Origin of the sequence: Amycolatopsis eburnea (assembly GCF_003937945.1) — a bacterium.
Lineage (GTDB): Bacteria > Actinomycetota > Actinomycetes > Mycobacteriales > Pseudonocardiaceae > Amycolatopsis > Amycolatopsis eburnea.
In genome coordinates, this window is record NZ_RSEC01000024.1 from 115344 (window position 1) to 226005 (window position 110662).

116 protein-coding genes (2 of these 116 only partly in view) are annotated in these 110662 nt (G+C 72.7%); 47 read left to right on the plus strand and 69 right to left on the minus strand.

Annotated elements, in window-relative coordinates; translation table 11 throughout:
• The 4 genes in view from EIY87_RS06770 to EIY87_RS49255 are tightly spaced (at most 58 nt apart) and all read right to left on the minus strand, a layout consistent with a single transcriptional unit that may run on beyond the window.
• A protein-coding gene (locus tag EIY87_RS06770) for an alpha/beta fold hydrolase (RefSeq protein WP_125306797.1) crosses the window boundary here: on the minus strand, positions 1-534 show its 5' portion. 303 nt of this gene lie to the left of the window's left edge; the window shows 534 of its 837 coding nt (coding positions 1-534); its start codon is at positions 532-534; its stop codon lies beyond the left edge, outside the window.
• 15 nt (positions 535-549) lie between these two features.
• The gene (locus EIY87_RS06775; protein WP_125306798.1) at positions 550-1281 is read right to left on the minus strand and encodes a VOC family protein; all 732 of its coding nucleotides are present in this window, start codon (positions 1279-1281) and stop codon (positions 550-552) included.
• Positions 1282-1339: 58 nt separating this feature from the next.
• Positions 1340-2107 carry a maleylpyruvate isomerase family mycothiol-dependent enzyme gene (locus EIY87_RS06780; RefSeq protein WP_125306799.1) on the minus strand — a complete coding sequence of 256 codons (768 nt, stop codon included), beginning with the start codon at positions 2105-2107 and terminating at the stop codon, positions 1340-1342.
• Positions 2097-3002: an SAV_6107 family HEPN domain-containing protein gene (locus EIY87_RS49255; protein ID WP_125306800.1), complete on the minus strand. Its 906-nt coding sequence runs from the start codon at positions 3000-3002 to the stop codon at positions 2097-2099. Before EIY87_RS49255 ends, EIY87_RS06780 begins: the two co-directional genes overlap by 11 nt.
• A 214-nt stretch (positions 3003-3216) precedes the next feature.
• Between EIY87_RS49255 and EIY87_RS06790 the strand changes: the two genes are divergently transcribed.
• Entirely contained in the window at positions 3217-3729 is a 513-nt protein-coding gene (locus EIY87_RS06790) for a YbaK/EbsC family protein (protein ID WP_125306801.1), read from the plus strand.
• Positions 3726-4298, plus strand: coding sequence for a GNAT family N-acetyltransferase (locus EIY87_RS06795; RefSeq protein WP_125306802.1), 573 nt, complete (start codon positions 3726-3728; stop codon positions 4296-4298). Before EIY87_RS06790 ends, EIY87_RS06795 begins: the two co-directional genes overlap by 4 nt.
• 16 nt (positions 4299-4314) lie before the next feature.
• Here the strand turns inward: EIY87_RS06795 and EIY87_RS06800 are convergent, their stop codons facing one another.
• The 3 genes from EIY87_RS06800 to metF form a co-directional block, all read right to left on the minus strand.
• Positions 4315-5184: a DMT family transporter gene (locus EIY87_RS06800; protein WP_125306803.1), complete on the minus strand. Its 870-nt coding sequence runs from the start codon at positions 5182-5184 to the stop codon at positions 4315-4317.
• 565 nt (positions 5185-5749) lie between these two features.
• Entirely contained in the window at positions 5750-7435 is a 1686-nt protein-coding gene (locus tag EIY87_RS06805; protein WP_191983983.1) for a DUF885 domain-containing protein, read from the minus strand.
• Between the two features lie 42 nt (positions 7436-7477).
• The gene (metF, locus tag EIY87_RS06810; protein ID WP_125306805.1) at positions 7478-8362 is read right to left on the minus strand and encodes a methylenetetrahydrofolate reductase [NAD(P)H]; all 885 of its coding nucleotides are present in this window, start codon (positions 8360-8362) and stop codon (positions 7478-7480) included.
• Between the two features lie 106 nt (positions 8363-8468).
• On the opposite strand from metF, the gene merB reads away from it, so the two are divergent.
• Genes merB through EIY87_RS06835 form a run of 5 tightly spaced genes read left to right on the plus strand, consistent with a single transcriptional unit; the run spans position 8469 to position 13480 of the window.
• On the plus strand, positions 8469-9158 hold the full coding sequence (gene merB, locus EIY87_RS06815) for an organomercurial lyase (RefSeq protein WP_125306806.1): 690 nt from the start codon (positions 8469-8471) through the stop codon (positions 9156-9158).
• Positions 9159-9218: 60 nt separating this feature from the next.
• On the plus strand, positions 9219-10307 hold the full coding sequence (locus tag EIY87_RS06820) for a polyprenyl synthetase family protein (protein WP_125306807.1): 1089 nt from the start codon (positions 9219-9221) through the stop codon (positions 10305-10307).
• Position 10308: 1 nt separating this feature from the next.
• Complete coding sequence (gene crtI / locus EIY87_RS06825) at positions 10309-11781, plus strand: phytoene desaturase family protein (RefSeq protein ID WP_125306808.1); 1473 nt, start codon at positions 10309-10311, stop codon at positions 11779-11781.
• Positions 11778-12704, plus strand: coding sequence for a phytoene/squalene synthase family protein (locus EIY87_RS06830; protein WP_125306809.1), 927 nt, complete (start codon positions 11778-11780; stop codon positions 12702-12704). Before crtI ends, EIY87_RS06830 begins: the two co-directional genes overlap by 4 nt.
• On the plus strand, positions 12701-13480 hold the full coding sequence (locus tag EIY87_RS06835) for an LLM class F420-dependent oxidoreductase (protein ID WP_125306810.1): 780 nt from the start codon (positions 12701-12703) through the stop codon (positions 13478-13480). The genes EIY87_RS06830 and EIY87_RS06835 overlap by 4 nt, the downstream gene beginning before the upstream one ends.
• Positions 13481-13483: 3 nt before the next feature.
• Here the strand turns inward: EIY87_RS06835 and EIY87_RS06840 are convergent, their stop codons facing one another.
• The 5 genes from EIY87_RS06840 to EIY87_RS47600 all read right to left on the minus strand — a co-directional run bounded on the left by EIY87_RS06840 (position 13484) and on the right by EIY87_RS47600 (position 15485).
• Positions 13484-13996 carry a CGNR zinc finger domain-containing protein gene (locus EIY87_RS06840; protein ID WP_125306811.1) on the minus strand — a complete coding sequence of 171 codons (513 nt, stop codon included), beginning with the start codon at positions 13994-13996 and terminating at the stop codon, positions 13484-13486.
• Between the two features lie 33 nt (positions 13997-14029).
• A complete protein-coding gene (locus EIY87_RS48265) occupies positions 14030-14269 on the minus strand; it encodes a hypothetical protein (RefSeq protein ID WP_158641290.1) in 240 nt (79 codons plus the stop codon).
• An 87-nt stretch (positions 14270-14356) separates the two neighbouring features.
• Positions 14357-14656, minus strand: coding sequence for a hypothetical protein (locus EIY87_RS48270; RefSeq protein WP_158641291.1), 300 nt, complete (start codon positions 14654-14656; stop codon positions 14357-14359).
• 6 nt (positions 14657-14662) lie between these two features.
• Complete coding sequence (locus tag EIY87_RS48275) at positions 14663-15001, minus strand: hypothetical protein (protein ID WP_158641292.1); 339 nt, start codon at positions 14999-15001, stop codon at positions 14663-14665.
• A gap of 115 nt (positions 15002-15116) precedes the next feature.
• A complete protein-coding gene (locus tag EIY87_RS47600) occupies positions 15117-15485 on the minus strand; it encodes an Rv2175c family DNA-binding protein (protein WP_158641293.1) in 369 nt (122 codons plus the stop codon).
• Positions 15486-15588: 103 nt separating this feature from the next.
• Between EIY87_RS47600 and pknB the strand changes: the two genes are divergently transcribed.
• The 5 genes from pknB to EIY87_RS06870 all read left to right on the plus strand — a co-directional run bounded on the left by pknB (position 15589) and on the right by EIY87_RS06870 (position 21710).
• On the plus strand, positions 15589-17616 hold the full coding sequence (pknB, locus tag EIY87_RS06850) for a Stk1 family PASTA domain-containing Ser/Thr kinase (RefSeq protein ID WP_125306812.1): 2028 nt from the start codon (positions 15589-15591) through the stop codon (positions 17614-17616).
• Positions 17613-17822, plus strand: coding sequence for a hypothetical protein (locus EIY87_RS06855; protein WP_125306813.1), 210 nt, complete (start codon positions 17613-17615; stop codon positions 17820-17822). Before pknB ends, EIY87_RS06855 begins: the two co-directional genes overlap by 4 nt.
• Before the next feature lie 55 nt (positions 17823-17877).
• Positions 17878-19383, plus strand: coding sequence for an SPFH domain-containing protein (locus EIY87_RS06860; protein WP_125306814.1), 1506 nt, complete (start codon positions 17878-17880; stop codon positions 19381-19383).
• A 136-nt stretch (positions 19384-19519) separates the two neighbouring features.
• On the plus strand, positions 19520-20218 hold the full coding sequence (locus tag EIY87_RS06865) for a hypothetical protein (RefSeq protein ID WP_125306815.1): 699 nt from the start codon (positions 19520-19522) through the stop codon (positions 20216-20218).
• Between the two features lie 181 nt (positions 20219-20399).
• Positions 20400-21710, plus strand: a complete 1311-nt coding sequence (locus EIY87_RS06870) for a wax ester/triacylglycerol synthase family O-acyltransferase (RefSeq protein ID WP_125306816.1) — start codon at positions 20400-20402, stop codon at positions 21708-21710.
• A gap of 206 nt (positions 21711-21916) precedes the next feature.
• Here the strand turns inward: EIY87_RS06870 and EIY87_RS06875 are convergent, their stop codons facing one another.
• The 6 genes from EIY87_RS06875 to gltB all read right to left on the minus strand — a co-directional run bounded on the left by EIY87_RS06875 (position 21917) and on the right by gltB (position 33226).
• On the minus strand, positions 21917-23308 hold the full coding sequence (locus EIY87_RS06875; protein ID WP_191983984.1) for a class II 3-deoxy-7-phosphoheptulonate synthase: 1392 nt from the start codon (positions 23306-23308) through the stop codon (positions 21917-21919).
• 109 nt (positions 23309-23417) lie between these two features.
• Positions 23418-24542, minus strand: coding sequence for a ScyD/ScyE family protein (locus tag EIY87_RS06880; protein ID WP_158641294.1), 1125 nt, complete (start codon positions 24540-24542; stop codon positions 23418-23420).
• 150 nt (positions 24543-24692) lie between these two features.
• The gene (locus EIY87_RS06885) at positions 24693-26075 is read right to left on the minus strand and encodes an alpha/beta hydrolase (protein ID WP_125306818.1); all 1383 of its coding nucleotides are present in this window, start codon (positions 26073-26075) and stop codon (positions 24693-24695) included.
• An 81-nt stretch (positions 26076-26156) separates the two neighbouring features.
• Complete coding sequence (locus EIY87_RS06890; RefSeq protein WP_125306819.1) at positions 26157-27044, minus strand: trypsin-like serine peptidase; 888 nt, start codon at positions 27042-27044, stop codon at positions 26157-26159.
• A gap of 127 nt (positions 27045-27171) precedes the next feature.
• On the minus strand, positions 27172-28680 hold the full coding sequence (locus tag EIY87_RS06895) for a glutamate synthase subunit beta (RefSeq protein ID WP_125306820.1): 1509 nt from the start codon (positions 28678-28680) through the stop codon (positions 27172-27174).
• Positions 28673-33226 carry a glutamate synthase large subunit gene (gene gltB / locus EIY87_RS06900; protein ID WP_125306821.1) on the minus strand — a complete coding sequence of 1518 codons (4554 nt, stop codon included), beginning with the start codon at positions 33224-33226 and terminating at the stop codon, positions 28673-28675. Before gltB ends, EIY87_RS06895 begins: the two co-directional genes overlap by 8 nt.
• A 311-nt stretch (positions 33227-33537) precedes the next feature.
• On the opposite strand from gltB, the gene EIY87_RS06905 reads away from it, so the two are divergent.
• Both EIY87_RS06905 and EIY87_RS06910 read left to right on the plus strand, forming a co-directional pair.
• Positions 33538-34326 carry an SDR family oxidoreductase gene (locus EIY87_RS06905; RefSeq protein WP_125306822.1) on the plus strand — a complete coding sequence of 263 codons (789 nt, stop codon included), beginning with the start codon at positions 33538-33540 and terminating at the stop codon, positions 34324-34326.
• 116 nt (positions 34327-34442) lie between these two features.
• Positions 34443-35510, plus strand: a complete 1068-nt coding sequence (locus EIY87_RS06910; protein WP_225439756.1) for an alpha/beta hydrolase — start codon at positions 34443-34445, stop codon at positions 35508-35510.
• On the opposite strand, the gene EIY87_RS06915 is transcribed toward EIY87_RS06910, so the two are convergent.
• The 4 genes from EIY87_RS06915 to EIY87_RS06930 are packed head-to-tail and all read right to left on the minus strand — an operon-like array spanning position 35488 to position 39389.
• On the minus strand, positions 35488-36066 hold the full coding sequence (locus EIY87_RS06915) for a TetR/AcrR family transcriptional regulator (protein ID WP_125306824.1): 579 nt from the start codon (positions 36064-36066) through the stop codon (positions 35488-35490). The two genes, EIY87_RS06910 and EIY87_RS06915, sit on opposite strands and share 23 nt — an antisense overlap.
• A gap of 3 nt (positions 36067-36069) precedes the next feature.
• A complete protein-coding gene (gene lgt, locus EIY87_RS06920; RefSeq protein ID WP_191983985.1) occupies positions 36070-37077 on the minus strand; it encodes a prolipoprotein diacylglyceryl transferase in 1008 nt (335 codons plus the stop codon).
• Between the two features lie 18 nt (positions 37078-37095).
• Complete coding sequence (locus tag EIY87_RS06925; RefSeq protein WP_125306826.1) at positions 37096-38268, minus strand: M20 metallopeptidase family protein; 1173 nt, start codon at positions 38266-38268, stop codon at positions 37096-37098.
• Entirely contained in the window at positions 38265-39389 is a 1125-nt protein-coding gene (locus EIY87_RS06930; protein WP_125306827.1) for an amidohydrolase family protein, read from the minus strand. Before EIY87_RS06930 ends, EIY87_RS06925 begins: the two co-directional genes overlap by 4 nt.
• Before the next feature lie 148 nt (positions 39390-39537).
• Here EIY87_RS06930 and EIY87_RS06935 point away from each other — a divergent pair, with 148 nt between their 5' ends.
• Complete coding sequence (locus tag EIY87_RS06935; RefSeq protein ID WP_125306828.1) at positions 39538-40896, plus strand: type I glutamate--ammonia ligase; 1359 nt, start codon at positions 39538-39540, stop codon at positions 40894-40896.
• Here EIY87_RS06935 and EIY87_RS06940 read toward each other — a convergent pair.
• Positions 40888-41544: a peptidoglycan recognition protein family protein gene (locus tag EIY87_RS06940; RefSeq protein WP_125306950.1), complete on the minus strand. Its 657-nt coding sequence runs from the start codon at positions 41542-41544 to the stop codon at positions 40888-40890. The genes EIY87_RS06935 and EIY87_RS06940 overlap by 9 nt on opposite strands.
• 178 nt (positions 41545-41722) lie before the next feature.
• Here EIY87_RS06940 and EIY87_RS48285 point away from each other — a divergent pair, with 178 nt between their 5' ends.
• On the plus strand, positions 41723-41956 hold the full coding sequence (locus EIY87_RS48285) for a hypothetical protein (protein WP_225439758.1): 234 nt from the start codon (positions 41723-41725) through the stop codon (positions 41954-41956).
• A 5-nt stretch (positions 41957-41961) separates the two neighbouring features.
• Here the strand turns inward: EIY87_RS48285 and EIY87_RS06950 are convergent, their stop codons facing one another.
• The 6 genes from EIY87_RS06950 to EIY87_RS06975 all read right to left on the minus strand — a co-directional run bounded on the left by EIY87_RS06950 (position 41962) and on the right by EIY87_RS06975 (position 47427).
• Complete coding sequence (locus EIY87_RS06950; RefSeq protein ID WP_125306829.1) at positions 41962-42342, minus strand: MerR family transcriptional regulator; 381 nt, start codon at positions 42340-42342, stop codon at positions 41962-41964.
• Positions 42343-42375: 33 nt separating this feature from the next.
• Entirely contained in the window at positions 42376-43167 is a 792-nt protein-coding gene (gene trpA, locus EIY87_RS06955) for a tryptophan synthase subunit alpha (protein ID WP_125306830.1), read from the minus strand.
• Positions 43164-44393, minus strand: coding sequence for a tryptophan synthase subunit beta (gene trpB, locus EIY87_RS06960; protein WP_191984002.1), 1230 nt, complete (start codon positions 44391-44393; stop codon positions 43164-43166). The genes trpA and trpB overlap by 4 nt, the downstream gene beginning before the upstream one ends.
• Positions 44372-45181 carry an indole-3-glycerol phosphate synthase TrpC gene (trpC, locus tag EIY87_RS06965; RefSeq protein ID WP_086856543.1) on the minus strand — a complete coding sequence of 270 codons (810 nt, stop codon included), beginning with the start codon at positions 45179-45181 and terminating at the stop codon, positions 44372-44374. Before trpC ends, trpB begins: the two co-directional genes overlap by 22 nt.
• A gap of 124 nt (positions 45182-45305) precedes the next feature.
• Positions 45306-45833 (minus strand): Trp biosynthesis-associated membrane protein, encoded by a 528-nt coding sequence (locus tag EIY87_RS06970; protein ID WP_125306951.1) that lies wholly within the window; start codon positions 45831-45833, stop codon positions 45306-45308.
• A 34-nt stretch (positions 45834-45867) separates the two neighbouring features.
• The gene (locus EIY87_RS06975) at positions 45868-47427 is read right to left on the minus strand and encodes an anthranilate synthase component I (RefSeq protein ID WP_125306832.1); all 1560 of its coding nucleotides are present in this window, start codon (positions 47425-47427) and stop codon (positions 45868-45870) included.
• Positions 47428-47521: 94 nt separating this feature from the next.
• On the opposite strand from EIY87_RS06975, the gene EIY87_RS06980 reads away from it, so the two are divergent.
• Positions 47522-48136 (plus strand): TetR/AcrR family transcriptional regulator, encoded by a 615-nt coding sequence (locus EIY87_RS06980; RefSeq protein WP_318531879.1) that lies wholly within the window; start codon positions 47522-47524, stop codon positions 48134-48136.
• Here the strand turns inward: EIY87_RS06980 and EIY87_RS06985 are convergent.
• From EIY87_RS06985 to hisF, 4 genes are read right to left on the minus strand one after another with little or no spacing between them, the layout of a single operon-like run.
• Entirely contained in the window at positions 48133-48495 is a 363-nt protein-coding gene (locus EIY87_RS06985; RefSeq protein ID WP_125306834.1) for a DUF1304 domain-containing protein, read from the minus strand. The two genes, EIY87_RS06980 and EIY87_RS06985, sit on opposite strands and share 4 nt — an antisense overlap.
• On the minus strand, positions 48492-48854 hold the full coding sequence (gene hisI, locus EIY87_RS06990; protein WP_086856549.1) for a phosphoribosyl-AMP cyclohydrolase: 363 nt from the start codon (positions 48852-48854) through the stop codon (positions 48492-48494). Before hisI ends, EIY87_RS06985 begins: the two co-directional genes overlap by 4 nt.
• Complete coding sequence (locus EIY87_RS06995) at positions 48851-49228, minus strand: hypothetical protein (RefSeq protein WP_125306835.1); 378 nt, start codon at positions 49226-49228, stop codon at positions 48851-48853. The genes hisI and EIY87_RS06995 overlap by 4 nt, the downstream gene beginning before the upstream one ends.
• On the minus strand, positions 49225-49998 hold the full coding sequence (gene hisF / locus EIY87_RS07000; protein ID WP_125306836.1) for an imidazole glycerol phosphate synthase subunit HisF: 774 nt from the start codon (positions 49996-49998) through the stop codon (positions 49225-49227). The genes EIY87_RS06995 and hisF overlap by 4 nt, the downstream gene beginning before the upstream one ends.
• Positions 49999-50129: 131 nt before the next feature.
• On the opposite strand from hisF, the gene EIY87_RS07005 reads away from it, so the two are divergent.
• The 4 genes from EIY87_RS07005 to EIY87_RS07020 all read left to right on the plus strand — a co-directional run bounded on the left by EIY87_RS07005 (position 50130) and on the right by EIY87_RS07020 (position 54227).
• A complete protein-coding gene (locus EIY87_RS07005) occupies positions 50130-50735 on the plus strand; it encodes a TetR/AcrR family transcriptional regulator (RefSeq protein ID WP_125306837.1) in 606 nt (201 codons plus the stop codon).
• A gap of 36 nt (positions 50736-50771) precedes the next feature.
• Positions 50772-51338: a dihydrofolate reductase family protein gene (locus tag EIY87_RS07010; RefSeq protein ID WP_125306838.1), complete on the plus strand. Its 567-nt coding sequence runs from the start codon at positions 50772-50774 to the stop codon at positions 51336-51338.
• A gap of 53 nt (positions 51339-51391) precedes the next feature.
• A complete protein-coding gene (locus tag EIY87_RS07015; RefSeq protein WP_125306839.1) occupies positions 51392-52603 on the plus strand; it encodes a phytase in 1212 nt (403 codons plus the stop codon).
• Between the two features lie 136 nt (positions 52604-52739).
• Positions 52740-54227, plus strand: a complete 1488-nt coding sequence (locus EIY87_RS07020; protein ID WP_125306840.1) for a right-handed parallel beta-helix repeat-containing protein — start codon at positions 52740-52742, stop codon at positions 54225-54227.
• Between the two features lie 4 nt (positions 54228-54231).
• On the opposite strand, the gene EIY87_RS07025 is transcribed toward EIY87_RS07020, so the two are convergent.
• On the minus strand, positions 54232-55818 hold the full coding sequence (locus EIY87_RS07025) for a hypothetical protein (protein ID WP_125306841.1): 1587 nt from the start codon (positions 55816-55818) through the stop codon (positions 54232-54234).
• A gap of 298 nt (positions 55819-56116) precedes the next feature.
• On the opposite strand from EIY87_RS07025, the gene EIY87_RS07030 reads away from it, so the two are divergent.
• Together EIY87_RS07030 and EIY87_RS07035 are read left to right on the plus strand one after the other, a co-directional pair.
• Entirely contained in the window at positions 56117-56614 is a 498-nt protein-coding gene (locus EIY87_RS07030) for a SigE family RNA polymerase sigma factor (protein WP_086856558.1), read from the plus strand.
• Positions 56611-57573 (plus strand): hypothetical protein, encoded by a 963-nt coding sequence (locus EIY87_RS07035; protein ID WP_125306842.1) that lies wholly within the window; start codon positions 56611-56613, stop codon positions 57571-57573. The genes EIY87_RS07030 and EIY87_RS07035 overlap by 4 nt, the downstream gene beginning before the upstream one ends.
• Here EIY87_RS07035 and EIY87_RS07040 read toward each other — a convergent pair.
• Complete coding sequence (locus EIY87_RS07040; protein WP_125306843.1) at positions 57563-58501, minus strand: hypothetical protein; 939 nt, start codon at positions 58499-58501, stop codon at positions 57563-57565. The two genes, EIY87_RS07035 and EIY87_RS07040, sit on opposite strands and share 11 nt — an antisense overlap.
• A 146-nt stretch (positions 58502-58647) precedes the next feature.
• Between EIY87_RS07040 and EIY87_RS07045 the strand changes: the two genes are divergently transcribed.
• Genes EIY87_RS07045 through EIY87_RS07055 form a run of 3 tightly spaced genes read left to right on the plus strand, consistent with a single transcriptional unit; the run spans position 58648 to position 60492 of the window.
• Entirely contained in the window at positions 58648-59361 is a 714-nt protein-coding gene (locus EIY87_RS07045; RefSeq protein WP_125306844.1) for an ABC transporter ATP-binding protein, read from the plus strand.
• On the plus strand, positions 59358-60092 hold the full coding sequence (locus tag EIY87_RS07050) for an ABC transporter permease (protein ID WP_125306845.1): 735 nt from the start codon (positions 59358-59360) through the stop codon (positions 60090-60092). The genes EIY87_RS07045 and EIY87_RS07050 overlap by 4 nt, the downstream gene beginning before the upstream one ends.
• 13 nt (positions 60093-60105) lie before the next feature.
• On the plus strand, positions 60106-60492 hold the full coding sequence (locus tag EIY87_RS07055) for a PPOX class F420-dependent oxidoreductase (protein WP_125306846.1): 387 nt from the start codon (positions 60106-60108) through the stop codon (positions 60490-60492).
• Here EIY87_RS07055 and EIY87_RS07060 read toward each other — a convergent pair.
• Both EIY87_RS07060 and EIY87_RS07065 read right to left on the minus strand, forming a co-directional pair.
• Positions 60476-60952 carry a GNAT family N-acetyltransferase gene (locus EIY87_RS07060; RefSeq protein WP_125306847.1) on the minus strand — a complete coding sequence of 159 codons (477 nt, stop codon included), beginning with the start codon at positions 60950-60952 and terminating at the stop codon, positions 60476-60478. The genes EIY87_RS07055 and EIY87_RS07060 overlap by 17 nt on opposite strands.
• A gap of 105 nt (positions 60953-61057) precedes the next feature.
• Positions 61058-61636, minus strand: coding sequence for a TetR/AcrR family transcriptional regulator (locus EIY87_RS07065; RefSeq protein WP_125306848.1), 579 nt, complete (start codon positions 61634-61636; stop codon positions 61058-61060).
• 67 nt (positions 61637-61703) lie between these two features.
• Between EIY87_RS07065 and EIY87_RS07070 the strand changes: the two genes are divergently transcribed.
• Positions 61704-61961: a hypothetical protein gene (locus tag EIY87_RS07070; protein WP_125306849.1), complete on the plus strand. Its 258-nt coding sequence runs from the start codon at positions 61704-61706 to the stop codon at positions 61959-61961.
• Positions 61962-61973: 12 nt separating this feature from the next.
• Here the strand turns inward: EIY87_RS07070 and priA are convergent, their stop codons facing one another.
• Both priA and hisH read right to left on the minus strand, forming a co-directional pair.
• Positions 61974-62711, minus strand: a complete 738-nt coding sequence (gene priA / locus EIY87_RS07075) for a bifunctional 1-(5-phosphoribosyl)-5-((5-phosphoribosylamino)methylideneamino)imidazole-4-carboxamide isomerase/phosphoribosylanthranilate isomerase PriA (RefSeq protein ID WP_125306850.1) — start codon at positions 62709-62711, stop codon at positions 61974-61976.
• 36 nt (positions 62712-62747) lie between these two features.
• A complete protein-coding gene (gene hisH / locus EIY87_RS07080; RefSeq protein WP_125306952.1) occupies positions 62748-63365 on the minus strand; it encodes an imidazole glycerol phosphate synthase subunit HisH in 618 nt (205 codons plus the stop codon).
• Positions 63366-63546: 181 nt separating this feature from the next.
• Here hisH and EIY87_RS48005 point away from each other — a divergent pair, with 181 nt between their 5' ends.
• From EIY87_RS48005 to EIY87_RS07090, 3 genes are read left to right on the plus strand one after another with little or no spacing between them, the layout of a single operon-like run.
• On the plus strand, positions 63547-63723 hold the full coding sequence (locus tag EIY87_RS48005; RefSeq protein WP_191983987.1) for a hypothetical protein: 177 nt from the start codon (positions 63547-63549) through the stop codon (positions 63721-63723).
• Positions 63724-63771: 48 nt separating this feature from the next.
• Positions 63772-64944: an acyl-CoA dehydrogenase family protein gene (locus EIY87_RS07085; protein WP_125306851.1), complete on the plus strand. Its 1173-nt coding sequence runs from the start codon at positions 63772-63774 to the stop codon at positions 64942-64944.
• Positions 64945-64982: 38 nt separating this feature from the next.
• The gene (locus EIY87_RS07090; protein ID WP_191983988.1) at positions 64983-65531 is read left to right on the plus strand and encodes an NIPSNAP family protein; all 549 of its coding nucleotides are present in this window, start codon (positions 64983-64985) and stop codon (positions 65529-65531) included.
• On the opposite strand, the gene EIY87_RS07095 is transcribed toward EIY87_RS07090, so the two are convergent.
• Genes EIY87_RS07095 through EIY87_RS07105 form a run of 3 tightly spaced genes read right to left on the minus strand, consistent with a single transcriptional unit; the run spans position 65517 to position 67553 of the window.
• The gene (locus EIY87_RS07095; protein WP_125306853.1) at positions 65517-65945 is read right to left on the minus strand and encodes an NUDIX hydrolase; all 429 of its coding nucleotides are present in this window, start codon (positions 65943-65945) and stop codon (positions 65517-65519) included. The genes EIY87_RS07090 and EIY87_RS07095 overlap by 15 nt on opposite strands.
• Before the next feature lie 20 nt (positions 65946-65965).
• A complete protein-coding gene (locus EIY87_RS07100; protein WP_125306854.1) occupies positions 65966-66859 on the minus strand; it encodes a transketolase family protein in 894 nt (297 codons plus the stop codon).
• A 1-nt stretch (position 66860) separates the two neighbouring features.
• Positions 66861-67553: a thiamine pyrophosphate-dependent enzyme gene (locus tag EIY87_RS07105; RefSeq protein WP_125306855.1), complete on the minus strand. Its 693-nt coding sequence runs from the start codon at positions 67551-67553 to the stop codon at positions 66861-66863.
• A gap of 52 nt (positions 67554-67605) precedes the next feature.
• Here EIY87_RS07105 and soxR point away from each other — a divergent pair, with 52 nt between their 5' ends.
• Both soxR and EIY87_RS07115 read left to right on the plus strand, forming a co-directional pair.
• Positions 67606-68067 carry a redox-sensitive transcriptional activator SoxR gene (gene soxR, locus EIY87_RS07110; RefSeq protein ID WP_125306856.1) on the plus strand — a complete coding sequence of 154 codons (462 nt, stop codon included), beginning with the start codon at positions 67606-67608 and terminating at the stop codon, positions 68065-68067.
• Between the two features lie 32 nt (positions 68068-68099).
• Positions 68100-68648 carry an RNA 2'-phosphotransferase gene (locus EIY87_RS07115; RefSeq protein ID WP_191983989.1) on the plus strand — a complete coding sequence of 183 codons (549 nt, stop codon included), beginning with the start codon at positions 68100-68102 and terminating at the stop codon, positions 68646-68648.
• A 574-nt stretch (positions 68649-69222) separates the two neighbouring features.
• Here the strand turns inward: EIY87_RS07115 and EIY87_RS07120 are convergent.
• Complete coding sequence (locus tag EIY87_RS07120) at positions 69223-69825, minus strand: TetR/AcrR family transcriptional regulator (RefSeq protein WP_125306857.1); 603 nt, start codon at positions 69823-69825, stop codon at positions 69223-69225.
• Between the two features lie 183 nt (positions 69826-70008).
• Here EIY87_RS07120 and EIY87_RS07125 point away from each other — a divergent pair, with 183 nt between their 5' ends.
• Complete coding sequence (locus tag EIY87_RS07125; protein WP_125306858.1) at positions 70009-72195, plus strand: MMPL family transporter; 2187 nt, start codon at positions 70009-70011, stop codon at positions 72193-72195.
• Between the two features lie 113 nt (positions 72196-72308).
• Here EIY87_RS07125 and EIY87_RS48010 read toward each other — a convergent pair whose 3' ends face one another.
• Genes EIY87_RS48010 through hisD form a run of 4 tightly spaced genes read right to left on the minus strand, consistent with a single transcriptional unit; the run spans position 72309 to position 75482 of the window.
• Complete coding sequence (locus tag EIY87_RS48010; protein ID WP_191983990.1) at positions 72309-72467, minus strand: hypothetical protein; 159 nt, start codon at positions 72465-72467, stop codon at positions 72309-72311.
• The gene (hisB, locus tag EIY87_RS07130; protein ID WP_125306859.1) at positions 72464-73063 is read right to left on the minus strand and encodes an imidazoleglycerol-phosphate dehydratase HisB; all 600 of its coding nucleotides are present in this window, start codon (positions 73061-73063) and stop codon (positions 72464-72466) included. Before hisB ends, EIY87_RS48010 begins: the two co-directional genes overlap by 4 nt.
• Entirely contained in the window at positions 73060-74160 is a 1101-nt protein-coding gene (locus EIY87_RS07135; RefSeq protein WP_125306860.1) for a histidinol-phosphate transaminase, read from the minus strand. Before EIY87_RS07135 ends, hisB begins: the two co-directional genes overlap by 4 nt.
• Entirely contained in the window at positions 74157-75482 is a 1326-nt protein-coding gene (gene hisD / locus EIY87_RS07140) for a histidinol dehydrogenase (protein WP_125306861.1), read from the minus strand. The genes EIY87_RS07135 and hisD overlap by 4 nt, the downstream gene beginning before the upstream one ends.
• Positions 75483-75566: 84 nt before the next feature.
• Between hisD and EIY87_RS07145 the strand changes: the two genes are divergently transcribed.
• Positions 75567-76361 (plus strand): carbon-nitrogen hydrolase family protein, encoded by a 795-nt coding sequence (locus EIY87_RS07145; protein ID WP_125306954.1) that lies wholly within the window; start codon positions 75567-75569, stop codon positions 76359-76361.
• Between the two features lie 44 nt (positions 76362-76405).
• Here the strand turns inward: EIY87_RS07145 and EIY87_RS07150 are convergent, their stop codons facing one another.
• The 3 genes from EIY87_RS07150 to eccB are packed head-to-tail and all read right to left on the minus strand — an operon-like array spanning position 76406 to position 79187.
• Positions 76406-77065 carry a response regulator gene (locus EIY87_RS07150; protein ID WP_125306862.1) on the minus strand — a complete coding sequence of 220 codons (660 nt, stop codon included), beginning with the start codon at positions 77063-77065 and terminating at the stop codon, positions 76406-76408.
• The gene (locus EIY87_RS07155; RefSeq protein ID WP_225439759.1) at positions 77062-77754 is read right to left on the minus strand and encodes a response regulator transcription factor; all 693 of its coding nucleotides are present in this window, start codon (positions 77752-77754) and stop codon (positions 77062-77064) included. The genes EIY87_RS07150 and EIY87_RS07155 overlap by 4 nt, the downstream gene beginning before the upstream one ends.
• 11 nt (positions 77755-77765) lie before the next feature.
• The gene (gene eccB / locus EIY87_RS07160) at positions 77766-79187 is read right to left on the minus strand and encodes a type VII secretion protein EccB (RefSeq protein ID WP_125306864.1); all 1422 of its coding nucleotides are present in this window, start codon (positions 79185-79187) and stop codon (positions 77766-77768) included.
• A gap of 139 nt (positions 79188-79326) precedes the next feature.
• Between eccB and EIY87_RS07165 the strand changes: the two genes are divergently transcribed.
• Positions 79327-80376, plus strand: coding sequence for a type VII secretion protein EccE (locus tag EIY87_RS07165; protein WP_125306865.1), 1050 nt, complete (start codon positions 79327-79329; stop codon positions 80374-80376).
• A 58-nt stretch (positions 80377-80434) separates the two neighbouring features.
• On the opposite strand, the gene eccD is transcribed toward EIY87_RS07165, so the two are convergent.
• The 6 genes from eccD to EIY87_RS07195 are packed head-to-tail and all read right to left on the minus strand — an operon-like array spanning position 80435 to position 85802.
• Positions 80435-81805, minus strand: a complete 1371-nt coding sequence (gene eccD / locus EIY87_RS07170; RefSeq protein ID WP_125306866.1) for a type VII secretion integral membrane protein EccD — start codon at positions 81803-81805, stop codon at positions 80435-80437.
• Positions 81805-82125 carry a YbaB/EbfC family nucleoid-associated protein gene (locus EIY87_RS07175; protein WP_125306867.1) on the minus strand — a complete coding sequence of 107 codons (321 nt, stop codon included), beginning with the start codon at positions 82123-82125 and terminating at the stop codon, positions 81805-81807. Before EIY87_RS07175 ends, eccD begins: the two co-directional genes overlap by 1 nt.
• Positions 82122-82592 (minus strand): hypothetical protein, encoded by a 471-nt coding sequence (locus tag EIY87_RS07180; protein ID WP_191983991.1) that lies wholly within the window; start codon positions 82590-82592, stop codon positions 82122-82124. Before EIY87_RS07180 ends, EIY87_RS07175 begins: the two co-directional genes overlap by 4 nt.
• On the minus strand, positions 82592-83953 hold the full coding sequence (locus tag EIY87_RS07185; protein WP_125306868.1) for a WXG100 family type VII secretion target: 1362 nt from the start codon (positions 83951-83953) through the stop codon (positions 82592-82594). The genes EIY87_RS07180 and EIY87_RS07185 overlap by 1 nt, the downstream gene beginning before the upstream one ends.
• A gap of 3 nt (positions 83954-83956) precedes the next feature.
• Complete coding sequence (locus EIY87_RS07190; RefSeq protein ID WP_125306869.1) at positions 83957-84997, minus strand: WXG100 family type VII secretion target; 1041 nt, start codon at positions 84995-84997, stop codon at positions 83957-83959.
• A 31-nt stretch (positions 84998-85028) separates the two neighbouring features.
• On the minus strand, positions 85029-85802 hold the full coding sequence (locus EIY87_RS07195) for a WXG100 family type VII secretion target (protein WP_125306870.1): 774 nt from the start codon (positions 85800-85802) through the stop codon (positions 85029-85031).
• 142 nt (positions 85803-85944) lie between these two features.
• On the opposite strand from EIY87_RS07195, the gene eccCa reads away from it, so the two are divergent.
• On the plus strand, positions 85945-89871 hold the full coding sequence (gene eccCa / locus EIY87_RS07200) for a type VII secretion protein EccCa (RefSeq protein WP_125306871.1): 3927 nt from the start codon (positions 85945-85947) through the stop codon (positions 89869-89871).
• Here the strand turns inward: eccCa and EIY87_RS07205 are convergent, their stop codons facing one another.
• Positions 89872-90360: a hypothetical protein gene (locus EIY87_RS07205; RefSeq protein WP_125306872.1), complete on the minus strand. Its 489-nt coding sequence runs from the start codon at positions 90358-90360 to the stop codon at positions 89872-89874. It lies immediately after the preceding gene.
• A gap of 179 nt (positions 90361-90539) precedes the next feature.
• Between EIY87_RS07205 and EIY87_RS07210 the strand changes: the two genes are divergently transcribed.
• From EIY87_RS07210 to EIY87_RS07220, 3 genes are read left to right on the plus strand one after another with little or no spacing between them, the layout of a single operon-like run.
• Positions 90540-91235: a S1 family peptidase gene (locus EIY87_RS07210; RefSeq protein WP_191983992.1), complete on the plus strand. Its 696-nt coding sequence runs from the start codon at positions 90540-90542 to the stop codon at positions 91233-91235.
• A 54-nt stretch (positions 91236-91289) separates the two neighbouring features.
• Positions 91290-91733 carry a YdeI/OmpD-associated family protein gene (locus EIY87_RS07215; protein ID WP_125306873.1) on the plus strand — a complete coding sequence of 148 codons (444 nt, stop codon included), beginning with the start codon at positions 91290-91292 and terminating at the stop codon, positions 91731-91733.
• Positions 91733-92215 carry a nucleotidyltransferase domain-containing protein gene (locus tag EIY87_RS07220; RefSeq protein WP_125306874.1) on the plus strand — a complete coding sequence of 161 codons (483 nt, stop codon included), beginning with the start codon at positions 91733-91735 and terminating at the stop codon, positions 92213-92215. Before EIY87_RS07215 ends, EIY87_RS07220 begins: the two co-directional genes overlap by 1 nt.
• Here the strand turns inward: EIY87_RS07220 and EIY87_RS07225 are convergent.
• Together EIY87_RS07225 and EIY87_RS07230 are read right to left on the minus strand one after the other, a co-directional pair.
• Positions 92212-93624 (minus strand): class I adenylate-forming enzyme family protein, encoded by a 1413-nt coding sequence (locus EIY87_RS07225; protein ID WP_125306875.1) that lies wholly within the window; start codon positions 93622-93624, stop codon positions 92212-92214. The genes EIY87_RS07220 and EIY87_RS07225 overlap by 4 nt on opposite strands.
• Positions 93625-93654: 30 nt before the next feature.
• Positions 93655-94623, minus strand: coding sequence for a hypothetical protein (locus tag EIY87_RS07230; RefSeq protein ID WP_125306876.1), 969 nt, complete (start codon positions 94621-94623; stop codon positions 93655-93657).
• A 252-nt stretch (positions 94624-94875) separates the two neighbouring features.
• Between EIY87_RS07230 and EIY87_RS07235 the strand changes: the two genes are divergently transcribed.
• From EIY87_RS07235 to EIY87_RS07260, 6 genes are all read left to right on the plus strand, one after another.
• A complete protein-coding gene (locus EIY87_RS07235) occupies positions 94876-95184 on the plus strand; it encodes a WXG100 family type VII secretion target (protein ID WP_125306877.1) in 309 nt (102 codons plus the stop codon).
• An 18-nt stretch (positions 95185-95202) separates the two neighbouring features.
• A complete protein-coding gene (locus tag EIY87_RS07240; RefSeq protein WP_020644701.1) occupies positions 95203-95505 on the plus strand; it encodes a hypothetical protein in 303 nt (100 codons plus the stop codon).
• Positions 95506-95608: 103 nt separating this feature from the next.
• Complete coding sequence (locus tag EIY87_RS07245; RefSeq protein ID WP_125306878.1) at positions 95609-95995, plus strand: hypothetical protein; 387 nt, start codon at positions 95609-95611, stop codon at positions 95993-95995.
• On the plus strand, positions 95992-97293 hold the full coding sequence (locus tag EIY87_RS07250) for a WXG100 family type VII secretion target (RefSeq protein ID WP_125306879.1): 1302 nt from the start codon (positions 95992-95994) through the stop codon (positions 97291-97293). The genes EIY87_RS07245 and EIY87_RS07250 overlap by 4 nt, the downstream gene beginning before the upstream one ends.
• A gap of 25 nt (positions 97294-97318) precedes the next feature.
• Entirely contained in the window at positions 97319-98659 is a 1341-nt protein-coding gene (locus EIY87_RS07255) for an alpha/beta hydrolase (RefSeq protein WP_125306880.1), read from the plus strand.
• On the plus strand, positions 98656-99021 hold the full coding sequence (locus EIY87_RS07260) for a hypothetical protein (protein WP_125306881.1): 366 nt from the start codon (positions 98656-98658) through the stop codon (positions 99019-99021). Before EIY87_RS07255 ends, EIY87_RS07260 begins: the two co-directional genes overlap by 4 nt.
• Positions 99022-99246: 225 nt before the next feature.
• Here EIY87_RS07260 and EIY87_RS07265 read toward each other — a convergent pair whose 3' ends face one another.
• The 4 genes from EIY87_RS07265 to nadA form a co-directional block, all read right to left on the minus strand.
• Positions 99247-100407, minus strand: coding sequence for a S8 family serine peptidase (locus tag EIY87_RS07265; protein WP_125306882.1), 1161 nt, complete (start codon positions 100405-100407; stop codon positions 99247-99249).
• 72 nt (positions 100408-100479) lie between these two features.
• Positions 100480-101373, minus strand: coding sequence for a carboxylating nicotinate-nucleotide diphosphorylase (gene nadC / locus EIY87_RS07270; protein ID WP_125306883.1), 894 nt, complete (start codon positions 101371-101373; stop codon positions 100480-100482).
• Positions 101370-103013: an L-aspartate oxidase gene (locus tag EIY87_RS07275; protein ID WP_125306884.1), complete on the minus strand. Its 1644-nt coding sequence runs from the start codon at positions 103011-103013 to the stop codon at positions 101370-101372. The genes nadC and EIY87_RS07275 overlap by 4 nt, the downstream gene beginning before the upstream one ends.
• On the minus strand, positions 103010-104023 hold the full coding sequence (nadA, locus tag EIY87_RS07280) for a quinolinate synthase NadA (protein WP_125306885.1): 1014 nt from the start codon (positions 104021-104023) through the stop codon (positions 103010-103012). The genes EIY87_RS07275 and nadA overlap by 4 nt, the downstream gene beginning before the upstream one ends.
• Before the next feature lie 111 nt (positions 104024-104134).
• On the opposite strand from nadA, the gene EIY87_RS07285 reads away from it, so the two are divergent.
• Positions 104135-104767: an NUDIX hydrolase gene (locus EIY87_RS07285; protein WP_086856682.1), complete on the plus strand. Its 633-nt coding sequence runs from the start codon at positions 104135-104137 to the stop codon at positions 104765-104767.
• Positions 104768-104807: 40 nt separating this feature from the next.
• Entirely contained in the window at positions 104808-105524 is a 717-nt protein-coding gene (locus EIY87_RS07290; RefSeq protein WP_125306886.1) for an LON peptidase substrate-binding domain-containing protein, read from the plus strand.
• A 107-nt stretch (positions 105525-105631) separates the two neighbouring features.
• On the opposite strand, the gene EIY87_RS07295 is transcribed toward EIY87_RS07290, so the two are convergent.
• From EIY87_RS07295 to EIY87_RS07320, 6 genes are all read right to left on the minus strand, one after another.
• Entirely contained in the window at positions 105632-106666 is a 1035-nt protein-coding gene (locus EIY87_RS07295; RefSeq protein WP_125306887.1) for a M48 family metallopeptidase, read from the minus strand.
• A gap of 48 nt (positions 106667-106714) precedes the next feature.
• Positions 106715-107311 carry a DUF2567 domain-containing protein gene (locus tag EIY87_RS07300; RefSeq protein ID WP_125306888.1) on the minus strand — a complete coding sequence of 199 codons (597 nt, stop codon included), beginning with the start codon at positions 107309-107311 and terminating at the stop codon, positions 106715-106717.
• A 117-nt stretch (positions 107312-107428) separates the two neighbouring features.
• A complete protein-coding gene (gene bsaP, locus EIY87_RS07305; protein WP_125306889.1) occupies positions 107429-107632 on the minus strand; it encodes a biotin synthase auxiliary protein BsaP in 204 nt (67 codons plus the stop codon).
• Entirely contained in the window at positions 107619-108632 is a 1014-nt protein-coding gene (gene bioB / locus EIY87_RS07310) for a biotin synthase BioB (RefSeq protein ID WP_125306890.1), read from the minus strand. Before bioB ends, bsaP begins: the two co-directional genes overlap by 14 nt.
• Positions 108633-108710: 78 nt before the next feature.
• Complete coding sequence (gene bioD, locus EIY87_RS07315; protein WP_125306891.1) at positions 108711-109433, minus strand: dethiobiotin synthase; 723 nt, start codon at positions 109431-109433, stop codon at positions 108711-108713.
• 210 nt (positions 109434-109643) lie between these two features.
• Positions 109644-110662 carry the 3' end of a SulP family inorganic anion transporter gene (locus EIY87_RS07320; protein ID WP_125306892.1) on the minus strand. Its footprint extends 1159 nt past the window's final position, so the window shows 1019 of its 2178 coding nt (coding positions 1160-2178); the start codon falls outside the window, past its right edge; it ends in the stop codon at positions 109644-109646.

Consider the following 110662-nt stretch of genomic DNA (forward strand, 5'->3'; position numbering starts at 1 on the left):
GCCGAGCCACGGGGCGGCGAGCTCGTCGACGTCGGCCGCGCGCAGCTCGCGGTGGCTCGCGTTGGCGACGTAGGCCCGGACCAGCGCCTCGTGGATGTACGGCGGTACCCGGGCGAGCACCTCCGGGTGCTCCTTGACGAGCCGGAAGAACGGCGAGCCCGACGGCGGGATGGCCACGGCGTCGACCAGCAGCAGCGACGCGTACGGCACGCCGTGCACCAGGTGGACGCGCAGCGAGACGACGCCGCCGTAGTCGTGGGCGACGACGTGCGGCCGGTCGAGCTCCCAGTGCGCGAGCAGCGCCCGGAAGGCATCGGCCTGGACGTCGAAGCCGACCTCGTGGCCGGCGTCCTTCGAAGACCGGCCGTAGCCGGGCATGTCCCAGAGGTAGACGGTGAAGTCGCCGCTCAGCGCGTCGGCGAAGGGCCGCCACAGCCACGACGACCACGGCGTGCCGTGGCAGAACACCACCGGGGGCCCGGAGCCGGCGCGTTCCCAGGCGATCCGGCGCCCCTCCCAGTCGAAGGTCTCCATGACCTCCAAGCTAAGTCACCGCGGGGTGAGCACGCAGAACTCGTTGCCCTCCGGATCGGTCAGCACGCGCCACGGCAGCGCCGGTCCGCCCAGGTCCGCGGGCGCCGCGCCGGCCGCGACGACCTCCTTCACCGCCGCGGCGTGGTCGGCGCCCGCCGGGGGCGCGACATCCAGGTGGACGCGGTTCTTGCCGCGCTTGACGTCCTCGTTGCGGAGGAACTCCAGCCACGGCCCGCGCCCGGACGGCGCGCGCAGGCCCACCAGGACGTCGCCTTCGCGGGCTTCGACCGGCCAGCCGGTGAGCCCCGCCCAGAACGCCGCCAGCTGCTCCGGTTCGCGGGCGTCGACCACGATCGACGCGACAGCGCCCGTCCCGGCGTAGCGCTCGCGGGGTTCGAGGACGCAGAACTCGTTGCCCTCGGGATCCGCCAGCACGACCCACGGGACCGCGCCCTGGCCGACGTCGACCCGGTCACCGCCCAGCTCGAGGGCGCGCGCCACCAGCTCGGCCTGGTGCTCGGGGGTCTGGCTCGCCAGATCCAGGTGGATCCGGTTCTTCACCTCCTTGGTGTCCGGGACCGGGACGAAAACGAGGTCCAGGCCCCAGCCGTCGGTCTCCGGGGCCCGCACGTCGATCTCGCCGAGCTCTTCGACGACCGCGGTCCAGCCGAGCAGCGCGGCCCAGAAGTCCGCCAGGACCTCCGGCCGCGCCGCGTCGACGACCAGGTTCACCAGGCGCGTGTTCATGCGGCGCAGGCTAACCGCCACCCCCGACAGTTCCGGTTCGGCTTCCCCACCGGCCGGTTCATCGGGTCGCGAGCCGCAGCAGCGCCCAGAGCTGGGCCGCCTGGTCGTGCACACCCCGCACGGTCACCGAGGTCAGGGACGCACGGCCCCAGAGCCACAGGTAGATCCGCCCGGGTTCGGCCGTGACGACGTCGTCCGCGGCCTCGGCCTCCTCGGCCGAACAGCGCCAGGCTTCCGTGGTTTCCGGCCCGGCGCGCGCGATCCAGCTGTGCGCGCCGGCGCGCACGCCGACCGATCCCGCTTTCGTGCCGGTCAGCCCGAGCATCGGCAGCTTCTGGCCGAACCACAGGGTGAGCGCCTCGTCGACGCCGTCGAGCGCGAGGTCGTCGGGCACGCCGCGCTGCTCGGTGCCCGCCGCCTGTTCGACGTCGACGCGGTGGATCAGCGTCTCGTGCAGCATCCGGCGCCGCCAGAACCCGTAGGTCGGGTCCGCCGGCCACCAGGTGTCGGCGCGCTCGCCGGGGTCGTGGGCGGCGAGCTCGTCGAGCAGCTCGGTGAGACCCGCCTCGAGGAACTCGTGGAGCGGCTGGCCCGGCTCGGGATCGCGCTGCCAGTCTTCGGGGGCGCGGCCGTCGGCGAGCCGGCGGCGGACCATCCGGTACAGGCTCCCGACGTGCCGCGCGACCTCGCCGAGCGACCAGCCCGGGCAGGCGGGCACCGGCGCTTCGAGCGGGGCGGCGTGCACGGCCTCGGCCAGCACCCGGCCTTCGATCCCCAGCGCCGTGAGCAGCCGCCCGTGGTCGACCGGGCCGTGCTCACGCGACATGGGCTTCCCCGCTGATCGGCAGGCCGTGCACCAGCCGGCGCACGAGTTCGAGGAACAACCCGGCGGCGCGGACCAGCTGAGCGGCCGACTCCCCGGTGACCTTCCCGGTGATCCCGGCCTGCGCGGCGGCGCGGGTGGCGGAGTTGCCCGCGAAGAAGGCGGACCACTCGCGCAGCTCGGGCGCGACGGAGTCGAGCAGCACCCAGCTGCTGGCCGGCCGAGCCCGCCCCCGATGCGGCCGCCCCCGCGCTTCGAGCACGGCGGCGGCCCCGCGCAGGGCGGCGAGGTAGGCCCCGATGAACCGCTCGGACACGACGGTTTCCCGCTCGGCCTCGGCCAGCCCTCGCCGAGCCTGAGCCAGCAACGCGGCGGCGGCCGGCGGGGCGGGCGGCCGAAGCGCCATGGGCAGCTGGGACTGATCGGACTCCCCGGCGGCGGGCAGCGGCAGGGGTTGCGGGGACGCCGCGGTCGCCGACGAGTCCGCGGGAGCCGCAGCCGGTGGGCGGAGGGGCATCGGCAGCTTCGGCTGCGCGGGCTCCGCTGCTGAATCCGCGGAGGCGGGCGGGCGCACCGGCAGCTTCGGTCGCGCGGGCTCCGCCGGTGCATCCGCGGAGGCCGAGACAGTCGGGCGCACCGGCATCGGCAGCCCAGGCTGTGCGGGCTCCGCGGCCGACGAGCGCGGCTGCCCGACCACCTCCGGAACGTCGGCGGGGTGTTCCTCCGCGACCGCCGGCGACATCGGCAGCTCGGGCTGCCTCAGCGCCGGAGCCTGCGGACGGGGGCGGCGGGGGCGGCCGTGGTGGGTGCCGGGCGCCGCCGGGGTTACCGGGGGGCGCAGCGACATGGGCAGCTGGGGCTGCCCCTGGTCCGTGGGGGACCCGACCTTGACGGACATGGCGACCCTCCTCCTGCGCGGCGTGAGCTCGATCGGGGGCCCGGCGCCGAGACGCTTCCCCCGTCCCGGAGCCGGGCACCAGACCGGTGCGCGCTCACCAGATGTCGAACGTCTGTTCGAACAATTTCCAGAGTAACCCCGGACCGGGCATCCGCTCAACCCCGGGGGTGGAATCCCGCGGGACACCAGGTCGGTGGCGTGATCTCATAGGCTCATGAGTTCGCTGGACCACCCCGCCGTCGCCAAGGTGGCGGCCGCGCTGGCCGAAGCCGGGCAGCACGCCGCCGCCGAAGGCATCCGAGTGCTCGCCGCCGAGGTGCGGACCGCCGCGCAGGCGGCCGAAGCGCTCGGCGTTCCCGTCGGTGCCATCGCCAACAGCCTCATCTTCCGCCTGGGGTCCGACAAAACCGCGCTCCTCGCCCTGACCTCCGGCGCCCACCGCGCGGACCCGGCCACGCTCGCGCGGCTGGCCGGCGGCGAGATCGGCAAGGCCGACGCCGATTTCGTGCGGGCGCACACCGGGCAGCCGATCGGCGGCGTGGCCCCGGTCGGGCACCCGGCGCCGCTGCCGACGCTGGTGGACACCGCGTTGCGCGCCCACGACGTCGTGTGGGCCGCGGCCGGGCACCCGAAGACCGTCTACCCGACGACGTTCGCGGACCTGGTGGCGTTGACCGGGGGCACCCCCGGCGCGCTCGGCGGCGCGGAGGAAGATGGCTCGCTGTGACCGCGATGCCCGCCGGCTGCTCCCGCTACGCCCAGCTCTCGACGGACGAGTTCCGCGCACGCCTGCCCGAAGCGCTCGACATCTACGTGCGGGCGATGCGGTACCCGGCCGGCACCGCCGAGCAGCGGGCGCCGATGTGGCTCACCCACGCGCTGCGCGAGGGCTGGCGCTGCATGGCCGCGTTCGACGCCGACGACGTCCTGCTCGGGCTGGCCTACGGCTACCGCGGCCGGGCCGGGCAGTGGTGGCACGAGCAGGTGCGCCACGGCCTGAGCCGCCGGTCCGGGCCCGCCGAGGCCGACCGCTGGCTGGCCGACTACTTCGAGCTGACCGAGATCCACGTCAAGCCGGAGAACCAGGGCCACCAGATCGGCGAGGACCTGCTGCGCGGCCTCCTCGACGGCGTGCCGAGCGCGAACGTGCTGCTCTCCACGCCCGAGGGCACCAGCCGGGCGTGGAAGCTCTACCGGCGGACCGGGTTCGTCGACGTCCTGCGCGACTACCACTTCGCCGGCGACCCGCGGCCGTTCGCGATCCTCGGGCGGGCGCTGCCCCTCGAGCCTCGCTGAGGGGCAGCGCCGGGGTTCACCGCGGTTCAGGCCGCCAGTAGCCGACGACCAGCGCCGCGACCAGCACGGCCGCGCCGCACCACGCCGTGCCGCTGAGCCGTTCCCCGAGCAGCACCGCGGCCAGCACGGCCGCCGTCAGCGGCTCGAGCACCGCCGACAGCGCCCCCAGCACCGGGTGCGCGTCCGCCAGTCCGCGCAGGTAGGCGGCGTAGGCGAGCGCGGTCGGGACGGCGCCGAGGTAGCACGCCACCAGCAGGACGTCCGCGTGCAGCGGCAGCGCCATGCCGGTCCAGCTCGCGACCGGCGTCAGCAGCAGCCCGCCGGTCAGGCAGCCGAACGCCGTCGTGGGCAGCGGCTCCAGGCCGTCGACCGGCTTGGCGGTGAGCAGCGTCAACGCCGCGAAGCCCGCCGCGGCCAGCAGCGCGAAGCCGAGCCCGCCGAGGGTGGCCACGGCATCCGGTGACCAGCGCAGCAGCACCAGGCCGGCGAGCGTGCCCGCCACGGAGACCAGCGTCCAGCCGCGGGGTTTCCGCGTGCCGGCGAGGGTGACCACGACGGGCGCGGCGCCGATCGTGGTCATGGTCGCGATGCTGACCGAGCTGAGCGCGACGGCGGCGAAGTAGCTCGCCTGGAACAGCGCGAACAGGCCGCCGACGACGAGCACGCGCTTGGCCGCTTCGGCCGTGCGCGGGACGGTGCCGCCCTTCAGAAGGACGAACAGGGTGGCGACCCCGCCGCCGACGAGCAGCCGGTAGGCCGCGACGGCGAGCGGGTGGAGGCCGGCGAGCTCGCCGAGCAGCGAGCCGGCCAGGCCACCGGTGCCCCAGAGGACACCGGCGAGGACGAGCGCGGCCGAAGAACGGGCGCGCGTGGGCAGAGACACCAAGGAACGCTCCTGCGTCGAAGGAAAAGGGAGATCGACGACGCGGGGCGGCGCGCAAGACGAAGCCGCCGCGGGCGCTCAGGCCACGCGGCGAGGGACCACCCCGCTCAGGCGCGGGGCGGTGGGGTGACGAGGAAGATCCGGTGCACGAGGGGAACTTAACCGTGCGGCTCGGGGCCGCGCGAGGGGTTTTCCACAGGGTGGCGCGGTTGTGGACAGCGGGCCGGCGAAATCGCTTTGCGGGCGGGTTTGTCGGGCGGGGCCGGTAAACTGGACGTGGGACGCCCCCCAGGGAGGGCGGGGGCTCCGGCAAAGTCGGGCCGGGTGGGCCTGCGGCCAATTCGACTTCTGTGCTCTGTGCCGCAGAGGTCGGTGAGTGGTCAGTCGCCGGGAACCCCATGCCGTTAAGGCCACCTTGCGGGCGTCTGACGCCCGCAAGGTGGCCTTAACGGCAGTCGGTGAGAACCCGCAACGTCAGGCGGGGGGCCGGCGGGCGCACGACTTTGCCGGAGCCCTGCCAGGGAGGGCGGGGGCCCGCCGGCGAAAACCGGCGAGGCCCCGCACAACCTCAGTCGAGCTTCGCCAGCTGCTCCCGCAGCGTGTCCAGCCCCATCCCGCCCAGCTTCAGGGCTTCGGTGTGGAACCGCTTGATGTCGAACCCGGCCCCCGCCCGGGCCTGCGCCTCCGCGCGGGCCGCCAGCCAGAGGCGCTCGCCGATCTTGTACGCCGGGGCCTGGCCGGGCCAGCCGAGGTAGCGGTCGATCTCGTCGCGGAGGTGGGCTTCGTCGGTGATCGTGCGGGTCAGCATGAACTCCAGGCCCAGCTCCGGCGTCCAGCGCTCGCCGTCGTGGAAGCCGGCGCCCGCGGGGATGGTCAGCTCCAGGTGCATGCCGAGGTCGACGATCACCCGGGCGGCGCGGAACAGCTGTTCCGAGAGCATGCCCAGCAGGTCGCCGTCGTCCGACAGGTAGCCCAGTTCCTCCATCAGGCGCTCCGAGTACAGCGCCCAGCCCTCCGCGTGGCCCGACGTGAACGCCATCAGGCGCTGGTACTTGTTCAGCGACGCCGACTGGTCGACCGCCGTCGCGATCTGGAGGTGGTGGCCCGGGGCGCCCTCGTGGTAGACCGTGCTCGTTTCGCGCCACGTGCTGAACTCGTCGCGGCCGGCCGGCAGGGACCACCACATGCGGCCCGGACGGCTGAAGTCCTCGCTGGGGCCCGTGTAGTACGCGCCGACGCCGCCGCCGGGCGGGGCGATCTTGCACTCCAGGGCCATCACGCGGTCGGAGATCTCGAAGTGCTTGCCGCGCAACGACTCCAGGGCGCCGTCGGACAGGCGCTGCATCCACGCCTCGAACTCCGCGCGGCCCTGGACGCGGTAGCGCGGGTCGGCGTCCAGGATCGCCGCGGCTTCCTTCGGGGACGCGCCGGCCTTGACGCGGTTCGCGACTGCGCGCATTTCCGCTTCGATGCGGGAGAACTCGGCCCAGCCCCACTCGTAGGACTCGCGCAGGTCGAGCGCGGCGCCGACGAAGTACCGCGACCACAGGCGGTAGGCGTCCTCGCCGACGGCGTCCTTGACCGGGGCCTTCGGCGCCAGCTCCGCGCGCAGGAAGCCGGCGAACTCGGCGAACGCCTCGTCGGCGGCGCGCGCGCCGTGCGCGAGGTCGCTCTTGAGCGCTTCGCCCTGCGAAGACGCGCCTTCGACGAGCGCGGCGAAGAAGCCCTTCGCGTCCTTCAGCCCGGCCCACGTCTCGCACTGCTCCGCCACCTTCGAGACCTGCCGCAGCGCCGCGACGTGGCCCGCGTCGGCGCCCGCGAGGAGGCCGCCGCGGACGCCGGCCAGCGCCTTCGGGACCTCGCCGATGCGGGCCGCGACGACCGACCAGTCCTGCTCCGACTCCAGCGGCATCAGGTCGAACACCATCCGCAGCTCCTGGACGGGGCTGGAGATGGTGTTCAGGCTCGCCACGTCGAGACCGGCTTCGTGGATCTCCAGCTCCAGGCCGAGGCGCTCGGTGAAGACGGCCTGCGCGGCCCGTTCCGCGGCGTCGCGCGGCTCGGCGGCCGCGACGGCGGCGTGCGCCCGCGCGGCCAGCCCGGCGCGTTCGGCGAAGCCGTCGGCGGAGTAGTCGGTCAGCCGGTGGTCGTGGCCGGTGATGCCGTGGGAGGTCGCGGCGACCGGGTCCGCGGCCGCGTAGTCGTCGACGTAGCGGTCGCAGATGCCGTTGACGTCTGAAGCAGTGGAAGCCATGTCCGGCACGCTACCGGGCCACCCGGACCCGGTGGTACGTACTTAAGCACGGGCCGGGACGAGCCCCAGCCGGGCGATCACCTCGCGCGTCGCCTTCGACCGGTTGAACGTGTAGAAGTGCAGGTTCGGCACGCCTTCCGCGATCAGCTTCTCGCACAGCTCGGTGGTGACGTCGATGCCCGCCGCGCGGAACGCCTTGGGGTCGTCCGCGAGCGGTTCCAGCCGGTCGAGCAGCTTCCGCGGCGCGGGCGCGCCGGACAGCTTGATCGTCGTCTGCAGGGTCCGCATCGTCGTCAGCGGCATGACGCCCGGCAGCACCGGGACGTCGCAGCCGGTCGCGGCGACCCGGTCGCGCAGCCGCAGGAAGTCCTCGGGGTCGTGGAACAGCTGCGCGATCGCGAAGTGCGCGCCCGCGCGCAGCTTGCGGACCAGGTACTTGGTGTCGGTGTCGAGGTCGGGCGAGCGGGGGTGGCCGTAGGTGTACGCCGAAACGCCGACGCAGAAGTCGCCCAGCTCGCGGACCAGCTGCACCAGCTCTTCGGCGTAGGTGAGGCCCTCGGGGTGCGGGATCCACTCGCCGTAGACGTCGCCGGGCGGGTCGCCGCGCAGCGCGAGGATGTTGCGGACGCCGACCGAGGCGTACCAGCCGATCACGTTCCGCAGCTCGGCGACGGAGTGGTTGACCGCGGTCAGGTGCGCCATCGGCACCAGCGTCGTCTCGGTCGCGACGCGGGCGATGCTGCGGACCGTGCCGTCGCGGCTGGAGCCGCCCGCGCCGTAGGTGATCGACATGTAGGCCGGGTCGTACGGCTCGAGCTCCCGGACCGCCTTCCACAGGACGGCCTCGTCCGCCGCGTCCCGGGGCGGGAAGAACTCGATGGAGAACTTCGGCCCGTCTCCGCGCAACCGCTCGATCACCGACGTCATGCCTGCATGTTAAGGGCCGATGCCCGGCATGCGGGAGCCCCCGTCCGCGTCGCGAGACTGCGGTTCGACTCACATTCGAGGCGCTATGGCGGACTAAACTGGCCTGGTGCGCGAAGACGACGCGAGCTGGGACGAGGACGTGCGCCTGGCGGTCTACCACGCGTTCGCCGACCACGGCCGGGCCCCGACCGCGCCGGAGCTGGCCGACGCGGCGGGTGGCTCGCTGGCCGTCGCGAAGCAGGCGCTGCACCGCCTCGCCGACGCCCACCACCTGGTGCTCGACGACTGCGAGCACGTCGTGCTGGCGCACCCGTTCGCCGCGCGGCCGCTCGGCTTCTCCGTGATGGGCGCGCACACGCTGTGGTGGGGCGGCTGCGCGTGGGACTCCTTCGCCATCCCGCACCTGGTCGAGGACGAGCCGGAGGTGCTGGTCGCGACGCGCTGCCCCGGCTGCGGCCAGCCGCACGCGCTGGTGGTGAACCGGGCCGCGCCGCCGGAAGGCGCGCAGGTGGCGCACTTCCTCGTGCCCGTCGCGCGGATGTGGGACGACGTGCTGCACACGTGCGCGAACCAGCGGCTGTTCTGCTGCGAGTCCTGTGTGGACGCCTGGCTCGCGGAAACCGGGCAGGACAAGGGGTGCGTGCTGGACCTCGTGACGCTGTGGCGGCTCGCGCGCGGCTGGTACGAAGGCCGGCTCGAACGCGGCTACCGGCGCCGGGAGCCCGGCACCGCGGCCGCCTACTTCGCCGAGGCCGGCCTGGCGGGGCCGTTCTGGGCCGCCACGGCCGGAGTCTGATTCGCCACATCCGGGTGCCCCGGCGGCCCGCGCGCCCGCGGGTTCGGCGAGGATGGCGGCATGAACGCGCCCGCCGACACCGACCTGCCCGCCCACGTCGAGCGGGCACTGGCCGGGTTCCTCGACCGGGCGGGCACCGAGATCCTGGCGACCGAGCCGACGGTGGCCGCCGGCATCGACGCGCTGCGCGGGTTCGTGCTGAACGGCGGCAAGCGCTTGCGCCCGACGTTCGCCTGGTGGGGCTGGCGCGGCGCGGGCGGCGACCCGGCGGGCCCGGACGCCGAGGGCGTGCTGCAGGCGGTGGCCAGCCTCGAGCTGATCCAGGCGTGCGCGCTGATCCACGACGACCTCATCGACTCCTCCGACTCCCGCCGCGGCTTCCCGACCGTGCACATCGCGGGCGCGAAGCTGCACGCCGACCAGGGCTGGCTCGGCTCCCCCGCGACGTTCGGCCTGGCCACCGCGGTGCTGGTCGGCGACCTGGCGCTGGCCTGGGCGGACGACATGTTCGCCGACGCCCCGCTGCCCGCGCAGACGCTCGCCGCGGCGCGGCCGGCGTGGCGCGCGATGCGCACCGAGGTGCTCGCCGGCCAGTACCTCGACGTCCGCACGCAGGCCACCGGCGACGCCTCCGTCGAGGCCGCGCTCAAGATCGACCGGCTCAAGACCGCCGCCTACACCGTCCAGCGGCCGCTGCACCTGGGTGCCGCGCTCGGCGGGGCCTCCCCCGAGCTGATCGCCACGCTGCTGGAGTTCGGCGGCGAGGTCGGCGTCGCGTTCCAGCTGCGGGACGACCTGCTCGGCGTGTTCGGCGACCCGTCGGTCACCGGCAAGCCGGCCGGCGACGACCTGCGCGAGGGCAAGCGCACGCTGCTCGTCGCGCTCGGGCTGCAGCTCGCCGCCGAGAAGGGCGAGACGGCCGCGGCCACGGTCATCGCGGACGCGATCGGCGACGCCGACCTCTCCGACGAGGGCGTCGAGACCGTCCGGATGGCGTTGCGGCAGGTCGGCGCGGTCGACGCGGTCGAGCGCCGGATCGACGAGCTGACGACGGCGGCGATGGCCGCGCTCGAGCGCGCCCACCTGGCCGAGCCGGCGCCCGAGGCGCTGACCGGGCTGGTCGTCAAGGCCACCCAGCGGACGTACTGACGTGCGGACCATCGACGGGCCCGCCGACCACGTCGTCGTCATCGGGGCCGGGCTGGCCGGGCTTTCGGCGACGCTGCACCTGCTCGGCTCGGGACGGCGCGTCACGCTGCTGGAGCAGGCGGACACCCCGGGCGGCCGGGCGGGCCAGCAGAGCTTCGACGGCAACGCCGTGGACACCGGCGCGAGCGTGCTGACCATGCCGGAGCTGCTGGACGAGGCGTTCGCGGCGGTCGGCGAGACGCTGGAGAAGAACCTGCGCCTGACCCGGCTCGACCCCGCGTACCAGGCGCGCTTCGCCGACGGCAGCTCCCTCGCGCTGCACACCGACGGCGACGCGATGGAGGCCGAGATCCGCGCCTTCGCCGGCGCCCGCGAGGCGGCGGGCTACCGGGCGCTGCGGCGCTGGCTCAGCGAGCTGTACGCGGTGCAGAAGGACCGGTTCATCGGGGCGAACTTCGACTCGCCGCTCGACCTGGCGCACCCGGCGCTGGCGAAGCTCGCCGCGCTGGGCGGGTTCGGCAAGCTCGGCCCGCGCGTCGGCCGCTACCTGCTCGACGAGCGCGTGCGGCGGCTGTTCACCTTCCAGGCGCTCTACGCCGGTCTCGACCCGGCGAGCGCGATCGGCGCGTACGGCGTCATCTCGTACATGGACACCGTCGGCGGCGTCTACTACCCCGAGGGCGGGATGGGCGAGATCGGCCGGGCGCTGACCGGCGCCGCCGCCCGGGCGGGCGCGGACGTGCGGTTCGGCACCGAAGCCGCGTGGCTGGAACGGGTGAATTCGCGGGTGCGGGCGGTGCGGACGCGCTCGGGCGAGCGGATCGCGTGCGACGCCGTCGTGCTGGCGACCGAGCTGTCCTCGGCGTACCGGCTCATCGGCGCGCGGCCGCGGCGGCCGGTGCCGCTGCGCTACTCGCCGTCCGCCGTGGTGGTGCACGGGCGGACCACCCGGAGGTGGGACCTCGGGCACCACACGATCTTCTTCGGCGGCGCCTGGGAGCGGACGTTCGCGGAGATCATCCGCGAGGGGAAGCTGATGAGCGACCCGTCGCTGCTGGTCACGCGGCCGACCGCGACCGACCCCGGGCTGGCCGGGCGCGGCGGCGAGATCGTGTCGGTGCTCGCGCCGGCACCGAACACCCAGCGCGGCTCGATCGACTGGGACCGCGTGCGCGGGCCGTACCGCGAAGAGCTGTTCCGCACGCTGGAGGCGCGCGGCCTGACCGGCTTCGGCGAGGAGTTCGGCGTCGACGAAACGATCACCCCGGCGGACTGGGCGGCGCGCGGGCTCGCGGCCGGGACGCCGTTCTCGCTGGCGCACACGTTCTCCCAGACCGGCCCGTTCCGGCCGGCGAACCTGGTGCGCGCGGCGGGCAACGTCGTGCTCGCCGGCTGCGGCACCACCCCCGGCGTCGGCATCCCGCCGGTGCTCATCTCGGGACGGCTGGCGGCGGAAAGGATCACCGGCCGGTGAACGAACTCGACGCCGCGGGCATCCGCGCGCCGGAGCTGCGGGCCGCGTACACCGGGTGCAAGCGCATCAACGCCCACCACGGGCGCACGTTCTTCCTGGCCACCCGGCTGCTGCCGGCCCGCGCCCGCCCGGCGGCGCACGCGTTGTACGGCTTCGCGCGGATGGCCGACGAGCTGGTCGACAACCCGGAGCCGGGCAGCGACCCGGCGGCGTCCCTTGACCGCGTCGGCACCCTGGTCGACGTCGTCTTCGACGGCGGGACCCCGGACGACCCGGTGCTCGTGGCGCTGGCCGACACCGTGCGGCGCTACGGCCTTTCGCGCGAGTTGTTCGACGCGTTCCTGAAGTCGATGCGGATGGACGTGAAGCCGGTCGAGTACCGGACGTTCGCCGAGCTGGGCGAGTACATGTACGGCTCGGCCGCGGTGATCGGGCTGCAGATGCTGCCGGTGTTCGGCACGATCGGGCCGGTCGCGGACGCGGAACCGGGCGCCATCGCGCTCGGCGAGGCGTTCCAGCTGACCAACTTCCTGCGCGACGTCGGCGAGGACCTCGACCGGGGGCGCCTGTACCTGCCGCTCGACGAGCTGGCCGCGTTCGGCGTCACGCGTTCCTTGCTCGAGGAGCGCCGGCCGGACCCGCGGATCCGCGCGGCGCTGGCGTACTTCGTCGCGCGGACGCGGGCGGTGTACCGGCGGGCCGAAGCGGGGGTTCCGTTGCTGCGCCCCGAATCCCGGCCGTGCGTGCGGACGGCGCTGACGCTGTACCAGGGCATCCTCGACGAGATCGCCGCCCTGGACTACGACGTCCTGACGCGGCGGGCCGTGGTGCCGAAGTCGCGCAGGCTGGTAGTCGCGCTACCCCCGTTGGCCGCGGTCTGGGCGCGCGAGACGTTCCGGGGCGGTCGTAGGCTGCGATCATGAGCGAACGACGCATCCGGATCGGCCTGCAGCTCCAGCCGCAGCACGCCGACTACGACACCATCCGGCGCACCGCTTCGGCCGCCGAAGAGCTCGGCGCCGACATCATCTTCAACTGGGATCACTTTTTCCCGCTTTACGGCGATCCCGACGGCCTGCACTTCGAGTGCTGGACAATGCTCGGCGCGTGGGCGGAGTCGACGTCCCGCGTGGAGATCGGCGCGCTGGTGACCTGCAACAGCTACCGCAACCCCGAGCTGCTGGCCGACATGGCCCGCACGGTCGACCACATCTCCGGCGGCCGGCTCATCCTCGGCATCGGCTCCGGCTGGTTCGAGAAGGACTACGACGAGTACGGCTACGAGTTCGGCACCGCGGGCGGCCGCCTGGACGACCTCGCGGAGTCCCTGCCGCGCATCGAGTCGCGCCTCGGCAAGCTGAACCCGGCCCCGACCCGCAAGATCCCGGTCCTCATCGGCGGCGGCGGCGAGAAGAAGACCCTTCGTCTCGTGGCCAAGCACGGCGACATCTGGCACGGCTTCGGCGACCCGGAGGTCGTCGAGCGCAAGGTCAAGATCCTCGACCAGCACTGCGCCGACGTCGGCCGCGACCCGGGCGAGATCGAGCGCTCGTGCGGCGTGCAGGGCGAGCCGGACGAGCTGGGCCCGAAGCTGCTGGACCTGGGGGTCACGACGTTCACGGTCGGGGTCGGTGGCCCGGACTACGACCTCGGCGCGCTCGAGAAGTGGGTCGCCTGGCGGGACAAGACCACCAGCTGAGCTTCACCTTCGCGCCCGGTGCGCGGCGACCCGCTCCCGTGTCGCGCACCGGGCCGAGCAATACCTCCGGGGACTTCCCCCACCGGTGTGGGCGAACGGCTTCCCGCACGACGGCGACGCGCACAGCCCGCCCGGCACGTCCTGGCGCTCGGCCAGCAGCGAGGCCAGGCCGAGCGCCGACGACGTCACCAGCCACGCGCCCCACGGGCCGTCGTCCGACGCGTCCACGTGCAGGTGCCAGCCGTAACCGTCGTCGTGGTCGGTCAGCCGCGGCGGACGCGCGTACTTGGCGAACAACGCGTTGAGCACCGAAGCCGCCGTAGCCACGTCCGGGGCCGCGAACACCGCACGCAGCTCCAGTGCCGCCGCGTGCAGGCCGGTCACGTCGACATCTGAAATGTCAGTTTCCCCGTGCTCGCGCAGGACACGCACCACCGCGGCCGGGTCGGGTTCCGGGAGCAGGACGTCCAGCAGGTCGACCGCGCGCTGCACGGAATCCCGGTGCGGAAAAGCCATGCCCCATTGTAACGTCCTGACCATGCTAAGGCGTTACCTGGCCGGGGCCACACTCGCGCGGACCGGGGACGAGCTGTCCGGGCCCGCGCTCCTGCTGCTCGGCCTCACCGCCGGCCCGCACGCCGGGTCGGCGCTGCTCGCCGGGCTGACCGCGGCCGCCGCCGTGGGCGGGCCCGTGTTCGGGGCCTTCCTCGACCGCAGCGCGGTGCCGGGGCGGCTGCTCGCCGTCGCGCTCGCCGGGTACGCGGGCGGGATCGCGCTGGTCGGGGCCACCTTCGGGCACCTGCCGCTCGCCGCGGTGGTCGCCGTGGCGGCCGTGACCGGGCTGCTCAACCCCGCCGTCGCCGGCGGCTGGACCGCTCAGCTGCCCGCGGTCGCCGGCACCGGCCTGCCCAAGGCCAGCCGGTTCGACGCCCTCACCTTCACCGCCGCCGCGCTGGCCGGGCCCGGGCTCGCGGGCCTGCTCGGCGGGCCGGCCGGGCTCGTCGCGGCCGTCGCGCTGGTCGCCGCCGCGGTGCCGGTCGCGTGGTCCCTGCCGGGGAAGCGGCGCAAGGCGAAGACGCACCTCAGGGACGGTTTCGCGGTGCTGGCGAAGAACGTCCCGCTGCGGCGCGCGACGATCGCGTCGACGCTCTCCTGCGCCGGGATCGGCGCGGTCACCGTCTGTTACCCGCTGCTGGGCGCGGCCCACCTGCGCGGCCCGGCGGACGGCGCGCTGCTGCTGACCGTCCTGGCCGTGACGTCGCTGCTGGCCAACGCGGTCTTCGCGAAGAAGCCGCTGCCCTGGGCGCCGGACCGGACGGTGTGGCTGAGCACGCTGGTCCTGGCCGCGAGCGCACTCGTGGCCGCGGGAGCCGACGGCGTCACCCTGCTGGTCGTGGCCGCCGCGACGGCCGGGCTCGCCGAAGGTCCGCAGCTCACGGCGTTGTTCGCGATCCGCCACCGCGAGGCGCCCGAGCACGTCCGGGCGCAGGTGTTCACGACGGCGGCGAGCGTGAAGATCACCGGGCTGGCGGCCGGCGCGGCGCTCGCCGGCCCGCTCGCCGCGAGGTCGCTGCCCGCGTGCCTGTGCTTCGCCGCGGCGCTCCAGATCGCCGCCGCGCTCAGCTGTCTGCGCAGGTCAGAACGCCATCGCCTGCGCGCGCCGCTTGACCTCGGTGCCGTGGCTGGTGCGCAGCGCGTTGACCGGGGTGGTGCCGGGCAGGGTGTCGTCCGCGGTGAACAGCCACCGCAGCATCTCCGTCCGGCTGAACCCGGAGTCGGCGAGCACGGTGATGGTGCCCGCGAGGCCCTTGACCACGCCGTCCTTGACGAAGAAGTCACTGGGCACGCAGAGTTCGCCGCCGCGCTTCAGCGCGATCAGCTGCCCGTCGCGCAGCATCTGCCGGACCTTGTTGGCCGAAGTCCCCAGAGCCTTCGCGACCTCGGGCAACGGGAGGACCTCGATGGCGGTGTCGAGGACGTCGTCGGCGACCGGAATCCCACTCACAGGTGACACTGTGCCACATTCGGCCCCCTCACCCGCTAGTGCGCACGGGTGACCCGCGAGGTCTCCTCCACGAGGCGTGTGCGGTTCCGTACGATCCATACCCGTGACACGCACCCATCCCAGCCTGGTCGGCACGCTCCTCGAGCGCCGCTACCGGGTGGACCGGCTGCTCGCCCACGGCGGAATGTCTTCCGTCTACCAGGGGACGGACACCCGGCTGGACCGTCCGGTCGCGATCAAGATCATGGACCCGCGCTTCGCCGACGACCGCTCGTTCGTCGACCGCTTCGTGCGCGAGGCCCAGTCCGCGGCGCAGCTGCACCACCCGCACGTGGTGGCGGTGCACGACCAGGGCTTCGACCTGCCGCCGGGCGCGGAATCGGGCCTGGCCTTCCTGGTGATGGAACTGGTGGACGGCGGGACGCTGCGCGACCTGCTCGACGAGCGGGGCCCGCTGGACGTCGCGCTGGCGCTGAGCGTGGCCGAGCCGGTGCTTTCGGCGCTGGCCGCCGCGCACCAGGCGGGACTGGTGCACCGGGACGTGAAGCCGGAGAACGTGCTGATCGGCCGGTCCGGCCCGCACACCGGCGGTGCCGTGAAGGTCGCGGACTTCGGCCTGGTGCGGGCGGTGGCGAGCGCGGGCACGACGAGCTCGAGCGTCATCCTCGGCACGGTCGCCTACCTCTCCCCGGAGCAGGTCGAAACCGGCGCGGCGTCCTCGCGCGGCGACGTCTACTCGGCCGGGATCCTGCTCTACGAAATGCTGACCGGCCAGGTGCCCTACACCGGCGACACGGCGATCTCGGTGGCCTACCGGCACGTGAACGACGACGTGCCGCGCCCCAGCGCGCTGCGTCCGGACCTGCCGCCGGAGCTGGACGACCTGATCACGCGCGCGACGCGGCGGGACCCCGGGCAGCGCCCGGCCGACGCCGGCGAGTTCCTCACCGAGCTGACCGCGGTGCGCGCCCAGCTGGGGCTGCTGCCGGTGACCGTGCCGATCCCGGTGTCCCGCGGCCAGGGCGACGTCGCCGACACCGAGCGCACGCTGCCGCGCCTCCCGCAGGTGCCGGACGGCGAGAAGACGATGCCGGTGCACCGCCCGAACGCGACCCGGGCGCTGAGCCACCCGGGCACCCCGCCGCCGGGGATGACCCAGCAGATCCCGCCGGTGCGGCCCCCGGTGGCGCGGCGCCGGAGCGAGCCGGAACCGGAGAAGCCGGCCGACAACCGCAAGCGCATCGCCATCATCGCCGGCGCGGTGCTGCTGTTCGGCGGGCTGATCACGGCGTTCGTCTTCATGCTCACCGACACCGGCGGCGACAAGACCGCGACCGTGCCGAAGCTCGTCGGGCTGAACCAGGCCGCGGCGGGTGACGCGCTGCGCGCGGTGAAGCTGACGCCGCAGTTCAGCCAGGAGTACGACAACTCGGTCCCGTCGAACACCGTGCTGCGCGCCGAGCCCGCCGAGGGCACGCCGCTGACGCCGAACTCGACGGTGTCGGTGGTGCTGTCCAAGGGCCGCCCGGCGGTCCCGGACATCCGGCCGGGCACGGCGCTGCCCGACGCCGAGAACGCGATCAAGACCGCGCAGCTGACCCCGGTCCGCGGCACCGACGACTACGACGCCGAGGTCCCGCAGGGCGCGGTCATCCGCACCGAGCCCGCGGCGGGCAGCCAGCTGAACATCGGCGGCCAGGTCACGATCATCGTGTCGAAGGGCCCGATCCCGCTGCCGCCGGTCCCGGACGTCACCGGGCGGAGCAAGGACGAGGCCTTCCAGCTGCTGCAGCAGGCCGGGTTCGAGCCGTTCCAGGCGGGCGAGGAGTTCAAGCAGGACGTCCCGGGCGGCGCGGTCACCCGGACCGACCCGCCGGCCAACTCGCAGGCGAAGGAAAAGCGGATCGGCGTCTTCGTCAACAACGCCGTCCAGGTGCCGGACGTCCGATTCCGTTCGTTCGACGACGCCCGGAAGATCCTGGAGCAGGCCGGGCTGAAGGCCGACCGCGACGGCGGCAAGGGCCGCGGTCCCGGTGGCGGCGGGTTCGACTTCGTCTTCAACCAGGACCCGCAGCCGGGGACGTTCGTGCAGAAGGGCTCCAAGGTCAAGCTCAAGGGCTTCGGCCAGTGATCGGCAGCCGCGGGCGTGTCACCGGCACGATCGGCCCCGGCCTCGTCGGCGAGGTGCTGCTCAACGTCCGGGGCGGCACGGAGGCGTTCTACGCCTACCCGGCCGACCCGGACGAGACGTTCGGCTCCGGCACGCAGGTGCTCGTGGTCGACTTCGAACCCCCGCGGACGGTTTATGTCGAACGGTGGCAACCGCTGAGCCGCTGACGGCGTCGTAGAGGCACCAACACACCCACAACAGAAGAGCGAGGGGGTCGGTGCCATGGGTCTCGTGGAAATCCTGCTGCTTTCCGCCGGGGGACTCGTCGTCGCGCTGGTCTTGATCTTCGGCATCCTGCGGCTGCTCTACAAGGTCGCGGAACCGAACGAAGCGCTGATCATCTCCGGCCTCGGCGTCCGCGTCGACCGCGCGGACACCGCGGACAGCCTGGGCTTCAAGATCATCACCGGCCGCGGGGTGAACGTCCTGCCCGGCTTCCAGACCGCACGGCGGCTGTCGCTGGACACCCGCGGCGTCAACCTGCAGGTCTCCTGCGTGACCAAGCAGGGCCTGCCGGTCACCGTGCGGGCCGTCGTCATCTACAAGGTCGGGGACGACTTCGCCTCGATCGCCAACGCCGCCCGCCGGTTCCTGGACCAGCAGAAGGGCATGAACGACACGATCCACGAGCTGTTCTCCGGGCACCTCCGCTCGATCGTGGGCGGGCTGACCATCGAGGAGATGATCCACAACCGCGACGCGCTCACCGGCGAGGTGCGCCAGTCGTCGGCGACGGAGATGATCAAGCTCGGGCTGATCGTGGACTCGCTCCAGATCCAGGAGATCGACGACGAGTCCGGCTACATCAACAACCTCGGCAAGCCGCACGCCGCCGCGATCGCCGCGTCGGCCCGCATCGCCGAGGCGCAGCGCGACCAGGAGGCCGCCGAGGTCGAGCAGGTCGCCGCCGCGAAGAAGGCGGCCGCGGTCCGCGAGAGCCAGATCCAGCAGGCCGGCTACCAGGCCGAGGTCGACCAGGCGCGGGCGAAGGCGTCGCAGTCGGGCCCGCTGGCCGAGGCGACCGCGCGCCAGGAGGTCGTCGTCCAGGAGACCCGCGCGGCCGAGCTGGAAGCGGCGCTGGCCGAGCAGCGGCTGCAGTCGCAGGTCCGCAAGCCGGCCGACGCGAAGGCGTACGACACGCGTACGACGGCCGACGCCGCCCGGGACGCTTCGATCGCGAAGGCGCAGGCCGAGGCGAAGGAGACCGAGCTGCGGGCGGCGGCGGACGCGACCCGCGTGAAGACGGCCGCCGAGGCCGAGGCGCAGGCCACGAAGGCCCGTGCGGAGGCGGCGGCCGGCGCGACCCGGGCGACCGGTGAAGCGGAGGCGGCCGCGGCCAAGGCGCGCGGTCTGGCCGACGCGGAGGCCGCGAAGGCGAAGGGTCTCGCCGAAGCGGAGTCGGCCCGGGCGAAGGGCCTCGCGGAGGCCGACGCCATCAAGGCGCGCGCGGCGGCGCTGGCGGAGAACCAGGAAGCCGTCGTCGCGCAGCAGCTGGCCGAGCGCTGGCCGGAGATCGTCGAGGCGGGCGCGAGCGCGTTCGGCAACGTCGACCACATGGTCGTGCTCAACGGCGCCGACGGCATGTCCGACATGTTCGCCAAGGCGCTGTCCCTCGGCGGGACCGGTCTCGGCCTGGCCCGGCAGCTCATGGACGCCATGGGCAAGCCGGCGGAGAAGGAGCTGGACGAGGCCGCGCGGAAGAACGGCGAGCTCAAGCTCAGCGACTGAACGATCACGGAGCGTGCGGCCCTGGTGTCCCGGATCACGGGAAGCAAGGGCCGTACGCCCGATCGGGGGCGGCAATTCCCGTGATGTTGTCCTACCGTGGGCGCATGGTGCCGGACTGCGTGTCGCGGGCCGTCCGATGAGCTTCTTCACCGGCGGTCCTCGTGAGCGTCCCCTGTTCCCCGTCCCGGAGCAGGAGCTGTACGCGTTCAACGGCAGGCACTGGACCGACCCCCCGCGCGAGCACATCGTCCCGGCCGTGCTGCCGTGGGCGCAGCCGCTGGGCCGGTCCGACCGCACGGTGATCGCGCTGCGGTCCATCGAGGTGTGGCCGGAGGCGCTGACGCTGCGCGTGACGGTGTACTCGCGGGACAGCCTGGTCGAAGACCCCGCCGAGGGGCTGATCGACCACCGGCGGAAGCCGGACTACAACGGGCTGCTGGTCGGCGTGCTCTTCGCCGACGGCAGCCGGGCCAGCTCGGAGACGGTGTCGGTGCCCTCGGCGGCCGAGCCCGACGGCCCGGTGCTGCGGGCGCAGGCGGCCGGCGGCACGCGCTTCGCCGTCGAGCACGAAGTGTTCCTGTGGCCGCTGCCCCCGGCCGGCCCGCTCAAGCTGGTCGTGCAGTGGACGGACCGGGAGATCCCGGAGACCCGGACGACGCTCGACGGCGGCGCGATCCGCGCCGCGGCGAAGGACGCCGCGGAGATCTGGCCCGGCCTCGGCAAGCGGCAGGCGAACGGCCTGCCGGTGCGCCGCGTCGGCAAGCAAGTGGCGCTGACCCCCGATTGGGGGCCCGCGGTGGTGCGGGAGGACCCGGCGCCCGCACCGGGCGAGTGAACCTTCTTGATCTGTGACCGCGGGCACCGGAGCCTGGGGTATCTCGAATGGATTAACGGGGTGAGTAGTTAGCGTCGTGGAAACACTTCGACCACCCGGCCGTCATGTCGGGCTGGTGCAGTGGATTCCCTCCTCCTGACGCACGTGGCCGTGCACACCCGCGAACCAGGGAAGGTCGCTCATGGCAACCTCGCCGCTCAGCGCACTCGACGTCGCTTTCCTTTGCCTGGAAAGCGAAACCTCCCCGATGCACATGGGCGCGGTGCTCACGTTCACCGCGCGCGGCCCGGTGGACGCCGGCACGCTCACGGCGATCCTCGCCGAGCGGGCGGCACGCCTGCCGAAGCTGCGCCAGCGGGCGCGCGCGGAACTGTTCCCGCCGGGCGCCGCCAGCTGGGCCGAGGACCCGGGATTTGTTGCGGCCGACCACATTCACCACGTCGTGCTCAGCTCACTGTACGAACCGGACCCGCTCGCGGCGTACGCGTCGCGGTGGATCGCGGAGCCGCTCGACACCAGCCGGCCGCTGTGGGACCTCACCGTCGTGACCGGACTCCCGGACGGGAAGTTCGCGCTGCTGCTCAAACTGCACCACGCGCTGACCGACGGCGCCGGGGCGTACGCGGTCGCGGCCGGGCTGCTCGACGGCGTCGAGCTGCCGCAGCGGATCCCGGCGCCGCGCCGGCCGGCCCCGCGCTCCACTTTGGACACGGTGAAGGACGCACTGGGCACGGCGTGGGACCAGGCGAACGAGACCGCCGGGATCGCCTCGTCGCTCGTGCGGGCCGCGCGGCCGCCGCTGTCGCCGATCTCGGCGCCGACGTCCGCCGAACGCCGCCTCGGGTTCGTGCGGCTGCCGCTGACCGAGCTGCGCCGGGTGCGCCAGGCCCACGGCGGCACCACGAACGACGTCGTGCTGGCGGTGCTGTCCGGCGCGCTGCGCGAGTGGCTGGTCAACCGCGGCCACCGCGCCGACGGCCGCACGCTGCGCGCGCTGATCCCGGTGAGCGTGCGCGGCCGGGCGGGCGGCGGGCTCGGCGGCAACAAGCTGTCCGGCTACCTGTGCGACCTGCCGGTCGGCGAGGACGACCCGGTCGAGCGGCTGCGCGTGGTGCGCCGCGCGATGACCCGCAACAAGGCGGCTGGCCCCAGCCGCGGCGCCGGCGCCCTGCCGCTGCTGGCCGACCGCGTCCCGCCGCTGCTGCACCGCCTGGGCACGCGCACCGCGGGCCGGGCCGCGCCGATGCTGTTCGACCTGGTCGTCACCACGGTCCCGCTGCCCCCGGCCCGCCTCTCGCTCGACGGCGCCCGGCTGGCGGCGGTCTACCCGTTCGTGCCGCTGGCCCCGCGCCACGCGGTCGGCATCGCGGTGGCCACCTACCGCGACTCCGTGCACATCGGCCTGCAGGCCAACGGCGCGGCGGTCCCGGACATCGGCTCCCTGCGCGACGCGGTGCTGAAGTCCGCGGCCCGCCTGGTCGACGCCTCCTGACTCGAGTGCCGGGTGGCCCGGTCGGCCGCGGCTGCGCTCGCGTCTTGAATGACTCATTCAGGTCTTCGGAGGTCCTGAATGACTCATTCAAGACATCACCACCCACCGCGATCCCGCCGATGGGAGCGACCGGGTCGCGAGGCAACGCGGGCCCGACCGGACCTCAACGTGGCAATCACCGCGGCTACTGGGGGCCGGGACGTGCGTCAGCCGCGGAGCATCTCCGCGACCAGGAACGCGAGCTCCAGCGACTGCTGCGTGTTCAGCCGCGGGTCGCAGGCGGTCTCGTAGCGGCCCGAAAGGTCGACGTCCGAGATCTCCTGCGCGCCGCCCAGGCACTCGGTGACGTCCTCGCCCGTCAGCTCGACGTGGATGCCGCCCGGGTAGGTGCCCAGCTTGTTGTGCACCTCGAAGAAGCCCTGGACCTCGTCGACGATCCGGTCGAAGTGCCGCGTCTTGTACCCGGTGGACGACTCGTGCGTGTTGCCGTGCATCGGGTCGCACTGCCAGATGACCTTGTGCCCGGACGCCTCGACCTTCTCGACGATCGACGGCAGCACCTCGCGGACCTTGCCGTTGCCCATCCGCGCGATGAGCGTCAGGCGGCCCGGCTCGGAGCGCGGGTCGAGCCGCTGGACGTACTCCAGCGCCTGCTCCGGCGTGGTCGTCGGGCCGATCTTCAACCCGATCGGGTTGGCCAGCAGCTCGGCGAACGCGATATGCGCGCCGTCCAGCTGGCGGGTGCGCTCGCCGATCCAGAGGAAGTGCGAGGACAGGTTGTACAGCTTCGGGTCGGCCGCGTCCGCGTTGTCGAGGCGGAGCATCGACCGCTCGTAGTCGAGCAGCAGCGCCTCGTGGCTGGCGAAGATCTCCGTGGACTGCAGCGACGTGTCGGTGACCCCGCACGCCGACATGAACCGCAGGCCGCGGTCGATCTCGTTGGCCAGCGACTCGAAGCGCTGGGCCGCCGGCGACGCGGACACGAAGTCCTTGTTCCAGTCGTGCACCTGGTGCAGGTCGGCCATGCCGGCCGCGGTGAGGGCGCGGACCAGGTTCATCGCGGCGCCCGCGTTCGCGTACGCGCGGATCATCCGGCCGGGGTCCGGCACGCGCAGCTCGGGCTTGGCGACCAGGGAGTTGATGATGTCGCCGCGGTAGACCGGCAGGCCCAGCGCGTCCGTCGCGGCCGAGCGCGGCTTCGCGTACTGGCCCGCGATGCGCCCGACCTTGACCACCGGCAGGCTCGCGCCGTAGGTCAGCACGACGGCCATCTGCAGCAGCGTGCGCAGGTTGGCCCGGATGTGCGGCTCGGTGTTGGACTCGAACGTCTCCGCGCAGTCACCGCCCTGCAGGAGGAACGCCTCACCGCGGGCGACCATGGCCAGCCGGTCCTTCAGCCGGTCGATCTCGGCGGGCACGGTGATCGGCGGCACGCTCTCGAGCACGCCGCGGACCCGGCGGGTCGCGTCCGGGTCGGGCCACTCCGGCTGCTGCGCGGCCGGGCGGGCCAGCGCGTCGTCCAGCCGCTCCCGGAGAACGGGCGGCAGCGGCGGCAGTTCGGGCAGTGTGTCGACGGGGACGTCCACAGTCCAGTTCACGAACCCAGGATAAGGTTTCGGCCCTTCCGCGTTTCGCCCGGTTCACCGTCCCCCAGGTCGCGCGCGGGAAACCGGGCCGGAACCCCGTTTCCCGCCCGCGACCGGCGGGTCAGCCGCGCGGGACGAGCCGGACGACCGAGCCCGTGCCCTGCGACGTGCCGTTGCTGCTCACGAACACCTCGTCACCCCGCACGGCCAGCCCCGTCGCCGCGGCCAGGCCCGCCGACGCCAGCACCGTCCGGCTGCCGTTCCGCTCGACCCGGGTCAGCACGCCGGGCGAGGGCGGCGCCGCGATCCCGTCCCGGGCGAACGTCAAGGCCAGCAGCCTGCCCGTGCGGTCGAACGCCAGGTCGGTCAGCGCCGTGAAGCCGTCGGCGTGGATCTTCGGCGGCTGCCCCGGCACCACGCGCCACACGCGGGCCGCGCCCACCGCGATGCTGCTCAGCTCGGACACGTAGAGCGCGCCGTCGGGACCGACGACGACCGACGTCGGCACGCTCTGCACCGGGATCCGCGTCCCCGGCGGCAGGCCGAGGAACGGCGGCGCGGTGACGAGCTTCGGCGGGAACACCGCGAGCACGCTGATCCGGCCCCGGCCGTCGACGTAGAGCAGGTCGTTGCCCGCCGCGTCGGCGACCGCGAAGCCGTCGCGGTAGCGCGTCATCCCGAACGGGTTCGAGTCGATCACCGGCGTGTCCGGGCTCGCCCCGGCGCCGTGGTCGGGGTTGTTCTTCGCCTCGAACGCGGCGAAATCCGGGCCCGGCACGACGTGCGGGCCGAACGCGAACGACAGCTTCCCGAGCAGCCTGCCGTCCGCGCCGAACGGGTTGGCGCCGGTCGCCGGGTCGATGAGCACGTCACCGGCGAGCAGGGCCGGGACGCCGTGGACGAACGCGACGTCCGTCGGCCCGGCGACGGCGGCTCCGCCGGGCGCGGCCGCGGACGGCAGGCCGGTCAGGATCCGGCGCACCCCGCCGTGGCCGTCGAGCTGCGCCACCGAGCCGCTGAGGCCGAAGCAGGCGGGCCCCTCCGGGCCTTCGACGCACTTGCCGGTGCCGCCCGCGCCGGCTTCGGCGACGTAGAGCCTGCCGTCGTGGACGGTCAGGTGCCGGGGGTTGTTCAGCCCGGTGGCGACCGTCTTCAGGCCGCCCTGGCCGGCATCGGCGCCGGGCGCGGCGACGACCACGGCCGCGGCCGACACGGCCACCACCGCGGCCCGCACGAGTCTGGACATGACTTGCCACCTCTCCGCCCGATTCCGTGATTGATCCACAGTGGACCCCGGAGACCGGGCGGAGTGATTGTGCGCCCCAGCACGGGAAAAATCAGCTTCGCCAACCGGGTGGGTGACCCGGGTCGGCCCCATCGGGCAGCGGGGATTTTCTCACCGGCAGGAGCGGTCCACCGCGGGGAAAACCCCATCACGCAGATAGTCCAGCACCGCGGCGTTTCCGCACGCGTTGTCCCGCGTGAAAACGCCGTGCCCACCGGCGTCGACGGTCACCATCCGCGCCCGGTTCCCGAACGCCGCTCGCGTTTCGCGGGCGCCGGACAGCGGGGTCGCCGGGTCGCGCTCGTTCTGCACCAGCAGCACGTTCGCCGGGCCGGGACCGCCGGCGCGCACCGGGGGTTCGGCGCGCTCGACCGGCCAGAACGCGCACGGGTTCACGTTCGCCGCCGCGGGCCCGAACATCGGGTGCCGCGCCCGTTCGCGGTCGACCGCGCGCTGGTAGTAGCCGAGCTGTTCGGGCCAGTCCGAGTCGTTGCAGAGCACCTGGAGCTGGAGGGCCGCGTGGTTGTCGCCGTCGAGCGGCCCGGCCGCGGCGCGCGCGGTGCCCGCCCAGTCGCGGGCGAGCGCCGGGAACAGCGCGTCGTCGTAGAGGCCGTTCCACGTGTTCGCGCGGAACTCCGGCCCGCGGGCGGCGGCGAGTTCGGCGAACTTCGCCGTCACCGCCACCGGGGTCCGCCCCAGGTGGTAGACCTCGTCGCGGGCGGCGGCCCACGCGGCGAAATCCGGGAACCGGTCGTCGAACCCCTCGGCGAACCGGAGCTGGGCGCGGTAGTCGAGGCCGGTGGGCCCGAGCACGCTGTCCAGCACGATCCGGTCGCCGCGTCCGGGGAACATGGACGCGTAGGCGGCGCCGAGGTAGCTGCCGTACGAGACGCCGTAGTAGGAGATCTTGCTCTCCCCCAGCGCTTCCCGGATCCGGTCGAGGTCGCGCGCGGTGTTCGCGGTCGTCATGTGCGGCAGCAGGTCCTTTGTGGACGATTCACCGCACTGCTTCGCCACGACTCGCGCTTTCGCCGCGGTGGCAACGACATCCCGGGCGCCGTCCGCGTACGGGCCCAGCACGGCGCCGCGCTGCTCCGGCGTCAGGTCGCAGGTGACCGGGGTGCTGTAGCCGGTGCCGCGCGGGTCGAAACCGATGACGTCGTAGGCGTCCGGCAGGCCGGTTCCCCCCATCCGCTGCACAAGCTGGGCGGGCATGGCGAGCCCGGGACTGCCTGGCCCGCCCGGGTTCATCACCAGCACCCCGCGGCGTTTGCCCGGGGCACCGGGACGGCGGGAGAGCGTCAGCTCGATCGTGCGCTCCGGGTGCGCGTAGTCGAGCGGCACGCGCAGGGTCGCGCATTCGAGCCCGGCCGTGGGCGACGGCGACATCCCGTAGTCCGGACACGGGCTCGTCCACTTGAGACTCGGGGACGCCGCCGCCGGAGGTGCCGCGAGCAAGGGCAGGAAAGCCAGGAGTACCAACGATTTCCGCATGCGGCCAGCGTGGCCCGGCGGGGCCGCGCGGACGTCAGCCCAGGGGCCGGAACCGCGGCTCCACCCCTGGGCTGACGGCGGTCACGCGGCTTGCGCGCGGTTGTACAGGTTCTGCGCGTCGGCGCCGAAGTACGGCCCGAACATGTAGCCCGGCAGGAAGGTGTAGCCGAAGCTGTTCACCGACGCCTGGACGCCGGTCCCGGTGCTTTCGTTGAACGACAGGAACCACGGCCCGCCGCTGGAACCGCCGGTCATGTTGCAGTTCATGCCGTGGTCCTTGGTCAGCAGGAAGTCGGTGAAGGTGCTGCCGCTGCAGTAGATCAGCTTCGTCCCGTCGTACGGCGAGGCGGCCGGGTAGCCGAAGGTGTACATGCTCTGGTTCTTCGGCTGGTTGAACGCGATGCCCTGCGCGCCGACGACGTCGGTGAGCCGCTGCCCGTTGAGCGGGTTCACGACGGCCATGCCGACGTCGTAGTTCATGTCCTCACTGGCTTCCCACTGCGGCGTGGTGAGCGTGGACTTCGCGGCCCACTGGCCGTAGGGGGCGTTGCCGTTGTTGTAGCCCGGCACGAAGACCCATTGGGTGTGCCAGGTCCCCTGGTACTTGACGCAGTGCCCGGCGGTGACGACGACGCTGCCGTTGGCGCTGGTCACGGCGTCGCCGGAGCAGGACGCCTTCTGGCCGTTGAAGAGGAAGAACACGCGCCCGGCGGTCTGGGTGACCTTGCCGCCGCCGGTCCAGGCACCCCCGCCGTTCGGGATGCTCTGGATGATCGCGCCCGGTCCTTTCGCGACGTCCTTGCGGCTGACGCGCGGTGCTTTGACGAGCTTGTCCATCGGAACGGCCGCCCGCATCGCGTCGGGCGTCCAGAAGGGTTTCGGCGCGGCCTGGGCGGGCACACCGACCAGGGCGAACGCGAGGGAGAGGACGGCGGTGACGACCGCGGCCCGGATTGTCGTGTGCTTCAAGACGCCCACCTTCCCGCGAGTGAATCGTCGCAAAGGCGACACAGCTACTCGAAAGTAGTTGTCACATCACGGAGGGCACACCGCCATTCGGCCGTACCGCATACGGCCGAATGGCGGTGCGACGGGCTCAGACGACGGCGAGCGGCAGCGCCGTCGGGTGGACCGGGGCCGGGAGGTCCGAGGCGCCCGTCAGGTACGTGTCGACCGCGTTGGCCACCGAACGGCCCTCCGCGATCGCCCACACCACCAGCGACGCGCCGCGGTGGGCGTCGCCGCAGACGAACACGCCCGGGGTTTCCGTCTGCCAGTCCGCGCCGCACGACAGGGTTCCGCGACGCGTCAGCGACAAGCCGAGGCCGTCCAGCAGCGGCATCTCCTCGACGCCCTCGAAGCCGATCGCCAGCAGGACCAGGTCGGCGGGCAGGGTCTCGACCTCGTCGGTCACCGGGATGACCTCGCGGCGGCCGGTGGCCGGGTCCTTCTGGACGCGGACCTGCTGCAGCTCGACCGCCGTCACCTGCCCGGCCTCGTTGCCGACGAAGCGCTTGACCGCCACCGCGAACTTCCGCTCGCCCGCTTCCTCGTGCGCCGGGTAGGTGCGCAGGATGTACGGCCACGTCGGCCACGGCGAGCGCTCGTCGTCCCTGGTGGACGGTGGCGTCGGGTACTGGTCGAGCTGCGTCACCGAAACCGCGCCCTGGCGGGTGGCCGTGCCGTAGGAGTCCGCGCCGGTGTCGCCGCCGCCGATGATCACCACGTGCTTGCCGCGGGCGTCGATCGACGGCGGGCCGTCGCCCTCGACGTACTTGTTGGCCGGCACCAGGTGTTCCATCGCCAGGTGGATGCCCGCCAGCTCGCGCCCGGGAGTCGTCGTGTCGTCGCGGCCGCGCAGGGCGCCCACCGCCAGCACGACGGCGTCGTACTGCGCCCGCAGGTCTTCCACCGAGAGGTCGACGCCGACCTCGCAGCCGGTGACGAACCGGGTGCCTTCCTTGCGCAGCTGCGCCAGGCGGCGGTCGAGGACCTTCTTCTCCATCTTGAACTCGGGGATGCCGTAGCGCAGCAGGCCGCCGAGGCGGTCGTCGCGCTCGAACACCGTGACCTCGTGGCCGGCGCGGGTCAGCTGCTGGGCGGCGGCCAGGCCCGCGGGACCGGAGCCGACGACCGCGACGCGGCGGCCACTGGACACTTCGGACACCTGCGGCTGGACGTAGCCCGCTTCCCAGGACTGGTCGGCGATCGTCTGCTCGACGCGCTTGATCGCGACCGGCCCGCCGGACAGCGGCGAGATCGACAGCACGCAGCCCGCCTCGCACGGCGCCGGGCACAGCTTCCCGGTGAACTCGGGGAAGTTGTTGGTCGCGTGCAGCCGGTCGCTCGCCGCGGCCCAGTCACCGCGGCGGACGAGGTCGTTCCACTCCGGGATCAGGTTGCCCAGCGGGCAGCCGGAGCCGCCGGAGTGGCAGAACGGGATGCCGCAGTCCATGCACCGCGACGCCTGCTTGCGCACCTTTTCGTTGCGCTCGCCCGGGTCGACGTCCGCGTAGACCTCGCCCCACGAGTGCAGCCGGTCCTCTTTGGACTTCTTCTTCGGCTCTTCGCGGTCGTACTTCAGGAAACCGGTCGGGTCAGCCACGAGCGGCCTCCATGATCGCCTCGTCGACGTCGCGGCCGGCGGCCTTGGCCGCCTTCGCCGCGTCCAGGACCCGCTGGTAGTCGCGCGGCATCACCTTCGTGAACGCCGCCGAGCGGCGCGGCCAGTCGCCGAGCAGCGAGGCCGCCACCGCGGAGCGGGTGAGATCGTAGTGCTGTTGCACGGTTTTCTTGAGCCACGCCAGGTCGTCGGCGGTCGGCTTGAGCAGGTCCACCATGTCCTGGTTGACCTTCTTGCGGTCGACGTCGAGCACGAACGCCATGCCGCCGGACATGCCGGCCGCCAGGTTGCGCCCGGTCGGGCCGAGCACCACCGCGCGGCCGCCGGTCATGTACTCGAAGGCGTGGTCGCCGACGCCCTCGGCGACGACCGTGGCGCCGGAGTTGCGGACGCAGAAGCGTTCGCCGACCTGGCCGCGCAGGAAGATCTCGCCGGCGGTGGCGCCGTAGGCGATCGTGTTGCCCGCGATCGTCTGCGCCTCGGCGGCGAAGGTCGCCTCCGGGTCGGGACGGACGACGATCCGCCCGCCGGACAGGCCCTTGCCGACGTAGTCGTTGGCGTCGCCGACCATGTCGAGGGTGATGCCGCGCGGCAGGAACGCGCCGAGCGACTGGCCCGCCGAACCGGTGAGCTTGACGTTGATGGTGCCCTCGGGCAGGCCGTCCCCGCCGTAGCGGCGGGTGATCTCCGAGCCGAGCAGCGTGCCGACGGTCCGGTTGACGTTGCGCACCGGCAGTTCGATGTTGACGTGGTGCGCGTCTTCCAGCGCCGCCTCGGCGAGCTGGATGAGCGTGCGGTCCAGGGCGTGCTCCAAGCCGTGGTCCTGGCCGCGGGTGCGCCGCTTCGCGCCGCCGTACGGGGTCTCCGACGGCATCTCGAAGATCGGCGCCAGGTCCAAACCGGACGCCTTCCAGTGGTCGACGGCCTCGTCGGTGTTGAGCAGCTCGGCGTGGCCGATGGCCTCGTCGAGCGTCCGGAAGCCCAGTGCCGCCAGGGTTTCCCGGACTTCTTCGGCGACGAACTTGAAGAAGTTGACGACGTGCTCGACCTGGCCGGTGTAGCGCTTGCGCAGCTCGGGGCTCTGCGTGGCGACGCCGACCGGGCAGGTGTCGAGGTGGCAGACGCGCATCATGATGCAGCCCGCGACGACGAGGGGGGCCGTCGCGAAGCCGTACTCCTCGGCGCCGAGCAGTGCCGCGATGACGACGTCCCGCCCGGTCTTCATGGCGCCGTCCACCTGCACGGTGATCCGGTCGCGCAACCCGTTGAGCAGCAACGTCTGCTGGGTCTCGGCGAGGCCGATCTCCCACGGCGTGCCGGCGTGCTTGAGCGAGTTCATCGGGGACGCGCCGGTGCCGCCGTCGTGGCCCGAGATGAGCACGACGTCCGCGTGCGCCTTGGACACGCCCGCCGCGACCGTGCCGACGCCCAACGAGGACACCAGCTTCACGTGGATGCGGGCGTGCTCGTTGGCGTTCTTGAGGTCGTGGATCAGCTGCGCCAGGTCCTCGATGGAGTAGATGTCGTGGTGCGGCGGCGGGGAAATGAGGCCGACGCCCGGCGTGGAGTGCCGGGTCCGCGCGATCCACGGGTACACCTTGTTCGGCGGCAGCTGGCCACCCTCGCCGGGCTTCGCGCCCTGCGCCATCTTGATCTGGATGTCGTCGGCGTTGACCAGGTATTCGCTCGTGACGCCGAAGCGGCCCGACGCGACCTGCTTGATCGCGCTGCGGCGTTCGGGGTCGTAGAGCCGCTCGGGGTCCTCGCCACCCTCACCGGTGTTGGACCGGCCGCCGATGCGGTTCATCGCGATGGCCAGGGTTTCGTGCGCCTCGGCCGAAATCGAGCCGTAGGACATCGCGCCGGTGTTGAAGCGCTTGAAGATCGCCTCGGCGGGCTCGACCTCGTCGAGCGGGACCGGCTCGCGGACGCCGTCGCGGAAGGAGAACAGCCCGCGCAGCGTGCCACCCTCGCGGTAGAGGCGGTGCACCTCGTCGGTGTACTTGCGGTAGACCTCGTCGCGGCCGGTCTTGGACGCGTGCTGCAGCAGGAACACCGTCTCCGGCGTGAACAGGTGCAGCTCGCCCTCGCGGCGGTAGGCGTACTCGCCGCCGGTGTCGAGTCCACGGTGGACGCGTTCGGTCGGGTTGTCCGGGTACGCGCGGCGATGGCGTACGGCGACCTCTTCGGCCAGCACTTCGAGCCCGACGCCGCCGAGCTTCGACGACGTCCCGGTGAAGTACTCGTCGAGCAGGTCCTGGCTCAGGCCGAGGGATTCGAAGACCTGGGCGGCGGTGTACGCGCCGACCGTCGAGATGCCCATCTTGGACATGATCTTCAGGACGCCCTTGACCAGCGCCTGCACGTAGTTGCGGACCGCCTTGGCCGGCTCGATGCCGGTGACCGCGCCCTGCCCGATCATGTCCTCGATGGTCTCGAAGGCCAGGTACGGGTTGACCGCGGCGGCGCCGTAGCCGAGCAGCAGCGCGATGTGGTGCACCTCGCGCGCGTCGCCGGACTCGACGACCAGCGCGACGCGCAGGCGCTCCTTGGTGCGGACCAGGTGGTGGTGCACCGCGGAAACCAGCAGCAGCGACGGGATCGGCGCCATCCGGTGGTCGGAGTCGCGGTCGGACAGCACGAGCGTGCGCGCACCGGCCGCGATCGCCTCGGACGCTTCACGGCGGACGCGCTCGATCGCGCTCGCCAGCGCCTCGGCACCACCATCCACTTCGTACAGTCCGGAAAGGACGCTGCACGCGAAGCCCGGGAGGTCGCCGTCGTCGTTGATGTGGATGAGCTTGGCCAGCTCGTCGTTGTCGATGACGGGGTACGGCAGCTTGAGGTGGCGGCAGGACGCCGGCCCCGGGGCCAGGAGGTTGCGCTCCGGGCCCATGATCCGCGCCATGCAGGTGACCAGCTCTTCGCGGATCGCGTCCAGCGGCGGGTTGGTGACCTGGGCGAAGTTCTGCTTGAAGTAGTCGTAGAGCAGCCGGGACCGCTTCGACAGCACCGCGGGCGGCGTGTCCGAGCCCATCGAGCCGATCGGCTCACTGCCCTTCTCGGCCATCGGCGCGAGCAGGATCTTCAGCTCTTCTTCGGTGTAGCCGAAGGAAAGCTGGCGCCGCAGCACCGAGTCGTGGCTCTGCACGACGTGGTCGCGGTCGGGCAGCTCGGCGATCTTCAGCAGGCCCGCGTGCAGCCAGGAGTCGTAGGGCAGCTCGCCGGCGAGCGCGGACTTGACCTCTTCGTCGTCGACGATCCGGCCGGCTTCGGTGTCCACGAGGAACATCCGGCCGGGCTTGAGCCGCCCCTTGGCCACAACGTCCTTCGGGGCGACGTCCAGCACGCCGGCCTCGCTGGCGAGCACGACGCGGTCGTCGGCCGTGCGCCACCAGCGCGCCGGGCGCAGGCCGTTGCGGTCCAGGACCGCGCCGACCAGGGTGCCGTCGGTGAAGGTGACGCAGGCCGGGCCGTCCCACGGCTCCATCAGGCTCGCGTGGAACTGGTAGAATGCGCGCCGCTCGGGCTTCATCGTGGCGTGGTTTTCCCACGCCTCCGGGATCATCATGAGCACGGCGTGCGGCAGCGACCGGCCGCCGAGGTGCAGCAGCTCGAGGACCTCGTCGAACGACGCCGAGTCCGACGCGTCCGGCGAGCAGATCGGGAACAGCCGCGAGAGGTCGCCGTCGATGAGCTCGGACTCCAGCAGCGCCTCGCGCGCCCGCATGCGGTTGCGGTTGCCGCGGATGGTGTTGATCTCGCCGTTGTGGGCCACGAACCGGAACGGGTGCGCCAGCGGCCACGACGGGAAGGTGTTGGTGGAGAAGCGGGAGTGCACCAGCGCGATGGCGCTTTCCAGGCGCTCGTCGCGAAGGTCGCCGAAGAACGCCGGCAGCTGCTCCGGCGTCACCATGCCCTTGTAGACGATCGTCCGCGAGGACAGCGACGGGAAATACGTGCCGCAGCCGGAGTTCGCGCTTTCGTGCTCGACGCGCTTGCGCAGGCAGAAGGCGAGCCGGTCCAGCTCCAGGCCGGCTTTTCCGTCCGCCGCCACGAAGAGCATGGCGAAGTGCGGCATGACCGAGCGCGCGGTCGGGCCGATGTCGGCGCGGTCGGCGTCGACCGGCACCTCGCGCCAGCCGAGGACCTCGAGGCCTTCTTCGACGGCGATGCGTTCGGCCAGCTCGACGGCCTTGCGGCGCTGCTCGGCGTCTTCGGGGAGGAACGCGATGCCGGCGGCGTAGGCGTGGTGACCGTGTTCGTCGGGTTCGGGAAGCGTGAAGCCGGCTTCCGCGCGCAGCAGCTTGTCGGGCAGCTGCAGCAGGATGCCGGCGCCGTCGCCGCTGGTGGGTTCGGCACCGGCGGCGCCGCGGTGGTCGAGGTTGGTCAGCGCGGCGAGGCCGTCGGTGACGATGCCGTGGGAACGGCGCCCGCGGATGTCGGCCACCATGGCCACACCGCAGGAGTCCTGTTCGGTCTCCGGATCGTAGAGACCCTGCTTGCCGGGAATGGCGGAGAAGATCATGAAGGGACCTCCTTCGTCGTCTTGTCGTGCGGGGCCGGGCTACCGGCCGGGTGCGCACGGGACGACGATGGCCCGCTTGTTAGCGCGACTTTAACACCTGGGAAACACGTCAGCATCAATTCAGAGCGCCCCGGACCGCGGCGGACGGTAACGATCTGGCTGCGTGGAACGACGTAGTTCCTGATGGGTTCCCGGTAGTTCGCGGCGCTAAGTATACGTCCTGGAAACTCCGGTCAAGCCTAACGTGACCAGCCCGACCCGGCACGCCGGCGCTGTGTCCGCCGTCACTAGAACGTGTTACATTTCGCGCCATGATCCTCGACCGGTTCAAGCTCACCGACCAGGTCGCGGTGGTCACCGGCGCGGGCCGCGGCATCGGGGCGGCCACCGCGGTGGCCCTCGCCGAAGCGGGCGCCGACGTGGTCATCGCCTCACGCACCGCCGCCCAGCTCGACGAAGTCGCCGCACGCGTCTCGGCGGCCGGCCGCCGCGCGGTGACCGTCCCCGGCGACCTCTCCGCCCCGGACGCCGCTGCCGAGCTGGCCGCGACGGCGGTCGCCGAGTTCGGGCGCCTCGACCTGGTGGTCAACAACGTCGGCGGCACCTACCCGCGTCCCCTGCTGGAGACCACGGCGGAGTTCCTGGAGGAAGCGTTCCGCTTCAACGTGGCGACCGCGCACGCGCTGACCGCGGCGGCGGCCCCCGCCCTGCTGGAGACCGGCGGCTCGGTCGTCAACATCTCGTCGGTGATGGGCCGGGTCTCGGGCCGCGGCTTCGCGGCGTACGGGACGGCGAAGGCGGCCCTGGCCCACTACACCCGCCTGGCGGCCGCCGACCTGGCCCCGAAGGTCCGGGTGAACGCGATCTCGGTGGGCTCGGTGGCGACGTCCGCCTTGGAGGTCGTGGTGGGGAACCCGGAGCTGAAGGCCAAGATGGAGTCGGCGACCCCGCTGCACCGGATCGGCGAGGCGGAGGACATCGCGGCGACCGTGGTGTTCCTGGCCTCGCGCGCCGGCGGCTACGTCACCGGCAAGATCCTCGAGGTCGACGGCGGGTTGCAGGCCCCCAACCTGGAGCTGGGCCTGCCCGACCTCGGCTGACTACCCGGCCTGCTCGTTTCTTGACTTCCGATCAAGAGACTTCTAGCCTTCGCGTCCACCGGCTCTTGATTGCAAGTCAAGAGGGGCTCACTCGAGGCAGGGCGATGGAAACTTCGGTGCGGCGGGACGTGTGGTTCGAGTCCGGGGGCGTGCGGTGCGCGGCGTGGCTGTACACGCCGGCGGCGGAAGGCGGGCCCCGGCCGTTGGTGATCATGGCGCACGGGCTGGGAGCGGTCCGGGAGTGGCGGCTGGACGCGTTCGCGCAGCGGTTCGCCGCCCAGGGGTGGGTGGTGCTGGTGTTCGACTACCGCTACCTGGGGGCCAGCGAAGGATCTCCGCGGCAGTTGCTCGACATCGGCGATCAGCTCGACGACTGGCGGGCGGCGCTGGCCTACGGCCGGTCCCTGCCGGAGGTCGACCCCGAGCGGATCGCGGTGTGGGGCACCTCGTTCGGCGGCGGGCACGTTCTGCGCATCGCGAGCGAGGACCACGAGCTGGCCGCGGTGGTGGCCCAGTGCCCGTTCACCGACGGCCCGGCGTCGCTGCTCTCCCGGTTCCGGGCCGGCCCGGTGAGCGTGCTCGGGCTCGTGCTCGCCGCCGTGCTCGATGTCGCCGGGTCGGTGTTCGGGGCGAAGCCGGTGCTGGCTCCGGTGGTCGGGGTGTGGTGGATGCCCGCCTTCCTGGTGTCACCGACCGCGATCGCCGCGGCGTCCAAGCTGATCCCGGCGGGGTCCCGGCTCTCGGCGCGCACCGCCGGGGTCCTCACCCGGATCCCGGCCGTGGGCAAGGGATTGTCGGCGACCGTCGAGACGGGCGGGCCGCCGTTCCGCCCCGGCGACACCGCTGTCGGCCGCGACACGATCTGGGGTGTCATGGCGGGCCCGGACGGGGGCGGCGACAGCGCCAACGCGATCGCGGCCCGGCTCGCGGTGCGGTTGCCGCTGTACCGGCCGGGCAAGGACATGCGCAAGATCGCCGCGGCGACCCTGGTGTGCGTGTGCGACGACGACCGCGCCGCGCCCGCGCGCACCACGGCCCGCCTTGCGGCCGGGTACGACCACGTCCAGGTCAACCACTACGACGGTGACCACTTCGACATCTACGTCGGCGACCTGTTCGAGCGTGCCGTCGCGGACCAGATCCGGTTCCTCGCGGCGCGGTTCACGGCCGCGGCGGACCGGTAGCCGGCACGGCGGCGATGCCGCGGGCACTGCGCACCAACGTCTCGACGACGGCGCGATCGCCCGCGGCGTCGCCCGCGTGGGTCAGCATCCCTTCGACGACGAACACCCCGATCCGGGTCATCGCGTCCCGCTCGGTCTCCGGCACGCCCAACGCGGCCAGGTGCCACCGCAGGATCGCCTCCACCTGCGCGTGGAAGCCGTCGTGCCACACCCGCAGGGACTCCGATGCCGCGACCCTGGCGTGCACCGTCGTGATCAGCCGGTCGACCCGCCGCAGCTCGGTGACCGCCCACAGCAGCTGCTCGACCGGCGAGCCGGCCGAGCGTTCCGCCACGCCGGCCAGGAACCGCGCGAACAGCGCGTCCAGAACGGCGACCAGTACCTCGTCCTTGTCCTTGAAGTACCAGTAGACGGTGTTGGAGGTGACCCCCGCCTCGCGCCCGATCCGCGCCACCGTCGTGGGGTCGTAGCCTTCCTCCACGAACAACCGGGTGGCCGCGGCGACGATCTCACCGCGCTTCTCTTCCCGGTCCTGCGGGCGTCGGTTGCGCGGCATCCCTCAGCTGTCGCCGGTCTTCTTCGGTTCCTCGGCCGGTGCGTCCTCCGAGGCGGGCTTCTCCGGGGCGTCGGCCGCCACCTTCGCGTGTTCCGGCTCCTCCTCGGCGGTCACCGGGGTCTCGTCCGGGCCCGGCGCGTCCTTGCTCACCAGCGTCTCCGGCAGCTCCCGCGGCCCCCGCTTCCCGGCCAGCACGAAGTACACCACCGCCGCGACGAACAGCAGGATCGACGTCCACACGTTCACCCGCAGGCCGAGGATGTGGTTCGCGGTGTCGGTCCGCATCATCTCGATCCAGCCGCGGCCGACGGTGTAGCCCGCGACGTACAGCGCGAACGCCCGCCCGTGGCCCAGCTTGAACTTGCGGTCCGCCCAGACGACCAGCAGCGCGACCAGCAGGTTCCAGATCAGCTCGTACAGGAACGTCGGGTGCACCGGGCTCTCCGGCAGCGGGATGTGCCCCGTCGCGACGCCGTTGAGCAGGTTGTCCGGGTCCTCCGGGTTGAAGCGCTGGTAGACCTCCAGGCCCCACGGCAGGTCGGTGTGCGCGCCGTAGAGCTCCTGGTTGAAGTAGTTGCCGATGCGGCCGATGGCCTGCGCGACGACGATGCCCGGGGCGATCGCGTCCGCCATCGCCGGCAGCGGGATGCCCTTGCGGCGGCAGGCGATGAGCGCGCCGACCGCGCCGAGGGCGATGGCGCCCCAGATGCCGAGGCCGCCGTCCCAGATCGCGAACGCGTTCCAGGGGTTCTTGCCCTCGGTGAAGTACAGCTCGGGGTCGGTGATCACGTGGTACAACCGGCCGCCGACCAGGCCGAACGGCACCGCGAACACCGCGACGTCGATCACCGTGCCCTTGGTGCCGCCACGGGCCGCCCAGCGCCGCTCGCCCCACCAGATCGCCACGATGATGCCGGCGATGATGCACAGGGCGTACGCGCGGAGCGGGATCGGTCCCAGGTGCCAGACCCCCCGGTCGGGACTGGGGATCGTCGCGAGGTAGGCGCTCATCACGCGGCCACCGTAGCGCTAAGGCGCCGGCGCATCCAAGGCGGCCAGGTACCCCGCCACCAGCGCGTGCGCGACCTGGGTGACGGCTTCGTCACGCGGGAGGAAGCGTTCGTCGTGCAGGCTGGGCACGCCCGCGGTGTCGCCGAGGCCGACGAACAGCATCAGCCCGCGGGTCGCGCCGCCGCAGTAGTGGGCGAAATCGTCCGCGCCGAACGACCGGAACTGGTCGTCGACGCCGAAGCCGGCGTGCCGGAGCCAGCCCTGCGCGCCGACCGCCAGCCCCGCGTCGTTGTCCAGCACCGGCTCACAGGGGCTGATCTCCAGTTCGGCGGTGCAGCCGTGCGCCCGCGCGGTGCCGTGCACGATGTCGGCGAGGGCTTCCAGCGCGCGGTCGCGGTCCTTCGCGCGCATCACGCGCAGCGAGCCGAACGCGGTCGCGCTGTTCGGGACGACGTTGGCCGCCGCGCCCGCCTGGATCCGCCCGACCGAGCAGACCGCGCCGAACACCGGGTCGATCCGCCGCGACGCGAGCTGCTGCAGGCTCACGACCAGCTGCGACAGCGCCAGGATCGGGTCGCGCAGCAGGTGCGGGTAGCCGGCGTGGCCGCCCTGGCCGTGCAGCGTCACTTCGAACTCGTCGGTGGAGGCGTTCACCGGGCCGGGCACCGCGGCGACGACGCCGTGCGCGATCCGCGGCTGGACGTGCGCGCCGATCACCGCCTCGACGCCGTGGGCGGCCAGCACGCCGGACTCGACGACGTCCAGCGCGCCCGGCGGCGACGTCTCCTCCCGCGGCTGCAGCAGCGCCAGGATCGGCCGCGGGACACCGACGCGGACCGCCGCGCGGCCGACGGCGACCAGCGCGGCGAGGTGGACGTCGTGGCCGCACGCGTGCATCAGGTCGTTGCCCGACGCCCACGGCACGCGGGTGCCCTCCAGCACCGGGAGGGCGTCCAGCTCGGCGCGCAGCGCGACGGCCGGACCCTCGGACGCGCCGGGCAGCGGGATCGCGCGGCCGGTCTTGGCGACGCGGATCCCGTCGCCCGCGCCGAGCGCGTCGGTGACCAGGCGGGCGGTGTCCTCCTCGTCGCCGGAGCCGCGCGGGTCGGCGTGCACCGCGTGCCGGAGCGCGACGGCGGCGGGCAGTTCCTCGGCGATCGCCCGCGTCCACCGGGCCCACAAGTCGTTCACGCGTGCTCCAAGCGGTAGATCCTCTGCGCGTTTTCGCGTCCCACCAAAGCACACAGCCGGACCGCGTCCACTTCGGACAGCGCGTCCGCGTCGAGCGCGGCGCGCACGAAGTCCGACAGGCCCTGCCGGAACAGGGCCGTACCCAGGTGGTACAGCTCGGCCAGGCCGAACGCGTCGGTGGAGAAGAGGACCTTCCCGAACGGCGCGATCTCCAGGAGCTCGGCCAGGACCGCCGGCGCCCGGAAGCCCGCGTTGTGCGTGATGAGCCCGGCGTCCACGAACACGTGCTCGAAAACCTGCGCGAGGTACGCGGCGCTCCGGTGGAAGGGGTAGTTGTGCAGCAGCAGGATCGGCACGCCGCGGTCGCGGGTGGCCCGCAGCAGCCCGGTGAGCAGCAGCGGGTCGCAGCGGTGCAGGTCGACGTCGGAGTCGCCGTAGCCGACGTGGAACTGCACCGGCAGGCCCAGGTCGAGGCCGGTGAAGACGAGGTGCCGGTGCAGCACCTCGTCGGCCAGCCGCGGGTTCCCGCCGCGCAGCCAGCGCCCGGCCGCGGCCACCACCTCCGGCGGCGACGGCCGCTCCCCCGCCAGTTCGAGGCCGACGCGGTAGGCGGCGATCGACTTGAGCCCGACGGCGGTCTTCGCCCGTTTTCCCAGCTCGTCGGCGAAGGCGGCGGCGAACCCCGCCGCGGTGGTCCCGCCGATGACGGCCTCGGCGACCTGCTCCAGCCGGACGACGTCGTGCGCGCGGGTGCCCGCGAGCCCGGCGAACTCCGGCGTGGTGGTCAGCTCGTCCGGCAGGAACCCGCCGTCGAGGAGGAAGTCGGTGGTGCCGGTGCCGCGCAGGAACCGCCGGGTCACCTCGGCCGTGCCCAGCTCGGCGCGGCGTTCGAGGTAGGCGTCGGCCGGGGCGTGCTTCGGCAGGTCCAGCACCGGCGCGCAGCGGGCGCGCACGGCCAGCCCGATCAGCGAGTCGAACAGGCTCGTGCCGAGCGGCGAGGGCGCGTCGGCCTCGGTGAGCATCCCCTCGAAGTCCGCGCGGGCCACGTCCCGGGTGACGACACCGTGGCAGTGGTGGTCCACCAGCGGCAGGTCCGCGACGAACGGGAGCAGGTCGGTCATGCGCCTCCGTCCACGGTGGTCAGCCTCTCCCCCACCCTACGAGCGGATCGGACGGCGAGCGCGCCGCACCCCTGGACGGGTTTCGCCGGTGTCTGACACGATCTTCCCCTCTTTCTCGGGCATTCGGTGAACGACGACGGGAGCGGGGATGAGCCGGCTCGATCGGGCAGAACTCGCGCAGCAGGGCGCCATCCGGGCCGACGGCCTGCGCGCGGCCGGCGTGGAGCTGGTCGCGCTGACCTTCGTGGACAACAGCGGCATCGCGCGGGTGAAGGCCGTCCCGGTGGACCGGCTGTGGTCGGCGGCGGCGTGGGGCGTCGGCGCGTCGAACTCGTTCGACTTCTTCCTGGCCACCGACGACATCACCGACGGCACCTACTCGAAGGGCCCGGTCGGCGACCTGCGGCTGCACCCGGACCTCGACGCGCTCGTGCCGCTGGCGGCGCAGCCGGGCTGGGCGTGGGCGCCGGTCCGGAAGTACGACACCGAAGGCGAGCCGCACCCGCAGGACGCGCGGGCGCTGGCCGGGGCGGCGACGGCCGAGCTGGCCGCGCGGGGCTACCGGGCACGGCTGGCGTTCGAGCTCGAATGGGTGATCACGGCGGCGGACGCGCCGGACGACCCGCGCTCGGCCACCGCGGGCCCGGCCTACGGCTACGCGCGCCTTTCCTCGCAGGCGGCTTACCTGCGCACGCTGGTGTCGACGTTGTCCGCGCAAGGCGTTGCGGTGGAACAGATCCACCCCGAATACGCGGCCGGCCAGTTCGAGCTGTCGGTGGCGGCCGACGACCCGGTGCGCGCCGCCGACATCGCGGTGCTGACGCGGGAGACGATCCGGACGGTGAGCGAGCGGCACGGGCTGCGGGCGTCGTTCACGCCGAAGTTCGAGCCGGGCGGCGTCGGCAACGGCGGCCACGTCCACCTCAGCATCTGGGACGGCGACCGCAACCTGTGCGCCGGCGGCGACGGCCCCTTCGGGCTGACGCCGGCCGCGGAGGCGTTCGGCGCGGGCATCCTCTCCCGGCTGCCGGCCCTGCTGGCGATCGGCGCGCCCTCGGTGGTGAGCTACCTGCGGCTGGAACCGCACCACTGGGCGGGCGTGTTCAGCGCGTGGGGCCTGGAAAACCGCGAGGCGCCGCTGCGGCTGGTGCAGGGCCCGGCCGGGCAGCGCGACCGGACGGCGAACTTCGAGGTCAAGTGCTTCGACCTGACCGCGAACCCGTACCTGGTGGTGGCGGCGCTGCTGTTCGCGGGCCTGGCGGGCGTGTCCGCGGCGGCCTCGCTGCCGGACCCGGTGGACGTCGACCCGGGAACACTCCCGTCGGCGACCCGCCTGCCGACGTCGCTGGCGGACGCGGTGGCGGCGTTCGAAGCCGATCCGGAGCTGACCGCGGCGTTCGGCCCGGAGCTGGCGACGACCCTGATGGACGTGCGCCGCGGCGAGATCGCGCGGCTGGGTTCGCTGCCGCCGGACGAGCTGTGCGCCGTGGTCCGGTACCTACATTGACGCTCGCACCTCGTCGCGCAGCTGCGGGAGCTTGGCGTAGAGGCGGTCACCGGGGCATTCGGTGTTGTAGAAGTCGCGGTGGCCCTTGATCTCGTCGGGGGAAATACCGTACTGGCGGCAGATGTAGGCGCAGAAGACGACGAGCGACGCCCACTGCGCCTCGGGCGGCTCGACGCTCGTGTAGGTGCCTTCGTTTTCGATGCCGATGGCGTTGGTGTTCTGCCCCGGGCAGTGCGCGCCCTGGATCATGGTGGTCCGCCCGCGCAGCGCGTCGAGGCTCCCGTGCCGCCCCTCGAGCCGGTACCCGCCGCGGCTGACGGTGAAGTGCTGGCCGGTGTCGGACCAGCCGTTGTTGTCCATGTGGTCGTGCTGGTCGTCCCGGGCGACCTGGAAGGCGTGGGCGAGCGAGTAGTCGGTGCTGTTCGCGCTGGCGATGTGGTGGATGAGGATGCGGTTCGCCGGGTGGTCGAGGGTGGTGAGGGCGTCGGCCGGGGGCCGGGCGCCCCACTCGGCGCAGCTGTAGATCCGGGGAGCGGTCTGCGCTTCAGCCGCTTTGGCGAGCAGCAGCCCGGCCCCTCCCGCGACGGCGACGCCCGCCGCGCCGCGGAGGAAGGTGCGGCGCGGGAGGTGTGGTGAGTCGAAGTCCATGCCGCGGACTCTTCCGCGGGGGTGTACAGCTTTCGTACAAAGCGGGTCAGAGGTGGCGATGGGTTCGTAGTCGCCGCCGTGGAGTTCGAAGAGGGTGGCGGAGTCCGGCTCGACCAGGAGGTAGAACGGGATCAGGGCCTCGGCGTAGACGGCCCGCTTGAGAATCCGGTCCTGCACCTTGGTCGATGGCGAGACGCTCTCCGCTGCCAACAGGACATCGCTCGCCGGTACCGTCCGGCAGCGCGGGCACCAAGGCGCGTTGGAGCTTCCCGAGAAGCCGCTGGTGCTCCAGCCCCGGCCACGGGCTCACGAGAAGTACCCCGTCAACGAGTTCGGTCCGCTGAAGCAGGGTTTGTTCCTGGGGCAGGGCGAGGAGTATGCGGCCCGCCACCGGCAGTTCTGGATCAGGTGAGGGCGTCACACCGGTGCGACAGCGAGCTCCTCCGCCCCGCTGTACAGCCGGATCTTGAACCGGATGTGGTCCTGGTGTTCCTGCAGCCGCGAGATCTGCGCCGCCACCCGACGCTCGTGGTCGCGCAGCACCTCCACGCGCTCTTCACGCGTCGCCTCATCGGACCTGAGCAGCGAGACGAACCGCTGCATCTCCGCCACCGGCATGCCCGTGTACCGCAGGCACCTGAGCAGCTGCAGGAACTCCACGTCCTGGTCGGTGAACACCCGCCGGCCGCCTGCCGTGCGGCCGACGTGGTGGAGCAGGCCGATGCGCTCGTAGTACCGCAGGGTGTCGATGGAAAAGCCGGTCTTTTCGGTCACCTGGGCCGGGGTGTAGGACGTCACGGTTCCAGCCTGGCACCTGGAGCGCACTCCAGGTCAAGCGGTGGCGGCCGCCCGGCGCACGCCGTCGGCCAGCTCCGCGGACAGCGCGTGCACGCCGGACGGGCCCTCGGCCGCCGCCGTGACCAGGGCCGAGCCCACGATCACCGCGTCCGCGAACGCGGCCACCTCGGCCGCCTGGTCACCGGAACGGACGCCGAGCCCCACGCCGATCGGCAGCGAAGTGTGCGCCCGCGTGCGGCGGACCAGCGTCTCCGCTCCCGCGCCGACCTGGTCGCGCGCGCCCGTCACGCCCATCACCGCGGTCGCGTAGATGAAGCCCGACGACGCGTCCGCCGTCAACGCGAGCCGCTCTTCCGACGACGAGGGCGCCACCAGGAAGATCCGGTCCAGACCGTGCTCGGAAGAAGCAGTCATCCACGAAGCGGCTTCGTCCGGGATCAGGTCCGGCGTGATCAGGCCGAGCCCGCCCGCCGAAGCGAGGTCGCGCGCGAAGCGGTCGACGCCGTAGCGGTTGACCGGGTTCCAGTACGTCATCACGACCGCGCGGCCGCCGCGCGAAGCCACCGACTCGACGACCTCGAACACGTGCTTGAGGCGGAAGCCGTTGTCCAGCGCGGTCACCGAAGCGGCCTGGATGGTCGGGCCGTCCATCACCGGGTCCGAATACGGGACGCCGACCTCGATCAGGTCCGCGCCGCCGTCGACGCACGCCGCGATCAGGTCCTTGGACCCCGCGACCGTGGGGAACCCGGCCGGGAGGTAGCCGACCAGCGCGCCGCGGCCCTCCGCGCGCGTCGTCGCGAAGAGGTCGTCCAGCCCGCTCACTCGTTCACCAACCCGAACCACTTCGCCGCCGTGTCCATGTCCTTGTCGCCGCGGCCCGAAAGGTTCACGACGATCAGCCCGTCCGGACCCAGCTCGCGGCCCAGCACCAGCGCGCCGGCCAGCGCGTGCGCCGACTCGATCGCCGGGATGATGCCCTCGGTGCGCGAGAGCAGCTTGAACGCGTCCATCGCCTCGGCGTCGGTGACCGGCCGGTACTCGGCGCGGCCGGTGTCCTTCAGCCACGCGTGCTCGGGGCCGACGCCCGGGTAGTCGAGCCCGGCCGAGATCGAGTGCGACTCGACCGTCTGGCCGTCCTCGTCCTGCAGCAGGTACGTCATCGCGCCGTGCAGGTTGCCCGGGGTGCCCTTGGTGAGCGTCGCCCCGTGGCGGTTGCCCTCGATGCCCTCGCCGCCCGGCTCCAGGCCGACCAGCCGCACGGACGGGTCGTCGTAGAAGCCGGAGAAGATGCCGATCGCGTTCGACCCGCCGCCGACGCACGCCGCGACGACGTCGGGCAGGCGCCCGGCCTGCTCCAGGATCTGCTCGCGGGCCTCGGTGCCGATGACGTGGTGGAAGTTGCGCACCATCGCCGGGAACGGCGCCGGCCCGGCGGCCGTGCCGAACAGGTAGTGCGTGGTGTCGGCGTTGGTCACCCAGTCGCGCAACGCCTCGTTGATCGCGTCCTTCAGCGTCCGCGAACCGGTCTTGACCGGGACGACCTCGGCGCCGAGCAGCCGCATGCGGGCCACGTTCAGCGCCTGGCGCTCGGTGTCGACCTCGCCCATGTAGACGACGCAGTCGAGGTCGAGCAGCGCGCACGCGGTGGCCGTCGCGACGCCGTGCTGGCCCGCGCCGGTCTCGGCGATGACGCGCTTCTTGCCCATCCGCTTGGTGAGCAGCGCCTGGCCCAGCACGTTGTTGATCTTGTGGGAGCCGGTGTGGTTCAGGTCTTCGCGCTTGAGGAAGACCCGCGCGCCGCCGGCGTGCTCGCCGAAGCGCTTGGCCTCGGTGAGCAGCGACGGGCGGCCCGCGTAGTCCTTCAGCAGGCGGTTGAACTCGTTCAGGAAGTCCGGGTCGTGGCGGGCCTTGTCGTACTCGGTGGCGACCTCGTCGACGACGCCGATCAGCGCCTCCGGCATGAAGCGCCCGCCGTACGGGCCGTAGTAGCCGCGCTCGTCCGGGTCGTGCTTGTCGTGCTTTTCCGTCACCGGGACGGCCTCGGGCAGGCGGGGTGCGATCCGGCGGTGACCAGCTTGACCAGGGAACCCTTCGGGTCACCCGACGCGACGAGCCCTTCGCCGACCAGCACTGCGTCGGCGCCGTGCCCGGCGTAGGACATCAGGTCGCCCGGCCCGCGGACGCCCGACTCGGCGACCTTGTAGACGTCCATCGGCAGGCCGGGGGCCAGCCGCGAGAAGACGTCCCGGTCCACCTCGAGGGTGTGCAGGTTGCGCGCGTTGACGCCGATGACCTTGGCGCCCGCCTCGAGGGCCTTGTCGGCCTCCTCGGCGTTGTGGATCTCCACCAGCGCGGTCATGCCCAGCGACTCGACGCGGTCGAGCAGCGCGACGAGCGCGTTCTGCTCCAGCGCGGCGACGATCAGCAGCACCATGTCGGCGCCGTGTAGGCGGGCCTCGTGCACCTGGTACGGGCTGACGATGAAGTCCTTGCGCAGGATGGGGATGTCGACCGCCGCGCGGACCGCGTCGAGGTCGGCCAGCGACCCGCCGAAGCGGCGCTGCTCGGTCAGCACGCTGATCACCCGCGCGCCGCCGTCTTCGTAGTCCTTCGCCAGCGCGGCCGGGTCGGGGATGTCGGCCAGCTCGCCCTTGGAGGGGCTGCGCCGCTTCACCTCGGCGATCACGCCGATGCCGGACTCGCGCAGCGCGGACATCACGTCGCGGGGCGCCGGGGCGGCGGCCGCGCGGATCTTCAGCTCGTCGAACGGCAGCGCGGATTCCCGCACGGCGAGGTCTTCCCGCACGCCGGCGACGATGTCTTCGAGCACGCTCACCGGGCGCCCCCGCCCTGGCACGTGCTCACGGATTCACTCGCAAGGTCGCTCACAAAAACCTTCCCCTTCCCGCCGAAACGATGCTAACCCCCGCATCTGGAGCGCTCGGTTCCGGGTGCGTGCGTTACTCCGAATGCCTGCCGCGGACGTCGGTCGGGTCCTCGCCTTCCGACAGGGCTTCCCACAGCTCGGCGTCCGGATCGCGGGTCTTCTTCCGCGTGGCCGGAGCCGCGTACTTGGTGCCCAGCCGGGCCGCCTTGCCCGCGCCCTTGACGGCTGCCAACCCGCCCGCGGCGACGAGAATTCCCCCCAGCACGGCGAGCCCGCGCCCGATCAGCATCTGGGACACCGGGAGCCCGGCCGCGTACCCGCCGAAGCGGACGCCGTCGATACCGGTCCAGACCGCGGCGGCGCCGGCCAGCGCGAGCACGACGCCGAGGACGCGCCGCGCCCAGCCGCCGGTCGCGATGACGCCGGCCACCCCGGCCAGCGCGAGCAGGGCCAGCGGCACCAGCGCGGTCGCCCGCTGCTCGCCGGTCTCGCGGTACAAGACCGTGCCGCGCACGCCGCCGTCGCGGAATTCGGCGAACCACGTCAGCCGTGACGCGCCCCACAGCGCGAGCGCGCCGAGCAGCAGCGCGGTCACGATCATCCACAGTGGACGGCGGGACGGCTTGGCGACCGGCTCAGACATGGGCGGAGTCCGCGGCCGGGTCGAGGGTGCCCGCCGCCACCATCGTCTGCGCGGCGGCGACCGCCGACAGCACGGTCCTGGCCTTGTTCAGCGATTCGGTGTCCTCGTAGTCCGGTACCGAGTCGGCGACCACCCCGCCCCCGGCCTGGACGTGCGCGACGCCGTCCTTGACCAGCGCGGTGCGGATCGCGATCGCGGTGTCGGCGTCGCCGGCGAAGTCGAGGTAGCCGACGACCCCGCCGTAGAGCGCGCGGCGGACCGGTTCCAGCTCCTCGATCAGCTGCATGGCGCGGACCTTCGGCGCGCCCGACAGCGTCCCGGCCGGGAAGCACGCCGTGACCGCGTCGAAGGCCGTCTTGCCCTCGGCCAGCTCGCCGGTGACGGTGGACACGATGTGCATCACGTGGCTGTAGCGCTCGATCTGGAAGAAGTCGACGACGCGCACGGTGCCCGGCTTGCAGACCTTGCCGAGGTCGTTGCGGCCGAGGTCGACGAGCATCAGGTGCTCGGCGCGCTCCTTCTCGTCGGCCAGGAGGTCCTTGGCCAGCTGCGCGTCCTCCTCCGGGTCGGCGCCACGCCAGCGGGTGCCCGCGATCGGGTGCGTGGTCGCGCGCCCGTCCCGCACCGCGACGAGGGATTCCGGGCTGGAGCCGACGATGTCGAAGCCTTCCAGCCGGAGCAGGTACATGTACGGGCTCGGGTTGGACGTCCGGAGCACGCGGTAGATGTCGAGGGCGTCGGCGGCGGTCGGGATCTCGAACCGTTGCGACGGCACGATCTGGAACGCTTCGCCGGCCTTGATCGCCTCGACGGCCTTCTCGACGGCGGCGTGGAAGTCCGCTTTGGACCGCTTCCGGGTGAACTCCGGCGCCGGCCGGTCGAACGCGGCGACGGTGGCGGGCGCGGGCACCTGCAGCTGCTCGGTCATCGCGGAGAGGCGCGCGACGGCGTCGTCGTAGGCCGCGTCCACGCGCTCGGGCGAGTCGTCCCAGTTGACGGCGTTCGCGATCAGCGTGACCGTGCCCTCGTGGTGGTCGAACGCCGCGAGGTCGGTGGCCAGGAGCATGGTCAGCTCGGGGATGTCGAGGTCGCGCTCGGCCAGCTCGGGCAGCCGTTCCAGCCACCGCACGGAGTCGTAGCCGATGTAGCCGACCATGCCGCCGGTCAGCGGCGGCAACCCGGGCAGCGGCTCGGTGTGCAACGCTTCGATCGTTTCGCGCAGCACGGTGAGCGGGTTGCCTTCGCTCGGCAGGCCGACCGGTGGGGTGCCGGTCCAGACCGCTTCGCCGTCGCGGACGGTCAGCGCGGCCGGGCTGCGGACGCCGATGAACGACCAGCGCGTCCAGGAGGCGCCGTTCTCGGCCGATTCGAAGAGGAACGTGCCCGGCCGGTCGGCGGCGAGCTTGCGGTACACCCCGATCGGCGTCTCGCCGTCGGCGAGGACCCGGCGCACGACCGGGATCACGCGGCGGCTCTCGGCGAGGGCGCGGAAGTCCTCGCGGGACGGGCTGACCGAGCCGGGACCGGTCGAACCGGCGGAAGCGCTGACCATGGGCTCATTGTGCCGCCCCGGGCGGATCCGCCGTCGGCGGGGCCAAAATTCATTGAACGTTGAATTGTGCGGGGGCGTACGTCATGATGGAGCCGTGAGCACGACCGACAACACCGACACTACTTCCCGCCGCCGCGGCCGGCGGCCCGCCGGCCAGGACACCCGCACGGCGCTGGTCGAGGCCGCGCGGGCGGTGTTCGCCGAGAACGGCTACGACGGCGCGACGGTGCGCGCGATCGCCACCCGCGCCGGCGTCGACGCGGCGATGGTCAACCACTGGTTCGGCAGCAAGGAAGGCCTGTTCGCGAAGGCCGTGCTCCAGCTCCCGTTCGACCCCCTGGAGCTGCAGGGGGAGATCCGCCGCGGCCCGGACGGCGAGATCGGCGAACGCATCGTCCGCACCTTCCTCACCCGCTGGGACGGCGCGGGCGGCGACGTCTTCCAGGCGCTGGTCCGCAGCATCACCGGCCACGAGCAGGCCGGCCAGGTCCTGCGGAGCTTCTTCCAGAACTTCTTCACCGGGCTGATCACGTCGATCGGCTCGGACCGCATCCCGCTGCGCACGGCGCTCTGCGCGTCCCAGCTGGTCGGCATGGGCATGATCCGGTACGTGGCGAAGTTCGAGCCCCTGGTGGCGGCGGAGGTCGACACCCTCGTGGCGGCGGTGGCGCCGACCGTGCAGCGCTACATCACCGGCGAGATCGACTAGCGGGCGAGCAGCAGCGCGAGCAGCGCCAGCGCGCCCGGCAGCACCTGCACGAACAGGATCCGCTTGCTCGCCGTCGCCGCGCCGTAGAGGCCCGCGACGATGACGCACACCAGGCCGTACAGCTTGAGCTGGAAGCCCGACGGGTCACTCGCGATCAGGCCCCACACCAGCGCGAGCGCCAGGAAGCCGTTGTACAGCCCCTGGTTCGCGGCGAGCGTCTTGCTCTCCTCCGCGAACTCCTTCGTGGTGCCGAAGGCGGCGCGGGCGCGCGGCGTGGTCCAGAGAAACATCTCCAGGACGACGATGTAGACGTGGATCAGGGCGACGAGCCCGACCAGGACGTCGGCGACGATGGTCACGCGTGCTCTTTCTCATCCGCCAGGAGCAGCCGCTCCTCGGTGTCGAAACAGGTGTGCGTGCCGGTGTGACAGGCCGGGCCGGTCTGGTCGACGCGCAGCAGCACCGTATCGCCGTCGCAGTCGATGCGCACCTCGCGAACGTGCTGGTAGTGGCCGGACGTCTCGCCCTTGACCCACAGCTTCCGCCGGCTGCGCGACCAGTAGGTGCCGCGGCGGGTGGCCAGGGTCGCGGCGAGGGCGTCGTCGTTCATCCAGGCCATCATCAGCACGTCGGAGGTGGCGTGCTCGACGACGACCGCGGCGATCAGGCCGTCGGCGTTGCGCTTGAGGCGCGCCGAGACGGCCGCGTCCAGGCTCATGCTTGCGCTCCCAGGATGTGCCGCTTGAGCGGCATCGAGTTCAACAGGACGAACGCGTAGCCGTAGCCCGCGAAGGACAGGCCGGAGAACAGCTTGTTCCACCACAGTTCCGCGGCCAGCAGCAGGAAGGCGTGCAGCAGCGCGAACACCACGGTGACGACCAGGCCGCCGATGCGCGCGCTGCCCATCTTGTGCACGAGCCCGGTCGTCACGACGCCGCCGAGGATGAGCGCGAGCGCGGGCACCCGGTAGATCGCCAGCCCCGCGCCCGCGCCGAGCACCGGGATCAGGTCGAGCAGCGCCCACGCCACCGGCAGCCCGATCAGCAGGGCGGCGGTGACCTTCACCTCGACGGGTGCCTGCCAGGACTTCACCGGACCTCGACCCCGCCTTCGCGCAGCGCGCCCTTGACGTCGCCGATCTCCAGCTGTCCGAAGTGGAACACGCTGGCCGCGAGCACCGCGTCCGCGCCCGTTTTCACGGCGGGCAGGAAGTGCTCGAGCGCGCCCGCTCCCCCGCTGGCGATCACCGGGACCCGCACGGCCTTGCGGACCAGCTCGATGAGCTCGAGGTCGAAGCCGTTCTTGGTGCCGTCGGCGTCCATGGAGTTCAGCAGGATCTCGCCGACGCCGAGCTCTTCGCCGCGCGCGGCCCACTCGACGGCGTCGATCCCGGTGCCGCGGCGGCCGCCGTGCGTGGTGACCTCGAAGCCGGACGCGGTCGGCTCGCCGCCTTCGGGCACGCGGCGCGCGTCGACGGAGAGCACGATGCACTGCGCGCCGAACCGGCGTGAGGCCTCGTGGAGGAACTCCGGCCGGGCGATGGCGGCGGTGTTGATGCTCACCTTGTCCGCGCCGGTGCGCAGGAGCCGGTTGACGTCGTCGTTGCTCCGGACGCCGCCGCCGACGGTGAGCGGGATGAACACCTGCTCGGCGGTGCGGCGGACCACGTCGTAGGTGGTTTCGCGGTCGCCGGAGGACGCCGTGACGTCGAGGAACGTCAGCTCGTCGGCCCCTTCGGCGTCGTAACGCCGGGCCAGCTCGACCGGGTCGCCGGCGTCGCGGAGGCCGGCGAAGTTGACGCCCTTCACGACCCGGCCCGCGTCGACGTCGAGACAGGGGATCACCCGCACCGCGACAGACATGCGCACCAGCGTAGTCAAAGGGGCTCGGAGAGCCTTATTCAGCCGTCGCCCGCCGCATGACTTCCGCGCGGACCCGCGGCCGGCGTTCGGGGCGCGGCGGGCTGACCAGAATAAGGCTCTAAGCTCTGGCAATGGCACGGGCGGGACGGCGGCCGGGACAGACGGAGACGCGCGAGAAGATCCTCGACGCGGCCCGCCACCGGTTCGCCGAGCTGGGCTACGACGGCGCGACGGTCCGCGGGATCGCCGCCGACGCGGGCGTCAACGCGGCACTGTTGCACCACTTCTTCGGCAGCAAGCAGGCCCTCTTCGCGGCGGCGATGAACCTCCCGGTCAACCCGGCGACACTGGTCCCGGCCATCCTCGCGGGCCCGCGCTCGGGGGTGGGCGAACGCCTGGTGCGGGCGTTCCTGGCGGTGTGGGCGGCCCCGGAGGGACGCACACCGTTCCTCGCGATGCTGCGCGCGGCGGCGACGAACGAGCAGGTCGCGCTGATGATGCGCCAGTTCATCGAGCGCACGGTGCTGGCCGAGGTGGCGCGGGCGCTGGCGGTGCCCAGGATCCGGGTGACCGGCGTCGCGGCGCAGATGATGGGCGTCGCGCTGCTGCGGTACGTGATCAAGCTGCCCCCGCTGGCCGAAGCCGGCGACGAGGAGATCGTCGCGCTGCTGGCCCCGGTGGCCCAGTACTACCTGGATTCCCGCGACGGTGTCGAAACGGGCGGGGCGCGTTCGTAGCGGGGGTGAAAGTCCCCCTTACCCGAGGAGCGCCCGATGACCGCCCAGTACACGTTCGACGTCTTCATGAGCCTCGACGGCTTCGGTTCCCACACCGGCGATTGGGGTGGCTACTGGGGCAAGCAGGGCCCCGGGCTGCTCGCGCACCGCCTCGCGCAGTACCGCGAGGACCAGCGGATGGTCTTCGGCGCGCACACCCACCGGGTGAACGCGCGGATGCTGTCGGCCGCGGCGGAGCTCGACCCGTGGGTGGCCCGCCTCCGCACCCTCCCGGCGACGGTGGTGTCCACCACGCTCGACGATCCCCTCGGCTGGCCGGACGCGACGATCGTGGCCGGCGACGCCGCCGAGGTCGTCGCGCGGCTCAAGGCGGAGTCGCCGGTGCCGCTGCGGTCGCACGGGAGCCTGTCGCTGAACCGCGCCCTGCTGGCGGCGGGCCTGGTGGACCGCGTCCAGGTGACGGTGTTCCCGGTGCTCACGGGCCGGACGGGCGTCCGGCCCGTCTTCGAGGGCGTCCCGGACCTCGACCTGGAGCTGCTGGCGACCCGGACCTTCGACGGCGGGACGCAGGAGCTGGTCTACCGGCCGACGCTGCACGGGTGAAGCGGGCATCCGGCGTTCACGTCCCGGACACCCGATTCGTCTAGTTTCCGCGCGTGCGCAGACTTCTTCCGGCGGCCGTGGCCGCCGTCACCCTGCTGTCCGCCGTTCCCGCCTCCGCCGCGTCACCGGACCCCTCGCCGGTGGCCCAGACGCAGGCCTTCGTCGACGATTCCGCCGCGTCCCCGGCCAACGCCGATGCCGACGACCCGGCCATCTGGGTCCACCCGCACGATCCGTCCCGCAGCGTGGTGCTGGGGACGCTCAAGGAGGGCGGGCTCGCCGCGTTCGACCTGGACGCGCGGACGCTCCAGCTGGTCGCCGCGCCGCCCGCGCCGGGGCCCGGCGCCGCTCCCGGGCGGTTCAACAACGTCGACGTCGTCGGCGACCTCGCCGTCGTGAGCGACCGGGGGCGCGACCGGATCCGGGTCTACCGGATCGACCCGGCAGGCGCCGCGGCGGGCGGGCACGTGCTGCGGGACGTCACCGATCCCGCCGCCGCGCCGGTTTTCGCCGCATCGGAGTCCGAAGTGGACAGTCAGCGGACCGCGTACGGCCTCGCCGCGGGACGCGACCCGCGCACCGGCGTCCGGTGGGTGGCGGTGACGCGGCGGCACGAGACGCGCGTGGCGCTGCTGAAGCTGGCCGACCGGCCGGACGGCACCGTCGGCACGGTGCCGCTGGCCACCGTCGACCTGCCGTCGTCGTTCCGGCTGCCGGACGGCACGACGTGGTCGCCCTGCGAGGAACCCGGCGAAGGCCCGCAGCTGGAGGGGTCGGTGTTCGACGGCCGCGTGCTCTACACCGCCCAGGAGGACGTCGGGATCTGGCGGATCCCGCTGACGTCCGCCGGGTTCGGGCGCCCCGAGCTGGTCGACCGGGTGCGCTCCTACGGCGTCCCGCAGCGCTGGGACGCCGCGACCGAGGAGTGCGTCGCCGACGGCGCCGACCCGGGTTTCGGCGGCCGGTGGCTCGAGGCCGACGCCGAAGGGCTGGCGGTCGCGGACGGCACGCTGTTCGCGTCGAGCCAGGGCGACTCCCGGTTCGTCGTGTACGGCCACCGCACGCGCGACCTCCGGATCGTCGCAGGCCGCGGCACCGACTCGGTCGAGCACTCCGACGGCTCGGCGATCACCACCACACCGCTCGGCCGCCGCTACCCGCACGGCCTCCTGGTGGTCCACGACGGCGAGCGCCGCCCGTCGGCGGGCGATCTCCCGACCACGGGCTTCGCCTTCGTGCGCCTCGAAGACGTCCTCCGCGGGTAACACCGGATTTTTCCCGGCACCATTGTCCAGGATTTGTCCCGTTATCGGCCGCGGTGATTCTTTTACCGCGGCCGATAACCCGCAACTGTCCACTGATGGCGGTATCTCCGGCATCGATTCTGCGTAGGTTCACGGCATGCCGCGCCTCCATTCCGCGCTCGTCGTCCTGCTCGTGGCCGCCTCCGTTGTTCCCGTTTTCCCGGCCGCCGCGGCCGACGGGACCGCGACGGGTGCGGTCTGCGACAACCAGCCCGCGCTCCACGCCCAGGCGCCGCCGGGCGCCGTGGCCGTCGACCTGGCCGTCGAAGGTGACCTGAGCGTCAAGACGCAGGCGTCGCCGCCGGGGACCACCTTCTGGCTGCCACCCGGCACGCACCGGCTGGCGCCCGACCAGTACGGGCAGGTCATCCCCAAGGACGGCGACGTCTACCTCGGCGCCCCCGGCGCGGTGCTCGACGGCCGCGGCGTCAACCGGGCCGCGTTCACCCAGCAGGCCAAGGACGTCGTCATCCGCGGCCTCACCATCCAGAACTTCGTCGCGCCCCAGGACCAGGGCGTCGTCAACCACGACTCCGGCGAGCACTGGGTCATCGAGAACACCACCATCCAGCACAACACCGGCGCCGCGCTGATGGCCGGCGCCCGGCAGGTGGTGCGGGCCAGCTGCCTGCGCGACAACGGGCAGTACGGGATGAACGCCTACCGCCCCGACAACGCGATCACCGGGCTGCTCGTCGAGGGCAACGAAATCACCGGCAACAACGTCGACGACTGGGAAACGCGCAACCCCGGCTGCGGCTGCAGCGGCGGAATCAAGTTCTGGGCCGTGAACGGCGCCGACGTCCGCGGCAACTGGATCCACCACAACCACGGCGTCGGCCTGTGGGCGGACACCAATGACAACGATTTCCTGATCGAAGACAACGTCATCGAAGACAATGACGCGGAAGCGATCTTCTACGAGATCAGCTACAACGTCGTGATCCGGCACAACGCCATCCGCCGCAACAATGTGGTGGCGGGCAGCCGGCGCGCCTCCCGCGGCGACAACTTCCCGTCCGCGTCGGTGTACCTCTCCGAATCCGGCGGCGAACCCCGCGTGCCGGCCCGCACCGACGTCATCGACATCTACGGCAACACCTTCGAGGACAACTGGTCCGGCATCACGCTGTGGGAGAACGCCGACCGCTTCTGCAACAGCCCGGCGAACACGTCGACCGCGACCTGCACCAAGCTCGTCGCCGACCGCACCCGGTGCGCGGCACCGGGCATCGAGTCGGCGCCGCTGTACGACGACTGCCGCTGGAAGACCCAGCGGGTGGAGATCCATTCGAACACCTTCCGCTTCGATCCGGCCCGCCCTGGCTGCGCCGGGCTGTGCGGCCGGATGGCCGTGCTGTCGAACTACGGCACCTACCCGGCGTGGTCCCCGTACCGGGGCACGCTGGTGCAGGAGGCGATCACCCACGACCAGGACAACTACTGGTACAGCAACGACTACTTCGGCCCGTGGGCGTTCGTCGCCGGCGACACCTCCCGCACCCTCACCGCGGCGCAGTGGCAGAACGATCCCTGGAACCAGGACGACTGCGCCTCCTTCGACGGCGTGACCCCGAACTGCTGACCGGTCACCAGAAGAAGATCCGGGGGCTCACCCGTGGCGGTGGCGCGATCCGCGGCACCCGGGCGGTCTCCGGGGGCACCGTGAACCGGTCCGGCAGGGTGGAGCTGTACCTCCCCGGGTCGTAGGAGTACGGCAGCCGGAAGTAGTCCGGTGGCGTCAGGCGCAGCGGCGGGATTTCCGGGAACGTCAACCGCAGCCGGCCCGACGGGTCGAGCACCGGGGGCGGCGTCCTGGCCTGGATCACCTCCGTCACCTTCTGGTCGAGCTGCCCCGGCGCCGCCCGCAACGCCGACACCGACGCCTGGAACGCGCGGGCCGCCTCCTCGGCGCGGGGTGCCGCGGCCGCCACCGGACGGCTGACGTCCGTCCGGTCGACCAGGCCCGCCGCCTCGCGGTCGACCGCCGCGGCGAAGTCGCGCGGGCTTCGCACGGCGATCTCGGCCAAGCGGTCGTAGAGCGGGCTCAGCCTGTCCTGCAGGGTCTTGTCGGCCGCCTCGGCGAACGCCTGCACGAGCGGTTCGAGGATCGGGACCGCCTCGGTGACCGGCTTCGTCACCGCCAGGATCCGTTCGGTGGCGACCTTCTCCACCTGCAGGCTCACCTTCTTGCGGCCGTCCGCGACCAGGTCGATCCCCGGCTCGGCCGGGCGGGCACCGACGGCCGCCTCGGCCGCGGCCACCTGCTCGGGCGTGATGCCGGGCGGCGCCTCGCGCGCACCCGCGCCGTCGACCCGCACCTCGGGCGCGAGCGCGTCGGCCCGCTGCCGGCCCAGCGCCTCGGCGCGGAGTGCCTCGTCGACCACGGGCACCGCCACGTCGTAGCCCGACTTGGCCCGCTCGGCGCTGCTGCGCGCGGCTTCGGCCACGCCGGCCAGGTCCGTGCGGCGGACGGCGAGCGCGTCCCGGTACGCCTGCGGCAGCGACGCTTCGACCTTGCCGTACAGCTTCCCCGCCACCCGCTGCGTCAGGTCCGCCTCGATCTTCCGGGTCACGTCGGCGTAGCCCTGCTGGGCGATCTTGAACTTCACCTGCAGGTCGGTGGCCGGTACGCCGAGCTGCATGCCGAACAGCGACAGCGACGCCAGCGTCGCGAGCCCGGCGGCCGCGGGCCCGCTGTACTTCGTGTAGAAGTCGGCGCCCCGGCCGAGCCCCGCCGCCGCGCGCCCCCGCCAGCCGTCGGACCGGCGCGCGAGCAGCAGGCACGTCAGCAGGTAGACGCCGATCAGCGCGGCGAACACCGAGAACTCGCTCAGCTTCAGGTGCTCCGAGAAGAACTTCGACACCGCCTCGAAGAACCGTTGCAGCGAAATGAGCCAGCCCGTGCCGGACGTGTCCGCGAACCACCGCAGGTACGCCGACAGCCCCAGGTACGCCGTCGCGGCCACGCCGACCGGCACGAGGTACAGCACCCCGAACGCGGCCAGGTGGTACTTCAGTCCCGAACCCCCGCCGGCGAACCGCCGCGTGTACCGGCGGCAGCCCGCGACGAGTCCCCAGACCGCCCCCGTGAACAACGCGAACGGACCGATCGCGAACGCGGCCACGAGCACCGCCACGCCGGCCGAAACGGCTGCCGCCTTCCCCCTCGTCATCGCCCCTCCTCCAGGTCGTCTTCCTCCCGGATCCCAGGAAAGCACGGGCCACCGACAGGAATTTCCGGGCGGCCGGACCCCACCGCGGAAACCGGGAACGCACCGGAGTCACCGGCCACCCGGACCGGTGAACACCGAGTCCGTCACCCCCGGCGAACACCCTCCGGCAAGGCGCGCACTGTGACCGCGACCACGCCGGACTGGGCCGAACCGGTGAACTCGCCCCGAAAAAACTTTCCGCCCGCGTGCATCAACCCGGCCCCCTCGCGCGTCCATGGGAAGAACGGAAGGGACGCGTGTGAGCTTCGAAGAGTTCGTCGCGGAGCGGCTGGACGGCCTGCTCCGCTACGCCACCGTCCTGACGAACGACCCGCACCTGGCGCAGGACATCGTCCAGGACGTGCTGCTGCGCGCCCAGCAGCGGTGGGACGGCATCGACGCCCCGCCGTCGTACGTGCGGCGGATGATCACCAACGAATACCTCTCGTGGCGCCGGCGGGCCGTGCGGCGGATGGTGCCGAGCAGCCACGACGTCCTCGACGCGCTCGGCCCGCCCGAAGCCGACCCGGCCACCGCCTACGACGAGCGGGACGCGATGCTCGGCCTGCTCGCCACGCTGCCCCGCAAGCAGCGCGCGGCGATCGTGCTGCGGTACTACGAGAACTACTCCGACGCCGAGATCGCCGCGGTCCTGCGCTGCGGCGCGTCCACCGTGCGCAGCCAGATTTCCCGCGCGCTGGCCACCCTGCGCCAGGCGCCGCACCCCGCGGTACTCACCACCGGAGCTGGAGAATGACCCGCAGCGAGCACGACACCGAGACGCTGATCCGGGAGAGCCTGGACCGGCTCGCCGCCCGCGCCCCGGACGGCCGGGCGGTGCGGGACGCGCTGGCCCGCACCGGGCGCGAGCGGCGGCCGTCGGCGAAGCTGGCACTGGTCGCCGCGGCGGTGGTCGTGCTGGTCGCCGGCATCTTCGTGGGCACGCGGGCGCTCACCACGGCCGACCTCGAGCCGGCTGCGAGCCGTCCGGTGCTCGGCTTCGGCCCCGGCTGGCTGCCGGACGGCTTCACCGAGCAGTACCGCGAAGGCGGCCCCGGCACCGCGCCGCAGGTCCGGCGGTGGTTCGCCGGCCCCGCGGAGGTCACGCTGTCGGTCTACTCGACCGCCGACCCCGAGTGGTCGCAGACCGAGCTGCGGATCGCGGCGATCCGCGACCAGGTCCTGGTGGGCGGCCGCGTCGCCATGGTCACCGGCGACACCGGGACGGCCGCGCTGATCACCTGGCTCGCCGACGCCGACCACGTCCTGACCACGCGCGTGCGCGGGGTCCCGGACGCTCGCGTGGTGGCACTGCGGATCGCCCAGAGCGTCACCGCCGCGCCGGTCGGCGTCCGCGGTGAGCTGCGCTTCGGCCCGCTCCCGGCGGGGCTGACCGAGCGTTCGGCCGCGGTCACGGGCACCGGCCCGGACGACGCGAGCACCGAGCTGACCGCCGTCGACCCGGACCGGCCGTCGGAGCCCGCCGTCCGCGTCACGGCGAGGGCGGTTCCCCCCGACGTCGCCGCCGCCGAGCCCGTCACCGTCCGCGGCGGCCAGGGGTTCGACCTCTCGGGCGCGATCGCCGTCCGGCTGCCGTCCGGGCGCTGGCTGACGGTGTCGGGCCCGCGGCCGGAGAGCGAGCTGATCGCCGTCGCGAACGGCGTCCAGCTCGACCCCGCGCCCGACTACCGCTGGCTCGGCCGGGCTACCAGCTGACCATCGGGAACCAGATGATCCCGAGCCTGCCGAGCACGCGGACGTCCCAGTACAGCAGCGTGAACGTGCCGCCGACGAGCAAGGCGGCGCCGGTCACCGTGGCGATCCGCGCCGGCTTCGCGGCCAGCCAGCGCTGCAGGCGCCCGCCCGTGGCGTAGGTCAGGACCAGGAACAGCACCGCCATGACCACGATGTTGCCGATCGACTGCAGCGCGAACGCGGCGGCGCCGTAGAAGACGTTGTGCTGCTCGGCGGCGCTGCGGAACATGATCCGGAACAGCGGGTACGGCCGCCCGATGAGGAACCCGCCGATGAGCGCGCCCATCAGGACGTGCGGCGCCGCCGGGTGCCGCCGGGTGAACGCGGCGAAGGGGTTGCGGACGATGCCGAGCGCGATCAGGCCCATCAGCACGAAGACCAGGCCGACGACCCCGAACGCGACCATCGACTGGATGCTGCGCGGCGAAAGGCCCTTGACCGTCGCGGTGGAGAACTGCGGCATGCTCGTGCCGACGAGCGCGACGACGACGCCGTAGGCGATCGACACGGTCAGCATGCCCGCGGCGATCCAGCCGAGCGGCTTGAACGGGCTGCGCTTCTCCCCCGCCTGCCCGCCCACCAGCGGCGCGACCGCCCCGAACGCGGCGATGTTGCAGGCGGTGAACGAGCCCGCGAGACCGGAGACGAACGCGAACAGCGTCCCGGCGAGGGCGCCGCTAATCGGCGTCGCCTTCGCGTCGTAGCCGAGGAGGCCGTTGGCGACGCTGTCCCCGATCACGGAGTCGACGAAGGGCGCCGACCAGATGGCCGTCAGCCCGAAGCCGGCGAGGATCGCGACGACGGCGATCACGGCGCGGCGGGCGGGGTACGGCCCCTCTCCGAAGAAGCCTGCTTGGGGATGGACCGGGACCTGCTGTGTGACGGCCATCGACGTTTCCCTCCAGTACGCGGGTGCGACCCGACCGGGAAATCGTCGCAAACCAAGCAGTTGAAGCGCTTCTGCCGTCATGCCCCATCGCATTGCGCCGCCTGTCCCCTTGACGCCCGCTTCTCCTCGCGCGCAGAATTAAACGCATGACTAATTCTGCGCTGGCGGTCACCGGGCTCCACGTCCGGCGCGGTGGCGGGCTCGTGGTGCGGGACGTGGGCTTCGAGGTCCCGCGCGGCGTCGTGACCGGGCTGCTCGGCCCGAGCGGCTGCGGCAAGACCACGCTGATGCGCGCGATCGTCGGCGTCCAGATCGTCGAGAGCGGCACGGTCACCGTCCTCGGCCTGCCCGCCGGCAGCCCGGCGCTGCGGCGGCGGATCGGCTACGCGACGCAGAACCCGGCGATCTACGCCGACCTCACCGTCCGGGAGGCGCTCGAGTACTTCGCCGCCGTGCTGCGCGCGCCGGCGTCCGATGTGGACAGAGTCATCGGCGAAGTCGGGCTGGCCGAGCACGCCGGGAAGCTGGTCGGCGCGCTGTCCGGCGGCCAGCACAGCCGCGCGAACCTCGCCGTCGCGCTCCTCGGCCGTCCGGAGCTGCTGGTGCTCGACGAGCCGACCGTCGGGCTCGACCCGGTGCTGCGCGACGAACTGTGGGCGCTGTTCCGCCGGCTCGCCGACGACGGCGCGACGCTGCTGGTTTCCAGCCACGTCATGGACGAAGCCGCGCGCTGCGACCGGCTCCTGCTGATGCGCGAAGGCGTCCTCCTCGCCGACGAGGCGCCCCTCGCCCTGCGCGAGCGCACCGGCGCGGCCGACCTCGAAGGCGCGTTCCTGAACCTCGTGCGGGCCGCGTCGTGAGCCCCGCGCTGACGCTGGCCACCACCCGGCGCATCCTGACCCAGCTGCGGCACGACCCCCGGACCGTGGTGATGCTGATCCTGGTGCCGACGCTGCTCATGGTGCTGCTGCGGTACGTGTTCAACTCGGCGGCCGTCTTCAGCCGCGTCGCGCCCGCGCTGCTCGGGGTGTTCCCGTTCCTGATCATGTTCCTCATCGCGTCGATCACGACGTTGCGGGAACGGACCACGGCCACCCTCGAGCGCCTGATGACCCTCCCCATCGGACGGCTGGACCTGCTGTTCGGCTACGCGCTGGCGTTCGGCGCGATCGCCGTCGTGCAGGTTTCCCTTGCCGCCGGCGTTTCACTCTGGTGGCTCGGCCTCGACCTGGCCGGTTCCGTCGGGATGCTGCTGGTGATCGCGGTCCTCGACGCGCTGCTCGGCATGGCGCTGGGGCTGTTCGTGAGCGCGTTCGCCCGCACGGAGTTCCAGGCCATCCAGTTCATGCCGGTGTTCGTGCTGCCGCAGATCCTGCTGTGCGGGCTGTTCGTCCCGCGCGACGACATGGGCTGGCTGCTGCGGTGGCTCTCCGACGTGATGCCGCTGTCGTACGCGGTCGAGGCGCTGAGCCGCGTCACCACGGCCGGCACGATCGACGCGGTGATCCTGCGGAACCTCGTGGTCGTCGCGTGCTGCGCGCTGCTCGCCCTGGTCCTCGGCGCGGCGACGCTGCGGCGCCGGACGCCGTGACTACCGTGGTTCCATGGCATCCGAAACGGACCGGCTCGCCGCCGAGCGCTACGTCGTCCTGACCACGTTCCGGCGCGACGGGCGCGCGGTGCAGACCCCGATCTGGGTGGCGGGCGACGCCGGTGAGCTCGTGCTGTGGTCGGAGCGGAAGGCGGGCAAGGTCAAGCGCATCCGCAACAGCGGCCGGGTCGAGGTCCAGGCCTGCGACCTGCGCGGGCAGAAGACGCACGGCGCCGTCGCCACCGGTCAGGCCCGGCTGCTGGACCTCGCCGACACCGAGCGGGTCCGGAAGGCGATCGCGCGCAAGTACGGCCTCGTCGGGCGCGTCACGATGTTCTTCTCCAAGCTGCGCGGCCCGGCCGACCGGACGGTCGGGATCGCGGTCAAGCTGGACGGCTGAAGCCGCGGAACCCGCGCCGCAGGTAGTTCGGCAGCGCGTGCGGGTGGTCGAGCGACGAGGTGTGCAGCCAGACGCGGCGCACGCCCGGCGGCGTCCAGGCGTCGGCGACGACGAGCGTGAGCGCGTACCCGCCGAGCCCCTTGCCGACGAACTCCGGGAGCAGCCCGAACGTGGTGATCTCGACGTCACCGGTGCCCTGCCGCTCGAAGTCGGCGGCGCCGGCGACCTCGCCGCGGTACTCGACGAGCCGGTACCGCCGCGCGGGTTCGGCGAGCCACCGCGCCCAGCCCTCGTCCGACCGGGACGCGCTGGGCCACTGGTACGGCGTGCCGATGCGGACGTGCAGCTCGCGGATCAGCGGCCCGGGCTCGGCGGCCCGCAGCGTGACGCCGTCGACGGGCGGGGCCGGGTTGAGCTGGTCGGCGGCGGTCATTTCGAGCTGGGTGACGATCTCCTCCACCCGCGGCAACCTACGGGGCGGCGACAGCGCTGTCAGCCACTTTTCGGCCCACCGCGGCGACCCGCAGGATCGTCTCGGTGATCCTTTCGTTGTCCTGAAAGGAGGTTATGCCGGCTGCCCGGCGAGCAGGCGGTCCACGAGGGCCTCGACGAGGTCGTGGCGCTGCGCGTCGGTGAACAGCCCCGGCAGCGTCAGCCGTTCCATGATCAGCCAGTTCAGCGCGAGCCACAGCAGGACGACCGTCGTGCCGTCACCGGGCAGGCCGGACTTCGCGTGGTAGCCGACGTTGAAGTCGACGTCCTCGCGGATCCGGCGGGTGAGCACGTCCCGCAGCTCCGGCCGCCGGGTGGCCTCCAGCCGCAGTTCCAGCAGGGCGAGGAACCCGGTGGGGAACGCGGCGACCCGGTCGACGAGCGCGTGCATCAGCTCGGCGACGCGGGCCCGGTCGCGCGTCCCGGTCAGGCCGTCCGCGATGACGGCCTCGTCGACGAGCCGTTCGTAGACGCGTTCGCCGGCGTGCCTGAGGATCTCGTCGCGGTTCGCGAAGTAGTTGGACGCGGTCCCGACGGGGACGCCGGCCTGCTGGTCGACCGCGCGGAAGGTGAGCCCGCGCGCGCCTTCGCGCGCGAGGACGTCGATGGCGGCGTCGAGCAGGGCCGCGCGCCGTTCGGGGTTGCGTCGCACTCCAGGGAAAGTACTACAGCTGGAGTTGTCCCGCGCGGGTCTCCGCTGCGGTTGTTACCGTCCGGCCATGCCGAGGTTGAAAATCGAGGTCACCGTGCCCGAAAGCCACGCCGAGGCCGTGATCGACGCCCTCCACGAGGCGGGCGCGGGCCGGGTCGGCCGCTACGCGCGATGCACCAGCGTGTGGCAGGTGACCGGGACCTGGCTGCCGCTGCCCGGTTCGCAACCGTACGACGGCCGGGCCCGCGCCGTCCAGCAGGCGGTCCGCGCTGCCCACCCGTACGAGGAAGCCGTCATCCGCTTCCTCCCGCTGCACGAACCGTGAGCGTCCGCCCGGTTAGACCTCCGCGACCGCGGCCAGCGCCTCCGGCAGCGTGAACGCGCCCGCGTACAGCGCCTTCCCGACGATCGACCCCTCGACCCCGTCCGAAGCCAGCCCCGCGAGCGCCACCAGGTCGGCCACGCTCGACACGCCGCCCGAAGCGATCACCGGGGCATCCGTGCGCGCCACGACGTCGCGCAGCAGGTCGAGGTTCGGGCCGCGCAGGGTGCCGTCCTTGCTCACGTCCGTCACGACGTAGCGGGACGCGCCGTCGCGGTCGAGGCGCTCCAGGACCTCCCACAGGTCGCCGCCGTCGGAGGTCCAGCCGCGGGCCGAGAGGCGGTGGCCGGCCTCGGTGATCCGCACGTCGAGGCCGATCGCGACGCGGTCGCCGTACTCGCCGATCACGCGCGCGGTCCACGCCGGGTCCTCCAGCGCGGCCGTGCCGAGGTTGACGCGGCGGGCGCCGGTGGCCAGCGCGGCCTTCAGCGACGCGTCGTCGCGGATGCCGCCGGAGAGCTCCACCTGGACGTCGAGCTTGCCGACGACCTCGGCGAGCAGCTCGCGGTTGCTGCCCTTGCCGAACGCGGCGTCGAGGTCGACGAGGTGGATCCACTCGGCGCCGTCGCGCTGCCAGGCGAGCGCCGCCTCCAGCGGGCTGCCGTAGGAGGTCTCGGTGCCGGCCTCGCCCTGGACGAGTCGCACGGCCTGGCCATCGGCCACATCAACGGCGGGAAGCAGCGTGAAAGTCACGCCGGTAACTCTAGGGCGGAGACCCGGGTCACCCGGTCAGAGGGTCGCCAGCCAGTTGCGCAGCAGCCGCGCGCCCGCGTCGCCGGACTTCTCCGGGTGGAACTGGGTGGCCCACAACGGCCCGTTTTCGACCGCCGCGACGAAGTCCTCGCCGTGGTTCGCCCAGGTCACCTTCGGCTCTTGGCCGGCCAGGCCGTCGAGCTCCCACTTGCGGGCGGCGTAGGAGTGCACGAAGTAGAACCGCTCGTCCGGGTCGAGGCCCGCGAACAGCTGCGAGTCCGCGGGCGCGCGCACGGTGTTCCAGCCCATGTGCGGCAGGACGTCGGCGTTGAGCCGGTCGACGACGCCGGGCCACTCCCCCGTGCCCTCGGTCTCCTCGCCGTGCTCGACACCGCGGGAGAAGAGGATCTGCATGCCGACGCAGATCCCGAGCACGGGACGGCCGCCGGCGAGGCGCTTGCCGATGATCCGGTGACCCTTGACCTCCACCAGCCCCGCCATGCAGGCCGAGTACGCGCCGACGCCGGGCACGACCAGGCCGTCGGCCTCGATCGCGGCATGCGGGTCGGCGGTGACCTCGACGTCGGCCCCGGCGCGCGCCACGGCGCGTTCGGCGGAGCGGAGGTTGCCGGAACCGTAGTCGAGGATCACCACACGAGACACGCCACCCAGCGTAGCCGGAGGCCTCGGCGCCGCTCGAACGAATAGCCGCCCTGGGGCGCCGACCGGCCGGAAGAAATCCCGGGCCGCGACGTTTCACCGTCCCGCTGACGGGGTATCAAGTCCCCCGATCGTGTGGGTTCAGCCCGCCCGACCGGACGCCAGGGAGGCGAAGATGGCCGAGGACGACGTGCTGTCGCAGATGCTGAAAGCCTGGCGCGACGACATCGACAGCGTGCCCTTCCCGCAGTTCAGCGAGCTGCTCATCCCCCGCCAGCAGACGCGTTCGCGCGCTTCTTCCCCGGCCTCTGTCGTCCGCGTGACGAACGCCACTCGGAGAACAGACGTCTGACTGTGGTTTCCTGCGAGGGCCGCATCGACGCGTCCCCCGGGAGCCCCCATGAGCAGCGCACCTGATCCGCACGACTTCCTCGACCTCGACGCCGGGCTCGCCGAAGAGGAGCGCGCCATCCGCGACGCCGTGCGCGCGTACGCGAAGGACAACCTGCTCGACCGCGTCGCCGACTGGTACGAAACGGGCGCGCTCCCGGCCGCCGAGCTGGCCAAGGGCTTCGGGTCGCTGGGCCTGCTCGGCATGCACCTGGAGGGCTACGGCTGCGCCGGGACCAGCGCGGTCGCGTACGGCATCGCGTGCCGCGAGCTCGAGGCCGTCGACTCCGGGCTGCGCAGCTTCGTGTCGGTGCAGGGCTCGCTGGCGATGTACGCGATCCACAAGTGGGGCAGCGAGGAGCACCGGCAGGAGTGGCTGCCGCGGATGGCCACCGGCGACGCGCTGGGCTGCTTCGGGCTGACCGAGCCGGACGCGGGCAGCGACCCGGGCTCGATGCGGACGCGCGCGGTGCGCGACGGCTCCGACTGGGTGCTGTCGGGCACGAAGATGTGGATCACCAACGGAACCGTCGCCGACGTCGCGGTCGTCTGGGCGCAGACCGACGAGGGCGTCCGCGGCTTCGTCGTCCCGACGTCGACGCCGGGCTTCACCGCGAACGAGGTCAAGCACAAGCTGTCGCTGCGGGCTTCGCTGACGGCGGAACTGGTGCTCGACGGCGTCCGGCTGCCGGACTCGGCCGCGTTCCCCGAGGTCCGCGGGCTGCGCGGGCCGCTGTCCTGCCTGAACGAAGCCCGCTACGGCATCCTCTTCGGCGTCGTCGGCGCGGCGCGCGCGTGCTACGAAGCCGCGTTGGAGTACACGCTTTCCCGCGAACAGTTCGGCAAGCCGCTGGCCGGGTTCCAGCTGACCCAGCGGAAGCTGGCCGACCTGCTCGTCGAGGTCAACCGCGCCGGGCTGGTGGCGCTGCAGATCGGTCGGCTCAAGGACGCCGGGACGCTGCACCACAACCACGTCAGCTTCGGGAAGCTGGCGAACGTCCGGTCGGCCCTCGACGCGGCGCGCACGGCGCGGTCGATGCTCGGCGCCAACGGGATTTCGCTGGAGTACCCGGTGATGCGGCACATGGCGAACCTCGAGACGGTGCTGACCTACGAAGGCACCGAGGAGATGCACGCGCTGTCACTCGGTCAGGCGATCACGGGGATCCCGGCCTTCCGCTGATCCGGTTTTTGTCGGTGGTGGCCGCTAGCTTCGGCGCCATGACCTTCACCGACCACGAAACCGTCATCGAGCTCCGGCGCTACACCCTGCACCCGGGGCGGCGTGACGAGCTGATCGAGCTGTTCGAGCGCGAGTTCGTCGAGCCGCAGGAGGCTGCGGGCGCGCACTTGTTCGGCCTGTTCCGCGAGCGCGCGTCGCCGGACAAGTTCGTGTGGCTGCGCGGGTTCCGCTCGATGGCCGAGCGCAAAGCCGCCCTGGAGGAGTTCTACTTCGGCCCGGTGTGGAAGGAGCACCGGGAGGCGGCGAACGCGACGATGATCGACTCGGACGACGTCCTGCTGCTGCGCCCGGTCAAGCGCGGGCTTTCCGCGCCACCACCGGGTTCTGGCCTGCACGTGGCGATCTCCCCGCCTGCCCCGGCGCCGGATTCCGCGTTCGCGGCGTTCGAGACCGAGCCGTCCGAGAACACGTTCCCGCGGTTGCCGGTCCGCGCGGACGGCCCGTTTTCGGTGTGGTTCAGCCGGACGCCGCTCGGGGCTGGCGTGGAGCTGGAACTGGAGGCGACCACGCGCTCACTGATCCGCTGAGAGGAGTTCGAGGAGCCCGGCCGGGTAGAGGATCTTGCGGCCATCGCGGAAGTCCGCGACGTCGACCCAGCGCGCGGTGGCGGGGTCGTCGAGGATCTTCATCTCTTCGCGCTCGTAGAAGGCGGGGTCGGTGAACGCGGCGTCGTAGAGGAAGGCGATGTCGTGGCGAGGCCCTCCCCACCAGGTGAAGATGTTCTCGAGCACGCCGACCCGCTCGCGGACGAGGAGTTCGGCGCCGAGCTCCTCGCGGAACTCCCGCGCGAGGGCTTCCTCACCGGTTTCGCCGAACTCGATCCCGCCCCCGAGCGGCCGGCAGAACGACTCGCCCTTGACGTCGTCGCGCCCTTCGAACACGAGCAGCGCGTCGCCGCGCCGGACGAGCCCGAGCGCGATCGGCCTGATCGAAAACCCCATGCACACACGCTATCGACTCGCTACCCCGGGAGGAAATCTTTGATCGACAACGCCAGTGAACCCGCGTCGAGACCGTGGGCCAGGTCGTGGTCCGCGACACCGCCGTAGGTCCGGACTTCGGTGTCCCGGCGGACACCGAGCGACCGCAACCGGTGCGGCACGTCGGACAGCGCCTCCGCGACCCAGTGCGCGGACGTTCCGGCCAGGTACGGCTCGACCAGGACGACCTCCGGTGACGCGGCCAGTGCGGCGGCGCGCAGGCCCGCGGCGTCGAACGGGCGGATCGTCGAGGCGTAGAGCACCGTGACGTCGAGGCCCGCCGTGGCGCGCAGGACGCGGTCCAGCACCGGGCCGACGGCCACGACCACGCCTCGCGAACCTTCGCGCAGGCGCGTGAAACCGACGCCGAGGTGCGGCGACGCGTTCTCCTGGGCCGACAAGCGCAGGTAGATCCGGCCGTCACCGGGGATCGACTCGAGCAGCAGCCGGCGTGCCTCGTCCGGGTGGCCCGGCACGTGCACGGTCCAGCCGGGCAGCGAGTCGATCAGCGCGACGTCGCCCGGGGACTGGTGGGTTCGCCCGGCCGTCGGCATGTCGTAGGAGGCGCCGTAGGAGACCAGGACTCCGCCGGCCTCTTGGTGCGAGAAGTCGAGCTTGATCTGCTCGAAGGCGCGCTCCACGAGGAACGACGGGAACGTGTGCACGATCGGCCGCAGGCCGGCGAGCGCCAGTCCGGCGCCCGCGCTGACCAGCAGCTGCTCGCGGATGCCGACGTTGATCACCCGGTCCGGGTGGCGCTCGGCGGCGCCCGCCAGCTGGGCGGCCGAGATGTCGGCCAGCACGACGGCGACGTCCGGGTCCGCGTCGAGGATCTCTTCGGTGGTGCTCAGGAACGCTTCGCGCATCGACGGCATGTCAGCCCTTCGGTTCGACGACGGCGACCACCGCGAGCGGGCGGCCGGGGTGGGCGGCGGTGAAGGCGTCGTGGAGCGCGTCGTGGTCGCGGCCGGACACCGTGCGGGTCTCCCAGCCTTCGACGGCGAACCGGCGGGCGATCCCGCCCGGCCAGCCGCGCGTCGACGACTGGTTGTCGATTACCACCGCGGTGAGGTTCTCCAGGCCGGCGCGGGCCGCGACGACGATCGCCTCGTGGTTCGAGCCTTCGTCGAGCTCGGCGTCGCCGACGAGCGTCACGACCTTCGGCCCGGTCAAGCCGCGAGCGCGCAGGCCGAGCGCGGTGCCGAGCGCGATCGGGAGGCCGTGGCCGAGCGAGCCGCTGGAGATCTCGACGCCGGGGATCCGGCGCCGGTCCGGGTGGTGGCCGAGCCGCGACACCGGGTCGGACCACGTCGGGAGTTCCGCTTCGGCGAGGAAGCCCTTGGCGGTGAGCACGGCGTAGTACGCCATCGGGCCGTGCCCTTTGGACAACAGGAAGCGGTCGCGGTCGGGCTCGCGGAAGTTTTCGGGCGTGACGTCGAGGACGCGGTCGTAGAGCACCCACAGGACGTCCACAGTGGACTCCGACGCGGCGCTGTGCTTGTCGTCACCGGTCATCAGCGAGATCAGCCGCGGCAGGTCGGCGTAGCCCGGTTCGGTCGCAGTGGTCATCTGCCGACCATGCAACCTCGACTAAACTCGAAGTCAAGGATAGCCTGAGCAGGTGACGAGGCTCGCTGAACATCTCAGCATTGGACAGGTGGCGGAACGCAGCGGGGTGCCGCACACGGCACTGCGGTTCTACGAGGAGAAGGGACTGATCAGCTCGGAGCGCTCGGCGGGCAACCAGCGGCGCTATTCGCGCTCGGTGCTGCGCCGGATCGCGTTCATCCGCGCCGCGCAACGGGTCGGGCTTTCCCTGGAGGACATCAGCTCGGCGCTGGCAACCCTGCCCGAGGACCACGCCCCGACGAAGGCGGACTGGGCGCGGCTGTCGCGCGACTGGCAGCACGAGCTCGACGCGCGAATCGATGCGCTGCAACGCCTTCGCGACCGCTTGACCGGCTGCGTCGGCTGCGGCTGCCTGTCCCTGCGCAGCTGCGCGCTCTACAACAACGACGACGAGCTGGCCCGCTACGGCCCGGGCGCGAGCAAACTGCGCCCGGCGGTCGAGGGCGGCATTTAACCGCTTGCCCCCGGCGGGATCCTGGGGAGGAAATGAACGAAAAGCAGTTGATCCGCATCTCAAAGCGGCTGGCGCGGCACCTCCGCCACGACCCCGCCGCCCTCGGCCTCACCCTCGCCCCGGACGGCTGGGTGGACGTCGAAACCCTCCTCCGCGCCCTGCGCGCGCACGGGTTCGCGATCACCCGTGGACAGCTCGACGAAGTCGTCGAGACGAACAACAAGCGCCGCTTCGCGTTCGACGAAACGGGTACCCGCATCCGCGCGAGCCAGGGCCACAGCGTCACGGTCGACCTCGGCCTGCCGGACGCGATCCCCCCGGCGGTCCTGTACCACGGCACGGTGCCGAAGTTCCTCGACGCGATCTTCCACGAGGGCCTGCGCCCGATGAACCGCCACGCGGTCCACCTCTCGGCTACCACGGACACGGCCCGCACCGTCGCAGCCCGCCACGGAAAGCCGGTCATCCTCCGGGTCGACGCGACGGCGATGGCAGCCGCGGGCCACAAGTTCCAGGTGAGCGCGAACGGCGTCTGGCTCACCGCGACGGTCCCGCCGAGCTACCTCACCCGCCTCGCCTGACCACCACCGCAATCCAGCAGCGCGGCCACCCCCACCGAGCACGAACCGCGCCCGGCTCACCACGACCGTCCCCGAGCGGCCCCACCCGCCTCGCCCGACCGGCACCGCAGCCCGGCAGCGCGGGCCCACCGGCGTCCGACTCACCGCGACTGTCCTACCGAGCTACCTCGCCTGACCACCACCGCAATCCAGCAGCGCGGGCCCACCGGCGTCCGACTCACCACGACTGTCCTACCGAGCTACCTCGCCTGACCACCACCGCAATCCAGCAGCGCGGGCCCACCGGCGTCCGACTCACCACGGCCGTCCCGCCGAGCTACCTCGCCTGACCACCACCGCAATCCCGGCAGCGCGAGCACCCCCACCGAGCACGAACCGCGCCCGGCTCACCGCGACCGCGCCCGAGCTACCTCACCCGTCCCGCCTGACCGGCACCGCAGTCCGGCAGCGCGGGCCCACCGGCGTCCGACTCACCACGGCCGTCCCGCCGAGCTACCTCGCCTGACCACCACCGCAGTCCAGCAGCGCGAGCGCCCCCAGCGAGCACGAACGGCGTCCGGCCCGCCGAACCACCTCACCCGTTCCGGCCGACCGCCACCGGCGCCGAAGTCCGGCGGCGCGGGCGTCCCAGCAACCTTCGGCCCACGTCCAGCAGCTCCGTGCGCAGCTCGTCGTCGCTCAGGCCGGCCAGGTCTGGGGAGCCGCCCGCCATCGCGATGCCCGTCAGGGTCACCATCGCGTTCACTCGCGCCGTCGCGTCCGGGTCCGGGCCGGCCAGGATGGCCAGCAGCGCCTGGCCGAAGCCCTCCATCCCGCCGTGCGCCGACTTCTCGATCGCGCGGATGAGGCCGGGGTCGCTCGAAAACAGCGCCACCAGCGCGCGGTGGCGGATCACCAGGTCGATGAAGCCCTCCAGCAGCAGGTCCACCTGCGCACCGCGCCGCTTCTGGGCGGCCGCGCGCAGGACCAGCTCGTCCAGGTCGCGCACGCCGGGCTCGGCGACCGCCTCGGTGATCTCCGCCTTCGTCTTGAAGTGGTAGTAGACCGCGGCCTTCGTGATCCCCAGCGCGTCCGCGATCATCTGCAGCGACGTGCCCTCGACCCCGTGTTCGGTGAACAGGCGCAGCGCGGTCTGCAGCAGTCGGGTCCGGGTGTCCTCGGCCGGGCCGGCGGTCATTCTTCCTCCTCAGCGAGCCGTCGGAGCGTACGTCACTCCCTGTCGATCGGCAAACTGGCTTACTTGCTGTTCGGCAAGTCACATACTTGCCGATCGGCTTGGACCCACACTTGCCGATCGGCTAGCTTGGAAAGGAACCTGATGGAGTGAACCGAGCCCGTCCGGGCGAAACGGAGCTGACTCGTGGCGACCTTCCTGTACCGGCTCGGCCGGTTGTCCTTCCGACGGCGAGCGCTGGTCGCCGCCGTCTGGGCGGCCGTCCTCGTGGCGCTCGGGCTGGGCGCCCTGACGCTTTCGGGCCAGCTGTCGAACTCGGTGACGATCCCCGGGACCGAGTCGCAGCGGGCGATCGACCAGCTCACCGAGAAGTTCCCGCAGGCCAACGCCGGTGGCGCGACCGCGCGCGTGGTGATCGAGGCGCCGGCCGGGACCACGGTGACCGACGCGAAGGGCAAGGCCGCCGTCGAGTCGCTGGTCACGCAGCTGAAGACGGCGCCGAAGGTCGCCGCCGTCGTCGACCCGTTCCAGGCGCAGTCGATCTCACCCGATCAGCGCGTCGCGCTCGCCCAAGTCAGTTACGGAGCGAAGGCGTACGAGCTGACCGAAGAGGACCGCCAGGCGCTGCAGGCCCCCGCGGACGCGGCCCGCGCCGCCGGGTTCACCGTCGAGTTCGGCGGTGACGCCGTGCAGGGCATCCCCGAGACCGGCGCCACCGAAGGCCTGGGTGTCGCGGTCGCCGCGGTCGTGCTGATCATCACGTTCGGCTCGCTGGTCGCGGCCGGCATCCCGCTGCTCACCGCGCTGATCGGCGTCGGCACCGGGATGGGCGGCATCTTCCTCGCCTCGGGCTTCCTCGAGCTGAACTCGAACACGCCGATCCTCGCGCTGATGATCGGCCTGGCCGTCGGCATCGACTACGCGCTGTTCATCGTTTCGCGCTACCGGCACGAGCTGCACCTCGGCCGCGACCCCGAAGAAGCCGCCGGGCGCGCGGTCGGCACCGCCGGCTCGGCCGTCGTGTTCGCCGGGCTCACCGTCATCATCGCGCTGGCCGGGTTGACCGTCGTCGGCATCCCGTTCCTCGGCCAGATGGGCGTCGCCGCCGCGGTGACCGTCGCGGTCGCCGTGCTCATCGCGCTGACGCTGCTGCCCGCGGTGCTCGGGTTCGCCGGCGCCCGCGTCGCCGGCAGCCGCATCCGGCTGCGCCGCAAGCCGGTCGAACCGACGCACGGCGAGCGCTGGGCGCGGTTCGTGGCCCGGCACCGGATCCCGGTGCTGCTCGTCGCGCTGGCCGGCATGGCCGTCGTCGCGCTGCCCGCGCTGGGCATGCAGCTCGGCCTGCCCAACGACAGCACCGCCGCGCCGGAGTCGACGCAGAAGAAGGCCTACGACATCGCGAGCCGCAGCTTCGGCGAAGGCTCCAACGGCCCGCTGCTGGTCGTCGTCGACACCGGCGCGAGCACCAACCGCCAGGCCGCGCTCGGCCAGGCCGCCGCCGACATCCAGAAGCTGCCCGACGTCGCCGCCGTGACGCCGCCGCGCGTCAACCAGACCGGGGACACCGCGCTGCTGACGGTGATCCCGAAGAGCGGCCCGAGCAGCACGCAGACCGAGGACCTGGTGGCCGCGATCCGCGCCGAGTCGGGCGTGCTGGAGAACGCGACCGGGGCGAAGCTCGCCGTCACCGGCCAGACCGCGGCGAACATCGACGTCTCGGAGAAGCTGTCGGACGCGATGCTGCCCTACCTCGCGCTGATCGTCGGGCTGGCGTTCGTGCTGCTGATGCTGGTGTTCCGCTCGGTCGTGGTCCCGCTGAAGGCGACGATCGGCTTCCTCGGCTCGGTCGCGGCGACGTTCGGCGCGGTGGTCGCGGTGTTCCAGTGGGGCTGGCTGACCGACCTGCTCGGCGTCGAGTCGACCGGGCCGATCATGAGCATGCTGCCGATCCTGCTGATCGGCGTGCTGTTCGGGCTCGCGATGGACTACCAGGTGTTCCTGGTGACGCGGATGCGCGAGGAGCACGTCCACGGCGCGGAGCCGCAGGAGGCCATGGTCACCGGCTTCCGCCACGGCGCGCGCGTGGTCGTCGCGGCCGCGCTGATCATGATCAGCGTGTTCGCCGGCTTCGTCCTGGCCGAGTCGGCGCTGATCCAGTCGATCGGCTTCGCGCTGGCGTTCGGCGTGCTGGTGGACGCGTTCGTGGTCCGGATGACCCTGGTCCCGGCCGTGATGTCGCTGCTCGGCCGCGGCGCGTGGTGGCTGCCGAAGTGGCTCGACCGCATCCTGCCGGACGTCGACGTCGAGGGCGAGAAGCTCACGAAGCACCTGGACGAGCCGGAAGAACGCGAACTGGTCGGCGCGAGCCGCTGAGCCATCGGTTGTCCACAACCCCGCGGGGTTGTGGACAACCAGGCTCCGGCCGCGGGAGTTGTCGGCCGCCGCCGATAGACTGGACGTGGGACGCCCCCCGGGGAGGGCGGGGGTCAGCTCACCAGCCAGAAGACGGCGCCGCCGATGGCCAGCAGGGCCGCGACGCCCAGGACGACGGCCATGAACTTGGCCGTCTTCCACGTCGAATAGACCCCGCCCACCAGGAAGCCGCCGAGGGCGAGCAGCAGGACGCCGATGACGCTGTTGCTCACAGAACGCCCTTCGTGGAGGGGATGCCGCCCGCGCGCGGGTCCGGCTCGGTCGCCGCGCGAAGGGCGCGCGCGACCGCCTTGTACTCCGCCTCCGCGATGTGGTGCGGGTCGCGGCCGTGGATCACCCGCACGTGCAGGGCGATCTGCGCGTGGAACGCCAGCGAGTCGAAGACGTGCCGCGTCAGCACGAACGGGTAGTTGCCGCCGATCGTGAAGGTGTTGAACTGCTCGGGCTCGCCCACGTGCACGCAGTACGGCCGGCCCGACACGTCGATCGCCGCGTGCGCCAGGGTTTCGTCCATCGGGATCCACGCGTCGCCGAAGCGGCGGATGCCGCTCTTGTCGCCCAGCGCCTGGCGGATCGCCTGGCCGAGGACGATCGCCGTGTCCTCCACCGTGTGGTGGGCGTCGATGTGGACGTCGCCGGTCGCCTCGACCTTGAGGTCCAGGGAGCCGTGGACGCCGAACGCCGTCAGCATGTGGTCGTAGAACGGCACGCCGGTCGAGATGTCGACCTCGCCCGTGCCGTCGAGGTCCAGCTGCACGAAGATCGAGGACTCCTTGGTGGTCCGCTCGACCTTGCCGATGCGCGTCATCGGGAAACTTCCTTACTCGCCTCGAGGAAGGCGTCGTTCTCTTCCGGGGTGCCGATGCTCACGCGCAGGTGCCCCTCGATGCCGGGATCGCGGATCAGCACGCCGGCGTCCAGGTAGGCCCGCCAGGCGGCGGCCGGGTCGGGGAACCGTCCGAAGAGGACGAAGTTCGCGTCGCTCGGGACCGGGTCGAAACCCAAGCCGGCCAACGCTTCCACGACGCGGTCGCGTTCCGCGGACAGCTTGTGCACACTGTCCAAAGTGGCGTCGGCGTGCCGCAGCGCCGCGCGCGCGGCCGCCTGCGTCAGCCGCGAAAGGTGGTACGGCAGGCGCACCAGCTGCAGCGCGTCGACGACGGCGGGGGCGGCGGCCAGGTAGCCGAGGCGCCCGCCGGCGAAGGCGAACGCCTTGCTCATCGTGCGCGACACGATGAGCTGGGCCGGGTAGTCGGCCAGCAGCTCCACCGCGCTCGCCTGCGACGAGAACTCCGCGTACGCCTCGTCGACCACCACGATCCCGGTCGCCGCCTCGATCACCACGCGCAGCTCGCCCAGCGGGATCGAGCCGCCGGTCGGGTTGTTCGGGCTGGTGACGAACACGATGTCCGGCTGCCGCTCGCGGATGAGCCGCGCGGCCGCCGCCGTGTCCAGCGTGAAGTCGGCGCGACGCGGCGCCGGCAGCCACTCGGTGCGGGTGCCCGACGCGATGATCGGGTGCATCGAGTACGACGGCTCGAAGCCCAGCGCGCTGCGCCCGGGACCGCCGAAGGCCTGCAGGATCTGCTGCAGCAACTCGTTGGACCCGTTGGCGGCCCAGACGTTCGCCTCCGACAGCACGACCCGCGTCGACACGCTCAGGTAGTCGGCCAGGTCCTGGCGCAGCGCCACGGCGTCGCGGTCCGGGTAGCGGTGCAGCTCGGCGGCCTCCGCGCGGACCGCCTCCGCCACGTCCGCGACCAGCTCGGGCGGCGGCGGGTACGGGTTTTCGTTGGTGTTGAGCCGGACCGGGACGTCCAGCTGGGGCGCGCCGTACGGGGACTTGCCGCGCAGGTCCTCGCGCAGCGGCAGCGCGTCCAGGGTGATCTCTTCGCCGATCGTCATCGGACCGAACCCCCGAACCGCGCGGCGACGGCCTCGCCGTGCGCGGGGAGGTCCTCGGCGTCGGCCAGCGCGACGACGCGGCCGGCGACCTCGCGCAGCGCCTCCTCGGAGTAGTCCACGACGTGGATGCCCTTGAGGAAGCTCTGCACCGACAGGCCCGAGGAGTGGCGGGCGAACCCGCCGGTGGGCAGCACGTGGTTGGACCCGGCGCAGTAGTCACCGAGCGAAACCGGGGCGTAGGCGCCCACGAAGATCGCGCCCGCGTTCCGGACCCGGGCCGCGACCTCACGCGCGTTCGCCGTCTGGATCTCCAGGTGCTCGGCGGCGTAGGCGTCGACGACGCGCAGTCCGTCCTCCACAGTGGACACCAGGATGACGCCGGACTGCTTGCCGCCCAGGGCTTCGGCGACCCGTTCGCTGTGCTTGGTCGCGGCGACGCGGCTGGCGAGGTCCTTGTCGACCGCGTCCGCCAGCTCCACCGACGTCGTCACCAGGACGCTCGCCGCGAGGGGGTCGTGCTCGGCCTGGCTGATCAGGTCGGCGGCGACGTGCACCGGGTCGGCCGTCTCGTCGGCGAGGATGGCGATCTCGGTCGGGCCGGCTTCGGCGTCGATCCCGATCAGGCCGCGCAGCAGCCGCTTGGCCGCGGTCAGGTAGATGTTGCCCGGCCCGGTCACGATGTCGACGGGCGCCAGTTCGGCGCCGTCGGTGTCCGTGCCGCCGTACGCCAGCAGCGCGACGGCCTGCGCGCCGCCCGCCGCCCACACCTCGTCGACGCCGAGCAGCTCGGCCGCGGCGAGGATGGTCGGGTGCGGCAGCCCGCCGAACGCGGCCTGCGGCGGCGAGCACACGACCAGGGAGCCGACGCCGGCGATCTGCGCCGGGACGACGTTCATCACCACGGTCGAGGGGTACACCGCGAGGCCGCCCGGGGCGTACAGCCCGACGCGCTCGACCGGCACCCACTTCTCGGTGACCGTGCCACCGTCGACGACGGTGGTCGTGACGTCGGTCCGGCGCTGCTCGGCGTGCACCTTCCGGGCGCGCGCGATGGACTCCTCCAGCGCGGCGCGCACGGCCGGGTCCAGCTGCGCGAGGGCCTCGGTGAGCTTGGCGCGCGGCACCCGCACGGCCGTGGGCCGCACCTTGTCGAACTTCTCGGTGTACTCGAGGACGGCTTCGACACCGCGGTCACGGACCGCCTCGACCACCGGGCGCACGTGATGCAGCGCGGCGTCCACGTCGTATTCGGCGCGTGGGAGCGTCGCGCGCAGTTCGGCGGCGGTCGGGACCTGCCCGCGCAGGTCGGTGCGGTTCAACATGCCCTCCAGGGTACGAGGTCACACTGGAGCACTCGTCGGCGATACTCCCCGGTGACGGCGGATCCCAGCATGCAGGAGGCAGCGGTGGCGCGAATCGCGTTGTGCCAGGTCAACTCGGGTGACGATCCGGAGGCGAACCTGAAGCTCGTTCGCTCCGGCGTGGAGGCCGCGGTGGCGGGCGGCGCGCGGATCGTCGTGTTCCCCGAAGCGACCATGGCGCGCTTCGGCCGCCCGCTGGAGCCGGTCGCCGAGCCGCTCGACGGGCCGTGGGCCTCGGCGGTGGCCGCCATCGCCGCCGAGTACGAGGTCGTGGTCGTCGCCGGCATGTTCACCCCGGCGGACGGCGGCCGGGTCCGCAACACGCTGCTGATCACCGGCGGCGGGCACCACCGCGGCTACGACAAGATCCACCTCTACGACGCGTTCGGGTTCGCCGAGTCCGACACCGTGGCGCCCGGTTCCGCGGTGACCACCTTCGAGCTGGACGGCGTCGTCTACGGCGTCGCGACCTGCTACGACGTGCGCTTCCCGGAGCTGTTCCGCGCGCTGGCCGACGACGGCGCCGACGTCGTGCTGCTGCCGGCGTCGTGGGGTGCCGGCGAGGGCAAGCGCGAGCAGTGGGAGGTGCTGGTGCGGGCGCGGGCCCTGGACTCGGGCTGCTGGGTCCTGAGCTGCGGCCAGGCCGACCCGGCGGCGACCGGCGTCACGGTCAACCCGAAGGCGCCGACGGGGATCGGGTTCTCGACGGTGTCGGACGGCTTCGGCCGGGTGATCGCCCAGGCCGGTGCCGCGCCCGAGACGCTCCTGGTGGACGTGGACCCCGCGGTGTCGGCCAAGGCCCGCACGGCTACCGGTGCCCTCGCCAACCGCCGGCTTTGAACCGCAAAGCCGCACTTTCACGTGAAAGTGCGGCTTTGGGACGACTAGCGGAGCAGGCCCTCGCGGATGGCGACCCGGACGAAACCCGCGCGGCGCCGTTCGCCGGTCTTGTCGCGGATGCGGTCCAGGTAGGACCGGACCGTCCGGACGCTGATGTTCAGGATCTCGGCGACGTCGACGTCCCGCTCCCCGGCCGCCACCAGCCGGAGCACCTGCTTTTCCCGTTCCGACAGCACGATCTTCGGCCCCGCGTGCCGCTCTTCGCTGTCCTGGATGATCATCCCCGCCAGCGTCGGCGACACGTACGCGTTGTCGTCGGCGATGGTGCGGATCGCGCGCAGCAGCTCGTCGCCGTCGACGTCCTTGGACAGGAAGCCCTTCGCGCCCGCCTGCATCGCGCCGAGCACCTCGGGCTGTTCCGCGTGCGCGGACACCACCAGCACCTTGTGCCCCATCTGCCCCACTTCCAGGACCGCGGCCGCGTCCTGGACCCCGCGCAGCTTGAGGTCGAGGACGACGACGCTGCCCGCCGGCTGGTCCTGGACGGCGAACCGGGCCACCGAATCGGCGACCGCGCCGAGCTCGATGTCCGGTGCCTCGGTGAGCACGCGGGTCAGCGCGTACCGGTAGAGCGGGTGGTCCTCGATCACGCCCACGGGGATCCGCCGCGCGGCCGGGGCCGGGGTCTCCTCCTGCTCGCTCATTTGCGGCCGCCGCGCCGGGGGCCCGCGTCGCCGATCAGGCCGCGCCGGATCGCCTCCTTGACCAGCCCCGGCCGCCGCCGCTCGCCCGTCTTGTCGCGGATGCGGTCGAGGTAGCCCCGCACGGTCCGGACGCCGATGCCGAGGATCAGCGCGATGTCGACGTCCCGCTCCCCCGCCGCCACCAGCCGCAGCACCTGCTCTTCGCGCGGCGACAGCTCGGCGTCCGCCGAAACGGCCGGGCGGTCCGCGTTGTCCTTCATGATCATCCCGGCGACGACGGCCGAGACGTACGCGCCGCCGCCGGCGACCGTCTTGATCGCGATCAGCAGCTCGTCGGCGTCGACGTCCTTCGACAGGAAGCCGCGCGCCCCCGCGGCGATCGCCCCCAGCACCACTTCCGGCTCCGCCTGCGCGGAAACCACGAGCACGTGGTGCCCCAGTTCGCAGACCTCCAGCACCGCCGCGGCGCCCGCCACGCCGGGGAGGCCGAGGTCGAGCAGGACCACGCTGCCCGGCGGCTGCCGGTGCACGTGGAACCGCGCCACCGAATCGACCACCGCGCCGAGCTCGACGAAGCCGGCCTCGGCCAGCACGCGCTCCACGGAGACGCGGTACAGCGGATGGTCTTCGATGACCGCGACGCGGACCCGCCCCTGGTCCACTTCGCCTGCCGAACGCTCTTCTGTCATCTGCACGACTTTCACCCCGTTCCACCCGACGGAGCCGGCCGCCCGGCCGTGGCCGGGTCCAGCGCGGGGCCCGTCGGCACCAATGCCAGCAAACTACCTGCGACCGGCGGCTTGGCCACTCCTCCGTAGCCGAGCGAGGACAGCGCCTGCGCGCTCACCACCGGGTACTTCCGGCCCGTGTCGGTCACCAGGTAGGTGGTGGCCGAGCCGGCTTCGACGACGACGGCTCCCCCCGACGGAGGTACGAACACCTCGTCCGCCACCCTTGCTTCGGTCCGGGTGGCGACCTGGATTGCCTTGGCACCAGGGGAAAGCGGGAATTCGGCCGAAACGAGCAGCCGGTTGCCCTGAACGCACAGTGCGACCGAACCGCCGGTGATCGGCGCCTTGCCGGGGATGCGGTCGGGGTAGGCCGCCGGGTCGGCGCCGCCGGCTCGGGGCGCGGCGACCTTGGCGACCGCGGCGACGTCGGCCGCGCGGACCTCCACCGGCGCGGGCGGCCCGGGATAGGCGGCCGCGTTGGCTTCCGTCGTCACCAGGAGGCTCGCTTCGGTCTGCCCCACCGGTTCGAGACCGTCGCGGCGGACGAGGTAGTACGACGTCGCGGCGCCGGGCGCGGCCATCGCGTCCACGACGGCGAGCACCTCGCCGACGCGGGTGTCGCGCCCGCCCACCGAAGGCCCCCGGTCGCCGGCGCCGTCGACCGGCAGCGCGGCGAGGTCGCGCCCGGCCGGGACGGTGTCGATCCAGCGGGAGGACACCGCGATCGTCGGGTAGCTGTCGAACTGCAGCGCCGTCGCGGCCTCGTCGCTCAGCTTGTAGCGCCGCCCGCCGGCGAGCAGGAAGCGGTCGCCCTGCGGCACCCGGACGATCACGCCCTGGTCGCGCGGCAGCTCGACACCGGACGCGGGCGGCGCGAGCAGGACGGCGGTGCGCGGTTCTTCCGACGCGGGGGCGTCCTGGGTGGTGCGGCTGCAGCTCGTCCACGCGGCGGTCACGAGGGCGCCGGTCGCGGGCAGCGAGTCGGGCGCGCCCGGGATGCCGATCTGCGTGCCGCGGCCCGCCTTGCCGAGGTTCTCCGGCGACACGCTCACGGTCGCTTCGCCGGTGCCGCCCGCCAGCAGCCGCGCGGACGCGTAGTTGAGGACCGGGTGCAGCACGCCGTCGGCACCGAGGATGAACCGCGCGCCGGTGCCCTCTTCGACGATCACCTTGCCGCCGGCGAGCCAGTCCTTGCCGCCCGAGGGGTTCAGCAGGCCGATGATGCCGAAGACGGCGGTGACGAGCAGCGCGGCCACGAGGCCCAGCACGGTGGCCAGCACGAGCCGGCGGCTGGGCGACACGGGGTGGTTGGCGTCGCCGGCGACGAGCGCGGAAACGAGCCTGCGGCGGAGGAACTGGTACGCCTGGATCTGGTCCCGCTGCGTCCACACGCTGCTGTGCCCCCGGTGTGCGTCGTCCCTCCGAGCGACCGATGCTAAGCACCCTCCCGCGGGGCGGCGAGGGTAATTTTTACGCCCACGCGGCATCTGGGGAGGCAGTAGCGTCGGGTTCCCGGGGAAAGGGGAGCCCGTGTCCGTCGAAACCGCCGGCGCCGTCCGCCCGGCACCGTCCCGGCCCGCCGCCGCGCCACTGCCGTGGCTGCTGCCGATCCGGCCGCTGCAGGCCGCGGTGTGGGAGCTCGCCGCGATCGCCGTCCTGCTCGCCTGGCTGGTCGACGGCGTCGCGCAGCCGGTGCGGATCACCGTGAGCGCCGTGGCCGGCGCCGTCGTGCTGCTGACGTCCGTGCGGTTCGCCGGGCGGCACCCGGCGGGGTGGGCGCTGACCTGGACGGCGTTCCGGCTCCGGCGCCACGACACCCGCCGCGAGAGCCCGGACCCGCTGCTGTCGGTGGCCGGGCCGGTGAAGGTGCGCCAGCACGTCGACCGCGCGGGCAACCGCTTCGGCGTCGCGGAGGTCGACGGCGGCTGGAGCGCGCTGGTCCGGCTGACACCGGGGACGGGTGCGCCGGGCGCGCTGGCCGACATCCTGCGCGAGGCGTACCGGCGCACGGACGTCCCGCTGGCTTCGGCGCAGCTGCTGACGTGGGCCATCCCCCGCGGCGATCAGGTGCTGCGCGTGCGGTGGCTGGCCGTGCGCTACCGGCCGGACCTGGCCCCGATCGCGGCACTGGCCCGCGGCGGCGGCGACCTCGGGGCACTGCGGAGCACGGCGTCGGCGGCGTTGAGCCTGATGGGGGCGCTGGCCGAGGCGGGGTACCAGAGCACCGTGCTGGAGGCCGGGGAGCTGGCGAAGGAACTGCGGGTGGCGCTGGGGGTCCAGGGGCCCGCTTCCGGCGCGCCCGAGAGCTGGCGGGCTTGGACGTGGGGTGGCGGTGCCCCGCAGATGTGCTTCGCGCCGCGGACCTCCCGGGCACTGGACGCGGCGGTACCGGGCGCGGCGTTCACGGCGACGTCGTACACGCTGACGCGGACCGCGGGCGGCAAGGAGAAGGTGGACGTGACGATCCGGGTGGGAGCGCGGCCGGGTGCCCCGGTCCCCGTTCCCCCCTCCGCCGTCCCACTGCACGGCCGCCACGGTGCCGGGGTCCGCCGGACCCTCCCCCTGGCGCTGGACGACTAAAAGCCGTGAAGGCCTCCTTACCGGCCGTAAGAGCCGGTAAGGAGGCCTTCACGGCTTTTCAGCCGCGGACGGCCTCGTAGACGCCGGCGATCATGCCCACGAACGGGACCAGCGACAGCAGCACCAGGAACTCGGACACGTCCAGCAGCCGCGACCAGTACGGCGACCGCAGCCCGCGCGCCACCCGCGTCGCGTACACCAGGCACAGCACCGCCGCCAGCACGACCGCGCAGCCCGCCGCGAACAGCACCGTCCGGTTGCCCGACGCCACCAGCCACCCGCCGGCGCACACCAGGCTCAGGATGCCGAACCCGACCAGCACCAGCCGGTGCGCCCGGCCCGCGTACGAGCGCGAACGCAGGATCCACGCCACGCCCAGCACCGCGGCCAGGCCCGCTTCCCACGGCCCGGCCGAAGACAGCACGATCGAAGAAGCCAGCACCACCAGACCGAGCGCGACGAGCAGGCCGGTCAGCACGGCTTGGGCGTGGGACGTCCGGCCGATCATCTCCGTGCCGAGTGACGGCTGTTCGTCCGCGCGGAACGCCGCCATGTCGTCCGGGACGCGGGGCAGCGGCAGCCGAGCCAGGCGCAGGGACAGCATCGGGGCCACCGCCGCCAGCGCCGTGCACAGCACCGCCGCCACCGAGGCGGCCGAAGCGGGCTCGACGCCGGCCAGCAGCACCACGCCCGTGGTCAGCGCGCCGATGCCCGCCGCGCCGGTGACCGCCACGAACCACGGGAGGCGGTCGGCCACCGAGACCGCCGCCAGGACGCCGAACACCGTCACCGCCGCGAACCCGGCCGCCAGCGGGCCCGCCGACAGCGAGAACAGCGGGTGCGGTGGCAGCACGGACATCCCCGCCAGCAGCGCGACCCCGACGCCCGCGACAGCGCCCGCGGCACCGGCCTCGGCGTCGCCGTAAGCGCGGCTGAGCGCGCCGCCGCCGAGCAGCAGCACCAGCGCCAGCAGGCCGGTCCCGATCGGCGCCAGGACGCTGCCGGACGCCGCCGACTGCACCAGCAGCCCGCCCGCCAGCAGCAGCACCACCGCGGCCACCAGGCCGGACCGGCGTGCCACCGACGGGCCCCAGCCGCCGGAGGTGTCGGCGACGCTCGCGATCGAGTCGACGACGTCGTCGAACAGCAGCGGACCCCGCGGGCGTTCCCGCGGGGTCAGGTGGAGCACTTCGCCGTCCCGGATCTGGGCGGCCGCGACGCTCAGGCCGAGGGCCAGTGGCGCCCCGCCGAGCCGGGAGAGCACCCAGCCGGGGTGCTCCGCCGACGCCTGCCCGGCGGCTCCGGCCAGCCGGACCAGCTGCGGCACCAGCTCGGCGAACGTCGACTGCTGTGGCAGGGCGACGTCCACGCGGGCCCTCGGCGTGACCACCGTGACCCGCCGCGTCGTCCCGGTGAGAGACGCCGTCATCAGATCTCTTTCGCGGCCGCGATCACGGGCGCGAACTTCGCGTTCGACGCCTCGGCGAGCTTCTGCAGCCCCGCGTTCACCGCCTCGAGGACGATCTCCGAGAGGTTGCGGGCGTCGTATTCGCGGATCGCGCGGGGGTCGATGTCGATCGAGGTGAACCGGCCGTCGCCGCGGAGGGTGACGGTGACCTCGTTCTGCCGCGAGTGCGCCTTGACCTCCATCGCCTCGACCGTGCGCTGGATCCGCTGGACCTCTTCGGTCTGCTTGCGCACCTGCGCGAGCAGCTCGTCCATGTCCGGCACCGCGTACGGATCGGTCACTGTGCTTTCCCTTCGTGCTGGCGGACGCGGACACTGCCCACGAACCGCTGGAAACCGGGTGAGAGCCGCCGCGCGGTCGCGGGCGCGGCCGTGCAGGCGAGCTCGAGCACCAGCCGGTCCGCCGGCACCGCGCCGGGAACCGTCAGGTGCACCTGGGTCTGGATCAGCTCTTCGCCTTCGCCGGTACGCAGGCGAAGCAGCTGCATGACGCCGGGCGCGGCCGGCTCGCCGACGTCGCGGCGGCTGAGCACTTCCAGCCCGGCCAGCGTCCGCGAAAGGCGTTCGACGGCTTCGGCGGCGATGGCGTCGATCGACGCGTCGTCCGGCCGCTGCGCCACGCTCACGGTGATGTTCGGGACGAACTCGCCCGGCGAAGCGTCGTGCACGGCGACGAACACCGCGCCGGAGTCACCCGGGTCGACGGCGGTCCAGCCGTCCGGGATGACGAAGTCGAGGGGAAGCGTCATCAGAGCCCCACGTACGCGACGGCGTCGTCCCAAGCGGATCCGACCGCGTCGGCCGCGTCGGAGGCCGCGTGGCCGACCGCGTCGACGGCGGCGCCGCCGTACTCGCCGATCGTGTGGCCGAGCTTCGGCAGGTCGATGTCGATCTTCGCGCCGACGCCGAGCCCGAGCCCCAGCGCCGCGCCCGCCTTGAAGTTCACCTTGATGTGCCCGGCGTCGTAGACGGCCTGGGCGTCGAGCTGCGCGCCGAGGCCGTACTGCAGCGTGCCGTTCGCGCCGACGCCGATACCGGCGACGTCCGCCGCGACCTCGCCCTCGACTTTGCCGCCCACGAACGCGTTCGTGTGCGCGCCGAGGCCGTGCGCGCCGATCGTGCCGGACGCGCTGACCTCGCCGCCGGCGAACACCGTGCCCTTGGCGTGGGCTTCGGCGACGCCCCACTCCTTCTTGAGCTCGGCTTCCCCGTGCAGCGCCGCGAGTTCCGCGTGCCCGGACGCGCCGACGTCCCAGCCCTTCGAGGTGATCTTCCCGTCGTACTCCGGGGAAAACCCGTCCTGCTCGTGCTGGAACTTGTAGTAGGTGATCTCGGTGTTGCGGCCGATCTTGTTCTTCAGCCCTTCGGCTTCCGGCTGCCCGAACGGCGTGTCGGCCTTCTTCGGCGCGCGGGTGCCTTCGAGGCCGTCCCAGGTGAGCTTCTTCCAGCCGGAGTTGCCGAACCACGACGGCACGGTCCGCGGCCGCTTCCGGCCGTCGAGCGGTTCGCCGTTGAGCCAGTGCAGCGGGCCGCGCGCCCACTTGCCCAGCTCGTGCTCCAGCCGTCCGACGCCTTCGGGCGGGAACAGCTCGGCGAGCGCGTCGGAGAACTCGTCCACGACCTGGCGGGCGGCCTGCACGCTCTGTTCGCCGAGCTGCCGGGCGGCCTGGATGAACGCGCCGACCGAGCCGGAGTTCACCGCGCGGGCCTGCGCGGTCAGCTGCTGGGCGTACTGGTCGAACTGCGCGATGATCGAGTCGACGGCGGCCTCCGCGGACTGGACCAGCTGCGACGCCGTCGAAAGCCGCTTCGCCTGGTCGTCGAGCTTCGCGGCCGCGTCGGTCAGCTCCTTGCCCAGCTCACCCGCCGCCGTCGCGAATGCGGTGTAGGCGTCGCCGTCCCAGTCCGCGTGCAGGTTCTTCGCGGAGTCGTCGATCTCGCGCGCCTTGCCCGAGACCGCCGAAGCCTGGGTGGCGACGCGCTGCGACGCGGCACTGAGCGCCCCGGGGTCACCGGTGACGCGTCTCCGGCACTCGACGAGCACGCGCCGGTACCCGGACAGCACGGAGCTGACCACCCCCGACGCGTCGACCACCCCCGAGGACCACATGGGCTAGTTCCCGGCCGCGTCGTAGCCGACGTGCTGGCTGAAGTGCTTGCCGTTGTAGTCCAGGTCGATGTCGAGGTCGAAGTCCTGCCCGCCCGGAGCCTCCACAGTGGACTCACCGGTGGTGAGGTTGGTGTGGATGACGACCTCGTCGGCGCCGCGCACCGGCGCGGACGGCTGGGTGACCGGGGCGGGCTGCGTCGGCACGGTCGCGCCGTGCTGCGCCGGGTCCACGGCGATCCAGCTGTTCGCCGGGTTCAGCGGGGTGCCGTTGCCGGACACCGCCGTGCCGCCACTGGAACCGCCGCCGGTGGCGAGCGCGGGCGGGGTGTAGTCGGTGAACGAAGGCTGCTGCGGGATCCCCCCGCCGCTCCCGCCCGCCACCGCCTGCTGCCCGGCCGGGCTTGCCACCGGCGCCGGGGCCTGGGGCGCCGTGACCGGGGTGTTCCCGATCGACGGCGTCGTCGCGCCGGAGCTGCCGGAGTCGTGGTGGAACAGCTTCTCGATCTCGCCGATGACCTGCGCGAGCGTCGTGACCTGCTGGGCGAGGTCGACCGCGCCGAGCGCCTTGAGCAGCGCGCCGATCGCGGTGATGAACGCCCGCAGCGACGCGCTCGTCGCGGTCGACAAAGCGACGGCCGCGCCGTAGGTCCACGGGTTCGACATCAGCGAGGCGACCGTCGGGTTCACCGCGGCCACCACCGAGCGGTAGGCCTGCTGCGCCGTCTTGATCAGCGTCCCGGACACCCCGAGCAGCTCGGCGCCCTTCTGCACGACGGTGATGATCGTTTCGAGCTGCTTGAGGGAGTCACCGATCTTCTTCAGCGCCGACTCGCTCGCCGCGCCGGACCAGATCTTGCCGAGCTGGTCGGCGGCCTTGGTCAGCTCGGTGTACATGCTGAGGAACTGCTCGGCCTTCTTGACCAGGTCGAGCACGTGCTTGGCGATCTGCTCCGGCTGGCCGGTGACGATCTGCGGCAGGATGGTGATCGGCCCGCCCGACGACGCGGTCGCGTCCATCGCGCTGGAGTTCGGGAAAGTCAGCATCGGACCTCACAGAGTCTCGGGGTGCGGAGGGTCAGACGACGGAGGCGGGCCGGTACACGCTGACCCTCGCCAGCCCGCTGATCCGGGCGTCGAGGAGCCCGTGGTTGTACAGGCGGCCGCCGTCGCCGGCGACGCCGATGACCGGCTGGCGGTCGGAGAACAGCAACGGCTCGACCACCACGACGTCCCCGCTCTGCACGCCGCCGGGAACGTCGGAGAAGGTGCGCGCGGTCCCCGCGTACACCTCGATCAGCCCGACCCGCGCCTGGTTGTCGGCGTCGCCGGCGAGCCAGTCGTTGAAGTCGGCGACGCCGTGGAAGCGGGCGTCGGTGATCGGGTGGTCCCCGAGCCCGCCGAGCCGCGCGTCCCCCAGGTAGCGCAGCACGTTCCCGACCGACGACGGTTCGCCGTGGGCACCGGCGCTGTCGTTGATGGCCAGGGTGGCGAGTTCGGAAGCGTGCGAGCTGCCCCAGATCGACGACGACGGCGTGGTGGCCGGTGCGTGGCCGCCGCCGTAGCCCGCGGCGGCGTCCTGGTCGGCCGCCTGGTAGGCGTCGGCACTGGCCTTGACCAGCCCGTTGATCTGCTGCAGCAGCTGCAGGAGGGTGCGCACGGCGGTGATCTGGCTGGAGTGCAGCGCGGCGTTCGCGGCGGCGACGGCGCTGCCGAACGTCGCGAAGGACATCGGCTGCACGACCAGGCGTTCCAGGTCGGCCACGGCGTTGATGCCGTGGGCGAGGATGCCCCCGACGTTGCCCACGGCGGACCGCATCGCCTCGGGCTCAGCCCGGTACTCGCCGGCCATGGGACTCCTTCCGGATGGCTTGTCCGGCTGAGCGTAAGTTCGTCCCCGGAAGCGGGCGGACGGCAAAAGTACCCACCGCGGCGTGGCGGTAAGTGGCCAAAATACCGGTCAGAGCCACCTCGATCCGCTGGAGCATTGCCGCATGAGCCTCACGCCCGAGCGTCCTTCCGAGATCGTGCTGCAGTCGCCGCCGATGCTCCCGAAGAGCTCGTCCGGCGGGATGGTGCAGCTGATGATGTTCCTGCCGATGATGCTCGGCATGGGCGCGATGTCGTTCGTCTACATCGGACGCGACGGCGGCGTGATGACCTACATCTTCGGCGCGCTGTTCATCTGCGCCATGGGCGGCATGGTCGTGATGTCGCTCGGCCGCGGCGGGATGGCGAAGAAGGCGCAGATCAACGACGAACGCCGCGACTACCAGCGGTACCTCTCCGGGCTGCGCGCCCAGGTCCGCGAGATCGCCGACGGGCAGCGCGCGGCGATGGTCGCCGTCCAGCCCGACCCGGCCGACCTGTGGGCCTACGTGGAATCCGGGAAGCTGTGGGACCGGCGGCGCGCCGACCCCCAGTTCGCGCAGGTGCGCGCGGGCACCGGGCCGCAGCGGCTGGCGACGCCGTTGAAGGCGCCGCAGACCGTGCCGCTGGAGGACCTGGACCCGGTGTCCTCCACCAGCCTCAAGCACTTCATCCGCACCTACTCGACGGTCGACGGCCTGCCGGTGGCGTTGTCGCTGCGCTCGTTCGCCGCGGTGACCGTCGCCGGGCGGCGCCCGGACGTGCTCGGCCTGACCCGGGCGCTGCTGTGCCAGCTCGTCACCTTCCACTCCCCCGGCGACCTGCGCGTCGCGATCTGCGTGTCGGCCGACCGGCAGCACGACTGGGAATGGGCGAAGTGGCTGCCGCACGCGACGGCGGCCGGCGCGACCGACGCCGTCGGCTCGCGGCGGCTGGGCGCGGACTCGGCGGCGGGACTGGCCGAGCTGCTCGGCGCGGACCTCGGCGAGCGCCCCGCGTTCAGCCGCCGCGCGGCGAGCCAGCTCGACCTGCCGCACCTCGTCGTGGTCGTCGACGGCGGCAACGCCCACGGCGAACCCCGGCTGATCGGCGAGGACGGCCGGCTCGGCGTCACCGTCATCGAAGTCGGCCAGGAGCACCCGCGGACGTACTCGACCGAGCGGCTGCTGAGCCTGCACACCGCGCCCGACTCGCTCGGCATGGTCGTCGGCGACGCCACCGAGCAGCGGCTCGGGTTCCTGGGGCAGCCCGACGTCCTCGACCGCGGCGCGGCCGAAGCGCTGGCGAGGATGCTGACGCCGTTGCACACCCCGGCCGCCGTCGTCGGCGAGAAGCCGATGTCGGCGACGTTCGGGCTGGCCGGCCTGCTCGGCATCGGCGACCCGCGCGACACCGACACCACGGTGACCTGGGCGCCGCGCGCGGCCCGCGACCGGCTGCGGATCCCCCTCGGCGTCAACCCCGAGGGCCGGCCGGTGGAGCTGGACCTCAAGGAGTCGGCCGAAGGCGGCATGGGCCCGCACGGCCTGGTCATCGGCGCGACCGGGTCGGGCAAGAGCGAGCTGCTGCGGACGCTCGTCACGGCGCTGGCGGTGATGCACTCGTCGGAGACGCTGAACCTGGCGCTCATCGACTTCAAGGGCGGCGCGACCTTCGCCGGGATGACCGGCCTGCCGCACACCTGCGCGGTCATCACGAACCTGTCCGACGACCTCGCGCTCGTCGACCGCATGGCCGACGCGCTGAACGGCGAGCTGCTGCGGCGCCAGGAACTGCTGCACGCGGCCGGGAACTACGCGTCCGTGCGGGACTACGAGAAGGCGCGCGCGGACGGCGTCCCGCTGGACCCGCTGCCGTCGCTGCTGGTGATCATCGACGAGTTCTCCGAGCTGCTGTCCGCGCGGCCGGAGTTCATCGACCTGTTCGTCGCGATCGGCCGGCTCGGGCGGTCCCTGGGCATCCACCTGCTGCTGGCGTCGCAGCGGCTCGAGGAGGGCCGGCTGCGCGGCCTCGACTCCCACCTGTCGTACCGGGTCGGGCTGCGGACGTTCTCCGCCGCGGAAAGCCGGGCCGTGCTGGGTGTCGCGGACGCCTACCACCTGCCGCCGGTGCCGGGGTCGGCGTACCTGAAGGCCGACACCGACACGCTGATCCGGCTCAAGGCCGCCTACGTCTCCGGGGAGCTGCCGCCGCGCAGCACGGTCGTGCGCGAGGACGGCCAGGAGCTCGGCGTGCTGCCGTTTTCCCTGGCCCCGGTGGAGATCCCGGTGACGACCGAGGTCTCGCCGGCGCCGGAAACCGAGGGCACCGGCGAGACGATCATCGGCGCGATGCTGTCGAGGCTGGAGGGCCGCGGCCCGGCCGCGCACCAGATCTGGCTGCCGCCGCTGAACGAGCCGCCGACGCTGGAGCAGCTCCTGCCGCCGCTGGGCGAGGACGCCGCGCGCGGCCTGTGCCCGCTCGGCTGGGGCGGCAACGGCAAGCTGACCATCCCGGTCGCGCTGGTGGACAAGCCGTTCGAGCAGCGCCGGGACATGCTGTGGGCCGACTTCTCCGGCGCCGGCGGGCACGCGCTGATCGTCGGCGCCCCGCAGAGCGGCAAGTCGACGCTGATGAAGGACATCGCGGGCATGCTCGCGCTGACCCACACCCCGGCCGAGGTCCAGCTGTTCATCCTCGACATGGGCGGTGGCGCGCTGGCCCCGATCGCCGGGCTGCCGCACGTGTCGGGCTACGCGACCCGCCGCGACGCCCAGCGCTGCCGCCGCGTGGTCGCCGAGCTGACGACGTTGCTGGAGCAGCGCGAGGAGTTCTTCGCCGCCAACGGGATCGAGTCGATCACAACGTTCCGCCAGCGGCGCGCGGAGTTCACCGAAAGCACCGACGGCCGCGAGTTCGGCGACGTGTTCCTGTTCGTGGACAACTGGACGACGATCCGCCAGGAGTACGAGCAGCTGGAGGAGCAGATCACCGGCCTGGCCGCGCGCGGCCTGGGTTTCGGCATCCACGTGATCGTCTCGCTCAACCAGTGGATCGGCGTCCGCGCCCAGCTGCGCGACGCGATCGGCACGCGGTTCGAGTTGCGTCTCGGTGACCCGATGGACTCCTCGATCGACCGCAAGGTCGCGGTCAACGTCCCGGCCGACCGCCCGGGCCGCGGCATCACGGCGGAGAAGCTCCACTTCCTGGCGGCGCTGCCCCGCATCGACGGCGACCAGCGCCCGGACACGATCGGCGCGGGCGGCGTCGACCTCGTCCACCGGATCTCGGAGGCCTGGAAGGGCCCACGCGCCCCGCAGGTCCGCTTGCTGCCGCCCGAGGTGCCCCTGGACGGGTTGCCCGCGGCCCCTTCGCGACAGGTCACGCTGGGCATCGCGGAGTCGACGTTGCGCCCGGTGTACCTGGACTTCGCGGCGGACCCGCACTTCGTGGCCTTCGGCGACGTCGAATCGGGGAAGTCGTCGCTGCTGCGTGCGCTGGCACAGGGCATCACCTCGGCGTACACCCCGGAGGAGGCGGCGATCATCGTCGCGGACTACCGCCGTGGCCTGCTGGGCGCGGTGTCCGAGCCGCACCTGCTGGGCTACGCGGGCGCGGAGGGCAAGCTGACCGACCTGATCGCCGAATGCGCAACGGCGATGCGGAACCGGTTGCCGGGCCCTTCGGTGACGCCGGAGCAGCTGCGGAACCGATCGTGGTGGCGCGGCCCGGAGCTGTTCGTGCTGGTGGACGACTACGAACTGGTGGCGACGGTGGGGCGCAACCCGTTGCAGCCCCTGCTGGAGTTCCTGCCGCAGGCGCGGGACATCGGCCTGCACCTGGTCATCGTGCGGGGTTCCGGTGGTGCCGGGCGGGCGTTGTTCGAGCCGGTGCTGCAGCGGTTGCGGGAGCTGGGGTCGCCGGGGCTGATCATGTCGGGCACGAAGGACGAGGGCGCGTTGCTGGCGGATGTGAAGCCTTCGCCGCAGCCGCCGGGCCGCGGGACCTTGGTGTCGCGGCGGCACGGGACGGGGCTGGTGCAGGTGGCGTGGACCAAGCCGGCGGAGAGCTGATCAGCGCACCGGCGCGGTCATCTCCGTCGTGAAGCGGTAGTAGCAGACCGCCCGGTGCCTGCTGTCGTCCCAGCTGTTCGGGGTCATCACCTGAACGCGTGCGCCCTGGATCGGCTGGGCCGCGGCGGTGCAGCGGTCCAGCGTCTGCTGGTAGGGCTGATCGGACAGCGACCCCTCGACGATCGGCAGCACGGCGAACGCCTGCGCGGTGTGCGGGTCGGTACAGGACCTCAGCAGCAGGTCGACCTCACCCGTGCCCGTCGGGGACCAGAAGCACTGGCCCGCGGTGACGTCGAGCCCGTGCGCCGTGCCCTCGGGCAGCCGGTCGCCGGGCTCCTTGGTCACGGCCCGGTAGGCGAGCCCGCCGGCGAGCAGGAAGACACCGAAGGCGACGAGCCCGGCGGCCACGCGACGGCCGGCCGACGGGCGGGCGCGGCGGCGTTCCTCGCGCATCAGCTCGGCGAAAAGCTCAGGATCGTGCTCGGTCATGTGTCCCCCTCGCGCGGAACTCTAGGAGCCGCCGGCACGGACCAGAGCACCCGTCACCGTCGGCAAGTTACCGACTTCGGTAGGTACCCAAAAATGTCCCACCGAACTTACTTTGTGCTCGTCGCCCGAATTCCGGGGCCGACATCCGGATCACCTGGCCGAAGGGCATTTTCATGCGAATGTCGAGGGCTGTTGCCGTGGTGGGTGCCGCCGCGGCGCTGGGCTGGGGCTCAGCGGGGGTTGCGGACGCCCAGCAGGACATCATCGGCGGGAGCACCGTCTCCTCCGCGCCGTGGGGCGCCCAGATCTACTGGAACGACGTCACCACCTACGGCGGGTTCGAGTGCTCGGGGACGATCATCGCCCCGCAGTGGGTGCTCACCGCGCGGCACTGCCTGAACTCGCCGGGCATGCACGTCAAGGTCGGCAACGTGACGCTCCAGCAGGGCACGAACACAGGAGTCGACCAGCAGAAGGCGTCGCCGAACGGGGACATCGCGCTGCTGCACCTGACGACCGCCGTGAACACCACCTACATGAAGCTCGGCACCGGCAACCCGCCGGCCGGGGCCACCAACCAGATCTACGGCTGGGGCCGCACGCAGGGCAGCAGCCCGCCCTCGAGCACCCTCAAGACCGCGAACGTGCGCGTGACCGGCACGAGCACGGACGCCTACGGCGGCAAGGCCATCGCCAGCCAGGGCATCGACGGCTCGGCGTGGCACGGCGATTCGGGCGGCCCGCAGCTCTCCAACGGCGTGCAGGTCGGCGTGTGCTCCACGGGCAGCAACTCCGGTTCGAACCCGCAGGGCACGCAGAACTACGCGAGCGTCGCGTCGAGCCGCAGCTGGATCCAGCAGACCGCCGGCGTGTGAGCCCTCGGGCCGGCCTCTCCGCCCGGGAGGCCGGCCCGGGGCATACTCGCGGCCATGGAGTTCGAGACGCAGGTGCTGCTCGGCGGCAAGACCGCGACCGGCCTGCCGGTGCCCGACGACGTCGTCGAGGCGCTGGGGGCAGGCAAGAAGCCCGCGGTCACCGTCACGCTGGGCGGCCACACCTACCGCACGACGGTCGCGAGCCGGGGCGGGCGGTTCCTCGTCCCCCTCAGCGCGGAGAACCGGGAGAAAGCCGGGGTCGCCGCCGGGGACACCGTCAGGGTCGAGATCGCCCTCGACACCGCCCCGCGCGAGCTGGAGATCCCGCCGGACCTCGCCGAGGCGCTCGCGGCGGACGACACGGCGCGAGACCGGTTCGAAAGCCTTTCCTACAGCGCGAAACAGCGGTTCGTGCTGCCGATCGGCCAGGCGAAGACCGCGGAAACCCGGCAGCGGCGGGTCGCGAAGGTGATCACGGACCTGCGCGCCGGCAATTGATGGACGCGCGCACGGTGCTGCGCGTGCTCGACGCCGTGGCACCGAACGCCGTGTGGCTCGCGGGCGGCTGGGGCATCGACGCGCTCCTCGGGCGGCAGACGCGCGACCACGGCGACCTCGACCTGCTCCACCGCTCGGACCAGGAAGCGGCCGTCCTGCGCGCGCTCGAAGCGCTGGGGTACCGCGAAACCCTCGACCTGCGCCCGGTCCGGTTCGTGCTCTCCGACGGCGCCGCCGAGCTCGACCTCCACCCGCTCGACTTCGCCGCCGACGGCTCGGCCACCCAGAAAGCCGACAACGACGGCGCGGTCTTCCCCTACCCCGCGGACTGCTTCGTCGCCGGGCACGTCGGCGGCGTCGAGGTGCCGTGCATCTCCGCCGCCCAGCAGATCTTCTTCCACCAGGGGTACGCGCCGCGCCCACAGGACATCGCGGACATGCGTCACCTGCGCGAGGCCTTCGGCGTCGATACCCACTTCTAGTCCACAACGGACCGCCGCAGCGCCGCCTTGTCCGGCTTTCCCGACGGCGCAACGGGAACCGCGCCCACGAAGCTGAACCGCGCCGGGACCGCCGCCTCCCCCAGCTCGGCCGCCACCCCCTTGCGCACCTCCGCCAGGTCCGGCTCGCGGCCCGGCACCGGGACCAGGAACGCGTGCGCCGCTTCGCCCGTCAGCGGGTCCGGGACCGCCACCACGTACGCCTGGTCGACGTCCGGGTGCGCCGCGATCGCGCGCTCGATCGGGCCGGTGTAGTGGATGATCGCGTTCACGATGACCACGTCGCGGGCCCGGCCCGAAAGATGCAGGTAGCCCGCCGAATCCAGGTGCCCGAGGTCCTGCGTGCGCACCCAGCCGTCGCGCAGCACCGACGCCGTCGTGTCGGGATCACGCCAGTAGCCCGAAAACGCCGACGGGGTGCGCACCCAGATCTCGTCGCGGATGTCGATTTGCACCGTGTCGCACGGCTTTCCCACCGAGCCGAGCCCTTCGTCGGCCCGGCAGATCGTCAGCATCCCGGTCTCGGTCTGCCCGTACGCGTGGTGCATCGCGGGCCCGATCCGCTCGGCCGCTTCCGCCAGTTTGTGTTGCGGCACCGGGGATCCCGCGACGATCAGCGCCCGCAACGCGCTCAGGTCGACGGGTGCGTCGCGCAGGTCGTCGAGGATCCGGTGCAGCCTCGGGACAGTCGTCAACGCCGCGGTGATGCCCAGGCGCGGGAGCACGCCGGGGAAGTCCGGCAGCCCCTCCGGGATCACCGCGGTGCCGCCGGACATCAGGGAAACCCCGAGCTGCTCGACCATCACCGCGCTGGCCAGGGAGCCGAACAGCAGGTAGCGCCCGAACTTCGCGCCCAGCCGCTCGTGGGCCGTGCCGGGCAGCGGCGGCCGCCAGACGCGGCCCTCGGTCAGGGCGCGGTAGCTGTAGGCCACGCCTTTCGGGACACCGGTGCTGCCGCTGGTGAACACCACCGTCGCGATGTCCTCGAGCCGCGCGCCCGGCAACGGCTCCTCGTACGTCCCCAGCAACGCGGAACCGATCCGCAGCACCGGCACGCCGACGTCCACCAGCTCCACCGAGCCGTCCACGACCAGCGCCGAGACGTCGGCGAGGACGTGCCGCAGCTGCGCCTCCGGCAGCCCGGCCCGGACGGCGACCGCGCGGCCGCCGAGCACGTGCACCGCGATCAGCGCGGCGAACCCCTCGGGGGTGACGGCGGTGGCGAGGCCGACGCCGTCGCCGGCACCGAGCCCGGCCGCCCGCAGGCCCGCGGTGAACCGGCCGATCAGCTCCCGCAGCTCGCCGCGCGACGTGACGCGGGAGCCGTGTTCGAACGCGGGAACGTCCGGAGCGCGCTCCAGCTCGTCCAGCAGAGCCTGCGGGTGGACCATCTCGACCGCCTTTCGCCCGGGGGTCCCGGTCTACCGGGCGGATCTCAGAATTTCGGCAGAAGGCCGCACAGCCACCGCCACCGCCCCCGCGACCGCCAGCACCAGCGCGAACGCCGCGGCGAGGGTCCAGAAGTCCGGGTGGACGATCGACTGCCCGCGCTGGGCCTGCCAGGTGAGCAGGGCCAGCTGTCCCGCGTAGCCCACGCCCGCGATCCGCACGACCCGGCGCCGGACGACGTCGGCGGACAGCACCGGGTACCGGCGGGCCAGGAGCAGCAGCCCGAACGCGAGCAGCGGCAGCACCTGCAGGCCGTGGATGCCGACGAAGTGCGGGATGCGCAGGTCTCCGCCCGCGGTGCTCCAGCCGAGCACCGGCAGCCCGGGCCCGCCGTCCTCGACGCCGACGGAGTGGGCGCCGAACGTCGGGGGCTTGCCGCCCGCGTCGAGCACGGCCCGCTGCGCCGGCGACGGCGAGAACATCAGCATCGCGACGCCCATCCCGGCCAGCGCGAGACCGGTCCCCCACCGCAACGCCGAGGTCAGCGCCCGGTCCGGCAGGCGCTGGAACAGCAGCAGCACGACCACGGCGGCGGTCATCAGCCACGCCGCGTAGGCACCGCCCGCCACGACGTTGTTGATCGCGACGTCCGCCGGCGTCGCCTTGTTGAAGTGCAAGGTGGTGCCGCGAAAGATCATCTGCACCACGATCAGCCCGACGTCCAGGCCGATGCCGGCGGCGAACACCGTGCCGAACCACCAGCCCGCGCGCCGGCCGCGGCGCACGTGGGTCAGCAGCCAGGCCAGCGTCAGCGCGTACAGCCCGACCGAAACCGAGAACTTCAGCGGCTTGAGCCAGACCGGCGCATTGACCAGCGTGCGATCATCGAAGAGCAGGCCGAGCAGCGACGCCGCGCACAGCACCCCCATCACCCCGGCGAGCACCACCAGCGGGCGGTGCCACGACCGGAGCGTGACCAGCGGATTTCCCTTGTCTGCCATGGCATACAGCCTGGCGCCGGGCCTGCCGCCGGGCACTGGAGCACGCCCCCGGCTCGCGGTGGGGCAGCCCCTACCGATCCCCTGTGGGTAATAGTGCCGTCACTACGACCGGCAGTTGTGCCGTTTGACCACACTGGCCTCTTTTCTAGCGTGACTTTCACACCGCGCGGACCACCGCGCCAGGGGAATTCGCTTCAGGAAGGAGGTGGCCCGTCGATGTCCAGTCCGGGATTCCAGGCAGATTCCGCTGCCATGACGCGCGCCGTCCAGGGTTTCGAGGAAACCGCGACGAACGCCAAGTCCACGATGGCCAGCTTGGAGTCCGAGCTGACCGAGGCGCTGCGCAACTACAAGGGTGACCAGGCCGTGGCGTTCTGGGACCTGCAGCGCCGTCTCCAGGAGAAGATGAGCGTGGCCGTGAAGGAGCTCGACACCATGTCGCAGCTCGTCCACACCAGCCACCAGAACTACGGCCGCGGCGACGCCGACGTCCACCAGAGCTTCCAGGGGGTCGGCAACTCCCTCGAGGGCTCGGGCGTGATCCCCCGCCTCAACCCCTGACCCGAGAGGACGCCCACCATGGCCGACGTCGTCGAAATCAACTTCGCCGCGCTGCAGCACAGCTCGGCATCCCTGGCCGCCAAGGCCAAGGCGCTCACCTCGCAGCTGGAGCAGCTGCACCAGAACCTGCAGCCGATCACCGCGACCTGGTACGCCTCCGGCAGCTCCGCCGGTGACGCCGCCCGCCAGTCGGAGACCCGGCTGCGCCAGGCCACCGCGGACATCGTCGCCATCATCGCGCAGTTCGGCGGCAAGGTCGGCGAGGCCCACGACCTCCAGCAGTCGCTGGAGAACCGCAACCAGGGGCTGTTCGCGGGCTGACCCGCGCCCAGACGTCGGTCGGCCGGTGCGGGAAACCCCCCGCTCGCACCGGCCGACCGGCTTTCCCCATGTCCGCCCAGTCGCGCCCAGAGAGCCGGGACCGATGCCAGACCAGTCGTACTACGTCCACCTGGAATCGCTGAAGGACTTCGTGCGGGAGCTGGAAACCCAGATCCACGCGATGTCGAAACCGAACGACTTCCTGCTCACCCTCGGCGCTGAGCCGCTGTTGTTCGGCGAGTTCGGCGAAGCCGGGTCGCTGGCCGACGCGCACCGCGCCGCCGTCTCGGAGATGCAGGGCCTGCTCGACCAGGTCCGCAGCGCGATCGGTTTCGCGCAGGACGTGACCACCACGGTCGCCGACGGCTACGAGCACGCCGACCAGGCCGTGGCCGGGGACCTGCACCACTCGGGTGCCGTCACCAACCTGCTCGACCCGGTGCTCGGGCTGCTGGGCCTCGGTGACTCGGACGGGAGCCGCAAGGGATGACGAAGAACACCGCGCACACGAACTTCGCCGCGTACAGCCACCAGCAGCTGTACGCGATGCTCCAGGCCGGCGACCCGAACAGCGCGCGCCACGCCGCCGACAAGTGGAAGTCCGCCGCGCTGCACCTGCACGAGCAGGCCCACAACCTCAACGCGGAGCTGACCGAGTTCAAGGACCAGTGGACCGGTGGCGCGGCCGACCAGTACCAGCACATGATCGTCGACCTCGCGAACGGCATCTCCAAGGTGGCGCAGACCGCCGAGGCGATGAACGTGATGCTGGGCGACGCCGCCGACGCGCTGGTGAAGGCCAAGAAGGAGATGCCGCCGCCGGTTGCGGTGCCGGACGTCTCCCCCGCCGACGTCGCGCTCGCGGTGAACCCGCCGCTGCTGCCGCCGGACGCGTCGCCCGCCGTCGTGCAGGCCGCCGCGCAGCAGCGGCAGCAGGCGATCGCGAACGTCGAGGCGCAGCAGTCCGCGGCCAACGCGGCCGGGTCGGCGCGCGAGCTGGCGATCGTCGTCATGACCGAGCTGGCCGGGGAGTACACCGTGGCCGAAGAGTCGATCCCGGCTTCGCCGAACGCCGTCCCCGTGCCCGCGACCCCGCCCACCGGCGGCGGTGGCGCCGGGAGCGCGGGCTCGCCCGGGCTCGTCGGCAACGGCGTGACCGACCCCGGCGTCGTCGTCACCCCCGGCGACGGGCACCCGCTGCCCTCGACCGGCACGCCGCAGCCGGGGACGACCGTCCCGACGTCGAACCCGCTCTTCGGCGACATGTTCACCGCCGGGCTCGCCGCGGCTTCGGCCGCCGCGTTCGGCCGGTTCGGCTCGATCATGCCGAAGGTGCCGTCCTGGGCCACCGGCAAGGACCCGAAGGAAAACAAAGACCAGCCGCCCGGCACCAAGCTCGGCGGCGGCGGGGCCGGCGTCGAAGGCGGCGCCGGGGGCGGCATCCCGATCGGCGGGGGCGACGCGCCGTCGATCGGCGGCGGCATCCCCGGCGGGGCGGGCATCGGCGGCGGCGCCGACGCCCCGGCCGCGCACTCCGGCCTGGCCGGCGACGGCGGCGCGGGCAACGCGTTCAGCGGTCTCGCCGGCGGCGCGGCCGGTGCGGTGGGCGCGGCGGCGGCCAAGAGCGCGATGCCGATGATGCCCATGATGCCGATGGGCATGGGCGGTGGTGGCGACATGGGCTCCGGACGGCGGATCCCGGCGTGGCTGGTCGAGACGGAGAACGTCTGGGGCCAGTCGGCCCCGGTCGCCCCGCCGGTGATCGGCGAAGAGCCCGAAGCGTACTGATCGACTCAAGGAACGGAGGCGGGCCGTGACGGCTGCCGGCTATCGCGTCGCCCCGGCCCGCCTCGACACCGCGGCCGGCGAGTTCGGCTCCCGCGCGGACGCGCTGGGCTCGGCGCAGAAGGCGGTGGCGGGGGAAAAGCTCCCCGCCGCCGCGTTCGGCCGGGTCAGCGAGTCCGCGGCCGCGGCCAAGACGTTCGAGAAGACGATGACGGAGCTGGGCGAGAAGCTCGGCGAGCACGTCTCCCGGGCCAAGAAGCTCCAAAGTGGACTGACCGAGTCGGCCGCGGGCTACCGCCGCACCGACGCGCAGGTCGCCGCGATGTACCGGGCGCTCCTGCCCGAAGACCCGCTGCCGAAGGCCGGGAACCCCGCCGGTGTCGGCGGTTCCGCGGACACCGGCGCGTGGGCGCACGCGATCGAGGAGAACCGCGCGAAGGTCGCCGACGCCCTGACGGCCGAACACGCCAAGCTGGCCGGGCTGACCGACGCCGGCGAGATCGCGCGGTCCCAGGCGCGGATCAAGCTCTACGAAGACATCCTCGCGAACAACCGGCAGATCCTGAAGTTCGACCCGTCGGGCAACGGCCGCATCGCCGAGCTGGTCGGGCACATCGAGCCGGGCACGCGGAACGTCGGGTTGTTCGTCCCCGGCGTCAACACGCAGATGTCCAACTTCGACGCCTACGCCGGCCTCGGGCGCAGCCTGGTGGCCGCGGACCCGACCGGGCGCACCGCGATGGTCGTCTGGGCCGACGGGGTGTTCCCGCAGAACCCGGTCGTGCAGGGCCCGGACGCGAGCTACGCGCAGACGATGGCGCCGGACCTCAAGCACTTCACCGACGACCTGCGCGGTGAGATCTCCAGCCACGCCGGCGACGGCGTCACGCTGACGGCCATCGGCCACAGCTACGGCGGCGCGACGGTCGGGCTGGCCGAGACGCACGGCCTCGACGTCGACCGCGTCCTGCACGTCGAGTCGGCGGGCATGGGCCACGGCGTGTGGTCGCCGTCGGACCTGCCGGCGAGCCAGGCGGGCGTCCAGCGCTACTCGATGACCGCGCCGCTCGACCCGATCGAGATCGCCCAGGGCAACGCGTGGGGCCTGGAGTGGACCGGCATCGGCCACGGCGCCGACCCGGACACCTTCCCCGGCGTGACGGAGCTGGAGACCGGCCGGGACGCGGACGGTTCGCAGCTGTGGGGCCTGTCGTCGCACAGTGACGTGCTGAAGCCGGGTTCGGAGTCGTGGACCAACATCTACCGGGTGATCACCACCGGACCGGTGACCCCGGACGGCACCTTCGACCCGCGTGGCATCCTCGAACACGGCGTCGAATTCCTCAACGACGGGGGTGTGCTGCGATGAGCCCGGAACTGGACCGGCTGGCCGTCGAGCTGACCGCCGTGATCGACGGCGTCGCCGAGGTGTTCGGCGACGGCGCGGACCGGACGGTCGACGGCGAACTGGATTGCGACCCGACCCGGCCCGGGCAGCTGCTGTGCTGGCAGTACGGCGTCCGGCTCGAACACCCCGGCGAGCCGGAACGCCGCCTGGCCGAGGTCGTCGTCCCCACGCTGGCCGAGAACGGCTGGCAGGCACACGACCGCAGCACCCCGCGCGAGCTGATCGCCCGCTTCAGCCGTGACGGCGCGGACTTCACGGTCCACGTCGCGCGGGCGAGCCACGCGGTGGCGATCATCGGCTCGACCCGCCCGGTCCCCGCCTGACGCTCGTCCGCCGGTGTCTTGAATGACTCATTCAGGTCTTCGGAGGTCCTGAATGACTCATTCAAGACTGGGCTGACCCACCCGGCACGACTTTGCCGGGGCCCTGTCGCCGGACGCCATGAAAGAGTCGTTCATGACATCCGGCCGCGCCCCGCTACGGCGTGAAGCGCGACGGCCGCCAGCCACGCCGGCGACCCCGGCCGACCGCGACGTCCGACCGGCCCGCTACGGCGTGAAGCGCGACGGCCGCCAGCCACGCCGGCGGCCCCGGCGGACCGCCGCCACCGCGATGCCCGCCGCCGCGGCCAAGCCGACGCCGGCCAGTGCGATCGTGCCCGCCGGGACATCAGCGGGGTGCTGGGCCGGGGCCGCCACCGGGAGCACGTCCGGCTCCGTGGCCGGCGGGGCGGCCGAGCCGGGCGGGGCGATGCCGGCGGGCAGCGTCGAGGAGACCGCCGCGTAGGCGTCCAGCACTCCCCAGCCGAGCCGCGGGTCGTGGCCGCCCGAAGCCGGGCGGTGGGCCGTCAGCGTGAGGCGGGTGGCGACCTGGTCGCCGGTCAGGTCCGGGTGGTACGCGCGGACCAGGGCCGCGACGCCCGCGACGTACGCCGCCGCCAGGCCGGGGTCGGTGACCGGCCAGCGGTGCGCGATCGCGCCGCCCGCGCCGGCCGAGGTGCTGACCAGCTCCGCGCCCGGTGCCGCGACGCCGACGTAATCCCCCGCCTCGGTCTGCACCGGCTCGCCCGCCTGGTTCACCGAACCGACGGCCAGCACCCCGGACGTCGCCGTCGGGTAGGTGCGCGCGCCCTGCTGGGTCGCCGACGCCGCCGAGACGACCACCGTGCCTTCGGACCGCGCGCGCGAAACCGCGTTGGACAGCGCCGGGCTGTCGAACGCCGCCGGAACGGCGATCAGGAGGACGCCCGCGTGCCGGTCGAGCGCCGTGTCGATCGCGCCGGCCAGCGCGCCCGGGTCGCCGCCGTCCTTCGCCGAGCTGTCGGTGTAGCGGATCGGCAGCAGGCGCGCGCCCGGCGCGACGCCGGCGAACGACGTCGACGGATCCGGTTGCGCGGCGACGATCCCGGCCGCGATCGTGCCGCGGCCGTCGCAGTCGGTGGACTCGGTGCCCGCGCCGCCTTCGAGCTGGCCGGGCCGGAACTGGCCGTTCTGCCCGTCCACGCCGGTGCCGATCACGGCGACGAGCTGACCGTCACCCCGCGTCAGCGGCCACAGGCGTGCGGGGTCGATCTGGCGCTGGCCCCACGGGACGGCGCCGGAATACGTGCCGGACGGGTTCGCGCACTGCGCTTCCGGGGCCGCGTCCGCCACCGCGGGCAAGCCGACCGCAACCAGGCCCGCGACCGCGAGCGCCGCCGGTATCCGCACCCGAACCCCCGAACCGAAAGACGGTGGCGGAAAAGGACTTCCGCCACCGCCAGTCTAGCCGGGAACCCCGCTTCAGCGAAGGTCCATGCCGAGATCCAACGCGGGTGAAGAATGCGTCAGCCCGCCCACCGACAGGTAGTCCACACCGGACCGCGCGTAGGCCTTACCACGCTCGATGGTGAGCCCACCAGAGGATTCCAGCCGCGTCTTCGGGGAAACCTCGTCGCGGCGCGCGACCGCCTGCCGGCACCGCTCGGGCGTGAAGTTGTCCAGCAGCACCTCGTCCGCGCCCGCGGCCAGCGCCTCCTCCAGCTGCTCGAGCGTGTCGACCTCGACCTCGCACGGCAGTTCCGGCGCGTGCGCGCGGGCCGCGGCCAGCGCCGCGGTCACCGAACCCGCGGCGACGACGTGGTTGTCCTTGATCAGCACGGCGTCGCCGAGGCCCAGCCGGTGGTTCACCCCGCCGCCGCAGCGGACGGCGTACTTCTGCAGCAGCCGCAGCCCCGGCAACGTCTTGCGGGAGTCGCGGATCGCGCAGCCGGTACCGTCCACTTCGGACACCCAGGCGGCGGTCGCGGTGGCGACGCCGGAGAGGTGGCAGAGCAGGTTCAGCGCCGTGCGCTCGGCGGTGAGCAGCCCGCGCACCGGGCCGGCGAGCACCAGCGCGGGCTCCCCCGCGACCAGCCGGTCACCGTCCTCGCGCCGGGCGAGCACCTCGTAGCCGTCGCCCAGCACCATGTCGAACACGGCCAGCGCCACCGGCAGCCCGGCCACGACGCCGTCGACGCGCGGGGTCAGCTCCGCCACGGCCGTCGCCGAAGCGGGCACCGTCGAGGCCGTCGTCGCGTCGGGCCCGTACCGCAGGTCTTCGCCGAGCGCGGTGGTGACCACCCGCTTGACGTCTTCCACGTCGAGGCCCGAAGCGGCGATCAGGCGCAGGACCGGCTCGGAGATCGGGAACGTCATGCCACGCCCTCCAGGGGGATCGGGTCGGCCAGCACCGGCTGGCCGGACGGGCTGAGCCGGATGAGCTGGCTGCGCCGCCAGTTCTCGTCCCGCTCGGGGAAGTCGGAGCGCACGTGGCAGCCGCGCGACTCGGTGCGCCGGACGGCCGCGGCGAGCAACGCCTGCGCCACCACGGTCAGCGCCGCGTCCTCGACGCCCGCGTGTGTCCACAACGGAGTGTCCGAAAGCGACAGATCGAGCACCGAGCCTGCCGCCGCCAGCCCGTCGGCGTCCCGGCCGATGGCCGCGTACCGGCTCATCACCCGCTGCAGGGAGTCGCGCTCCGCCGCCGGCGCGGTGACGCGCGACGGCAGCCGCCCGCGCGAAGGGTCGGCCAGCAACCCGGCCGCGAGGTCCGCCGCGACGGCCTCCGCCACGCGCTGCCCGACGACCAGGCCTTCGAGCAGGCTGTTGGAGGCCAGCCGGTTCGCGCCGTGCAGCCCGGTCCGCGCGACCTCGCCGGCCGCGTAGAGCCCGGCCACCGACGAGCGTCCGTCCACAGTGGTCACCACGCCACCGCACGAGAAGTGCGCCGCCGGGGTCACCGGGATCGGGTCCACGGCGGGGTCGAGGCCCAGCGCCGCGCATGCCGCGAACACCGTCGGGAACCGCTGTGCGAAGCCGCCGATCGAAGTCGCGTCGAGGAAGACGTGGTCGTCGACGCCACCGGGCGCGGCCGTCATCCGCCGCGTGATCGCCGCCGAGACGACGTCACGCGGCGCCAGGTCGCCGAGCGGGTGCACGCCCCGCATCACCGGCAGGCCGGCGCCGTCGACCAGCGTGGCACCCTCGCCGCGCACCGCCTCGGTGACCAGCGGGCAGCGGCCGCGCGCACCCGGGGTGTAGAGCACGGTCGGGTGGAACTGCACGAACTCGATGTCCGCCACCGTCGCGCCGGCCCGCAGCGCGAGGGCGAGCCCGTCGCCGGTGGCGATCTCCGGGTTCGACGTCGCCTGGTAGAGCTGCCCGAGGCCGCCGCTGGCCACCAGCACGGCCGACGCGCGGACGGCGCCGGGCACGCCGTGGCGGTCGAGCACCGTCACACCGGCGACCCGCCCGCCCGGGGTGAGCAGCGCGTCGACGGCGATGTGGTGCTCCAGCACCGGAACCCCCGCCTGCCCGGCCTGCGCGACCAGGGCGCGTTCGACTTCGGCGCCGGTCGCGTCGCCGCCCGCGTGGATCACGCGGAACGCGCTGTGCCCGCCCTCGCGGCCCAGCGCGAGCACCCCGGACGCCGCGACGTCGAACTTCGCGCCGTCCGCCCGCAGCCGGGCGACCGCGGCCGGGCCGCCGTCGACGATCGAGCGCACGGCCGGCTCATCGCACAGGCCGGCGCCCGCGGTGAGGGTGTCCTCCGCGTGCTTGGCGACCGAGTCGTCGAGGTCGTGCTGGTCTTCCAGGACCACGGCGACGCCGCCCTGGGCCCAGCGCGTGTTGCCGTCCGCGACGGCGGCCTTGGTGACCACCAGGACGTGCAGCCCGAGTGACTGCGCGCGCAGCGCCGCGGTCAGCCCCGCGACGCCGCTGCCGATCACGACCAGGTCGGCGCGAGCTTCCCAGACGGGGGTTTTCGCCTGGGGGTCATGAACCGGCGTGGTCATTCGCCGCCGCCGGGCTGCCCGATCTCGATCATCCGCTGCACCGGGGCCTTCGCGCGGGCCGCCGTCTCGAGGTCGACGTGGACCTCGTCGAGGCCGTCGCGCAGGCACCGCAGCAGCGCGGCGGGGGTGATCATCTTCATGTACCGGCAGGACGCGCGGTCGTTCACCGCGCGGAAGTCGATACCCGGCGCGGCCTTGCGCAGCTGGTGGATCATGCCGATCTCGGTGGCCACCAGCACGGTCTTGGCCTTGGTGTCGCGGGCCTCGTGGACCATGTCGCCGGTGGAGAGGATCTTGACCCGCTCCGGCGCCACCGCGCCCTCGCCCGCCAGGTAGAGCGCCGACGTCGCGCAGCCGCACTCGGGGTGGATGAACAGGTCGGCGGCCGGGTCCTCGGCCGCGCGCTCGGCCAGCTCCGCGCCGTTGATCCCGGCGTGGACGTGGCACTCCCCGGCCCAGATGTGCATGTTCTCCCGGCCGGTCACGCGCTTGACGTGCGCGCCGAGGAACTGGTCGGGGAGGAAGAGAACTTCCTGGTCAGCGGGGATGCTGGCGACGACGTCGACCGCGTTCGAGGACGTGCAGCAGATGTCGGTCTCGGCCTTCACCTCGGCCGTGGTGTTGACGTAGGAGACGACCACCGCGCCCGGGTGCTCGGCCTTCCAGGCGCGCAGCTCGGCGCCGGTGATGGAGTCGGCGAGCGAGCAGCCGGCCCGCGCGTCCGGGATCAGGACGGTCTTCTCCGGCGCGAGGATCTTCGCGGTCTCGGCCATGAAGTGCACGCCGCAGAAGACGATGGTGGACGCGTCGCTGCTCGCCGCGATGCGGCTGAGGGCGAGGGAGTCGCCGGTGTGGTCGGCGATGTCCTGGATCTCCGGGACCTGGTAGTTGTGCGCGAGCAGGACCGCGTCGCGCTGCTTCGCCAGGCGCCGCACCTCCTCCGCCCAGGCCGCGTTCGCCTCGACCCCGCCGAACGGGGTGAGACCTTCCGGAACCAACGTGGTGGTCATCTGGCCCTCCTGGACCGGTCTCCGGTTTTCGCCTTACAATCGAAAACCGTGCGAAGTCATCTTAACACCCAGGCCCCCCTGGCCCACGAGGTTTTGGGCGCGGTCCTTCAAGTGCGCTCGGACACACTGCGGGTGCTGCTCTGGCGCCGCGCCCTCGACCCGCACCTCGGCCGCTGGTCGCTGCCGGGCGGGCGGCTGCGGCCCGACGAGGACGTCGAGACGTCGGTCCGGCGCCAGCTCAAGGAGAAGGTCGACGTCCGCCAGCTGAAGCACGTCGAGCAGCTCGCGGTGTTCAGCGACCCCCACCGCGTCCCCGGCCCGCGCGTGGTGGCGACGGCGTTCCTCGCGCTGGTCCCCTCCGACGTCGACCCCGAGGTGCCCGAGGACACCGAGTGGCACGACGTCGCGAAGCTGCCGCGCACGGCGTTCGACCACGAGGCGATCGTGCTGCGCGCCCGCGACCGGCTGCGCTCGAAGCTCTCCTACACAAACCTGGGGTTCGCGCTGGCCCCCGACGAGTTCACGATTTCCGCGCTGCGCGGCCTGTATTCGGCGGCGCTCGGCTACCGCGTCTCGGCGACCAACCTGCAGCGGGTGCTGTCCCGGCGCGGGCTGCTGGTTCCCACTGGTCACACGGCCGCACCGGGCCGCGCGGGCGGGCGTCCCGCGGCGCTGTTCTCCTTCGCGGGCAAGGGCATGCAGATCACTGATCCGTTCGCCGTCTTCAAGCCGCCGAACCGGTGACCGTGCTGCGGGCCGGGTCTTCTCCCCTTACCGTGGACGCGTGACGGAGCCGGAATCGGAAAGTGACGCGACGACGACGATCCTGCCGTTGTTCCCGCTGCAGACCGTGCTGCTGCCCGGCACCAAGCTCCCGCTGCACATCTTCGAACCGCGCTACCGGCAGCTGACGGCGGACCTGGTGAGCGGCACGGTGCCGGGCCGCGAGTTCGGCGTGGTCGCGCTCCGCTCGTCGCTGACCCGCGAGGTCCGTGGTCTGGACCAGCTGTACGAGATCGGCTGCAGCACGGTCCTGCGCGAGGCGAAGCGCCTCCCCGACGGCCGCTTCGACGTCGTCACGCAGGCCCGCCGCCGCTTCCGCCTGACCGACCTCGACTGCACGTCGGCGCCCTACCTGATCGCGTCGGTGGCGTGGCTCGACGACGACCCGGTGTCCCCGTCCGGCGACATGGCCGAACGCCTGGCGGCGGTCGCCAGGGCGGCCCACCAGCGCTACTGCGAGACGGCGTGGCGCAGCGACGACTGGCACACCCCGGACCCGGGCACGGCGATCGACGAGCTGGCCTACCAGCTGGCCGCGGACTGCCTGCTCCCGCTGGAGGACCGCCAGCGCCTCCTGGAGGAACGCCACCCGCTGCGCCGCCTCCGCATCGCGTGCCGGCTGCTGACGCGCGAGACGGGGTTCCTGAACACGCTGGGCGCGGTCCCGCTGCCGCCGGGCGAGCTCACCGACCTGAGCCGCCCGGCCAGCCTGAACTGAGCCGGGCCAAAGCGCCCCAAGGTGGCCTTCGGTGCGTCTGACGCACCGAAGGCCGCCTTGGGTGCGTCTGACGCAACCAAGGCCACATTGGGGCGCGCGGGACCGACTCAGGAACCGGAGCCGTTCCCGTTCCCGAACTTGTTCCACACCTTGCCCGCCGCGCCCGAAACCGCCTCGCCGACGTCGCTGAACACCTTCGTCAGCGGGTCCGCCGACGAGTTCCACGACTCCTTGTACGACTGCGCGGCCGACTTGAGGTCGTCCTTCCAGTCCGACCCCGGCTTGTCGCCGTCCCGCCGCGGGTAGTCGCCCGCCAGGATCGCGCGGTACTCCGCCGACGCCGCCCAGCGCTGCAGCTGCGCCGCGCGGACCACGGCGAACGGGTGCGACTCCGTCTCGACGAACTTGAGCTTGAGGAAGCTGTCGCGGATGTCCTCGACCGACTCGTACTCCGACGCCTGCTGCAGGAACGACGGGATGTCGATGCGGGCCGGGTCGATGCCGCCGGCGACCTGGATCTGCGCGCGCAGCGCCGCCGTCGGGTCCTGGCCGCAGAGCAGGCCCGCGCGGTCGCACGACAGCTCCGCCTTGCGGAACCACTCGCGCAGCGCCGCGATGATCGCCCGGATGCCGAGCGCGCTGACCGGCGTCCACGACATCGACAGCTGCAGGCTGATCAGGCGCACCATCATCGTGCGGTACACCGCGTGCCCGGACAGCACGTGCCCCATCTCGTGGCCGAGCACGAACCGCAGCGAGTCCGGGCTCATCAGCTCGACCAGCCCGGTGCTGAGCCGGATGAACGGCTCGTCCATGCCGACCGCCTCCGCCCGCAGGCGCGGGTCCTGGAAGACGAACACGTTCGGCACCGACGGCAGGTCCAGCGTCCCGGCGCACTCGTGGCGCAGCCGGTCGATCTCCGGGTACTGCTTCGGCCCGACGCGGATCGACGAAGCCAGCGCCATCAGCCGCTCGCCGCGTTCGTTGTAGAACCCCGAGATGGCCTTCACGACCTGCGCGAACCCGGGCACCGCGCGCAGCGTGGCGAGCGCGCCGCGGTCCACCGGGTGCTCGTAGGCGCGCGGGCTGATGCCCGGGAAGCGGACGGCGTCGCGCCGCGAAACCTCGATGTCTTCGGTCACTGCCGGAATCCCCCCTGTGAGTGAGGGGACCAGCGTAGGGCAAAGCCGTCAGCCGAGGCGGCGGCCCAGGTCGTCGCGGCCGTTCCAGGTGGCCAGCAGGCTGTAGGCGATCGACACGCCGAGTGGCCCGGTGAGCAGCACCCACCACGACTCCAGCCGCGGCGCCAGCTCGATCACCGAGCCGAGCGCGGGCGCGCTGGTGATGGCGTAGTGGCTGTTCGCCCAGCCGACGCCGAGCAGCATCGCGAGCGCGCTCGCGAGCGCGACGCCGAGCACGGCGGCCAGGAAGACGACCGGGCCGCGGCGTTCGCGCAGCAGCCAGACGACGACGCCCACGACGATCCCGAGCCCGAGCGTCATCAGCCCGAACACGGCGAGGTCGTCGAACCGGTGCCAGCTCTCCAGCTCCAGGGCACCCTGGGTGCCGTCGGCGGCGACGATGCGGACGCGCTCGGGCGGCGCGAGCCGGGACCAGGCGAAGGCGAGCGGGAAGCTCAGCACGCTCAGGGTGCCGAGCACGCTGACGGCGGGCAGCAGGTCGGCCTTGACGACCACCCGGGGCCGCCGTTCCCGGAACAGCACGGGCACCGACCACGGACCGGCCACGGCCGACGGCCGGTGCGCGGGCCCCGACGTCTCACTCACCCGGACTCCCTCCTGCGAGATGCTGCGACCGAGGGTAACCGGTCGGGGTGCGCGCCCGGCGAGCCGCTCGCCCGTGTCGCGACGTCGTGCACGAGTCGATCACCGCACCCGGCGCCGTCAGCCGCCGGCCGTGTCGCCGTGCCGGCTGCACTTCGCCGTCCAGCCGAGCGGGCTCACCTGGACCACCAGCCGCCGGGCGCAGTACGTGCAGTAGCGCGGGGGTTCCAGCGCCGTCCGGGGGTTGTGGCACGCCGGGTGGTCCGCCCCACCCGGCGATTGCTGTCCACAGTGGACGCAGAAGGCGGCGTCAGAGGCTGTCACTGAGCGCCTTGATCGGCATCTTGAGCTCGTCGAGCATCTCGAGGTCCGCCGAAGCCGGCCGCCCCAGGTTGGTCAGGTAGTTGCCGACGATGATCGCGTTGATCCCGCCCAGCATGCCCTGCTCCGCGCCGAGGTCGCCGAGGGTCAGCTCGCGGCCGCCGGCGAAGCGCAGCATCGTGCGCGGCATCGCGAGCCGGAACGCCGCGACCGTGCGCAGCGCGTCCTTGCCCTCGACGATCTCGTAGTTCTCGTACGGCGTGCCGGGCTGCGGGATGAGGAAGTTCATCGGCACCTCGTGCGGGTTCAGCTCGGCCAGCTGGACCGCGAACTCCGCGCGCTGCTCGACCGTCTCCCCCATGCCGATGATGCCGCCGCAGCAGACCTCCATGCCCGCCTCGGCCACCATCCGCAGCGTGTCCCAGCGCTCCTCCCACGTGTGCGTGGTGACCACCGCGGGGAAGTGCGAGCGCGCCGTCTCGAGGTTGTGGTTGTAGCGGTGCACGCCCATCTCGACGAGCTCGTCGACCTGCTCCTGGGTGAGCATGCCGAGCGAGCAGGCGATCTGGATGTCGTTCCCGTCCGCGCGGATCGCCTTCACGCCCTCGCGGACCTGCGAAAGCAGCCGCTTGTCCGGGCCGCGGACGGCCGCGACGATGCAGAACTCCGTCGCGCCGGTCTCGGCGGTCTGCCGGGCGGCCTTGACCAGGTTCGGGATGTCGAGCCACGCCGAGCGCACCGGCGTCGGGAAGCGGCCGGACTGCGAGCAGAAGTGGCAGTCCTCCGGGCACCCGCCGGTCTTCAGGCTGATGATGCCCTCGACCTCGACCTCGGGCCCGCACCAGCGCATCCGCACCTCGTGCGCGAGCGCGAGCAGGTCGGGCAGCCGGTCGTCGGGCAGCCGCAGCACCTCGAGGACCTCGGCTTCGCCCAGGCCGGCGCCGGTTTCGAGGACGAGTTCGCGGGCGTGGGCGAGGACGTCGGTGTCCGGAACTGCGGTCAAGGCGTCTCCTCGGTCGTGGTGGTGCGGAAAGCGTCCCTCATCGTGCACGAAGGCGCCTCGAGACGACAGCGACGCAGGTCACTTCCCGGCCGACGCGCACCCGGCGAACAGCTCGGGGTCGAACTCGCCGCCGAACCACGGCGAGAGCCCGCCCCTGGCCGCGGCCAGGAACTCGTCCCGCGACGCCGCGCCGAGCCCGGCGGGCAGCACGCCGAGCAGCGGCGCCCCGGCCGCCACGGGCAGGTCTTCGAGGTTGGACAGCGCCGCGAGGTCCGGCTCGGCCGGCCAGGCGCCGATGATGACGCCGGCGACCGTCAGGCCGCGCTTGGTGGCGACCTCGGCGGTGAGCGCGGTCGCGTTGAGCGTGCCGAGCCCGGCCTCGGCCACGATGATCACGAGCGAGCCGAGCGACCAGGCGACGTCGGCGAGGCTGGCGCCGGCGGCGTCGAAGCGCACCAGCAGCCCGCCCGCGCCCTCGATGAGGGTGAGGTCGTGCCCGGTGTCGAGGTCCGACGCGGCCCGGGCGATCTCACCGGGATCGAGCGTCGGGAGCCCGCTGCGGCGCGCGGCGGCCTCCGGCGACAGCGGGTCCGGGTAGCGGCGCAGTTCGAGGGTCGTGACGTCGCCGGCGAGCCGCCGCACGTCGGCGAGGTCGCCGGGCTCATCGGGCCGCACCCCGGTCTGCGCCGGTTTCAGCACCGCGACCCGCTGCCCGCCGTCCGCCGCCAGGGCGGCGATCGCCGCCGTGGTGATCGTCTTGCCGACCCCGGTCCCGGTCCCCGTCATCACCAGCATGGTCACGGACCATCAACTTAGTGACCCCGGCCGGGGTCGCGCACGGCGGTCCGGCTCCGGCAGCGCCGAAGCAGGCCGTCACCGGCGAGGCTCCGGGCGGGCCACCCGACTCAGGCCGTGCGCGGCGGGGCAGGTGCCTGGCTGGCGAGGTCGGCACTGCCCGCCCCGGGCGCGCACGCGGGCCGTGCTCCAACACCACGGCCCGCGTGCGCCAGGTCAGGCTCCCGGCACCGCCACCGGCGCCCCGGCCGGGCGGAACGTGCGCTCGGCCGGGTCGAACAGGTGGACCTGCGCCGTCCCGACCGCGAAGTACATCCCGGTCAGCTGCAGCTTCCCGGCCGCCTCGGCCGCGGCCACCGATGGGTACTCGCGCAGGTGGTCCAGCTGCTGGAGCACGTTGTGCAGGGCCAGCCGGTCACCTTCGCGGGCCGGGACGGCGCCGTCCAGCGTGGCCGCGCCGAGGCGGTGCGCGCTCGGCTCCGCGTGGCGGAGCCAGACCGACAGCGGCCCCGGCGGCGGGCCGTCCACGAGCGCCGCCATCGCGCCGCAGCCCGAGTGGCCGCACACCACGATCTCCTCGACGCCGAGCACGCCGACGGCGAACTCGATCGACGCGTTCATCGACGGGTCGGCCTGCCCGGGCGGGACGAGGTTGCCGATGTTGCGGATGGTGAACAGGTCGCCCGGGCCGCTGGTGGTGATCAGGTTCGGCACGATCCGGGAGTCGCCGCAGGTGATGAACAGCGTGCGGGGGCGCTGGCCGTCGGCGAGCCCGGACAGCGTGTTCTTCAGCAGCGGCGCGGTCCGGCGGTGGAACTCGGTCGCGCCGTTGCGGGTCTGCTGCGTCGGGATGCCTTCGGTGGCCTGCCACTCCGACCACGGCGCGAGCCAGCGCGGCACCGCCCGGCTCGCGTGCAGCCGCGACCGCGTCGGGCGGCCCGCCTTGCCCTCGCCGAACCACGGGTGGCCGACCTCGTCGACCTCGACCGTGCCGCCGGCGCGTTCGTGCGCCTGCTGCCAGGTCGTGAGGCTTTCGAACGCGGCGTGGTCGAGGTAGTCGACGACCAGTTCCAGCCGCACCGGCACGCCGGACGGGATGGTCCCGAGCACCTTCGAAAGCCGCGGCACCGACAGGAACGTCAGGACGCCTTCGACGACGACGCGCCAGCCGTCGCCTTCGCGCTCGACGTGGATGCCCGACCAGAGCGTCCGGCGCAGCATCAGCACGAGCGCCA

Excerpts from the sequence above, each read along its gene's own strand:
- EIY87_RS07090 (WP_191983988.1), top strand. The coding sequence starts at position 64,983 with ATGACCTTCACCGACCACGAAACCGTCATCGAGCTCCGGCGCTACACC.
- EIY87_RS07230 (WP_125306876.1), bottom strand. The coding sequence starts at position 94,623 with ATGGCAGACAAGGGAAATCCGCTGGTCACGCTCCGGTCGTGGCACCGC.
- EIY87_RS06840 (WP_125306811.1), bottom strand. The coding sequence starts at position 13,996 with ATGGCTTTTCCGCACCGGGATTCCGTGCAGCGCGCGGTCGACCTGCTG.
- EIY87_RS07185 (WP_125306868.1), bottom strand. The coding sequence starts at position 83,953 with ATGTGGTCCTCGGGGGTGGTCGACGCGTCGGGGGTGGTCAGCTCCGTG.
- EIY87_RS06865 (WP_125306815.1), top strand. The coding sequence starts at position 19,520 with ATGAGCTTCTTCACCGGCGGTCCTCGTGAGCGTCCCCTGTTCCCCGTC.
- EIY87_RS07180 (WP_191983991.1), bottom strand. The coding sequence starts at position 82,592 with ATGACGCTTCCCCTCGACTTCGTCATCCCGGACGGCTGGACCGCCGTC.
- EIY87_RS07005 (WP_125306837.1), top strand. The coding sequence starts at position 50,130 with ATGGCACGGGCGGGACGGCGGCCGGGACAGACGGAGACGCGCGAGAAG.
- EIY87_RS06880 (WP_158641294.1), bottom strand. The coding sequence starts at position 24,542 with ATGTCCAGACTCGTGCGGGCCGCGGTGGTGGCCGTGTCGGCCGCGGCC.
- EIY87_RS06975 (WP_125306832.1), bottom strand. The coding sequence starts at position 47,427 with ATGGTCAGCGCTTCCGCCGGTTCGACCGGTCCCGGCTCGGTCAGCCCG.
- EIY87_RS07010 (WP_125306838.1), top strand. The coding sequence starts at position 50,772 with ATGACCGCCCAGTACACGTTCGACGTCTTCATGAGCCTCGACGGCTTC.
- EIY87_RS07235 (WP_125306877.1), top strand. The coding sequence starts at position 94,876 with ATGACGCGCGCCGTCCAGGGTTTCGAGGAAACCGCGACGAACGCCAAG.
- EIY87_RS06940 (WP_125306950.1), bottom strand. The coding sequence starts at position 41,544 with ATGGACTTCGACTCACCACACCTCCCGCGCCGCACCTTCCTCCGCGGC.
- EIY87_RS48005 (WP_191983987.1), top strand. The coding sequence starts at position 63,547 with ATGGCCGAGGACGACGTGCTGTCGCAGATGCTGAAAGCCTGGCGCGAC.
- hisB (WP_125306859.1), bottom strand. The coding sequence starts at position 73,063 with ATGACGCGCATCGGCAAGGTCGAGCGGACCACCAAGGAGTCCTCGATC.
- EIY87_RS06915 (WP_125306824.1), bottom strand. The coding sequence starts at position 36,066 with ATGCCGCGCAACCGACGCCCGCAGGACCGGGAAGAGAAGCGCGGTGAG.
- EIY87_RS49255 (WP_125306800.1), bottom strand. The coding sequence starts at position 3,002 with ATGTCCGTCAAGGTCGGGTCCCCCACGGACCAGGGGCAGCCCCAGCTG.
- hisD (WP_125306861.1), bottom strand. The coding sequence starts at position 75,482 with ATGTTGAACCGCACCGACCTGCGCGGGCAGGTCCCGACCGCCGCCGAA.
- EIY87_RS07195 (WP_125306870.1), bottom strand. The coding sequence starts at position 85,802 with ATGGCCGGCGAGTACCGGGCTGAGCCCGAGGCGATGCGGTCCGCCGTG.
- EIY87_RS07045 (WP_125306844.1), top strand. The coding sequence starts at position 58,648 with ATGACTAATTCTGCGCTGGCGGTCACCGGGCTCCACGTCCGGCGCGGT.
- EIY87_RS07210 (WP_191983992.1), top strand. The coding sequence starts at position 90,540 with ATGTCGAGGGCTGTTGCCGTGGTGGGTGCCGCCGCGGCGCTGGGCTGG.
- nadC (WP_125306883.1), bottom strand. The coding sequence starts at position 101,373 with ATGACGTTCCCGATCTCCGAGCCGGTCCTGCGCCTGATCGCCGCTTCG.
- EIY87_RS06860 (WP_125306814.1), top strand. The coding sequence starts at position 17,878 with ATGGGTCTCGTGGAAATCCTGCTGCTTTCCGCCGGGGGACTCGTCGTC.
- EIY87_RS06775 (WP_125306798.1), bottom strand. The coding sequence starts at position 1,281 with ATGAACACGCGCCTGGTGAACCTGGTCGTCGACGCGGCGCGGCCGGAG.
- EIY87_RS06805 (WP_191983983.1), bottom strand. The coding sequence starts at position 7,435 with ATGGCTTCCACTGCTTCAGACGTCAACGGCATCTGCGACCGCTACGTC.
- EIY87_RS07245 (WP_125306878.1), top strand. The coding sequence starts at position 95,609 with ATGCCAGACCAGTCGTACTACGTCCACCTGGAATCGCTGAAGGACTTC.
- EIY87_RS06970 (WP_125306951.1), bottom strand. The coding sequence starts at position 45,833 with ATGATCGTGACCGCGCTGCTGCTCGGCGCGCTCGCGCTGTGGGGCGCG.
- EIY87_RS07025 (WP_125306841.1), bottom strand. The coding sequence starts at position 55,818 with ATGACGAGGGGGAAGGCGGCAGCCGTTTCGGCCGGCGTGGCGGTGCTC.
- EIY87_RS07020 (WP_125306840.1), top strand. The coding sequence starts at position 52,740 with ATGCCGCGCCTCCATTCCGCGCTCGTCGTCCTGCTCGTGGCCGCCTCC.
- EIY87_RS07190 (WP_125306869.1), bottom strand. The coding sequence starts at position 84,997 with ATGCTGACTTTCCCGAACTCCAGCGCGATGGACGCGACCGCGTCGTCG.
- EIY87_RS07155 (WP_225439759.1), bottom strand. The coding sequence starts at position 77,754 with ATGACAGAAGAGCGTTCGGCAGGCGAAGTGGACCAGGGGCGGGTCCGC.
- EIY87_RS07250 (WP_125306879.1), top strand. The coding sequence starts at position 95,992 with ATGACGAAGAACACCGCGCACACGAACTTCGCCGCGTACAGCCACCAG.
- metF (WP_125306805.1), bottom strand. The coding sequence starts at position 8,362 with ATGACGTCGGTGATCGAGCGGTTGCGCGGAGACGGGCCGAAGTTCTCC.
- gltB (WP_125306821.1), bottom strand. The coding sequence starts at position 33,226 with ATGATCTTCTCCGCCATTCCCGGCAAGCAGGGTCTCTACGATCCGGAG.
- EIY87_RS06835 (WP_125306810.1), top strand. The coding sequence starts at position 12,701 with ATGAGCGAACGACGCATCCGGATCGGCCTGCAGCTCCAGCCGCAGCAC.
- EIY87_RS07040 (WP_125306843.1), bottom strand. The coding sequence starts at position 58,501 with ATGGCCGTCACACAGCAGGTCCCGGTCCATCCCCAAGCAGGCTTCTTC.
- EIY87_RS07275 (WP_125306884.1), bottom strand. The coding sequence starts at position 103,013 with ATGACCACGCCGGTTCATGACCCCCAGGCGAAAACCCCCGTCTGGGAA.
- EIY87_RS07085 (WP_125306851.1), top strand. The coding sequence starts at position 63,772 with ATGAGCAGCGCACCTGATCCGCACGACTTCCTCGACCTCGACGCCGGG.
- EIY87_RS07260 (WP_125306881.1), top strand. The coding sequence starts at position 98,656 with ATGAGCCCGGAACTGGACCGGCTGGCCGTCGAGCTGACCGCCGTGATC.
- EIY87_RS07105 (WP_125306855.1), bottom strand. The coding sequence starts at position 67,553 with ATGACCACTGCGACCGAACCGGGCTACGCCGACCTGCCGCGGCTGATC.
- EIY87_RS07120 (WP_125306857.1), bottom strand. The coding sequence starts at position 69,825 with ATGACCGCCGGCCCGGCCGAGGACACCCGGACCCGACTGCTGCAGACC.
- EIY87_RS07220 (WP_125306874.1), top strand. The coding sequence starts at position 91,733 with ATGGACGCGCGCACGGTGCTGCGCGTGCTCGACGCCGTGGCACCGAAC.
- EIY87_RS07100 (WP_125306854.1), bottom strand. The coding sequence starts at position 66,859 with ATGCCGTCGATGCGCGAAGCGTTCCTGAGCACCACCGAAGAGATCCTC.
- EIY87_RS07035 (WP_125306842.1), top strand. The coding sequence starts at position 56,611 with ATGACCCGCAGCGAGCACGACACCGAGACGCTGATCCGGGAGAGCCTG.
- hisI (WP_086856549.1), bottom strand. The coding sequence starts at position 48,854 with ATGAGCCTGGACGCGGCCGTCTCGGCGCGCCTCAAGCGCAACGCCGAC.
- EIY87_RS06935 (WP_125306828.1), top strand. The coding sequence starts at position 39,538 with ATGAGCCGGCTCGATCGGGCAGAACTCGCGCAGCAGGGCGCCATCCGG.
- lgt (WP_191983985.1), bottom strand. The coding sequence starts at position 37,077 with ATGAGCGCCTACCTCGCGACGATCCCCAGTCCCGACCGGGGGGTCTGG.
- EIY87_RS07240 (WP_020644701.1), top strand. The coding sequence starts at position 95,203 with ATGGCCGACGTCGTCGAAATCAACTTCGCCGCGCTGCAGCACAGCTCG.
- EIY87_RS07205 (WP_125306872.1), bottom strand. The coding sequence starts at position 90,360 with ATGACCGAGCACGATCCTGAGCTTTTCGCCGAGCTGATGCGCGAGGAA.
- EIY87_RS07095 (WP_125306853.1), bottom strand. The coding sequence starts at position 65,945 with ATGGGGTTTTCGATCAGGCCGATCGCGCTCGGGCTCGTCCGGCGCGGC.
- nadA (WP_125306885.1), bottom strand. The coding sequence starts at position 104,023 with ATGACCACCACGTTGGTTCCGGAAGGTCTCACCCCGTTCGGCGGGGTC.
- EIY87_RS07115 (WP_191983989.1), top strand. The coding sequence starts at position 68,100 with ATGAACGAAAAGCAGTTGATCCGCATCTCAAAGCGGCTGGCGCGGCAC.
- EIY87_RS06790 (WP_125306801.1), top strand. The coding sequence starts at position 3,217 with ATGAGTTCGCTGGACCACCCCGCCGTCGCCAAGGTGGCGGCCGCGCTG.
- EIY87_RS06930 (WP_125306827.1), bottom strand. The coding sequence starts at position 39,389 with ATGACCGACCTGCTCCCGTTCGTCGCGGACCTGCCGCTGGTGGACCAC.
- EIY87_RS07215 (WP_125306873.1), top strand. The coding sequence starts at position 91,290 with ATGGAGTTCGAGACGCAGGTGCTGCTCGGCGGCAAGACCGCGACCGGC.
- EIY87_RS06885 (WP_125306818.1), bottom strand. The coding sequence starts at position 26,075 with ATGCGGAAATCGTTGGTACTCCTGGCTTTCCTGCCCTTGCTCGCGGCA.
- EIY87_RS06870 (WP_125306816.1), top strand. The coding sequence starts at position 20,400 with ATGGCAACCTCGCCGCTCAGCGCACTCGACGTCGCTTTCCTTTGCCTG.
- EIY87_RS06905 (WP_125306822.1), top strand. The coding sequence starts at position 33,538 with ATGATCCTCGACCGGTTCAAGCTCACCGACCAGGTCGCGGTGGTCACC.
- EIY87_RS07150 (WP_125306862.1), bottom strand. The coding sequence starts at position 77,065 with ATGAGCGAGCAGGAGGAGACCCCGGCCCCGGCCGCGCGGCGGATCCCC.
- EIY87_RS07070 (WP_125306849.1), top strand. The coding sequence starts at position 61,704 with ATGCCGAGGTTGAAAATCGAGGTCACCGTGCCCGAAAGCCACGCCGAG.
- hisF (WP_125306836.1), bottom strand. The coding sequence starts at position 49,998 with ATGTCTGTCGCGGTGCGGGTGATCCCCTGTCTCGACGTCGACGCGGGC.
- EIY87_RS06780 (WP_125306799.1), bottom strand. The coding sequence starts at position 2,107 with ATGTCGCGTGAGCACGGCCCGGTCGACCACGGGCGGCTGCTCACGGCG.
- EIY87_RS06820 (WP_125306807.1), top strand. The coding sequence starts at position 9,219 with ATGAACGCGCCCGCCGACACCGACCTGCCCGCCCACGTCGAGCGGGCA.
- EIY87_RS07225 (WP_125306875.1), bottom strand. The coding sequence starts at position 93,624 with ATGGTCCACCCGCAGGCTCTGCTGGACGAGCTGGAGCGCGCTCCGGAC.
- eccD (WP_125306866.1), bottom strand. The coding sequence starts at position 81,805 with ATGACGGCGTCTCTCACCGGGACGACGCGGCGGGTCACGGTGGTCACG.
- eccCa (WP_125306871.1), top strand. The coding sequence starts at position 85,945 with ATGAGCCTCACGCCCGAGCGTCCTTCCGAGATCGTGCTGCAGTCGCCG.
- EIY87_RS07055 (WP_125306846.1), top strand. The coding sequence starts at position 60,106 with ATGGCATCCGAAACGGACCGGCTCGCCGCCGAGCGCTACGTCGTCCTG.
- EIY87_RS07135 (WP_125306860.1), bottom strand. The coding sequence starts at position 74,160 with ATGACGATCGGCGAAGAGATCACCCTGGACGCGCTGCCGCTGCGCGAG.